The following is a 110,460-nucleotide window of genomic DNA, read 5'->3' as shown; positions in this document are numbered from 1 at the left end:
GGCGATCCAGCTTGAAGTCGGCCGGCTTGAGCACCTCGCGACTGACCGCCTCGGCATAGGAATAGTTGGTCAATTCGCGCAGACCGAAATCCTTCTCGCCCGCCGCCGGCAGGGCCATGATGCCGTTGTCGCGCCCCACCAGCAGCGCATAGCCCTGCCAGGGCACCTGCAGGTTACCGATTTCGGCGAGCATCTGGCCGACCGTCACGTCCAGCCCCACCACGCCTTCGAGGAACTCATCGCGATACACCGGAGCGATGGCGGACATCATCCAGCCCTGACCGGCCGGATCCAGGTACACCTCGGTCCACACCGGCCGGCGCTGCGGGTTGTGCTTGGCGTCGGCCAGGTAATAGAAGTTGTACTGCGGGATGTCCATGTCGTGCGGGTACTGCTGCAGCACGTCGAAGTAGGGGTAGATGCGGTTGTAGCTGTCCCAGCTGTTGAAGTAGACGGCCGCCACCAGCGGGTCGGCCTGTTTGATCGAGCGCATCAGCGGATCGATACGCGACAGGCGCAGTGCCTTGTCGCGATCCTGGCGCGCCGGCGGCGTGCTGGCGGAATAGAAGGAGGCGGCGCGACCGTCGTCGCTGCGGCTGTAGAACACCCCCTGCGGGTTACTGGCATGGCGCATGCGCTCCAGCTCGTCCGGCTCGAAGCGGCGATCGGCCAGGGCCTCGCCCACCGCGTCGCGGAAGATACCGGCCTGCGCCTCGATGGCCTTGAGCCGGCTGTCGATCACCTGGCCCTCGCGACGCACCGCACTGTCCAGGTCCTGCAGCGCGCTGCTCTGCAGGTAGCCGACCTGGGCCTCGCGAATCGACTCGTTGGTGTACAGGTACACGCCAATCAGTACCGACTCCACCAGAACCAGGGGAATCAGCGCGCTATGCAGGAAGGCGCGCCAGATCCAGCGGCGCAGGGGCTTGAGCGGTGCGGGCGGCATGCCGGCATTCCTTGAATTCGGGACAGACAGAGAATGGCACAAGGCCGCACAACGGCCAGCCGAGAGCGGTGATGAAGCCATTGTAAGGGCAGATCGGCGGTCGACGCTGGGGAACCTTTGCCGTACACTGCGCTCCAACCTCGCAAGAGAGTTATGGGGCCGATTAGGATTCGACGCCGGTAACAAAACTTGAGGGGCATGCCGAGTAGGTGACAGTTCTCGTAAATCCGCTGCCACAACTTCATAGTTGCCAACGACGACAACTACGCTCTGGCCGCCTAAGGGCGCCAGCAGACCCTAGGGGATGCCTGTAAACCCGAAGATTTGGTCTGTCAGATAGAACAGGATCGCCGCCAAGCACGCTGCAGGCGTAACGGCTAAAACTCATGCAGCTCGCTCCAAGCACCCTGCCACTCGGGCGGCGCGGAGTTAACTCAGTAGAGATGGCTAAGCATGTAGAACCGATAGCGGAGAGCTGGCGGACGGGGGTTCAAATCCCCCCGGCTCCACCAAACAAGCCCTTGAAAATCAAAGAGTTTTCAGGGGCTTTTCTTTGAGCGCAGGAAAAGTGCCGATATCCGGCGTTGCCCATGCGATAACGTGGTAGACTTCCGCACCCGCAAGGTGATAGGCGCAGATGGCAGCAGCCATCCTGAGCCATGCGGCTATGCAGTCCGACCTGGACACGGCATGTATCCGGAACACCATTCCACTTGAGCCTAGGTTCTGCTTCCCTGAGATCAGAAGCAGTGCCGATGCGCAGCATTGATACAAGCCGACCCTCACTCCTGCAGCTCCTTGACCGACAAGGCTCATGCGGCAGTTCTGCTTGATCTCAATCGTCCCTACTGGCGTCACCTCCTGTCGAGACAAATACCAACCGGTTAACCGGCCTGCCTATGCATGCCTGGATTTCCGGCCATACAAGACGCGAGCCCGAGCAAGAAGCCGGTCCGCCCGACATGAGAGTTCATCATGAGTACCCCCATCATCTGCCGTACCTATCGGCAACCCGCTAATCAATGCAAATGCTTCCGCTGCCGTCCGCTGGGAACTGAGGCTTCAAGTCAAATCAATGAATTGCCGCGGGCCTCGTGAATGCTCCGATACCCGCGCCACCTCCGTCAGAAGAGGGTGGGCACCCGCACCTACCACAGTGCTCGCTGCCGCGCCGGCAGGTAGCCGCCCTCCAGCTCCAGTAGAGCCTGCTTGCGCACCAGTCCGCCGGCGTAGCCGGTGAGGCTACCGTCGGCACCGATGATGCGGTGGCAGGGCACGATGATGGCGATCGGATTGACCGCATTGGCCCGGCCGATGGCGCGAGCCGAGGTCCTGCGCTCCAGGCGCTGGGCCAACGCACCGTAGGTCAGGGTAGTGCCGTAGGGCACCTCGCGCAGATGGCGCCAGGCTTCCTGTAGAAAGTCATTGCCCCTGGGTGCCAGCGATAGATCAAAAACTCGGCGCCGGCCGGCGAAATACTCCTGCAACTGACTGGCAATCGGCGCCACGGCCTGCGAGTCATGCAACAACTCAACACCGCGCCAGCTGCTCAAAGGCACCTGCTGCCATGGCTCGTCGAGGAACTCCAGGCACTGCAGGGCGCCCTGCTCGTTCAGCAGGGCAATCATGTTGCCGAGTGGGGTTTCGATCAGGCCTCCATATGCCGGAATCGGGTCTTTGCCTGGCCGCATGTCCACTCCGTCTCCCCCGTGCCCCGATGCACCCTCGATAGGAACTTGTACCCGTGCGACGTTACGACTGTCGAGGGAGGCCGGGCATGCCTCCACCGTCGATCTCGACTGGCCGAATGCGGCCCCCAGCTTCAGCTCTAACCATCTTGTCTCTGCAATGTCGACTGCCCCACAGAACGGCTGCCAGCCAGTATACGAATTGAACAGTGTGGCGAATCGACCATCCAACCTTCAGGTAGCCTGCACCCGAGGAATATAAGGAGTATCCCATGAAGAAGTACCTGTCCCCCCTTGCCCTCGCGGCACTGCTCACGCTCGGCGGCTGCAGCCTGCATTTACCGGGCATCGGCATCGATATCGGCGGCCATGGCGGCAGCTTCTGTCCGCCGGGGCAGGCGAAGAAAGGCAACTGCTAGTCGCTTCCCTGACCGACCGACAAGGCCATCCGGTGTAAGCTGCTGACTAATCAGTCACAGGAGCAGCGCATGGCCCTCAGCGTTTTCGACCTCTTCAAAATCGGCATCGGCCCCTCCAGTTCGCACACCGTGGGGCCGATGCGCGCCGCCGCGCGTTTCGTCGACGGGCTGCGGCGCGAGGGGCTGTTCGCGGCCACCGCCAGCCTCAAGGTCGAGCTGTATGGGTCGTTGGGCGCCACCGGCAAGGGCCACGGCAGCGACAAGGCGGTGCTGCTGGGCCTGGAGGGCGAGCAGCCGGACACGGTCGATACCTCGACCATCGACAGCCGCCTGGCCGCCATGCGCGCCAGCGGCGAGCTGCGGCTGGGCGGCGAAAAGGTCATCCGCTTCGTCGAGAAGGAACACCTGGCACTGATCAGGAAGCCCCTGGACTACCACCCCAACGGCATGATCTTCCGCGCCTTCGACGCCGCCGGCCTGCAGATCCGCGCCCGCGAGTACTACTCGGTGGGCGGCGGCTTCGTGGTGGACGAGGAAGCGGCCGGCGCCGACCGTATCGTCGAGGACCGCACCGAGCTGGCCTACCCCTTCAAGACCGCCAAGCAGCTGCTGGCGCTGTGCGCCGAGCACAACCTGTCGATCAGCCAGCTGATGCTGGCCAACGAGGCGGCCTGGCGCCCCGAGGCCGAGACCCGTGCCGGCCTGCTGAACATCTGGCAAGTGATGCAGGACTGCGTCACAGCCGGCTGCCGCAACGAGGGCACCATGCCCGGCGGCCTCAAGGTGCGCCGCCGCGCCGCCGCCCTGCACCGTCAGCTCAGCCAGAACCCCGAGGCCAGCCTGCGCGACCCGCTGACGGTGATCGACTGGGTCAACCTCTATGCTCTGGCGGTCAACGAGGAGAATGCCAGCGGCGGCCGCGTGGTCACCGCCCCCACCAACGGCGCGGCAGGCATAGTACCGGCGGTGCTGCACTACTACCGGCGCTTCGTCCCCGGCGCCAGCGACGATGGCGTGGTGCGCTTCCTGCTCACCGCCGCGGCCATCGGCATCCTGTACAAGGAGAACGCCTCGATCTCCGGCGCCGAGGTCGGCTGCCAGGGGGAAGTCGGGGTGGCCTGTTCGATGGCCGCCGGGGCCCTGTGCGAGGTACTGGGCGGGACCATCGCGCAGGTGGAGAACGCCGCCGAGATCGGCATGGAGCACAACCTGGGGCTGACCTGCGACCCGGTCGGCGGACTGGTCCAGGTACCCTGCATCGAGCGCAACGCCATGGGCTCGGTGAAGGCGATCAACGCTGCGCGCATGGCCCTGCGCGGCGATGGCCAGCACTTCATCTCGCTGGACCGGGTGATCCGTACCATGCGTGACACCGGCGCGGACATGAAGAGCAAGTACAAGGAAACCGCCAGGGGGGGCCTGGCGGTCAACATCATCGAATGCTGAGCCCGCCTCAGTCGGGGCGGAAGTCGGTCAGCAGGCGCAGGTAGGAGGTCAGGCTCTTGCCGCCGACCGTGCCCTGGTAGCCGTGGCTGTCGAACTGAGTGCTCTTGATCAGGTCGACGCGGTAGCGCGGGTTGCGCTCGTAGGTGCGGCCCAGGGTGCTGGTGACGCGGCTGTTGAACAGGTCGGCGCTGACGATGACGAACTCGCGCGGCTTGCGCCGGCCGTTGGCACCGCTGTTGTTGGGGCTGCTGAAGATGTCGCCGGTGGCGGTCATCGCGCTGCTGTACTGCTCGCGGCCGCGCAGGCTGGTCTTGCCGGCGCCGATGACGAACTGGCCGCTCTGCGGGCGGAACTTGTCACCGCTGGTCAGGTAGCTGGCCAACACGTCGTACAGCGCCCAGCTGCTGCCGGTGCCGCGCTCGGCATTGCGCAGGTCGAAGACGAACACGCCGCCGGTGCCGATCACTTCCATTTCCACCTGGCCCAGGCTGGGGTTGTCCTGCACCAGCAGGCCGGTGTTCTCGTCGACGCCATAGGCGAAGGGCACGCCGGTGTAGTCGGCCAGGCGCACGATGCGGCCCTGGCGCCCGCGCTCGCTGAAGTGGGTGTCGAGCAGGCCGTGGTTGAAGAAGCCGAAGCCGCCGTCCGGGTCGTAGGACAGGTCGTCACCGGAGGGCGTGGTGTAGGGGCCGTAGCGCAGGGCCTCGTAGCTCTCGCCGCCGGTGATCATCGGCCCGTCGACCATGATCGCGGTGCCGGCGCTGGTACCGGCCAGCACGGCGCCGGCGTTGTACTTGGCGCGGATCGCTGCCAGCGCCGGAGTGTCGGCGCGGCTGCTGGTCAGCAGGGTCTGCACCAGGCGCGACTGGTCGCCGCCACCGAAGAAGAACCCGGTCATGCCGTTGATCTGGTTGACCACGGTCGGGTTGCTGCTGTTGGCGATGTTGTCCAGGTCGATGGGGATCCACTGCGCGTCCGCCGCGCCGTAGGTCTTCAGCAGATTGGCGTAGTACAGGCCATTGGCCTTGGAGTTGGCCGCGTTGGCGGTGCCGGCATCGGGGTCCTGGCTCTCGGGAATCGAGGCGGCGGTGATCACGCCGATCTTGGCCTGGCCGCTACCGCCGGCCAGTTGAATGAAGCGTTGGTACAGCGCGGTGTTGTCGTCCTTGAGCCCGCCTCCCACCAGCAGCAGCGCTCCGGCCGCATGCCCCAGACCGGGGATCAGAGCCATGACCAGAACGGCATGGCGACACAGCTTGCTCAGTTTCATCTTCAGTTCTCCGTGGCTGCAGGTGCTGCAGCGTTGTTGTGGATGTAGTGCAACGGGTACTGCGAAAACGGGTGGATCAATAAACGCTGAAACGCTGGAAGTAGCGGCGCTCGATGCGGCGGTAGATGCCGTTGTCGAGAATCGCCACCAGGGCCTGGTCCAGGCTGCTGCGCAGGGCATCGTCACCCTTGCGCACGGCGATGCCCTGGCCCTTGCCGAAAAACTTTGGGGCCCGCACGGCGTTGCCGACCCGCTCGAAGCCCTGCCCTCGCTCCGACTGGAGGAAGCCGAAATAGCCGGACACCGCGTCGTCCAGCACCAGGTCGACCTCGCCACGCTGCAGGGCCTGGTAGGTGTCGGCGGCACTGGCGTAGCGCAGGATGGGCACGTGCTCCTGGTAGCGCGCCGTGAGGAAGCGGTCGTAAGTGGTCTCGCGCTGCACGCCGACGCGTTTTCCGCGCAGCCGGCGCGGGGTGATGATGACTTCGTTGATCGTCCCTGCACGGGCGAAGAAGAAGGCCGGGGTCTGGGCGTACTTGCGGGTGAAGTCGACCTGCTGCTGGCGCTCTTCGGTGATCGACATGGAGGCCAGGATCAGGTCGGTGCGCCCTTCCTGCAGGGCGGGAATCAGGTCGTCCCAGGCGAAGCGCTGCAGTTCGCAATGGCGTTTCATCTGCGTGCACAGGGCGTGGGCGATATCGACGTTGAAGCCCTTGAGGCGACCCTGCGAGTCGACTTCCTCGAAAGGCGGGAACTGTCCCTCCATGGCGATGCGCAGGGTTTCGGCCTGGGCCGCCAGCGGTAGCGACAGAAGCAACAACAACCAGCAGACTCGCATATTCCATACTCGCGCATGGCTCGGACTGCACAGGCGAAAAAAAGGCGCCGGGCAGGCGCCTCAAGGCCAAAGGAGCAATCAGAGCAGACCTTGACTCAATGTTGCCGGCGCCCGCGCATGAGGTACGGGAGCCGACGCCCTAGCGACGACCCAAGCCTTGCGGAACGAGGCTCGTTCCGCAGGGCGTGGGCCGGCCATTACAGGATGCTCAGCGGGTAGTCGACGATCACACGGAATTCGTTGATATCGCCTTCACCCTGATCAGCATTGGCACGGTGGAAGGCCTGGCGCAGACGGATCGACAGATCCTTGGCCGGGCCTTCCTGGACCACGTACTTGATGTCGATGTCGGTCTCGCGATGCTCACCATCGGCGCCGTAGTACTCGAAGTAGCCACCGTTGACGTCGGCGTCGGTGCCGTCGATGTCGCTGCCCGTGACGTAGGTGACCTTGGTGGTCAGGCCAGGGATGCCCAGGCCGGCCCAGTCATAGCCGTAGCCGATGCGCCAGGACTTCTCGTTGGGGGCGTTGAAGTCGGAGTACTGCATGGAGTTGGCGAGGAAGATCGAGTCGCCACCGACGTAGTCGAACGGGGTGTCGCCGTCGACGCGCTGATAGGCCAGCAGGATCGAGTGCGAGCCCAGGCCGTAGGTGGCCGCCAGGCTATAGGTGGTGTTGTCGATGTCGCCCTGCAGGGACTTGCCGGTATCGGTGGTGCGGTACAGGTTGAAGTCGAAGTTCAGGCTCTGCCCTTCGCTGATGCCCAGGGTGTAGTTGAGGTTGCCGTAGTGCTGGTTCCAGGTGTCCTCGAAGCGCGAGGTATAGAGTCCCAGACTGAGGTCATCGTTGACGCTGTACCAGCCGCCGGCGAAATCGATGGTTTTGCCGATCTCGCCACTGCCGTAGTTGAGGTACAGATCCTCATCGCTGTTGGTCGAGTTGCGCTCGTTGTAGGCGGTGAAGTGACCGGCCTCCAGGGACAGACCGTCGATCTCGCCGCTGGCGACGTGGAAGCCGGTGGCGGTTTCCGGCAGCAGACGGCTATGCGAGGTGGCGAACACCGGCGCCTCGGTGCGCATCTCGCCGTACTTCAGCACGGTTTCGGAGACGCGCAGTTTCACCGCACCGCCAGCTTCTGCGTATTCATCACCGACTTCGGCATCCGCAGTCCTGTTGTTGCTGATCGGCAGCAGGCCGGTGCCGGTGCGGCCACGACCGCTGTCCAGCTTGAGGCCCAGATAGCCATAGGCGTCGACACCGAAGCCGACGGTGCCCTGGGTGAAGCCGGAAGCGAACTCGGCCATCACGCCGTGCGCCCACTCCTCGCGATAGCCTTTGCGCTCACTGGCCGGCTTCGAGTTGTTCACCCCGTCCCTGTTGGCGGAGTCGCGAAAGTCGCGGTTGAAGTAATAGTTGCGGTTCAGCAGGTTCAGCTCGCTGTCCTCGACAAAGCCCTTGGCGTCGGCCTGTCCGGCCATGGCCAGCTGGGTGCTGGCGGCCGCGACCGCCAGTGCGAGACAGCTCAGTTTCACAAGGTTCATGCCTTACTCCGTTTTTGGGTGTGTTGGCGGGCCTTTGCGGCCCTTTCTGGTTTTTGCCCGGTCAGACAAAGAGTTCCGGCGTCAGCACCGGTGGGCGCGCGCCCCTGTTGATCACCGCCTCCAGGCACAGGCGCGAGTCGCCGTCCGGCCAGCAGACGAAGTAGCCCGCACTCTTCTGCCGCTTCAGGCGAAAGCGCCATTCGCGCTCGGCGAGCCCGCCGACATCGCGCAGGTCGCGCTGCAGATCGATCACTGCGTAGAAGCCGGCCGGCGTCTCGACCCGCTCCAGCACGCGGGCGGTCTCGCCGAACAGGGCCTCGGCCACCGGCGGGCGGTCCTGCAGCAGCTTGTCCAGGGCGAAGATCTCCAGGTGATTCAGTTGCATGGGCACACTCTCGTTTGGCATTGCACGGGCATGGAGGTCCCGTTTCACCCCGCCGTGACGGGGCGATTTCCGCGTAATCAGGTAAGACTCAGGTGGACTGGGCGAGGCCGATCAGGCGCGCCAGGCTGTGGGCCGCTTCCTCGCGGGTCAGCGGGCGCTCGGGCTCGAAGCGCCCACCGGCGGCCTCGATCCAGCCCTCGCCGACCAGCAGGGCGGCCGCCTCGGCCAGCGGCGCCGGCAGCCCAGCGGTATCGCTGAGGCTGGCCTGGCGCTGCAGCGGCGCGCGGCGGAAGCGCTCGACCAGCGCCTTGCAGGCCAGCGCCCACTCGCCCCGGCTGACCGCGCGTTCGCCATCGAAGCGCCCCTCGGCCTGCAGCCAGCCGTTGGACACCGCCACCTCGATCTGCTCGCGCAGCGGGTGCGCGGCCGGCACGTCGGCCAGCTTCGGCAGCTGGTCCAGCACCGGCTCGGCGGCCAGGGTCATCTGCAGCGCGTTGGCCAGTTCGAAACGGGTCAGCGCGCGCTTGGGCTCGAAGCGGTTAGCCGCGTCGCTGGTCATCAGGCCGCGGAAGGCCACCGCGCGCACGGCGTCCGGCCAGCGGCTGGCGGCGGCATCGCTCGGGCTGCTGCGCGCCGGGTCGCCGAGGAAGGCGTCCACCGGGGCGATGTCCAGGCGCACGTTCTGCACCGTGTAGTTGGTCAGCGAATCGTGGAAGCGGCTGTGGGCCTGGAAGCCCGGCGCCTCGCTGAACACGAAGCGGTAGCCGTAGTGGTAGCCGTTGGCCGGGTTGTAGCGAGTCATCAGGCCAACCTGGCGGGTGGCGGTGTTGTCGGCCAGGCCGTAGAGCACCGCGCGCGAGACGGCGGAGACCGCCGACAGGTCGGTGAGCAGCTGGTTGCCCACCAGGTATTCGTTACCGGCTTCGATTGCCGCCTTGCCTTCCGCCGGCTGGATGCGCCCGCTGCCCAGATCGTAGCGGTCGCCCTGGCCGAGCATGGCCAGGCGCACGTTCTCCAGGCGCGTGCCATACAGGCCGAATTCTTTGCGCGCCTCGGCGGCGTCCATCACCGTCAGGTAGCCCTCGCCGAGCACCTGCAGCTGGCCGCCGGGCTGCACCCAGAGCGCGGTGTTGGTGTCCAGGCCGAAGCCACGGGCCGGCTGCTGGCCGACCAGGTAGCTGGCCATGCGCGCGGCGCGACCGGTGCTGGTTTCCTCGATCTGGTCGAAGTGCTGGTCGATGATGCCGGCCTTGAACAGGCCTGCGCCCTTGAGCAGCGCCGTGCCGCGCTGGTCGGCCTTGGCCGCCACGCCGAAGTCCAGAGTATCCATCACCACGCCATAGGCGGTGGGCATGGTGGCGCCGAGAATGCTCGCCCCGGCGCTGGTGCCGGCGACCACACCGCCGCGGTCGAACACGCCACGCACCGCCTTGAGGGTCATCGACTCGCTGCCGTCGGCGTTGTACAGGGCCCGGGCGATGCGCGCCTGGTCGCCACCGACGAACCACACGGCGCTGGCCTCGGCGAGCGGCTTGAGCACGGCCGCATCGTTCATGGTGCTCTGGTAGTTCTGCTTGTCGATGCCGACGATGCTGATGCGCTCGGCAGGCACGCCGAGGGCCTGCAGCTCGGCCTGGAAGCGCTTGCTCGAACCCAGGCTGCCGCTGGCCGTGGGCATGATGGCGATGCGCGCCTGCTGGCGACCGCCGGCCAGTTCGATGAGCTTCTCGTAGACCTCGCTGTTGCTGGCCCGCAGCATGCCGCCGACGGCCAGCAGGTGGCCTTCGGCCAGGACCGGCGCGGCATGGCCGGCCAGGATCAGGGCGGCGAGCAAGGCGCCGGATTTCGCGTGCATTCTCATGTTCTTGTTGCTCTTGTTCTGATGAATACGGGCTTTCGTTGGCCGCCAGGGCAGCACTCGAAATGAATTATTTTTTTCAAGAAATCATATTTTTGAAATCTTGTATATCAACCCATTTCGCTCGACAAGCCCTGAATCACCAGCCTTTCATAACCGTTCGATCAGATTTAGAGGCGCTTATCCGTCTAGCCAGCGCCTTGCACGCCAGCCAACCGCTGTGAAATATTTTTTTCACCAAACAACACTGTTGACACAATTTTTTCTTGATCTTAGCTTTGCCGACACACAGCGCGTCACCCCTTTCCTCATTTCGTAGCTGGGCCGCCCTACCGGGGTGGCCGCGACGGGGCCAGGGCCCACAAGGCCCTCGCCGCAACACCCGATCCAAGCGCCCGCCACGCGGCGGGCACCACCGCCCACCACAGGAGTTACAAGATGAACAAGATCGCTCTGCTCGGCGCCCTGGCCCTGTCCGCCTGCGCCACCCTGGCCCAGGCCCAGGACACCCTGCGCATCGGCATCGAGGCGGCCTACCCGCCCTTCGCCTTCAAGACCCCGGAAGGCCAGATCAGCGGCTTCGACTACGACATCGGCAATGCCCTGTGCGCCGAGATGCAGGTCAAGTGCGAATGGGTCGAGCAGGCCTTCGACGGCCTGATTCCCTCGCTCAAGGTGCGCAAGGTCGACGCGGTGCTGTCGTCCATGTCGATCACCCCGGACCGCCTGAAGTCGGTCGACTTCACCAAGAAGTACTACCACACCCCGGGCAAGCTGGTGATGAAGGCCGGCAGCGAGGTCAAGGACCCGCTGGTCGACCTGAAAGGCAAGAAGGTCGGCGTGCAGCGCGCCTCCACCTATGACCGCTACGCCAGCGACCGCTTCGCCGATGCCGGTATCGAAGTGGTGCGCTACGGCTCGCAGAACGAGGCCTTCCTCGACCTCGCTTCCGGCCGCATCGACGCCACCCTGGCCGACGTGGTGAACATCAGCGAGGGCTTCCTCAAGACCGATTCCGGCAAGGGCTTCGCCCTGGTCGGCCCGGACTTCAACGATCCCAAGTACTTCGGCAACGGCGCCGGCATCGCCGTGCGCAAGGGCGATAGCGCCACCGCCGACAAGTTCAGCGCAGCCATCGCCGCCCTGCGCGCCAACGGCAAGTACCAGGAAGTGCAAGGCAAGTACTTCGCCTACGACATCTACGGTCAGTAAGCGCCTGCCGCCGAAGGGGGTATCCGCCAGCGTGCGGATACCCCCTTTTTCATTGGGCCGCGCGCGGGGACTCGCGCCGCGCCCATCGGATACACTGCAGCTCTTCTCCAGCAGGACGCACCCACCATGACGCCCGCCCCGAGCAATATCACGGTCTACGCCTCCCCGGTGATGCGCAAGCTCGCCGCTGTCGCCCCCGACCTGCAGCCCTCGCTGCGCAAGGTGGCCGACTTCATCCTGCGCCACCCGCTGAAGGCCGCGACCCTGACCATCGAGGAACTGGCCCAGGCCACCGGCACCTCGCCGGCGGCGGTCAACCGCCTGGCGCGCGCCATGCAGCTCGGCGGCTTCAGCGCGCTGAAGACGGCGCTGGTGGCGACCCTGCAGGACCTGGTCTCGCCGGTGGACAAGCTGCGCAACGAACTGGCCCAGCGCAGCGACGGCAGCTTCGGTCTGCACGAGCAGATGCGCATCGCCGGCAGCAACCTGGGCAGCACCGCCAACGGCAACAGCCAGGACACCTTCGCCGCTGTCGTCGAGGCCCTGGCCACGGCGCGCCGGGTGTACATCCTCGGCTTCGGCAACAGCGCCTACCTGGCCGGCCTGGCCGCCGCCAACCTGGTGCCCTACTGCGCCGACGCGGTGGCGGTGAGCATGGAGGGCGGCAACGAGAACGCCGCCTACCGCCTGGCCAGCATCACCGCCGAAGATGCCCTGCTGGCCATCTCCCTGCCGCGCTACTCGCTGGATACCCTGCAGCTGGCGCGCTACGCCCTAGAGCGCGGCGCCAGGGTGCTGGCCATCACCGACTCGCCGGCCTCGCCGCTGGCACCGATCGCCGACCACAGCCTGTTCGCCACCGCCGAGCATCCGGTGCTGATCAGCTCCAACATCGCCGTGCTGGCGCTGATCGAGAGCCTGGTGGCGGCGGTGATGACGCGCAACAAGGAAGCCGTGCGCCTGGCCGCCGAGCTGACCGAGAGCGTGCTGTCCTACCTGCATGTGCCGAACCAGGAGCCGCCACGGCGCAAGCGGCCGCGCAAGCGCGGCGACTGACTCCCCCAATGAAAACGGAGGCCTCGGCCTCCGTTCTTGTCTGCACCTGACGCTTAGTGACGCAGGCGATAACCGGTCCTGAAGATCCAGCTGACCACCAGCACGCAGGCCAGCAGGAAGCCGCCGATCATGCCCAGGCTCAGCCCCAGGCTGACGTCGGCGACGCCGAAGAAGGCCCAGCGGAAGGCGCTGATCAGGTACACCACCGGGTTGAACAGGGTGATCTTCTGCCACAGTTCGGGGAGCATGCTGATCGAGTAGAAGCTGCCGCCGAGGAAGGCCAGCGGCGTGACGATCAGCGCCGGCACGATCTGCAGCTTCTCCCAGCCATCGGCCCACACGCCGATGATGAAGCCGAACAGGCAGAAGGTGATGGCCGTCAGGATCAACAGGGCCAGGGCCCAGAACGGGTGGGCCAGTTCGAAATCGACGAACAGCATCGAGGTGGCGAAGATGATCAGGCCGAGGATCACCGACTTGGTCGCCGCCGCGCCGACGTAGCCGACCAGGATCTCGAAGTAGGACACCGGCGCCGAGAGGATCTCGTAGATGGTCCCCGAGTACTTGGGCATGTAGATGCCGAACGAGGCGTTGCCGATGCTCTCGGTGAGCAGCGCCAGCATGATCAGGCCGGGCACGATGAAGGCGCCATAGCTGACGCCGTGCACCTCGGTCATGCTGCTGCCGATGGCCGAGCCGAACACCACGAAGTACAGCGACGTGGAAATCACCGGGGTGGCGATGCTCTGCAGCAGGGTGCGCCAGGTGCGGGCCAGTTCGAACAGGTAGATGGCCTTGATGGCATAGAGGTTCATGCGCGCTCCTTGTCGTGCACCAGGCTGACGAAGATGTCCTCCAGCGAGCTCTCGCTGGACTGCAGGTCCTTGAAGTCGATGCCGTGCTGGGCCAGGTCCTTGAGCAGCTCGGCGATGCCGGTGTGCTCGCGCTGGGCGTCGAAGGTGAACAGCAGGGCGTGGCCTTCGTCGACCAGCTCCAGGCCGTAGCTGGCCAGCTCCGCCGGCACGCTGGCCAGCGGGTGCTTGAGCTGCAGGGTCAGCTGCTTCTTGCCGAGCTTGTGCATCAGCACCTGCTTGTCCTCCACCAGGATGATCTCGCCCTTGCGGATCACTCCGATGCGGTCGGCCATCTCCTCGGCCTCCTCGATGTAGTGGGTGGTGAGGATGATGGTCACGCCGCGCTCGCGCAGGCGCCGCACCATGTTCCACATGTCGCGGCGCAGCTCCACGTCGACCCCGGCGGTGGGCTCGTCGAGGAACAGGATCGACGGCTCGTGGCTCAATGCCTTGGCGATCATCACCCGGCGCTTCATGCCGCCGGACAGCTCGAAGATCTTGGCGTCGCGCTTGTCCCACAGCGACAGGTCCTTGAGCAGCTGCTCCAGGTACTGCGGGTCGGGCTTCTTGCCGAACAGGCCGCGGCTGAACCTGACCGTGGCCCAGACGGTTTCGAACACGTCGTTGACCAGCTCCTGCGGCACCAGGCCGATGGCCGAGCGCGCGGCGCGGTAGTCGGCCCTGATGTCGTGGCCGGCGACCCGCACCCGGCCCTCGCCCGGGTTGACGATGCCGCAGATGATACTGATCAGGGTGGTCTTGCCGGCCCCATTGGGCCCCAGCAGGGCGAATATCTCGCCCTGGCGGATGTCCAGGTTGATCTGTTTCAGGGCCGGGTGGCCGGACTTGTAGGTCTTGCTCAGGTTCTCGACGGAAATCACCGATTCCACGGTTACTCCTTAGCCAGGCAGCAAAAGCGCGATTGTACTCCCTCAGCTCTCCTCCACACGCATGCGCAGCTGCTGCAGGCCCTGCTCGAAGTCGCCGCCGACCATCTTGTCCATGTTGAACACCAGGCCCATGGCCTTGCCGATGAAGCCGTTGTGGCCGGTCATGCTCCAGCTCACGCGGGTGCCGCCGCCCTCGGGCTGGAAGCGGAACTCGGCCAGGTTGCTGGCGCGGAAGGGTTCGAGGAATTCCAGCTGGATCAGCACCCGCTGGCCCGGCTCACTCTCGAGGATGGTCGCGCTACCCTTGCCCACCTCCTTGTTGCCAACCCAGCGCTGGGTGGCGCCGACGCCACGCTCGGCGCCCTCGTAGTCCACTTTCATGGCCGGGTCGCGGCGCGCCCAAGGCGACCAGTGCGGCCACTGGTGGAAGTCCTCGATCTGCGCCTGCAGCGCGGCGGGCGGCGCCTGGATCAGCGCGCTGCGCTCGACGCGGAACTGGTCCGGGCGGCTGGCGACAAACACCGCCAGGCCGGCGACCAACAGTACGACGACGATCAGAATGCTCATGCTCATGCTCTTCCTTTCTTGCATTGGGATTGTCTCCAAGGTGGCATCCAGCCTGGGCCTGCCCCCTCTCCCGTTCACGGGAGAGGGCTGGGGAGAGGGTACGCACCCCATGCCCTCTCCCCCAGCCCCTCTCCCACCTGTGGGAGAGGGGTGCACCCGGCTCACGGCTGCAGTTCGAACAGCGCCTGGCCATTCTCCGGATTGAACGGCGCCGAGAAGTGGTCGTGGACGATGCGCCACTGCCCACCAGTGCGCCGGTAGCCCTGGGTCACGCGCATCCAGCAGCTATGGGCGTTGCCCTCGGCATCGGTACCGCCGCAATGGCAGAGGAAGTGGCCGAAGCCGACGTCGCCCTCGCCCCACTGCTGCAGCTGGTGCACCGCGAAGGTCATGGGGCCGCCACACATCTCCAGGCAGGCCTTCCAGTGCGCCTTGTAGGCCTCGCGGCCCTTGAACTGCAGCTGCAGGATGGCATCGAAGGCGACCAGCTCGTCGGCATAGTGGCCGAGGATGGCCTCGACGTCGCCGGCGCGGTTGGCGACTTCCCAGCTGTCGACCAGGGCGTTCAGTTCACTCGATACAGTGCTCATGGATTTGTTTCCTCGCGTTCAGGCGCAGCAGTCGTGCTGGGCGGCCGGCGCACCGTCGTACTGGTCGTGCAGGCGGGTCCAGTTGAGGCCCTTGCCGTCCAGGTTGGCCATGCCGCCCCAGCCCTCGCCACGGCCGAAGGGCGTGAGATCGAGGTAGTGGTAGGCGTTCATCAGCATGTCCAGGCCACGGGCGTAGGTGGAGTAGGTGTGGAATACCCGCGCGCCGTCGCGCAGGAACACGCTGGCGCCGGGCAGCTCGCCCTTGATCATGTCCAGCTGGCCCATGCGCTTGAGCTCGGCCTCGCCCTGGTAGTTGTATTCCACCGGAGCCTGGCTGGCGTCGATGGTCACGTGGAAGTCATAGTTGAAGCGGCTGCCGAACGAGGAGTACCAGGGCAGGTCCCAGCCCATGCGCCGCTTGAATGCCTCCAGCTCCGCCAACGGCGCGTTGGAGACCAGCACCAGGCTGGTGTCGCGGGCGTGCAGGTGGGCCAGGTGGCCGATATTGTCGGCGAGGAAGGAGCAGCCGGGGCAGCCTTCGCCTTTGTCGCGGTGGTACATGAAGTGGTAGACGATCAGCTGGCGCCGGCCGGCGAACAACTCGGCCAGGCCGACCTCGCCCTCGGGGCCGTTGAAGCGGTAGTCCGCCTCGATCTCCACCATCGGCAGGGCACGGCGCCGGGCGTTGAGCGCGTCGCGCTGGCGGGTCAGGGCCTTCTCCTCGGCCAGCAGCTGCAGGCGGGCGGCCAGCCACTCTTCGCGGCTGGCGACTTGCGGATACTCAGGATGCATCGTGGTTCCTCCTCGTGGCGGCGCGGCGGCAGCCGAGCCACAGGCCGATGCTGCCGGCACCGGCGACGCTGGCGCCGCCCACAGCCAGGGCGGCCAGACAGAACGGGCACACGGCCTCAGCCCTCGAGCTGCAGCTGGCGTACCGGCCGCACTTCAACGCTGCCGACCCGCGCGGCGGGAATGCCGCCGGCGATCTGCAATGCCTCGTTGAGGTCACGCGCCTCGATCAGGTAGAAGCCGGCCAGCTGCTCCTTGGTCTCAGCGAAGGGGCCGTCGGTGATGCTCAGCTTGCCGCCGCGCACGCGCACCGTGGTGGCGGTGGCCACCGGCTCCAGCGGCTCGGCGGCGAGCATGCGGCCGCTCTGCTGCACACTCTGGAAGTAGTCGTAGCACTCGCCGTCGCGTGGGCTGTCCGGCGAGTTGTGCAGGACACTTTCGTCGCTGTAGATCAGGCACAGGTATTTCATCGCTCTCCTCCCTGGCAGCGGAAATCGCTGCTGTCATCCTCTGGTCGAACGGCGCATCGACATTTCGACAGGGCCGCGAAAAAAGTTTTCAGGCGCCCGGCAGCTCGGCCAGGCGGCGCTCGAGGAACTGCCGGTCCATGCCCTGCTGGCTCAGCTGCAGGGCGCGCCGGTAGGCGGCGCGGGCCTCGTCCCAGCGGCCCAGGCGGCGGTTGAGGTCGGCGCGCGCGGCATGGGCCAGGTGATAGTCGGCCAGCTCGCCACGGCCGAGAATCGCCTCCACCTGGCGCAGCCCGGCCTCGGCACCGTCGCGCATGGCCAGGGCCACGGCGCGGTTGAGCTCGATCACCGGCGACGGGTTGGCGGCCAGCAGCACCTCGTACAGCCCGACGATCTGCGCCCAGTCGGTGGACTCGATGTCCGCCGCCTCGGCATGCAGGGCGGAGATGGCCGCCTGCAGGCAGTAGGGGCCGACCTCGCCGGAAGCGAAGGCCGCCTGCACCTGCTGCTGGCCCTCGGCGATCAGCGCGCGGTCCCACAGACCGCGGTCCTGCTCCTCGAGCAGCACCGGCAGGCCCTCGGCGTCGCTGCGCGCGGCGCGCCGCGACTCGTGCAGCAGCATCAGCGCCAGCAGGCCGCGCACCTCGGACTCCGGCAGCAGCTCGCACAGCAGGCGGCCGAGACGGATGGCCTCGGCACTCAGGTGCTGGCGGGTCAGCGCATCGCCGGAACTGGCGAAGTAACCTTCGTTGAACACCAGGTAGACCACCCGCAGCACCGCCTCCAGGCGCTCGGGCAGCTCGCGCCGGCCCGGCACCTCATAAGGAATGTGCGCATCGCGGATCTTGTTCTTGGCCCGCACGATGCGCTGGGCGATGGTCGGCGGCGAAGCCAGGAAGGCGCTGGCGATCTCCTCGGTGGTGAGGTCGCAAACTTCGCGCAGGGTCAGCGCCACCTGGGCGTCGGGCGCCAGGGCCGGGTGACAGCAGGTGAAGATCAGGCGCAGGCGGTCGTCTTCCAGGTGCTCGCCATCCCAGGCCTCGCCGCCGACCGGCTCCTCGACCTCGTCCAGGGCCTGGAAGCGCCTACTGCGGCGCAGCTGGTCGATGGCCTTGAAGCGCCCGGCGGACACCAGCCAGGCCCGCGGGTTGTCCGGCACACCCTGCTCCGGCCACTGCTCCAGGGCGGCGCGGAAAGCCTCGTGCAGGGCCTCCTCGGCCAGGTCGAAGTCGCCCAGCAGGCGGATCAGGGTGGCCAGCACCCGGCGCGACTCCTCGCGGTACAGGCGCTCCAGCGCCAGCTCGAATTGCTTCGCTTGTCGATCCATCGTCTAGTCCGTTCGTGCGCTAGACCCAAGAGCCTAACCACTGAACGGGCGCGGGGGAACCGGATCGACGGGCGGTCAGCGGCGCTTGGTATGGGAGCGCAGCTTGTAGCGGTCGCCGGGGTGGATCAGGCGGGCGTAGCTGACCAGGTGCTCGTCCGACCAGGTGCGGCGGATCATCGACAGGCAGGGCGTGGCTGGATCGATGTCCAGCCAGGCGGCGGTCTGCGCATCCACCAGCACGGCCTCGACCACATGCTCGACATCGGAGATCGGGCAGCTGGCCACCAGCACCTCGTTGGGCGTCTGCTGGCTGAAATCGCTGTCCAGATAGTGCGGCACCCAGCGCGGGTTGACGAAGCGGTCCTCCAGCTGGATCGGCACGCCGTCCTCGCGGTGCACCAGGATGCTGTGGAACACCTGGGCGCCCAGGCGCAGGCCGAGGCGCAGGGCCACCTCGTCGTCGGCCGCCAGCGCCTCGCAGCGCAGCACGTCGTTGCTGTAGGCATGGCCACGGCCGCGCACCTCGGCGGCGATGTTCATCACCTCGTGCAGCGAGGATTCGGCCTTGCGATCGGTGACGAAGGTGCCGAGGCCGGCCTGGCGCACCAGGTAGCCCTGCTGCACCAGGTTGTTGATGGCCTTGTTGGCGGTCATGCGGCTCACGGCGAAGTCGCGCGCCAGCTGCTCTTCCGGGGGAATCTGGTGGTGAACCGGGTAGGCGCCGCCGCGAATGCGTTCGAGCAGGAAGTCCTCGATGGCCTTGTAGCGCGGGGTGCTGCTGGTCACGGTGGCTCCTTGGAAATGCCCGGTTGCGGCGGATGATAGCGGAGCTTGCCTCCCCTCTCCCACTGGTGGGAGAGGGGTCTTTCCGTAGCCCGCTCCTTTACTACATCAGCCCACCGACGGCAGCAGCCCGGCCGGCAACAGCGGCGTCAGCACCCGCTCGGCCAGCAGAGCATCGGCGGCGGCGATGTCCGGGGCGAAGAAGCGGTCCTCGACGTAATAGGGCACCCTGGCGCGCAGGATCGCACGGGCCTGTTCCAGCGCCGGCGAGCTGTGCAGGCCCTCGCGGAAGTCCAGGCCCTGGCAGGCGCCCAGCCATTCCACCGCGAGTACGCCGCGGGTGTTGGCGGCCATGTCCCAGAGGCGCTTGCCGGCGTTCGGCGCCATCGACACGTGGTCTTCCTGGTTGGCCGAAGTCGGCAGGCTGTCGACGCTGTGCGGGTGGGCCAGGGCCTTGTTGTCGCTGGCCAGGGCCGCGGCCGTGACCTGGGCGATCATGAAGCCGGAGTTCACCCCGCCATTGGCCACCAGGAAGGGCGGTAGCTGCGACATGTGCTTGTCCATCATCAGCGAGATGCGTCGCTCGGACAACGAGCCCATTTCCGCGATGGCCAGGGCGATATTGTCGGCGGCCATGGCCACCGGTTCGGCGTGGAAGTTGCCGCCGGAGATCACCTCGCCCTCGGCGGCGAACACCAGCGGGTTGTCCGACACCGCGTTGGCCTCCACCGCCAGCACCTCGGCGGCCTGGCGCAGCTGGGTCAGGCAGGCGCCCATCACCTGCGGCTGGCAGCGCAGCGAATAGGGATCCTGCACCTTGTCGCAGGCGGCGTGGGAGCGGCCGACTTCGCTGCTGGCGCCGAGCAGGTGGCGGTAGGCGGCGGCCGCGTCGATCTGGCCTTTCTGCCCACGGGCGGCATGGATGCGCGCATCGAAGGGCGCGCGCGAGCCCAGCGCCGCTTCCACGGTGAGGGCACCGCAGACGCTGGCGGCGGCGTACAGGTCTTCGGCCTCGAACAGCCCGCGCAGGGCGTAGGCGGTGGACACCTGGGTGCCGTTGAGCAGGGCCAGGCCCTCCTTGGCGGCCAGGGTCATCGGCTCAAGGCCGGCGATAGCCAGCGCTTCGGTCGCCGGCAGCCACTGGCCTTTATGCCGCGCCTGGCTTTCGCCGAGCAGCACCAGCGACATATGCGCCAGCGGCGCCAGGTCGCCGGACGCGCCCACCGAGCCCTTCAGCGGGATATGCGGGTAGACCTCGGCGTTGACCAGGGCGATCAGCGCCTCGATCACCTTGCGCCGGATGCCGGAGAAGCCGCGTGCCAGGCTGTTGATCTTGAGCAGCATGATCAGCCGCACCATGGCATCACTCAGCGGCTCGCCGATGCCGGCGGCATGCGACAGCACCAGCGAGCGCTGCAGCTTCTCCAGGTCGGCGTTGGCGATGCGGGTCGAGGCCAGCAGGCCGAAGCCGGTGTTGATGCCGTAGGCGGTGCGGCCCTCGGCGATGATCTGGTTGACGCAGGCGACACTGGCGTCGATGGCCTGATGGGCCGCGGCGTCCAGGGTCAGGTGCACGGGGGCCTGGTAGGCGGCCCGCAGGTCGGCCAGGGTCAGCTGGCCGGGTTTCAGGTTCAGCGTATTCATGGAATCTCTTTCCTCAACCAATCATCGGCAGGTTCAGGCCCTGCTCGCGGGCGCAATCGATGGCGATCTGGTAGCCGGCGTCGGCGTGGCGCATCACCCCGGTGCCCGGGTCATTGGTCAGCACGCGAGCGATGCGCGCGGCGGCTTCATCGGTGCCGTCACAGACGATGACCATACCCGAGTGCTGGGAGAAACCCATGCCCACGCCGCCGCCATGATGCAAGGACACCCAGGTGGCGCCGCTGGCGGTGTTGAGCAGGGCGTTGAGCAGCGGCCAGTCGGACACGGCGTCGGAGCCATCCTGCATGGCCTCGGTCTCGCGGTTGGGGCTGGACACCGAGCCCGAGTCGAGGTGGTCGCGGCCGATCACGATAGGCGCGCTCAGCTCGCCGCTACGAACCATCTCGTTGAAGGCCAGGCCGAGCTTGGCGCGCAGGCCCAGGCCGACCCAGCAGATGCGCGCCGGCAGGCCCTGGAAGCTGATGCGCTCGCGGGCCATGTCCAGCCAGCGGTGCAGGTGGGCGTCGTCCGGGATCAGTTCCTTGACCTTGGCGTCGGTCTTGTAGATGTCCTGCGGGTCACCGGACAGCGCAGCCCAGCGGAACGGACCGATGCCGCGACAGAACAGCGGGCGGATATAGGCCGGGACGAAGCCGGGGAAGTCGAAGGCGTTGGCCACGCCCTCCTCTTTCGCCATCTGGCGGATGTTGTTGCCGTAGTCGAAGGTCGGCACGCCCTGCTTCTGGAAGTCGAGCATGGCCTGCACGTGTACGGCCATGGACTGCTTGGCGGCCTTGACCACACCAGCCGGATCGGTGGCTGCACGATCCTTGTATTCAGCCCAACTCCAGCCGATCGGCAGGTAGCCGTTGAGCGGGTCGTGGGCGCTGGTCTGGTCGGTGACCATATCCGGACGCACGCCGCGCTTGACCAGCTCCGGCAGTATCTCGGCGGCGTTGCCCAGCAGGGCGATGGAGATGGCCTTGCCCTCGGCGCAGTACCTGGCGATACGCGCCAGGGCGTCGTCGAGGTCCTTGGCCTGCTCGTCGACGTAGCGGCTGCGCAGGCGGAAGTCGATGCGCGACTGCTGGCACTCGATGTTCAGCGAGCAGGCGCCAGCCAGGGTCGCGGCCAGCGGCTGGGCGCCGCCCATGCCACCGAGGCCTGCGGTCAGCACCCAGCGGCCGGTGAGGTTGCCGCCGTAATGCTGGCGGCCAGCCTCGACGAAGGTCTCGTAGGTGCCCTGGACGATGCCCTGGCTGCCGATGTAGATCCACGAACCGGCGGTCATCTGGCCGTACATGGCCAGGCCCTTGGCGTCCAGCTCGTTGAAGTGCTCCCAGCTGGCCCAGTGCGGCACCAGGTTGGAGTTGGCAATCAGCACGCGCGGCGCGTTGCTGTGGGTCTTGAACACGCCGACCGGCTTGCCGGACTGCACCAGCAGGGTCTCGTCGTCGTTCAGCGCTTTCAGGGTCTCGACGATCTTGTCGTAGCACTCCCAGTTGCGCGCGGCGCGGCCGATGCCGCCGTACACCACCAGCTCCTTGGGGTTCTCGGCCACCTCGGGGTCGAGGTTGTTCATCAGCATGCGCAGCGGCGCTTCGGTCAGCCAGCTCTTGGCATTCAGCGTGGTGCCGCGCGGGGCGCGGATTTCAACGTCACGGTACTTGGTGGTCACAGCGGTTTCCTCTTGTTGTTCGGCGCTCAGAGGCTGAGCAGGTGGATGAGGCGCGCCGCCGCCTTGGCGGTGCGGCTATCAATGTCGTGTTCGGGGTTGAGCTCGGCGAAGTCGACCAGGCGCAGCTTGCCGCTGGCCTTGAGCCGTTCGACCAAGGGCTCCAGCAGCTCCAGGCGCACCCCGCGGGCGGCCGGGGCGCTGACCCCGGGGGCCTCGCAGGCCGGCAGCACGTCGATGTCGAAAGTCAGGTAGAGCGCGTCGCAGCCGGCGGCGAAGGCATCCAGCTCGGCGCCGATGGCGTCCAGGGTCGACTCGCGGATCTCGCGGTCCTCGCGCACCAGCACGCCCAGCTCGGCGGCGCGGGCAAACAGCGCGCGGGTATTGCTGGCGCGGCTGACGCCCAGGCAGGCGTAGCGGAACGGCCAGCCGCGCGCGGCGCTGGCCTCGGCGATCTGGGCGAAGGGGGTGCCGGAGGAATGCACATGGGCCGGGTCGCGCAGATCGAAGTGGGCGTCGAAATTGACGATGCCAATACGCGGGGCATGGTTGCCGGAGAGGTGTTCGGCCAGGCCCGACCAGCTGCCGAAGGCCACCTCATGGCCGCCGCCGAGGACGATAGGCAGGTGGCCGGCATCCAGCAGCGCGCAGACATTGCGCCCCAGGCGCGCCTGCGCGCCTTCCAGGTCGCCGTCTTCGCAGGCCACGTCGCCGGCATCGTAGGCCGGCGCCTGGCGATGCCAGGCCAGGTTGGCCAGGGCCTTGCGCAGCGCCTGCGGCCCGCCGGCGGCACCGACGCGACCGTGATTGCGGCGCACGCCTTCGTCGCAGGCGAAGCCGAGCAGGGCCAGGCCCGGCGGGCTGTCTTCGCTCAGCGCGCGAATGCGCTGGTGCCAGCGCGGGCTGTCCGGCTCGGGGTCGATGCGGCCGGTCCAGCAGGCCATGGAATGGCGGTCAGCGTGCATGGGTAATCTCTCCACAGAAGATGCGCTGGCGCAGGCGCCCGGGCTGCACCGCGTAGGCCAGCTCGGCGGGCTGGCGGATATCCCACAAGCACAGGTCGGCGGGCGCGCCGACGGCGATGCGGCCCAGCTCCGGCAGGCCGAGGGCACGGGCAGCGTGGGCGGTCATGCCGGCCAGGGCCTCGCGTGGGGTGAGGCGGAACAGGGTGCAGGCCAGATGGGCCATCAGGGTGGGCAGGCAGATCGGCGAGGTGCCGGGGTTGGCGTCGCTGGCCACGGCCATCGGCACCTGGTACTGGCGCAGCAGCTCGATGGGCGGCAGCTGGGTTTCGCGCAGCACCTGGAAGGCGCCGGGCAACAGCACGGCCACCGTGCCGGCTTCGGCCATGGCGCGCACACCGGCCTCGTCGAGGTATTCGACATGGTCGGCCGACAGTGCGCCGTAGCGCGCGGCCAGGGCGCTGCCACCGAGATTGGACAGCTGCTCGGCATGCGCCTTGAGCGCCAGGCCATGCTCGCGCGCGACCTGGAAGATGCGCTCGCAATGCGCCGGGGAGAAGCCGATGCCCTCGCAGAACACGTCCACCGCGTCGGCCAAGCCTTCACGGGCGGCCGCCGGGATCATCTGCTCGCAGACCAGGCTCACATAGTCGTCAGCGCGCCCGGCGTACTCCGGCGGCAGCGCATGGGCGCCGAGCAGCGTGGTGGTGACGCGCACCGGGCGCAGCTCGCCGAGGCGGCGGGCCACGCGCAGCATCTTCAGCTCGTCGGCGACGGTCAGGCCGTAGCCGGACTTGATCTCCACCGTGGTCACGCCATCGGCCAGCAGCGCATCGAGGCGCGGCAGGCTGGCGGCGACCAGCTGGTCCTCGCTGGCCGCGCGGGTGGCGCGCACGCTGCTGAGAATGCCGCCGCCGGCGCGGGCGATTTCCTCGTAGCTGACGCCTTCCAGGCGCTGCTCGAACTCGCCGGCGCGGTCGCCGGCGTACACCAGATGGGTGTGGCAGTCGACCAGCCCCGGCGTCATCACCCCGCCGCGCCCGACCTTGTCGGCACCGATGGCCAGGGCCGGGTCGAACTCGCGCTCGGGCCACAGGCCGGCGATGTGGTCGCCCTCCACCAGCACGGCCATGGGCTCGGGCAGCACCTGCAGGCCATCGAAGAGGGTCAGGTCGCGCCAGAGCAGGCGCTTGCGGGAAGACTGGGACATTGCGGAGCTATCCTCGGCGTTAATGTATATACATTTAAACCGTGACCAGCGAGTCGTCAACCCCCACACTGCAATCCAGGCGGCCAAAACCTCCATAGAGGCACATATAAAACGCACCGCGGGATGGACGGGGAGCCGTCTTCTGCCTAAATATGTATATACATTAAGGGGAGAAAAACATGCCCACCCAGCTCATCGACCTCGACTGTCTGCCCGCCAGCCCCTGGAAGAACGGCGGTGGCAGCACCCGCCAGCTGGCCATCGCCCCGGCCGCGGCCGGGCTGGATGACTTCGCCTGGCGCATCAGCTGCGCGCGGGTGAGCAGCGCCGGCCCCTTCTCCGCCTTCCCCGGCATCCAGCGCAGCCTGGCGCTGCTGGAGGGCGAACTGCTGCTGCAACGGCAGAGCGGTACCACGACCTTGCGCGCCGGCGGCGAAGTGCTGGACTTTCCCGGCGAAGAGGCGATCAGCGCCACGCCGCTGGCCGGCGAGGTGTTCGATCTGAACCTGATGAGTCGGCGCGACGAGTGGCAGCAGGTGCTGCGCTCTCTGCAGCTGCATGGGGAAATGCCACTGGCCAAGCTCGCCGAGGTGCGTCTGCTGCTGTGCAGTGCCGGCATGCTAAGGGTGCGCCTGCAAGACGGCCGCGAGTTCGCCCTGCGCCCCCGTCAGGCCTTGCTGCTGAACGACGAGCAAGGCGAGCTGCACCTGCACGGCCAGCACGCACACTGCTATCTGGGCCTGCTGCGCCGGCTGAGCTGAGGGCAGGTAGCCCGGATGCAATCCGGGGAGGCAGGCGGCCCGTTCCCGGATTGCATCCGGGCTACTTCAAGCCGGGCCTGTTCATGCCCTCTCCCCCTATGCCGAATTGCCAGCCGCAACGAAAAGACCCCGCCGAGGCGGGGTCTTGTCTGTCAGCACCTGACGTTTACTGCGGCTGGGCCGCCAGCAGGTCGTTGTCGTTGCGCTTGAACTGCGGCAGCAGGGAACCGATGACCATGCCGGCCATGCTGAACAGCAGGCCGGCCAGTTGCGGCGGCCAGAAGGCCTCCTCGGTCCAGGTGAACTCCAGGTAGATCCAGGACACCAGGCCGAAGGCGATGGAAACCAGGGCGCCCTGAGTGGTGGCGCGCTTCCAGAACAGGCCGGCGAACAGCGGCACCACGGCGGCGACCAGCGTCACGCAGTAGGCGCTGCCGACCATCTCGTAGATGCTGGCATCGGAGTTCAGGGCGAAGGTCAGGGTGGCGGCGGCGCAGGCCAGGATGGTGCAACGCATCAGCAGCAGGAACTGCTTGTCGTTGAGTTCCGGCAGGAAGCGCTTGAACACGTTCTCGGCCAGGGTCACCGAGGGTGCCAGCAGGGTGCCGGAGGCGGTCGACATGATGGCCGACAGCAGCGCGCCGAAGAACATGATCTGGGCGAACAGCGGAGTCTTCTCCAGGATCATCAGCGGCAGGATCATCTGCGAGTCCTCGGCCAGCCACTTCTGCACCAGCGCCGGGTCGATCATTGAGGCGGCGTACACCAGGAAGATCGGCAGCATGCAGAAGCCCAGGTAGAACACGGCACCGGCCATGGAAGCGCGGGCGGCGACGTTTTCGTTCTTCGCCGACATCACCCGTTGGTACACGTCCTGCTGCGGAATGGAGCCGAGCATCATGGTCACCGCCGCGCCGATGAAGGCGACTATGTCCTTCGGCTCGAAGCTGTGCATGAAGGTGAACTTGCCCTCGCTGGCCGCCTGGCTGATCACCACATCGGCGCCGCCGGCCATGTCGCTGAACAGCCAGACCAGGTAGACCAGGCCGACCACGATGATGATCATCTGGAAGAAGTCGGTCAGGGCGATCGACCACATGCCGCCGAACAGGGTGTACAGCAGCACTATGAAGGTGCCGAGCAGCATGCCCTGGGTGGTGCTGATGGAACCGTCGGAGATGACGTTGAACACCACGCCGAGGGCGATCAGCTGCGCGGCGATCCAGCCCAGGTAGGACATGACGATGACCAGGCTGACGATCAGCTCGACCTGCGAGCCATAGCGCTTCTTGAAGTAGTCACCGATGGTCAGCAGGTTCAGGCGGTAAAGCGGGCGAGCGATGATCGCGCCGACGATGAACAGGCACCAGAAGGAACCGAAGGGGTCCTCGACGATGCCGGCGAAGCCTTCCTCGAGGAAGGTGGCGGGAATGCCGAGCACCGCCTCGGAACCGAACCAGGTGGCGAACACCATGGCCGCGACGATGGGGAAGCCCATGCTGCGACCGCCGGCGGCGAAGTCACGGGTGTTGTGCACCCGAGTGGAGGCATAGAAACCGATGGCGACTGTGGCCAGCAGGTACAGCGCGACGAACCAGATCAGCATGTTTTCCCGTTCCAGTGACATCGGTCCGCCGCATGCTGCCCCGCAAGGCGGAGGGGCTGGGACGGCGGACAACAGGTTTTTGTTATGGCCGTCCTGGCCTGTACCGAGCCCGAGGCTCGACCAGCCCGACAGGCTCGGCCGCGCAGTCTGGCAAAACCGTAAAATATGTCAAACAAAAATGACGAAATGCCTGCACATTTTCCCCGACACTTATCGGGCAAGCCAGATAAGCCGATGACCAGCCGGTCTTTTTCCCGAGAGCGGCAAGCCAGCCAGTTTTAAATTTTTGACACTCCGACGAATGGACAACCCGGCCAGCGGCTCACCTCGCCACCAGTTCCGCCGCGCCTGACGGCGCCCGCCCGCCTGTAACAGCCGGTTACGCCCACCCGCGCCGTGCAACTTGAGCCCGGCGCCCGGCTCCGGGATACTGCACGGCGATTTGCGCGCCGCATTGCCTGCCAAGCCCGTTGTACTCCGCGGTCAGCGCCCTCCCCGAAGGCCAAGGGATTTGCCGGCGCCGGGAGCGTGACGGGTTCAAGGAGTCATCCCCGATGATGAAAAGAAGCGACTGGATCTGGACCCTCATCGGTTTGGCCGCAGTCGTGTTTTCCTGCTTCCTGCTCTACAAGGAGATCCGCACCATCTCCCTCGACGAGCTGCAGGACAGCCTCCACGCCATTTCCCTGCACAACTGGCTGCTGGCCGCCGGCGCGACCCTCGGCGCCTATTTCGCCCTGGCCTGGTACGACCGCATCGCCATCGCCCACCTGGGCAAGAAGATTCCCTGGCGCTTCATCACCCTCTGCTCCTTCACCACCTACGCCCTGGCCCACAATATCGGCGCCTCGGTGTTCTCCGGCGCCGTGGTGCGTTTTCGCGCCTACAGCAGCAAGGGCCTGACGCCGTCGGAGATCGGCATCCTGATCTTCTTCTGCTCCTTCACCTTCGCCCTTGGCACCCTGCTGTCCGGCGGCGCCGTGCTGGTCTGCCAGCCGGACCTGATCAAGCGCGTGGCCGACGTCAGCCCCTGGCTGTCGGTGGCCATCGGCCTGCTCATGCTCGGCCTGGTGGCGCTCTACGTGCTCGGCTCCTGGCGCCACTTCAAGCCCTGGAAGTGGGGCAAGCTGCACGTCGAGTACCCGCGCCTGGGCATAGTCGCCCGCCAGCTGCTGGCCGGCCCGCTGGAACTGCTGTGCGCGGCGGCGATCATCTATTTCGCCCTGCCGGCCGAGGGCAACCCCGGCTATCTGGTGGTGCTCGGCGTGTTCCTCGCCTCCTTCTCCCTGGCCCTGCTGTCCCACGCCCCGGGCGGCCTCGGCGTGCTGGAGGTGACCTTCCTCGCCGCCCTGCCCGAACTGGCCACCGCCGATGTGCTGGCGGCGCTGATCGTGTTCCGCGTCTTCTACCTGCTGCTACCCTTCGCCCTGTCGCTGCTGGTGGTGCTCGGCTTCGAGTGGAGCCAGTGGCGACAGAAGCGCCAACGCCTGGGCTGAGCGCATGGCGCCGCCCGGCGCCCGAGCATCCGGGCCACTGCACAGGATGGGCAGCATGCACAGCATCGAACGGATCTACCCGAAGGACCTGGACCCGCACAGCGCGGCCGACAGCGAGACGCTGCGCATCCACCTGGAGCGCTACGCCTTCGCCGCCGAGCACCTGAGCGGCGAGCGGGTGCTGGACATGGCCTGCGGCTGTGGCTACGGCACCGCCCTGCTGGCCGAGCGCCACCCGGACAAGCAGGTCACCGGGGTGGACATCGACCCGGCGGCGATCGCCTATGCCCGCCAGCACTATCGCCTGCCCAACCTGCGCTATGTCTGCGCCGACGCCGAATGCTTCGAGGCCGAGAACGGCTTCGACAGCATCGTCAGCCTGGAAACCATCGAGCACCTGCCGCATCCGTCGCGCCTGATCGCCAACTACGCGCGCCTGCTGACCGAGCGCGGCCGGGTGATCGCCTCGGTGCCGATCACCCCGACCCTGGATGGCAACCCCCACCACCTGCACGACTTCAGCCGGCGCAGTTTCCTCGCCCTGTTCCGCGGCCAGCGCCTGTGTGCCGTGCAGCAGCTCGAACAGGTGCAGCCCTGGCAGTTCAAGGGGCTGTTCTCGCGGCGCCGCGACCACGCCAAGCGCCACCGCAGCGAAGGCGTCGGCAATGCCGTGCTGAGCTACTACCGCGCACACCCCTGGTACCTGTTCGCGCGCCTTGCGGCGATGCTGCGCTACGGCTTCAGCAACCGCTACCTGACCTGCCTGTTCGCCCGCGAGCAGGCCCGCTAGAGCCCATTCCAGAGCGCCTCGCCACCTCCATCGAGGGCACTGATGGTTACTATCAGGAGGGTCAACTTTTGTCTTGGCGCGGCGCCGGTAGTATGGCCCCCGTACTCACTGACGCCCCCACGAGGAGCCCAAGATGAAAAAGCACATTCTCGCCAGCCTGATCCTGGCCACCCTGACCACCAGCGCCTTCGCCCTGCCGGGTGACGAACAACCGCCGCTGACCGAACTGCAGCACATCAGCACCCCGGCTACCGTCGCCGAAGGTGGTTCCGACCGTCTCATCGAAGGCCGCAACGTGGCCGAAAACGGCAGCGAGCGCACCAGGGCCTTCCGCATCGCCGAAGGTGGCTCCGACCGCCTGATCGAAGGCCGCGACCTGGCCGAAAACGGCAGTGAGCGCACCAAGGCCTTCCGCATCGCCGAAGGTGGCTCCGACCGCCTGATCGAGGGCCGCGACCTGGCCGAGAACGGCAGCGAGCGCACCAAGGTCTTCCGCATTGCCGAAGGCGGCTCCGACCGCCTGATCGAAGGCCGCGACCTGACCGAAAACGGCAGCGAGCGTACCAAGGCCTTCCGCATTGCCGAAGGCGGCTCCGACCGCCTGATCGAAGGCCACGACCTGGCCGAAAATGGCAGCGAGCGCACCAAGGTCTTCCGCATCGCCGAAGGTGGCTCCGACCGCCTGATCGAGGGCCGCGACGTAGCCGAGAACGGCAGCGAACGCACCAAGGCCTTCCGCATTGCCGAGGGCGGTTCCGACCGCCTGATCGAAGGCCGCGACCTGGCCGAGAACGGCAGCGAGCGCGTCGGCCGCCATACCGCCTGAGATCGGCAACACCCACCCAGCCCGGCATCCGCCGGGCTTTTTTATGGCGTCGCCGCGGGCGCCGGCAGGCGATGGGTCCAGATTCGCCGCAGCACGCTGGCGAACTGTGCAGAGAGCCGGCCGCTGTTGTAGACCTGGCCGTAGCGCGCGGCGATCTCGCGCACGCGCGGCGCCAGCTCGGCGTAACGCCGTGCCGGCAGGTCGGGGAACAGGTGGTGCTCGATCTGGTGGCTGAGATTGCCGGTGAGGATGTGGAACAGGCGGCCACCCTCCAGGTTGCTGGAGCCACGCAGCTGGCGCAGGTACCAGTGACCACGGCTCTCGCCGGCCACCGACTCCTTGGCGAACACCGCGGCGCGCTCGGTGAAGTGGCCGCAGAAGATCACCAGGAAGGTCCACAGGTTGCGCAGTAGGTTGGCCAGCGCGTTGCCGGCCAGCACCGCCAGGGCGTTGGCACCGAGCAGCAGCGCCAGCAGCGGGAACAGCAGGTAGTCCTTGCCCCACTGGCGCAGCAGCTTGGCGCCCAGCTGGCGCAGCAGCGGGCGCACCTCGGCCGCGCCGATGCGGCCCTTGTACCACTGGTCCAGGCGCAGGTGCTGGATGGCCACGGCGTACTGGAACAGCAGCGCCTGCAGCGTCACCCACAGCGGCTGCCAGCGGTAGAAGGGCTTCCAGCGCTGCTCGGGGAACAACCGCACCAGGCCGTAGCCGACGTCGTCGTCCATGCCGATGACATTGGTCCAGGTGTGATGCAGGTGGTTGTGGGTGTGCCGCCAGAAATCGGCCGGCCCGGCGATATCCCACTCGTAGCGGGTGCCGGCCAGCTCGGGATCGTTCATCCAGTCGTACTGGCCGTGCATCACGTTGTGTCCCAGCTCCATGTTCTCGAGGATCTTGCCCAGGCCCAGCAACAGGCTGCCGAGCAGCCAGGTGGGCGGGAACCAGCCGCACATCAGCAACGCCCGGCCGCTCCAGCAGCACAGGCGCACGGCGCCGCGCACGCGGCGGATGTAGCGCGCGTCGGCGGCACCGAGATCGGCCAGGGTGTGCCGGCGCAACTCGTCCAGTTCACTGGCGAAGGACTGCAGTTCGGCGGTATTCAGTTCACGATCCACGCGCATGACGGTTTCCTCACAGATCGATTTGCACATCGCCCAGCGGCACGCTGACGCACAGGCGGATCGCCTGGCCAGGCTCGGCGAACGGCGTGCCGCTGCGCAGGTCGCGCACCGCCCCCGCCAGCAGGGTGCAGGTGCAGCTGGCACAGATGCCCTGGCGGCAACCGTGGGCCGGACGCAGGCCAGCGACCTCGGCCAGCTCCAGCAGGCTGCGGTTGCTGTCACCCAGCGCCTCGACGCGGCTGCGCACGAAGCCCAGGCGCACCGCTCGCCCCGGATCGGCGTCGCGCACCGGGGCACTGAAGGCCTCGGCCTGCAGCGCCTCGCCGTAGCGCGCGCGCAGGTCCGCGACGAACCCCGCCGGCCCGCAGGCCAGCAGCGCCAGGCCGTGCATGTCGGCCAGGTGCTGAGGCTGCAGGCGCCCGTCCTGCCCGCTGAGCAGCCAGCGCACCTCAAGGTTGGGGTGGCTTCGCATCAGTTGCTGCAGCTCTTCCACATAGGCGCGCTGGCCGGCCCGGCGCACACAGTGCAGCAGCCGGATCGGCGCCGCGTACCCGCGGGCCAGGGCCTCGCGCAGCAGGCCGAGCAGCGCGGTGATGCCACTGCCGGCGGCCAGCAGCCCGACACCGGCACTGCCCTGTGGCCAGTGCAGCTCGCCCTGGGCCTGGCCCAGCTCCACCAGCGCCCCCACCGGCAGGTGATCGAGGATGCGGTTGGACAGGCGCCCGCCGGGCTGACGACGGACCCCTAGCTCGACCCGCCCGCCAGCGCGGACCCGGGTCAAGCTGTAGCTGCGCCCGTGGCGCACCCCGTCGATCTCCAGGTACAGCTGCACATGCTGGCCGGCGCGCCAGCCGCGGGCATTGCCGTTGCAGCGCAGGCGCAGGGCGAGCAGGTCGTCGCTGACCCACTCGCGCCCCTCGACCCGGGCGAATACCCGGTTCAAGCGCCAGGCCGGATGCAGCCAGGCGAGCACGGCGTCCACCTCCGCTTCGCGCAGCCAGCCCCCTGCCACCAGGGCCCGCAGCGGCCGCAGCAGGAACGTCAGGCGACGAACGAGAAACAGCGGCAACAGGGACATGGCGACACTCCAGTGAACACTTGTACACAGAATGGCAAACCACCCCCCACTCAGTCAACACTTGTTCACTGAGTCCGGTTCGACGCCGCCGGAGGGCTTTTGCTAGAGTGCGGCGCAATTTCCGCTGCCAACCTAACGCCATGTCGCCACGCGCCGAACAGAAACAGCAGACCCGCCAGGCCCTGATGGATGCCGCGCGCGGCCTGATGGACAGCGGGCGCGGCTTCGGCAGCCTGAGCCTGCGCGAGGTCAGCCGCACCGCCGGTATCGTGCCGACCGGCTTCTACCGGCACTTCCAGGACATGGACGAGCTAGGCCTGGCGCTGGTCGCCGAGGTCGACGCCACCTTCCGCAGCACCCTGCGCGAAGTGCGCCGCAGCCAGTTCGAGATGGGCAGCATCATCGAGGCCAGCGCACGCATCTTCCTCGATGCGGTGAGCGCCAACCGCAACCAGTTCCTCTTCCTCGCCCGCGAGCAGTACGGCGGCTCGCAGCCGGTGCGCCAGGCCATCGGCCGCCTGCGCCAGCAGATCACCGATGACCTGGCCGCCGACCTCAAGCTGATGAACCGCACCCCGCACCTGAACGACGCCGCGCTGGACGTGGTCTCCGACCTGGTGGTGAAGACCGTGTTCGCCACCCTGCCGGAGCTGATCGACCCGCCCAGCGCCAGCCTGCCGGCGCATCTGACCCCGGAAGCCAAGATGATCCAGCAGCTGCGCTTCATCTTCATCGGCGCCAAGCACTGGCACGGCCTGGGCCAGGGCCGCGACTAGGCGCACCAGAACAGCCCGCGCGCAGCGCGCACGCACCACAACGAGGCACGCCCCATCCCCAACTTCAGGCACGACACCGCCAACCACGGGCCGCGCCGGGCTTGGCAAGGCCCTTGCTCTGCCGACAGGTAACTTCCTGGCCGGACTAGCCCAGCATGCTGGTGATTCACCACCGCCTCGCCCCCCAACCCTACTGGGACGAAGAACTGCACCTCAGCCACGAGGCGCGCAGCAAGAGCCGCCTGCGCTGCTTCAGCGCCGCCGGCGAGGACGTCGGCCTGTTCCTCGAGCGCGGCCAGCCGCCGCTGCGCGACGGCGACTACCTGCGCGCCGAGGATGGCCGCATCGTGCGCGTCTGCGCGCGCCCGGAACCGCTGCTGCACGTCACCTGCGCCAGCCCCTTCGAGCTGATGCGCGCCGCCTATCACCTGGGTAACCGCCACGTCGCCCTGCAACTGGGCGACGGCTGGCTGCGCCTGCTCGACGACCACGTGCTCAGGGCCATGCTCGACCAGCTCGGCGCCAGCACCTGCACGGTCGAGGCGCCCTTCCATCCCGAACATGGCGCCTACGGCGGCGGCCACCATCATTCGCACCACGGCGACGCCGAGTTCAACTACGGCCCGCGCCTGCACCAGTTCGGCGTGCGCCTGTGAAGCCGGCCTGGCAACTGCTGCGCCTGGCCAGCCCGCAGCTGCCGATCGGCGGCTACAGCTACTCCCAGGGTCTTGAAATGGCGGTGGATAGCGGCCTGGTGCGCGACCCGGAGAGCGCCCGGCGCTGGATCGCCGACCAGTTGCTGCTCAATCTGGCGCGCTTCGAGGCGCCGTTGCTGCTGGCCCACTGCAGCGCCGCCGCGGCAGGCGACTGGGCCAGCCTGGCCGACCTCGCCGAGCGCCAGCGCGCCAGCCGCGAGACCCGCGAACTGGCCCTGGAGAGCCGACAGATGGGCTACTCGCTGAAGCAGCTGCTGGAGGGCCTGCCGGAACTGGATGCGCCGGCCCGTGCCTTCCTCGCCACACAGCCGGAGCTCGGCCTGGCGCCGGCCTGGGCCCTGGCCGCGCGCGCCTGGGCCATCGACGCCGAGGATGCCCTGGCCGCCTGGCTGTGGGGCTGGCTGGAGAACCAGCTGGCGGTGCTGATGAAGACCCTGCCGCTGGGCCAGCAGGCCGCCCAGCGCCTGACCTCGGCGCTGCTGCCGCTGCTGGAGCAGGCGCAACGCGAGGCCCGCGACCGGCCCACCGAACACTGGGGCAGCGCCGCCTTCGGCCTGGCCTTGACCAGCATGGCGCACGAGCGCCAGTACAGCCGTCTCTTCCGCTCATGAAAAAAGGAAACACCCCATGAACAGCCAACCCCTGCGCGTCGGCATCGGCGGCCCGGTCGGTTCCGGCAAGACCGCCCTGACCCTGGCCCTGTGCCGTGCCCTGCGCGAGCGCTACAACATCGCCGTGGTGACCAACGACATCTACACCCAGGAAGACGCCCAGTTCCTGGTACGCAACGAGGCCCTGGCGCCCGAACGGATCATCGGCGTGGAAACCGGCGGCTGCCCGCACACGGCGATCCGCGAGGACGCCTCGATCAACCTGGAGGCGGTCGAGCAGCTCAACCGGCGCTTCCCCGGCCTCGACCTGATACTCGTCGAGTCGGGCGGCGACAACCTCTCGGCCACCTTCAGCCCCGAGCTGTCGGACCTGACCCTGTACGTGATCGACGTGTCGGCCGGCGACAAGCTGCCGCGCAAGGGCGGCCCGGGCATCTGCAAGTCCGACCTGCTGGTGATCAACAAGATCGACCTGGCGCCCATGGTCGGAGCCTCGCTGGAGGTGATGGAGCGCGACACCCTGAAGATGCGCGGCGACAAGCCCTTCGTCTTCAGCAACCAGAAGATCGGCCAAGGCCTGGAGCAGATCATCGCCTTCATCGAACGCCAGGGCATGCTCGGCGCCGCCTGAGCCCCACCACCCGAGTCAAGGAGACCTCCATGAAGCTGCGCCAAAGCCTCTACGCCCTCGCCCTGTTCTGCACCCCGGGCCTGGCCTTCGCCCACGCCGGCCACGACCACGCCGGCTTGCTGGCCGGCCTGGCCCACCCGCTGCTGGGCCTCGATCACCTGCTGGCGATGCTCGCCGTCGGCCTGTGGGCCGCGCAGCAGTCCGGCGCGGCGCGCTGGGCGCTGCCGCTGACCTTCGTCGCCAGCATGCTGCTCGGCGGCCTGCTCGGCTTCGCCGGGCTGACACTGCCGCTGCTGGAGACCGGCATCGCCGGCTCGGTGCTGGCCCTCGGCCTGCTGGTGGCAGTAGCCGCGCGCCTGCCGCTGGCCGCAGCGCTGGGCCTGACCGCGCTGTTCGCCCTTGGCCACGGCCTGGCCCACGGCCTGGAGCTGCCGGCACTGGCCAGCCCCTGGGGCTACGCCGCCGGCTTCCTCGCCGCCACCGCCGCCCTGCACGCGGCCGGCTACGCCCTGGTGCGCAGCCTGCCGCGCACCGCCGCGCCGCTGGTGCGCCTGGCCGGCGCCTCGGCGGCGGGCACCGGCGCCTGGCTGCTGGCCGGCTGAAGCCGGGGACCGCGCAGCCGGGCGGCAGCCGACTAGACTGCACAGAACCCTGCTGCTGCGGTCCCCTCCATGCGCCCTCGCCTGCCCGCCGTGCTGTTCGGCCTGTCACTGCTCTGTGCATGGCCGGCCGCCCACGCCCAGGATCGCCCCACCGTGACCTGGGGCATGAGCCCCTGGCCGGGCCTGGTCGATGCCCGCGACGGCCAGCCGCAGGGCGGCATCATCGTCGAGCTGCTGCAGCAGATCACCACGCGCCTGCCCGCCTACGAGCATCGCTACAGCCTGATCAACCTCAGCCGCGGCCTGGAGCACCTGCAGCGCGGCGAGCTGAACTGCCTGCTGCCGACCTTCCGTACCGCCGAGCGCGATCGCCTCGGCCACTATGTCGGCCTGTTCGTCGGCATGCCGCACCAGCTGGTGGTGCGTCGCAGCGACCGCGCCGCCTTCCTCGCCGGTCACGACGAGGTGTCGCTGCGCCAGCTGCTCGGCGACACGGCCTGGCGCGGCGGCCTGCTCAAGGACCGCAGCTACGGCCCGATGCTCGACCCGCTGCTGCGCGCCCCGGCGGCGCAGGCGCGGCTGCTGCAGATCCAGAGCAGCGACGCCGGGCACAACCTGCTGCGCATGCTCGAACACGGGCGCATCGACTACCTGCTGGAGTACGCCGAGGTGCTGCAGCACGTGCAGGGTCGCGGCGAAGCGCAGCAACTCGTCCTGCTGCCGCTGCACGAGGCTGGCCAGCCGGCCCTCAGCGGCATCTACTGCACGCGCAGCGCCGCCGGTGCCGAGCTGGTCCGCGCGGTGGATCGCGTGGCGCGCCAGGCGGACGTCCTGCAGGCCTTCCGCAACGCCCAGCGCAGCTACCTGCCACCTGCCACCCGCGCCCACTACCGGGCCTGGCTGGAGCGCTTCTTCGCCGAGCGCGCTACCCAGGACCTGACCTCGTTAAGCGAATAGCTATGACGGCCATCGAAACTATCAACCGGCTCGACCAGGCCGGCCGGTCTAGGCTCAGCAGCATCACCCGCGAGGACCGCCCCATGCCCATCCACGACTTTCTCCGCTGCCTGCTGGCCGCCTATGCCGCCGGCGCCAGCGGCAGCTGCCCGCAAGAACTCGCCTGACCGATCGGACAGGGTTACCCTGTGCGCCCTGCAGCCAAGGGAGCACCGTGCATGAGCCTGAAGTCCGTCTGCGTATTCTGTGGCGCCAGCCCCGGCGCCCGTCCCATCTATCGAGAAGCGGCCGAGCAGCTCGGCCGCAGCCTGGCCGAGCAGGGCCTGACCCTGGTCTACGGTGGCGGCGCGGTCGGCCTCATGGGCCTGGTGGCCGATGCCGCCCTGGCCGCCGGCGGCGAGGTGATCGGTATCATCCCGCAGAGCCTGGAGCGCGCCGAGATCGGCCACCGCGGCCTGACCCGCCTGGAGGTGGTCGACGGCATGCACGCGCGCAAGGCGCGCATGGCCGAGCTGGCCGACGCCTTCATCGCCCTGCCCGGCGGCCTGGGCACCCTGGAGGAACTGTTCGAGGTGTGGACCTGGGGCCAGCTCGGCTATCACGCCAAGCCGCTCGGCCTGCTCGAAGTGGAGGGTTTCTATGCGCGCCTGACCGCCTTCCTCGACCATCTGGTGGCCGAGCGCTTCGTCCGCGAGCAGCACCGCGCCATCCTGCAGATCAGCGAATCGCCGGCCGAGCTGCTGCAGCGGCTCGACGCCTGGCAGCCCACGGCCGCGCCCAAGTGGGTCGACCGCGAGCCGCAGTGACCGGCGGCTTCAGCCGGCCTGTTGGACGATCACCGTCTGCGCCGGCATCGGCGCCGGGAAGCCGGCCTCGCCGAGGGCGTCCTTGATCACCTTGTTGGTGTCGAAATACACCTGCCAGTAATGGTCGGTGTGGCAGTAGGGGCGCACCGCCAATACCGGGCCGACCAGGTTGAACTCGAGGATTTCCACCTCCACCGCCGGGCTCGCCAGCACGTTGTCGATGGCCGCGATGCGCTGCCTGAGCAGGGCAGCGGCGGCCTTCCAGTCGGTCGCGCCGGCCAGCTGCGCCTTCAGATCGACGCGGCGGAAGGCGTTGTGCGAGAAGTTCTGGATGTTGTCGGCGAAGATCTTGTTGTTGCCCACCAGGGTCAGCACGTTGTCCGGCGTGTTGATCGCGGTGACGAACAGGCCGATCTCGGTGACCGTACCGGTGACCCCGCCGGCGCAGATGAAGTCGCCGACCTTGAACGGCCGCAGGACGATGATGAAGCCGCCCGCCGCCAGGTTGGCCAGCAGCCCCGACCAGGCCATGCCGATGGCCAGGCCGACCGCGGCGATCAAGGCGGCGAAGGTGGTGGTCTGCACCCCGAAGTAGCCGAGGATGCCGATCACCAGCAGGATGTTGAGGGTGACGGTGATGAAGTTGCCGAGGTAGCGCAGCACGGTCGGGTCGACCTTCTGCTGGCCCAGGCCTCTCTGCACCAGGCCGACGGCGAAGCCGATCAGCCAGCGCCCGACTACCCAGAAGGCGATGGCGGCGAGGATTTTCACGGCGAAGGCGGCACCGTAGTCGGTCACCAGCTGCAGCAGCTGGTTGGCCTTGGCGGTGCCGACGGTGATCAGGGTGTTCTCTTCCATGACGGCGGACCTGCACGAAGTGGGGGATGACCCGAAAAACCCTAGCACGCAGCGCCTAACCTGCCCGTTCTTGCCCTGGATCAAGCACCCGGCAAGGCGATTTGCCATCGTATACACTACATGAGCGCCTTCGCTAACGGCCTGGTCCATGACGTTCCCACGCCTGCTCCCACTGTTTTCCGCCGCCCTGCTCAGCGTCCTGGCCCCCGTTGCCGGTGGCGCGGAACGGGTACTGCGCGTGCTCGCCTGGCCCGGCTACGCCGACGCCGACCTGGTGGAGCAGTTCGAGCAGCGCCACGACGTGCGGGTGGAAGTCACACTGGTCGGCAGCGACGACGTGCTGCGGCGGCGCCTGACCCGCAACAAGGGTGCCGACTTCGACCTGATCGCCGCCAACACTGCGGAGATCGAACACTATGTCGCCGAACAGCTGCTGCAGCCGCTACAGCCGACTCAGATCGCCAATACCACGCGCCAGCTCTGGCGCTTCCGCGACTACCCGAAGATCCCCGGCATCACCCGGGACGGCAAGGTCTACGCCATCCCCTACACCTACTCGGAAATGGGCCTGATCTACGACCGCCGCCAGTTCGCCACCCCGCCCAACTCCATCACCAGTCTGTGGGACCCGCGCCTGCAGGGCCGGGTGCTGGCCTTCAACGGCAGCAGCCACAACTTCGCCCTGGCCAGCCAGGCGCGCGGCCGCGACCCCTTCCGCATAGCCGCCGAGGACTTCCCGCAGATCGGTGAACAGCTGATCGCCCTGCGCCGCAACGTGCTGACCTTCTATTCGCTGCCCGAGGAGGCCGCCAGCCTGTTCCGCGAACACCAGGTGGCGCTGCTGTTCGCCAACTACGGGCGCCAGCAGCTCAAGCAACTGCGCGATGCCGGCGCCGACGTGGGCTACGTGATTCCCCGCGAGGGGGCGCTGGCCTGGCTCGACTGCTGGGCCATCAGCCGCGGTGCCCGCGACCTGCAGCTGGCCGAGGCGTGGATCGACTTCACCCTGGAGGCGCCGATGAGCCAGGCCCTGGTGGAGCGTCAGGGCCTGTCCAACACCCTGGAGGAGCCGGCCGGTGCCGACGTGCCGGGCCGGCTGGTCTGGCTGCGCCCGGTGGAGGACGCCGAACGCCGCGCGCGCCTGTGGGAGCGCATCCTTTCCGGCGAGCGCCCGCCGCTGGCGGAGGCGCCATGAGATTCGGCATCGCCTTCAAGCTGGCCTGCCTGCTCGGCCTGTTCGGCGTCCTGGCCTGCGGCCTGACCGGCTACTATTCCTACTCCAGCAGCCGCAGCCTGGTGCTCAAGGCCGCCGAGCGCGACCTGCTGACCGCCACCCAGGTGCTCGGCCGCAACCTGCTCGGCAGCATCGACGGCGCCGCCCGCGACGCCCGTCTGCTGGCCGCGGTGACCAGCGAGCGCGACCTGCCGCAGGCCGCCGGCGAGCCGGCGCGCAGCGACATCGAACGCGACCTGGCCGAAGTGTTCCGCGCGCTGATGCTGGTCCATCCCGAGTACCTGCAGGTGCGCCTGATCAGCGCCGCCGGGCACGGCCTGGAGCAGGTCCGGGTGGACCGCGACGGCGAGCGCCTGGTCCAGGTGCAGGGCGCGGACCTGCAGGAGAAAGGCCACTACGCCTACGTCTTCGACACCCTGAAGCTGAAGCCGGGCAACGTGCGCCTGTCATCCATCGTCATCAACCACGAGCTGGGCGCACATTCCGGCCTGGGCAAGCCGACCCTGCACGTGTCCACCCCGGTGGCCGGCAGCGACGGCCGGGTGTTCGGCCTGATCGTGGTGAACATCGACCTGGAACGCCTGTTCGGCCAGCTCAGGAGTGACCTGCCCGAGCATTATCGGGTGTACCTGAGCAACCGTTGGGGCGACCTGCTGATCCACCCGGATGCAAGCCGCACCTTCGGCTTCGATCAGGGCCGCCGGCTGTTCATCCAGGAAGAGTTCGCCGAGGTCGCCAGCCTGCTCGACATCAGCAAACCGGCCAGCCTGGTCAGCCGTGGCGGCCTGCAACGCGAGGAGCTGATCGCCGCCTTCGTGCGCCTGGGCATCAACACCGGCAGCCCCGAGAGCTTCGTCGTCCTCGGCCTGGCCCAGCCGGAGCGCCAGGTGCTGGCAGAGACCTCGCGCCTCGGCCAGCGCATCGCCCAGGTGGTGCTGCTGGCCAGCCTGCTGGCCCTGCTGGTCGCGGCCATCGCCTCGCGGGCCATGACCCGCTCGCTGAAGAGCATCAACCTGGCCGTGCAGCAATTCGCCAGCGAGCGCAAGAGCAGCCCCCTGCCGCTGGGGCGCCAGGACGAGCTGGGCCAACTGGCGCGCAGCTTCGCACAGATGCAGGAGGACATTCTCGACCAGCTGGAGGCGCTCAACCAGAGCCGCAGTGCCCTGGAGCACCTGGCCCGGCACGATCCACTGACCGGCCTGCCGAACCGGCGCATGTTCTTCGAGCGCCTGGAGCACGCCCTGGCCAGCGCACGACGCAATGCCCACCCGCTGGCGGTGCTGTTCGTCGACCTGGACCATTTCAAGGAGCTCAACGACAGCCTCGGCCACAGCATCGGCGACCGCGTGCTACAGGCAGTGGCCAATCTGCTGCGCTCGGCCACCCGCGAGAGCGACACGGTGGCGCGCCTGGGCGGCGACGAGTTCGTCGTGCTGATCGAGCAGCTGGACGACCCGCACCAGGTGATCGCGGTGCTGCACAAACTGCACGAGCGCTTCCAGCTGCCCATGCTGCTCGACGGCCATGAGGTGCAGGTCCAGGCCAGCATGGGCGTCAGCCTGTTCCCGCGCGACGGCGACGACATCGAGTCGCTGCTGCAGCAGGCCGACCGCGCCATGTATGCAGCCAAGAACGCCGGGCGCAACACTTACAACTTCGAGGCCAGCGAACCGCGCTGAGCCGACTCAGCGATTGCCTGATCGCGACCCGGCCACAGCGCCGTCTATGCTTGGCCTATGGCCCTCAACCTCAGGTGAACCCGGTGCTCCCACTGCTGGTCTGCGACGACTCCGCGATGGCGCGCAAGCAGCTGATCCGCGCCCTGCCCCCCGAGTGGCCGGTGAACATCACCCAGGCCAGCCACGGCGAGGAGGCCCTGGCCGCGATCCGCCAGGGTCTGGGCGAAGTGGTGCTGCTGGACCTGACCATGCCGGTGATGGATGGCTACCAGGTGCTCGCGCGGGTGCGCGAAGAGGGCCTGAACTGCCGCATCCTGGTGGTCTCCGGCGACGTCCAGGACGAGGCCCAGCGCCGGGTCGCCGAGCTCGGCGCCCTGGGCTTCCTGCGCAAGCCGGCGCCGGCCGAGGAGCTGCGCGCCACCCTGCTGCGCCTGGGCCTGTTCCAGCCGGCGGCGAGCGCGGCGGCGCCACCGGCACGCCAGGAGCCGGCCTTCCGGGTCGGCTTCCGCGACGCCCTGCGCGAGGTCAGCAACGTCGCCATGGGCCGCGCCGCCGCCCTGCTGGCGGAGGAGCTCGGGGTCTTCGTGCAGCTGCCGATCCCGGCGGTGGAGCTGTTCGAGGCCAGCGAGCTGCACATGGCCTTGCAGGACGCCAACCGTGGCGAGCGCCTCAGCGCGGTGTGCCAGGGCTTCGTCGGCGAGGCCATCGCCGGCGAGGCACTGCTGCTGTTCCATGACTCCGAAGTGGCCGACATCGCCCACCTGCTCGGCCTGCGCCCGGGTGGCGACGCGGCTACCTCGGAGATGCTCCTGGACCTGGCCAGCATCCTCATCGGCGCCTGCCTGGCCGGCATCGCCGAGCAGCTCGACATCCGCTTCTCCCAGGGCCACCCGCAACTGCTCGGCCAGCATGCACGCAGCATCGACGAGCTGATCCAGTTCAACCGGGCGCGCTGGCGCCAGACCCTGGCGGTGGAGATCAGCTACGGCCTGGAGGAGCACGCGGTGCACTTCGACCTGCTGCTGCTGTTCACCGAGGCCTCGGTGCCGCGCCTGACCGCCAAGATCCAGTACCTGATGGAGTAGAACATGGCCGGTCAAGCACAGATCGACCTGCGCGAACTGCACTGGCTGCTCGACATCGTGCAGTGCCTGGATGTCGGCGTGCTAGTGATGGATCGCAACTTCCGCATCGAGGTGTGGAACAGCTTCATGGAGAACCACTCGGGCCTGGGCGCCGACCAGGTGCAGGGGCAGAGCCTGTTCCAGCTGTTCCCGGACATCGACCGCGTCTGGCTGGAGCGCAAGGTCGGCAGCGTGCTGCGCCTCGGCACCCGCGCCTTCAGCCTGTGGCAGCAGCGCCCCTACCTGCTGCGTTTCGAGACCTACCGGCCGATCACCGGGCAGTCCGACTTCATGTACCAGAACCTCACCATCCTGCCGCTGGCCGCCACTGCCGGCCAGGTCGAGCACGTCTGCCTGGTGATCTACGACGCCACCGAGGCCGCCGAGGCTCAGCTGCGCCAGACGCCCTAGGCCCGCTACTTCTTCTTCGGCCGCGGCTTCTCGCCGAACTTGGGCACCGCGCGCACGGCCTTGACCTTGGGCTTGGCCGGCTCCTCCTCGAACCAGTTGCCGAGGTGGATCTTGCCCTTGCCGGCGCCGGGCACCGCCTTGACCTTGGGTTTCTTCGGCTTCTTCAGCACCGCGCCGCCGGGCGCGGTCTGCGGCACCCGGTGGTCCGGCTCGAAGCCCGGCTCGTCCTGGCGCCGGATGACCTGACCGATCAGCGTCTCGATGGCCGCCAGCAACTCCACCTCGTCGGCACACACCAGCGACACCGCCTCGCCGCTGGCGCCTGCGCGGCCGGTGCGGCCGATGCGGTGCACGTAGTCCTCGGCGACGATCGGCAGGTCGAGGTTGACCACCCTCGGCAGCTCGCTGATGTCCAGGCCGCGCGCGGCCACGTCGGTAGCCGCCAGCACGCGCACCTCGCCAGCCTTGAAGCGTTGCAGGGCACGCAGGCGCGCCGGCTGCGGCTTGTCGCCGTGGATCGAGTCGGCGGCGATGCCCTCGGCCAGCAGCAGCTGCTCCAGCTCGTCGACGCCCTTGCGGGTCTTGGCGAACACCAGCAGCTGGTCCCAGCCGCGCTCACGATACAGGTGCAGCAGCAGCTCGCTCTTGCGCTTCTTGTCCACCGTCACCAGCCACTGCTTGACCCCCTTGGCCGTGGTGTTGCGCGGGCTGACCTCGATGGACAGCGGATCGCGCAGCAGCTCCTTGGCCATCAGGCGAATGGCGTCGGAGAAGGTGGCGGAGAACAGCAGGGTCTGGCGCTTGCGCGGCAGCGCACTGAACAGTTCGTCCAGCTCCCTGGCGAAGCCCAGATCGAGCATGCGATCGGCCTCGTCCAGCACCAGCGCCTGCAGCTGGTCGAAGCGCACCGCGTTCTGCCGGTACAGGTCGAGCAGGCGCCCGGGGGTGGCCACCAGCAGGTCGATGCCCTTGCGCAGCTTCATCATCTGCGGGTTGATGCTGACCCCGCCGTACACCGAGTAGGTGCGCAGCGGCAGGTTCTGCGCGTACTGCTGCACCGCCTGCTGCACCTGCTCGGCCAGTTCGCGGGTGGGTACCAGCACCAGCGCGCGCACCGAGTTGGCCGCCACCTGGCCGCCCTCCATGACCAGCTTCTGCAGCAGCGGCAGGGCGAAACCGGCGGTCTTGCCGGTGCCGGTCTGCGCTGCGGCGAGCACGTCGCGGCCCTTGAGCACGGCGGGGATGGCCTGCTTCTGCACCGGCGTGGGCTCGCGGTAGTCGAGCGCCTCGAGGGTACGCAGGATGGGGTCGATCAGGCCGAGGGTGGCGAAGGTCATGATGCGGCAACCGGATGAAGACGAGTCGCACAGTTTACCTGCCCCGGGCTTATGATGCGTCCATGCAGCTGATCGATACCCACACCCACCTGGACTTCCCCGACTTCGATGCCGACCGCAGCGAGCTGCTGGCGCGCAGCCGCGCCGCTGGCGTGGAGCGCCTGGTGGTGCTCGGCGTGTACCAGGGCAACTGGCAACGGCTGTGGGACCTGGCCCTGGCGGAGGACGGCATCCATGCCGCCTTCGGCCTGCACCCGGTCTATCTGGAGCAGCACCGTACCGAGGACCTGGACGCGCTGCGCGACTGGCTGCAGCGCCTGGCGGGCCACCCGAAGCTGTGCGCGGTGGGCGAGTTCGGCCTGGACTACTTCATCGAGAGTCTCGACCGCCAGCACCAGCAGGCGCTGTTCGAGGCCCAGCTGGCGCTGGCCGCCGAATTCGGCTTGCCCGCCCTGCTGCATGTGCGCCGCGCCCATGCGGCCACCATCGCCACCCTCAAGCGTTTCCGGCTGCCGCGCGGCGGCATCGTCCACGCCTTCGCCGGCAGCTACGAGGAGGCCCGCGAGTACATCCGCCTCGGCTTCAGGCTGGGCCTGGGCGGGGCGCCGACCTGGCCGCAGGCCCTGCGCCTGCGCAAGGTGGCGGCGCAGCTGCCGGCCGAAGCCATAGTGCTGGAGACCGACGCCCCGGACATGGCCCCGGCCATGTATGCGGGCCTGCGCAACAGCCCGGAGCACCTGCCGGCCATCTGCACGGCATTGGCCGAACTGCGCGGCGAGACGCCCGAGGCACTGGCCGCGGCCAGCAGCCGCAACGCCGCCGAACTGTTCGGCTGGAGCACTTAAACGACAAGGCCCGCCGGATGGCGGGCCTTGTGCACTACGCAGGACGAATCAGACGCGGAAGGCGCTGATCAGCTCCTTGAGCCGCGCCACCTGATCGGACAGCTCGCGGCTGGCCTGTTCGGTCTGCACCGCGCCTTCGGCGGTACGCTCGCCGGCCTGGTTGATCTCGACGATGTTCATGTCGATGTCGTGGGCCACGGCGGTCTGCTGCTCGGCGGCGGCGGCGATCTGCTGGTTCTGGTCGACGATCATGCCGACCGCGCCGAGGATGTTTTCCAGCGCCTGCTGCACCTGCGCCGACTGGCTGACGGTGCTCTCGACCATCTGGTGGCTGCCGTTCATGGCGGTCACGGTGGCGCCCACACCGCCCTGCAGGCGACCGATCATCTGCTCGATCTCCTCGGTGGACTGGTGGGTGCGCTTGGCCAGGTTGCGCACCTCGTCGGCCACCACGGCGAAGCCACGCCCCTGTTCGCCGGCGCGTGCCGCCTCAATGGCGGCGTTGAGGGCGAGCAGGTTGGTCTGCCCGGCGATGCCCTTGATCACGTCCAGCACCTGGCTGATCGAAGCGCTGTCGGCGGCCAGCTGGTTGATCACGTTCACCGACTGCTCGATCTCGCTGGCCAGGCGCTGGATGCTGCCGACCTGCGCCTCGACCATGGCACGGCCGCTGACCGTCTCGTCGTTGACGCTCTGCGCGCTGCCCACCGCAGCGGCGGCGCTGCGCGCCACTTCCTGGGCGGTGGCGGACATCTGGTTCATCGCCGTGGCCACCTGCTCGATCTGCCCGCGCTGGGCGCTGACCGCCTGGCTGCTCTCGCCGGACACCAGCTCGACGCGATCGGCCTGGCGCTCGACCTCGGTGACGGTCTGGCCGACCAGCTCGATCAGGTCGCGAATCTTCGCCACGGTGCCGTTGAACACCTCGCCCAGCTCGCCCAGCTCGTCGCGGCTGCGCACATTGACGCGCACGGTCATGTCGCCGGCGGCGACCTGGCCGAGGGTCTGGCCGAAGCCCTTGAGGGTGGCGCGGGTCGAGACGTAGAAGCCGCCGTAGAGATAGCCGATGGCGAGGAAGATGCCGACCAGGGCGACCACCAGCAGGATCATCTGCACGCGCTTCTGCTCCAGGCGCACGCTCAGTTCCTCGCCGAGAAAGCCGAGCACCGCCTCGTTGAGGGCGTAGGTCTTGTCGATGGCCGCCGTGGTCTGGTCATAGAAGCCCTGCCAGGGCGCATCCAGGGTGTCGGCCATGAGCAGCTGCTCTTCCAGCACCACGCTGCTCTCGTTCAGGGTGTTGCGGCTGGCCTCGGCCAGCTGGCCCAGGCTGCGCTGTGCCTGGGCATTGCCCTGCAACGCGCTCTGCAGCTTGAAACCGTATTCCGCGTGCAGCTTTTCCAGCTCCAACAGGAGTTCGTCGAGCTTGGTGCTGTCGGAGGAACCGAGGATGCCCTGACCCAGGGAATAGGAACCCAGCGCCCGGCCCTGGCTGAGGGCCTTGGTCACCGGCAGGCTGGCGCTGGTTAGCAGTTCGGTCATCTGACGCACGGTCAGCTCGCTGTCCTGGCTCAAGCCGGACTGGCTGGCGACGAACTTGATGAACACCTCGGCATTGTCCAGCGCCTTAGTCACCAGACCAGCCTTGCTGCGCAGCGAACTCTCGGCCGCCACCGCATCGAGGGCGGTCTTGATGGCGTCGCGCTGGGCGTTGAATTCCTCGACCTTCTGCGCGTCGCTGCTGCTCGGCGCCAGGCCGCCGAGAATCGCGGCAACACTGGTTTCCAGCTCGCCTATCATCCCGGCCAGCTTCTCCGACTCGCCGGACTGCCCGAGTACGGCATTGATCTCGTAGAGGTCATTGAGCCGTTCCAGCTGCTGGCGCATCGTCAGGCTCTGCTTGAGCAGCTCCAGGCTCTGCAGCTCGGTACGGGTGTCGACGAAGGCATCATAGGACTCGCGCACCAGGAAATAGTTGGTGACGAGCATGGGCAGGAAGAACAGTACGCTGATGAGGCTGAACTTCATGCCGAAGCTCAGGCGGTTCATCAGGGCGATGGCAGGGTACAACACGCTATTCACTAGACGTCTCCTGTTGCCATTATTGTTTTATGCCAGCCGGGAGCGGGCTGATCTATTGAACGGCAAGGTAGCGGTATCACTGGGATTCTAGCGGGAGTGGCCACTGGCCAGACGCACTCCCCCGACGGCTTGTATACCGGATATCGGCCCTGGCCTCTGTAACTTAAGGTTAAGAATGCGCACATCCCTCCGCTTCGGCATTGATCTGGGTGGCACCAAGACTGAAATCATCGCACTGGAGGGTTCCGACGAACGGTTACGCCGGCGCCTGCCGACCCCGCAGGGCGATTACCCCGCCACCGTGCAGACCATAGTCCGCCTGGTGCAGGAAGCCGAGCAGCAGTTGGGCGCGCGCGGCAGCGTCGGCATCGGCATCCCCGGCACCCGCTCGCCGGACCACGGGCGAATCAAGAACGCTAACTCCACCTGCCTGATCGGCCAGGACCTGCAGGGCGATCTGCAGCACCTGTTGCAGCGCCCGGTGCGCCTGGCCAACGATGCCGACTGCTTCGCCCTGTCCGAGGCCAGCGATGGTGCCGGCGCCGGCGCCGACAGCGTATTCGGGGTGATACTCGGCACCGGCGTCGGCGGCGGCATCGTCATCCACGGCAGACTGCTGGCGGGGCCGAATGCCATCGCCGGCGAGTGGGGGCACAACGCCCTGCCCTGGCGCACTCCCGCCGACGGGCCGGCGCGGCGCTGCTACTGCGGCCTGGACGACTGCATCGAGACCTTCCTCAGCGGCCCCGGCTGGGCCGCCCGCAGCGGCCTCGGCCTGAACGCCGCGGGCCTGGCCAGGCTGGCGCAAGACGGCGAGCCGGCCGCCGCACAGGCGCTGGACACCTATTGCGAGCAGCTGGCCAGGGCGCTGGCCTCGGTAATCAACGTCATCGACCCGCAGGTGATAGTGCTCGGCGGCGGCCTGTCGAACATCCCCGCACTCTACCAGCGGGTGCCACCGCTGCTGGTCCGCCACGTGTTCTCGGACCAGGTGAACACCCGCCTGGTACAGGCCCGCCACGGCGACTCCAGCGGCGTGCGCGGAGCCGCCTGGCTGTGGCCTTGAGGCCGGCTAGAGCAGCAGAATCCACACGGCGAAGGCCGCATACCAGAGTACCGCGGCGCGGATCAGCAGCTGCCACAGCTCGTCCAGGCTGTCGACGCCGGCCTCGCCCGCCTGCGGCTCGGGCAGCTCGCCGGCGGCGCGTCCGGCACTGGCCACCAGCTGCGCGGCGGCGACGTCCCAGGCCAGCAGGTCGTGCAGGACGGCGCGGCTGACGGCGGCGAAGTTGCCGACCAGGGCGAAGCTGGCCGCCAGCACCCGCACCGGCAGCCAGTCCAGGGCATGGCGCAGCTGCGCCGCGCGCTCGGCCACCGCCGGCTGGGCGGAGTGCTCGGCGGCCAGGGCCAGCAAGCGATAGGCCAGCGCCGGTAGCGGCCCGAGCAGGGCGTACCAGAAGATCACCGCGAAGAAGCCCTGATAGGCCTGCCACAGCTCGTAATCCTGCACCCGCTGCAACAGCTCGGCCTCGCCGTCCGCCGCCACGCCCAGGTCACGCTCGGCCACGTGCAGCGCGGCCTGGTCGTCGCCACGTCGCCAGGCATCGCGGAACGGCCCGAGCGCCGCCAGCACATCGCCACGCCCCAGGCTGTAGACCAGCACCAGCAGGTGCACCGGCAACGCCAGCCAGCCATAGGCCAGCGGTTCCAGGGCCAACAGCAGCAGGCCGAGCAGCAGCACCGGCAGCAGCACCACGAGCAGCAGGGCGCGCCAGGGCGCACCGCCCTCCACACTGGCCAGCCAGCGCAGCCAGGGTCCGTCCTGCTGAATGCGTGCGCGCCCGGCGGAGAGCTTCTCCACCCAGAGCACCAACAGAAGCACGAGGAAATTCATCTACTGCTCTCCTTGCAGGGCCGCGCGCAGGCGTGCCCAGTCGAAACAGGGGCCCGGATCGGTCTTGCGTCCGGGGGCGATATCGCTGTGACCGCAGATGCGTTCGACGCTCAGCTGAGGATAGGCGTCCAACAGCTGGCGGGTCAGCCCGATCAGGGCCTGGTACTGGGCATCGCTGAACGGCAGCTCGTCGGTGCCTTCCAGCTCGATGCCCACGGAAAAGTCATTGCAGTTCTCGCGACCGGCGAAACTCGACACGCCGGCATGCCAGGCGCGCGCGTTGCAGGAAACGAACTGGGTGACGGCGCCGTCACGCTCGATGAGGAAATGCGCGGAGACCGTCAGCTGGGCGATGCCGGCGAAGTAGGGATGCTCGTCGGCCGGCAGGCGGTTCTGGAAGAACTGCTGCACCTTGCCAGTGCCGAACTGTCCCGGCGGCAGGCTGATGTTGTGGATGACCAGCAGGGAAACCTCTCCCTGCGGGCGTGCATTGAAATTCGGCGAGGGGCAGTGACGAATGCCGTCACACCAGCCGCTGGTTGGGTCCAGCTGCATAGGGGCTCCTTGATGACTGGCGCCACTCTAGCAGAACTGCACCCGCGCGAATGCCCGCGGCGGATCGCCCCCGGGAAATCAGGCGCCCTTGAGCCGGCGCAGGTTGCCGATCACCGACTCCAGCGCCCGATCGAACAGCAGGGCATCGTCGAGCAGGCGCACGGCACCGCGGCGGAACTCCACGGCCAGGCCCATGCGGGTCTTCTCCATGACCTTCATGCCGGTGCGGTTGACGAAGATGAACTTGCCGGTGGGCTTGATGATGGCCGCCAACTTGCAGCGCAGCTTGTGCTCGTCGTCTTCCAGTATCTCCACCCAGCTGCCGACGCGCAGGCTGTCGACCTGCTGCAGCGCCTCGTCGTCGTCCGGCAGGCTGAGCTCGGGCTCCTGCGGCCGACTCTCGCCCGGCGCCAGCAGGATGATCTCCTCGACCACCTCGACCATCGCCGGCGCTTCGACTTCCGGCTCAGCCGGTGGCAGCTCCAGCAGCGGGGCCTCGCCGAGCTCAGGCAGGAGGTCAGCGGCAGGGGCCGACAGCGGTTCGCCGGCAGCGGCCGACTCTTCCGGCATGACCCGCTTGAAACGCTGGAAGGCCTGCACGTGCACGGCCTCCAGCTTGCTGAAGAACTCGCTGGTGACGAACGGGTCGATGGCCGCGCCCGCCAGGCCGTCACGCAGGGCCTTGAGCAGGCTGGGTACCAGCTCCAGCAGATGCAGGCGATCCTCGGCCGACTCGTGGGGCTCGACGCTCCACACCAGATCGTCCATCACCGCCAGTGCTGCACGCCACTCCTCGGACTCGGCACCATGCTTGAGGCAGGTCAGCTGCAGCACCTTGCTCCAGCCTTCCTGCAGCAGGCGCACCACCACTTCAGGCAGAGTCTTGCCGAGCAGGCGGGCATTGAGCGCCTGCTCGACCTGCTGGCGTGCCAGCTCGGCCTTGGCCCGGCCCTCCTCGGCATCACGGGTGCGCTGCTCGAGCAGCTCGCTGCGCCGCTTCTCGTCGCCGGTGAAGGCAATGAACTCGGCGAGCACGTCGGAGAAGATCGCCGGATCATCGGTGAAGTCATTGAGCAGGCGCTGCACCACCTGCTCGATGCGCTGGTACAGGGCATCACGCTGTGCATCGCCCTGGGCGTTCCAACCCAGGGCAGCGGAGGCGATCTCGTTGAGCAGGCGCCGCGCCGGGTGGCTGCCACGACTGAAGAAGGTCTTGTCCAGTACCGCGACCTTGAGCATGGGAATCTGCAGACGACCGATCAGGGCCTTGAGCGAATCCGGCAGGCTGCGGTCGTCGAGGATGAACTCGAACAGCATGGCCACCAGATTGATCACATCCTCGTCGACTTCACCCACTACCCGGGCCTTGCCGCTCTTGGCACTGGCGCGGACCAGCAGATTCTCCAGCTGGTTGCGCAGATCGAAGTCGTCCCCCGCCCCCTGCTCGCCAGCCGGCAGGCGCTGCTGCAGGTGCGACAGCAGGCGCATCAGGTCGCCGCTGGAGATGGGCACGGCATCGGCAGGCACCTCGCGACGCGGCAGCAGTGGACTGCCACGCACCTGCGACAGCAGCTCCTGCAATGCCCCGAATACTTCCTGTGCGCCTTCGTCGGCGTACCCCTGCGCGCTCCCGGATTGCCCGTCGCCCGTCTCGCGAGCGCTCCTCGCGACCTGCGGCGAGTGCCCAGGCTGGCGGCGCAACGGCGGCGTGGATTTAAGTTCCGGCAACACACCGGCCTCGACCAGCTGCTGGTTAGCCGTGGCATACAGCTGGTCGAGTTCAGCCAGCACGTATTTCTCGAACAACTTGAGGATGATCAGCTTGACGCGGATCTCAACGCCCAGCACCTCGCAGGCCCCCAGAAACTGCTCGCACAGTACCCGCGGCCCCAGCGGATTGGTCTTGTCCTCCAGCTTCTGGCTGATCATCGCGTTGAGGCGGGTGGTCAGGTGTCCCAGCGCCACCCCGGCGCGGGTCATGACCCGCGACACCATGGCCTCCACGGCCACCGACTCTTCCAGCACGTCGTCCTGGACCAGCGACAGGCTCTCGAAGGACACGCCGGGCTGCAGGGCCGGCGGTTTGCCTATCTCATACTGATTGAGGGTGTTGAAGCCCTCGAAGACCTTCTGCAGGAAGCCGCGCTCGATGCTCTTGCGCTTCAGGCGCAGGTCGCGCATGGCCTCGAAGAAGGCATTCTGCTCGGCATTGCTGGACGCACGATCGGCCATCTCGAACAGCGTGTCATCCGCATTGTCGAACAACCCCTGCAATGCCTGCTTGAGCTGCTGGGCAGCCTTGTCGCGCACTTGGATGAGGGCCACGGGAAGCCTTCCTGCCGGAGAAGTTGGCGAGTGATCGGGGGCGACCTTGCTCAGGCGCACCACATTCGCGTCGGTCTTCATTGAGTGTCTCCCGCCGGCCGCCTGATCAGGGCGGCCCGCATGCGATTCGGCTGAAGGCCATTCTAACGTCAAGCAGACGGCGTCAAAATAACCACATGCCGCCAGTATAGGGGGATGCGAAGCATGACCAAATCCTCCCTGATACAGACATGATCCAGATCACATAGCTGCAGGTCCAACTTACAGACGGTCGCAGAAAACAGACGCACGTATGGGTCTAGCAGAAAGGCCGGACATTCTCCTGCCCCGCTGCACCAGCCGTCGGCTGCCCCTATAATCGCGCCACCTGACTGCGGAGGCCACCATGCCTAACCTGACCCTCGCCGACCTCGGCGCCGAAATAGATGCCAATGTGCGCTGCGCGCTGCGTGAGGACATCGGCAGTGGCGACATCACGGCGCAACTGATTCCCGCCGAGCGCCTGGCCCATGCCACGGTGATTACCCGCGAGCCGGCGGTGGTCTGCGGCACCGCCTGGGTCGACGCCGTGTTCCGCCAACTCGACCCGCGCGTTGCCGTGCACTGGCAGGTGGCCGATGGCGAGCGGGCCGACGCCAACCAGGCACTCTTCCACTTGGAAGGCCCAGCCCGTGCCCTGCTCAGCGGCGAGCGCAGCGCCCTGAACTTCCTGCAGACTTTGTCTGCCGTCGCCACGCGCTGCCGCCACTTCGCCGACCTGGTCGCGGGCACCCGGGTCAAGCTGCTGGACACCCGCAAGACCCTGCCCGGCCTGCGCCTGGCGCAGAAATACGCCGTCACCCAGGGCGGCTGCCACAACCACCGCATCGGCCTGTACGACGCCTTCCTGATCAAGGAAAACCATATCGCCGCCTGCGGCGGTATCGCCCAGGCCGTCACCGCCGCCCATCGCATCGCCCCCGGCAAGCTGGTGGAAGTGGAAGTGGAAAACCTGGACGAATTGCGCGAGGCCCTGGAGGCCGGTGCCGATATCGTCATGCTCGACGAACTGAGCCTCGACGACATGCGCACCGCCGTCGCCCTCACCGCCGGCCGCGCCAAGCTGGAAGCCTCCGGCGGCATCAACGAAAGCACCCTTCGCAGCATCGCCGAGACCGGCGTGGACTATATCTCCATCGGCAGCCTGACCAAGGACGTCAAAGCCATCGACCTGTCGATGCGACTGAGTCTGTAAATGAAAAGGCCCACCTAAGTTGGGCCTTTCTGAATGGTGCCGGAGACAGGAGTCGAACCTGCGACCTTCGCATTACGAATGCGCTGCTCTACCAGCTGAGCTACACCGGCGCGGAGCCCTTATAGCAACCCGCAATGGACTACTCAACAACCTGTTACAGAGGCTTTCGACCAACGCCGCTCTCGACACCTCCGCGCCCACGCCTCGACGCTATGGAAGCTCAACAAGGCCAAGCCATATGCCAGCAGACCACCAGTAGATATCGCCACAAGCCAGTGCTGGCGGCTCTCCACCATATACAGCATGATCGGGTAGTGAAAGAGATAGAGACCGTAAGACATTCGACCGATGTGCACCAGCAGCTTGTCGGAAAAACCTGCCTGCCGGCCCGACAGAATAGCCATGATCAAAAAGGTCGTTCCGACTTCGGCCAAAGGGACGTAAAGCAAAAGGTGCATGGACTCGGTCTGCTCCGCAACGAGAGCGACCAGAATCGCTAGCCAGCCCAGCCATCCAAGAGAGGCCCGCACAGGCCTAGCGCCACGCTCCTGCCACCAAGCACCAAGGGCCGCCCCCAACACCAAACCACCTGCATGAAGATCAGGACGGTAGTAGGCCAAGCTCACAACAATCTCGGGACGATGAAGGCACCACACACGCCAGGCATACAGCCCTAGATAGAGCAGCAAGAGGAAAATCCATAAAGGCGGCCTACGCAAAAACCTTAAATACGCAAGTAAAGCAAGCGGCCAGAGCAGATAAAACTGCTCTTCCAGGCCAAGAGACCACGTATGCAGCAGTTTCTCCGGCAAAGTCCCAACGGAGGCAGCCAGATTGCTTATGTATAGCAGAGCGATCAGTAGATCACGTAGATGAAAAAAGTAGTCGGGCCAGAACAGGGGTGCCAGGACTACATAGAGCAACAACATCAGCAGCAATGCCGGCATGAGGCGCCAAGCGCGGCGCATATAAAAACGCCACAGCTCGATACCACCACAAGTGCGCCACTCCTCCAACAGCAGAGAAGTGATCAGAAAACCACTGAGGACAAGAAAAAGATCTACGCCGATATTGCCGCCAGGCAGCCCGGGGGCCTTGGCATGAAATAGCAGCACCAGCACAATGGCCAGTGCGCGCAAGCCATCAAGCCCCGCCACATAGCCGATAGGCGTCACCCCAGCACAGCCTCACCCACAACGCTATCGAACAACTCCTCCAGGGAGTTCTGCGGATGTATGTTGAGGAGAACGCCCTGCATAATCTCGATCTGCATCAGTACCTCCGCCAGCGCACGCCGTGGCAACAACCCCTTCCAGACCTGCCCGGCATCGCGCTCGAACCCCGGCAGAGCCTCTGTCCCGAGATAACGCACGACCATGTTGCCTTGACTGGCCAGCAGCTCGGCTACGCCTTGCTGAGCGCGCACCCTCCCGCGGTCAATCATGACAAAGCGGTCGGCGAGACGCTCCACGTCATGCAAAATGTGTGTGCAGAAGAACAGCGTACCTCCCGCTAGACGATACTCCTGCATCAGATCCGCCACCTGGCGACGACCAACAGGATCGAGCCCCGACATGGGCTCATCCAGCACCAACACCTTGGGCTGAATAGCAAACGCGTGAGCCAGCGCCGTACGCTGCGTCATGCCCTTGGACAGATTGCGAATGCGTTTGTCGGCCGCATAGGCGATACCCAGCTTCTCCAACCAGAGCTCCGTGCGCCGCCCACACTCGGCGCCACGCACACCGTGAAGGCGCAGACCACTGCTCACCACCTCGCGCGGGGTGAGCTGCTCATACAGATAGGGATTCTCCGGCACATAGCCCACACCCAGCCGCGACAGAGCATCCTCAGCCGGACGCCCCATCAGACGAGCCTCACCAGCATCGGCGCGCAGGGCGCCAAAGAGGATTTTGATAGTCGTGCTCTTCCCAGCCCCGTTCTGCCCGATAAAGCCAACGGACTGCCCCATATCAACGGAAAAGCCCACATCATCCAGAGCCTTGATGGACTTGCCCTTGAGCTTGAAGGCCTTATGCAGGCCATTGACCTCGATTACCTTCATTGAGAATCCTGTCCACGGGTTAGGTGATCCGCCAGCTGCGGCTGCCCCTGTTGGTCGAGGCTGTAGCCTATTGCCAGCGGGTCTTGCGGCAGCGCCTCCAGCCCGGCATAGCCCAGCAACTGTTCCAGGCTGGTCGGTGGGCGAGCATGCTGCTGGCGATAGGCAACGGCCGCCTGGCGCAACGCCGACAACCCCGCCAGGCGCTGCATGCGCGCCTGCAACAGGGCGCGGAAATTTTCATCCGTACTCTGATCATGCATGGCCTGCAGAATGCCCATGGCATCACGCGGGTCATCCCCGCGCTCATACCAGGCCGCCGCCATGCTGCGCAGCGCCGGCGCATTGCGCGGATGGCGCTGCGCCGCCACTTCCGCCCAGTGCCCGGCACGCGCCATGTCGCGCTCGAAGTACATGGCATTGAAGGCATAGTAGAACGCCGGCCACATGTCCCAGTCGCGCAACCTGGCGGCGCTCAGCAGCACGAACTGCCCGGCCTCGACCTGGCCGTTCCACGGCAGAATCGCCGCCCCCACATAATAGTTGTCCTCGTGCCGGGGATTGAAACGCGCGGCATCCACCTGCAACTGCCCCTGAATGCGGTAGGTTTCGCCCTCAGTGATCTTGGCGTCCACCATCAGGCTGCGAAAAACATTGGTATTGGCTGCCAGAAAGGGGTCTCCGCCGGAATAGGCCAACTGCACCAGTAACGGCAGACGAACGCGCAGATGCTCGCTCTGCACCTCAAGGCGCGGCTGCTCACGCAGACTGTAGCCCGCGCCGGCGAAGACCACCCAGGCCAAGCCGGCAGCAAGGAAGCCGGTCCACAGCCTCATACGAAATTGCGCCGCTGGAAGATCAGGCCGGCCAGAGCCAGCATCAGGCCCAGGAAACCCAGCGCACTGAGCACAGCTAACCCCAACCCAGCCCAAGGCACTGGCAGGTCATACAGCGCCAGCGGCCGCCAGTCGAGGCGGGACAGATCCGGTAGCCAAACATAGGAATATTCCAGAACAGGCCCGAATATAGATACGTGCACCGGGTCCGAGCGTGCACTGCGCAGAAAATCCAAGGCCGGCCCCAAGCCTCGCGCTGCAATGCCAAAGGCGAAACCCAGCAGTAGCGGCAGAAAAGGGGTGGTCGAAAGACTGGCCAACAAGAGTGCAAAGGCGGCGATTACCAGAGCATCCAACCATATCGCCAAAATCACTAGCAGGTACTTGTAGCCCAACCCAACTGGCTGAGCCTGGACATAGCTCATGTCGCGCTGAAGAGACAGCCACAACACCACCCCAATCAGACACAGCGCCAGCAGCGCCAGCAGCGCCACAGTCAAAAAGCGCGACAACAAATACTGCCAGCGCGTAATGGGGTAGGCCAGCATGAAGTAGACCGTCTTGCGCTCAATATCCCGAGCGAACAGATCCTGTACCCAGAGCAGCACCAGGATCAGCATCACGAAACGCAGGCCGCTCAATCCCACATCCAGGGCAACAGTGACTGGTTGGCGCCCGGAAAAGCCTGACGCCAGGAGACTGACAGCCAGCACCAAGGCAGCCACCATCAGCAACACTCGCAGCCCCACACCACGAATGCCGGCTTTAACACCTAGCAGCACTAGCTCAGCCATTCCACCCCCATAAAATCCGGACAAAAAAAGACAGGCCACCAGGGCCTGTCTTTCAACCTACGAAACGCTTATTAGCGACCGCAACCATTGGCTTCATCGAGATCGATGCTACCTTCGACGACTGCACTGGCGGCGAGATTCTCAACAGTCTTTTCCAACTGATCGCCGCACTGGGAAATGCTGCCACCAACGGAAGAGCCAGTGAACACATTGTAACCTTTGTTGGAACCGGCGATGGCACCGAAACGGCTGTTGTCACCATCATCGATCACACCGAGCACCACGTTTGCGGAGATGGTGAAGTCAAAATTGTTCTTCACAAAACCTGCGCGGCTGGCAATTGCAGTCATAGTGCCGGCTTGAGCCAAATTGATCTCACGATCAAGCCCTGCAATTTCGTTGTAACCATCGGCCAGGGTCACATCCAGTCTTGGAGTACCGGCAGAGGCGGCAAACGCGGTGGAGCTCATCAGACCTGCGACGGCCAGGGAGGCAACGATAATCTTTTTCATCTTGTTAGCCCTTCTCTAAATCAGTTCGAGTTGGCGATGGCGCCGGTCAGGATGTTACGAGCATCGGACTGAGCCGACTTGTCGTAGCCTTTAGCCTGATAATCCTGGAACTGCGGAATGGCAACGGCCGCGAGAATACCGATGATCGCAACCACGATCATCAGTTCGATGAGGGTAAAGCCCTTCTGAACTTTCTTCGACATTTGAGATGGTCTCCTGGTGACATGGGGAGCGAGGCTTAACACCTCGTCTGACGTAACACATACAAAGCGCGTGCCAATCTCGCGAGCGCCTCACTAGAGGAGCTGTTGTAGCCGCCAGCACCAGCAAGCCAACCCCATTCAGCCCAAAAGTGACAATAAGCGTCACACGCACTCCTTCAAGTAGCAGCCCCAAAGCTTCTCGGTTATAAGTCTATTCATTTGCATCCGAGCCACGCGGCATGACCATGAGCAACTCTCCCGTCCTGACCGGCCTTGCCAGGCAACTGGTGCTGGCCGAACTGATCGATGAAACGACCGCCGGCCGGGCGGTTCAACAAGCCCAGCGCAACCAGATCCCACTGGTCACCTATTTGGTACAAAACAAACTGGTCAACAGCACCGCATTGGCCAGCCAGGCTGCCGAGCAGTTCGGCGTCCCCTACTTTGACCTGAGCGCACTGGATAAAGATCAACAACCAAAAGACCTGATCAGCGAGAAGCTGGCGCGCCAGCATCGCGCCTTGCCACTGTGGAAGCGTGGCAACAAGCTGTATATAGGCATGTCAGACCCGACCCTGCAGCAGGCGGTAACAGACATCCAGTTCAGCACCGGGCTCAACACCGAATTGGTACTGGTGCAGGATGACCGCCTGGATGCCGCCATTGATCGCTACTTCGAAAGCGACAACAAGACCATGGAGGGTCTGGGCGACATCGATCTGGAAGACGGCCTGGAAATCGAGAGCGGGGATCAAGAACGGGAGGACAACTCTACCGGCGGCGATGCCGACGATGCCCCAGTGGTCAAATTCGTCAATAAGATGCTGCTGGATGCCATTAAGGGCGGGTCCTCGGATCTGCACTTCGAACCCTATGAAAAAGTGTATCGCGTACGTTTCCGTACCGACGGCGTCCTGCACGAGGTGGCCAAGCCCCCCATTCAACTGGCCTCCCGCATTTCGGCGCGCCTGAAGGTCATGGCCAGCATGGACATATCCGAACGGCGCAAGCCGCAAGACGGCCGAATCAAGATGAAAATCTCGAAGACCAAGGCCATCGACTTCCGCGTCAACACCTGCCCGACCCTCTGGGGTGAGAAAATCGTCATGCGTATTCTCGACCCCTCCAGCGCGCAGATGGGGATTGACGCACTGGGCTATGAGGAAGACCAGAAGCAACTCTACATGGATGCCCTGGCCAAACCCCAGGGGATGATTCTGGTCACCGGCCCCACCGGTTCGGGGAAAACGGTATCGCTCTATACCGGCCTGAACATTCTCAACACGGTGGACGTGAACATCTCCACCGCCGAAGACCCAGTGGAGATCAACCTGGAAGGCATCAACCAGGTCAACGTCAACCCCAAGCAGGGTATGGACTTCGCCCAGGCGCTACGAGCCTTCCTGCGCCAGGACCCGGATGTGATCATGGTCGGCGAGATCCGCGACCTGGAAACCGCATCAATCGCCATCAAGGCAGCCCAGACTGGTCACATGGTAATGTCTACCCTTCACACCAACAGCGCAGCAGAAACCCTCACCCGCCTGCGCAATATGGGCGTCCCCTCCTTCAACATCGCCACCTCGGTCAACCTGATCATCGCCCAACGACTGGCCCGCAAGCTGTGTAGCAACTGCAAGAAGGAAGTGAGCATTCCACCCGAGGTACAGATCGCAGAGGGATTTCCTGCTGAACGGGTTGGCACATTCAAGCTCTATGGCCCAGCTGGCTGCGATCACTGCAAAGGCGGCTACAAAGGGCGCGTAGGGATTTATGAAGTGGTTAAAAACACGCCAGCGCTTCAGCGGATTATCATGGAAGAAGGCAACTCCATAGATATCGCCGACCAGATGCGCAAAGACGGCTTCAACGACCTGCGCACCTCGGGCCTACTCAAGGCCATACAAGGCCTGACCAGCCTCGAGGAAATCAACCGCGTGACCAAGGATTAAAACAAAATGGCGGATAAAGCGCTCAAGACCAGCACCTTCCAATGGGAGGGCAAGGACAAGAGAGGCAACAAGCTGAAGGGCGAGACCAACAGCACATCGATCGCGCTGGTGCGAGCGCAACTTCGCTCACAGGGCATCGCCGCCGAAAAGGTCAAGAAAAAACCCAAACCACTCTTTGGCGGCGCCGGCAAGAAAATCAAACCTATGGACATTTGCCTGTTCACCAGGCAGATGGCAACCATGATGGGAGCAGGCGTTCCCTTGCTCCAATCCTTCGACATCATCGCCGATGGAGTCGAAAACGCCAACATGCGCACCCTGATCGAGAACATTAAACAGGAGGTAGCCGCTGGTAACAGCCTTGCCAATTCCCTGCGCAAGTTCCCGCTTTACTTCGACGATCTATATTGCAACCTAGTTGACTCAGGCGAGCAGTCAGGCTCTCTGGAACAGTTGCTGGACCGTATCGCCACCTATAAAGAAAAGACCGAAGCACTCAAGGCAAAGATAAAAAAGGCAATGACCTACCCGATCGCCGTGATAGTGGTTGCGGTGATTGTTACCGCAATTCTGCTGATCAAGGTTGTGCCGACATTCCAGGGTGTCTTTGCCGGCTTTGGTGCCGAGTTACCGGCCTTCACCATGATGGTCATTCATATGTCCGAATTCCTACAGGCATGGTGGTTTGCATTCCTGATCGGCATTTTCGCCTTCGGCTTCGGCTTTAAGAAGCTTCACCAGAGCAGCGAAAAATTCCGCGACGGTATGGACAGGACACTTCTTAAACTTCCTATCTTCGGCGACATTCTCTACAAGTCTGTAGTGGCGCGCTTCGGTCGAACACTCGCAACCACCTTTTCTGCAGGCGTGCCGCTAGTCGACGCACTGGACTCTGTATCAGGCGCCACCGGCAACGTGGTATTCCGAAATGCGGTGAACAAGATCAAGCAGGATGTTTCCACAGGCATGCAGCTGAACTTTTCTATGCGCACTACAGGTGTATTCCCGGCAATGGCAACCCAGATGACTGCCATCGGCGAAGAGTCTGGTGCGCTCGATGAAATGCTAGATAAAGTCGCTTCTTACTATGAAGCAGAAGTCGACAATGCTGTGGACAACCTGACAACCCTACTAGAGCCCCTGATCATGGCCGTGTTGGGCGTGCTGGTCGGCGGCCTGATCATCGCCATGTACCTGCCGATCTTCAGCCTGGGCGGTGTAATCGGCTGATGTCGCTACCTTCCTTCCTGGCCGGCAATCTGCCGGCCTTTGTCTTATCCGTCACCCTGCTCGGCCTGATCATCGGCAGCTTCCTCAATGTGGTGATCTATCGCCTGCCGGTGATGATGCAGCGCGACTGGCGCCAGCAGGCGCGCGAGATCCTGGAACTGCCTGAGGAGCCGGCGCAGGGCACCTTCAACCTGCTCCTGCCGAACTCCTGCTGCCCTCATTGCGGCCACCAGATCCGCGCCTGGGAGAACATCCCGCTGCTCAGTTACCTGGCACTGCGCGGCAAGTGCGCAGGCTGCAATGCGCCGATCAGCCCGCGCTACCCGCTGGTCGAGCTGGCCTGCGGGCTGCTGTCCGGCTATGTCGCCTTCCACTACGGTTTCGGCTGGCAGGCGGCCGGGGTGCTGGTGCTGACCTGGGGCCTGCTGGCGATGAGCCTGATCGACTGCGATCACCAGCTGCTGCCGGACTCCCTGGTGCTGCCGCTGCTCTGGCTGGGACTGATCGCCAACCACTTCGGCCTGTTCACCAGCCTGGAAGACGCTCTGTGGGGCGCCATCGGCGGCTATCTGAGCCTGTGGTCGGTGTACTGGCTGTTCAAGCTGGTGACCGGCAAGGAGGGCATGGGCTATGGCGACTTTAAGCTGCTGGCCATGCTCGGCGCCTGGGGGGGCTGGCAGATACTGCCGCTGACCATCCTGCTGTCGTCGCTGGTCGGCGCCGTGCTCGGGGTGATCCTGCTGCGCCTGCGCAACCAGGAGACCAGCACGCCCATCCCCTTCGGCCCCTACCTGGCCATCGCCGGCTGGATCGCATTGCTCTGGGGTGATCAAATAACCGGGACCTATCTGCAGTTCGCCGGTTTCAAATGAACAAACCCTGGATTCTCGGCCTCACGGGCGGCATCGGCAGCGGCAAGAGCGCCGTTGCCCAGCATTTCATCGACCTCGGCGTGCACCTGGTGGATGCCGACCAGGCCGCCCGCTGGGTGGTGGAGCCGGGGCGTCCGGCCCTGGCGCGTATCGTCGAGCGTTTCGGCCCGCAGGTTCTGCAGGCCGACGGCACGCTCGACCGCGCCGCCCTGCGCCAGCGGGTGTTCCAGGACGAGGCGCAGCGACGCTGGCTGGAGAGCCTGCTGCATCCGCTGATCTTCCAGGAAATCGACCAGTACCTGAGCCGCGCCGAATCGCCCTACGCCATCCTGGTGTCGCCGCTGCTGGTGGAGTCCGGCCAGCACCGCATGACCCAGCGGGTGCTGGTGGTGGACGCCCCGGAGGAACTGCAGCTGCAGCGCAGCATGGCCCGCGACGCCAGCTCCGAGGAGCAGATCCGCGCCATCCTCAAGGCCCAGGCCAGCCGCGAAGAGCGCCTGCGCCACGCCCACGACGTGCTGCTCAACGACCGCGACCTGGCCTGGCTGAAACGCGAGGTCGAGCGCCTGCATGACTTCTACCTGACCCTGCGCGGAGGCCAGCCATGAGCACTACCGTGGAATGCCCGACCTGCGGCGCGCCGGTGGAATGGGGGCCGCAGAGCCCCTTCCGGCCCTTCTGCAGCGAGCGCTGCAAGCTGATCGACCTGGGCGCCTGGGCCTCCGAGGCCCACGCCATCCCCGGCGATTCGCTGGAGGACTCGCCCTTCTCGGACGACCTGCCACCACGCGAACACTGAACCTCAGGGGCGCATGAAGGCGTAGTCGCGCTCCGGGTCGAGATTGTCGGCAAGGAACTGCAGCTCCTGCGCCAGGTCGCCAGGCTCGCGCTCCAGGCGGTTCAGCTCCACCACCTCGCTGAGCAGCGCGCGCAGGCTCAGCAGCGGATCGAAGCCCCGCTCCTGCGCCCGCCGCAAGCTGGCCTCCAGCTCTTCCCGCGCCCATCGGTGCACCGTCATGCTGTTGTCCTCCGTCCGTTTTCCCCCAGCGTGCCGGGTAGCAGCAGCCGACGCTTGATCCAGGTCAGCCCGGGCGGCGACATCAGCGCCAGCGATGATCCGCCATCACGGCGGATCGCTGTCTTTCCAGGGCGCGGACAGGTAGCGCGTGCGATTGAAGGTCTCCAGCCAGTCCGGGTAGAACACCACCAGGCCGGTGACCAGCATGCCGTTGATGAAGGCCTCGGGAAACATCACCAGCCACAGGTAGCCGACGAAGTCCTCCAGCCAGGGCGGCATCGCATAGAGTCCGTCGTGCCAGAGCAGCGCCAGCCCGCCGAGCAGGCAGGCCAGCGCCGTCAGCGCCGCGGGGAAGAAGCCGCAGCAGAAGATGTAGACGAACAGGTTGCGCGGTTGCCGACGCTCCACCTGCAAGGCACAGAATTCGGTGATCAGCACCGGCACGGCCACCAGCAGCAGGCCATTGACCCCCAGCGCGGCGAAATCCAGCCGGCCCAGGGCCAGCAGGCCGAGCTGCGCAGCCAGGCCGCAGAGCACGGCCAGTGGCCAGTCGAGCAGCAGGGTCACCGCCGTCATGCCGATGAAATGGAAGGACAGGCCGGAGGCGAAGTCGCGCCGTACCAGCCACAGCAGGAACAGCGCCAGCATGGTGCCGAACAGGAGGTGCTGGCGGCGCTGGTCGCTGAGCAGCTCGACCCAGGGCGTGCGCCAGCACGCCCACAGCAGCACGCCCAGGTAGACCAGCCAGCCCAGCCACAGCGTGGTGGGCAGCAGCAGCTCGGCCGCGATCATCCGGCGCCACCCTGCGTAGAGAAGACCTGGATATCCCTGCGCTCGCCCCAGCCCCGCTGCGCCTGCCAGAAGGCCAGGGCCACGGGCGCATCGCGCAGGACGAAGACGTGGGACTTGCCCACGCCGAGCGCCGCCAGCCTGCTCAGCGCCTCGTCGAGCAGCGCCCGCGCCAGGCCGCGCCCGCGCCAGGGCATGTCGACCACCAGGTGCTGCAGGTAGCCGCGCCGACCGTCGTGGCCGACCAGCAGGCAGCCGGCCAGCTGCCCGTCGACCTCCGCCAGCAGGCTCAGCTCCGGGTTGCGCGCCAGGTAGCGGCAGAAAGGCTCGTAGGCATCCTCGGCGCGCACGCACAGCCCGGGCGTGCGACGCCACAGGTCGAGCAACGCGGCATGATCGGCGGGGCTGATGGCACGGATCTGCATGGAAACTCCCGGGGCTGGCCGCTGCAGTTTACACCGCCGGGATGCGCACGGCTTTTGCGCTATGCTGCGCCCATGGACGACGCCGACTACCTGCGCCTGCTCACTCGCCAGGCCGAACAGGCCAACGCCTTTCTCTCCAACGCGCGCAAGTGGGAACGCGAGCGCTGGGTCTGCCAGCGCCTGTTGCTGGCGCTCAACCAGCGCCACCGGCAGGACGAATTCGCCGCCGGCCAGGAGCCACCGGACGTGCTGTTCCGCGATGCCAACTTCGAGGTGTTCTTCGTCCTCGACCACGGCCGCCGACTCAACGACGAGTGGCGCGAAGAACTGCAGCGCCGCCGCAGCGCCCTCTCCCTCAGCCAGCTGCTGCGCCGCGAGGCGCGCCCGCGGCGCATCCCGGCCGCCGAACTGCAGGCACGCCTGGCGCCGACCCTGCGCAAGAAGGCGCACAACTACCGCGAACGCGGCCTCGACCTGAGCGAGCTGGACCTGCTGGCCTACGTCAACCTCAAGCGCGACATACCCGACTTCAACAGCCCCTTCCCGCCTCCCGGGGAATACCTGCGCCAGGGCTGGCGCTCGCTCTCGCTGGTCGGCCCCAACTACGCCCGGGTGCTGTTCGCCCACCGCGATGCCCCGGACTTCCTGCGCCACAACCTGGGCCGCACCGTGCTGTTCGACGTGGGCATCAGCCTGTGAGCCCGCTGCAGGAGCTGCTCGCCGCGGTGCCGCAGCAGGGCCGGGTGCGCTGGCTCGGCGTACGCCCGCAGGCGCGCGGCGCCATGCTCGAGCTCGACGCCGTGGAGGCCAGGCGCGAGGCCGGGCTGACCGGCGACCATGCCCGCCCGGGCCCGCGCAACGCCAGACAGGTGACGCTGATCCAGTGGGAGCACCTGGCGGTGGTCAGCGCCCTGCTCGGACGCGAGATCGCCCCGGCCGACCTGCGCCGCAACATCGCCGTCAGCGGCATCAACCTGTTCAGCCTCAAGGGCCGGCGCTTTCACATCGGCCAGGCGCTGCTGGAAACCACCGGCTGGTGCCAGCCCTGTGCCCGCTTGGAGGAGCGACTGGGCCCCGGTACCTTCCAGGCCATGCGCGGTCACGGCGGCATCACCGCCCGGGTCATCGCCGGCGGCGTCATTCGCCTGGACGACCACGTCCGCATTGAGCCCCTGTGAGCCGCCCGTCTAGAATGGCCGCATCCTCGGAGAGAAAACCGCCATGTCCAGCCGCCTCAGCCCGGAAGACCAGCAGCGCGTCGAGCAGTACCTCAGCGCTCCGCAGCATCAGGTGCAACGCAAGCCGTTCCGCCCCTGGTTTCTCCTGCTGCTGGTAATCGCCGTGACGATCGGCCTCGGCCTGCTCTCCCGCCTGCTCGCCGGACTGGTGCTATGAGCTGCCTCGCGCTCGCCCAGCCGGGCCTACCGCTTTCCTCAAGCCTTGTGAGATATCCCCATGACCCATCGCATCGTGATCGTCGGCGGCGGCGCCGGCGGCTTGGAGCTTGCTACCCGCCTGGGTAGGACCCTGGGCAAACGCAAACGAGCCAGCATCGTGCTGGTCGACGCCAACCTCACCCACATCTGGAAGCCGCTGCTGCACGAAGTCGCCGCCGGCTCGCTGAACTCCTCCGAGGACGAGCTGAACTACGTGGCCCAGGGCAAATGGAACCACTTCGAGTTCCAGCTCGGGCGCATGAGCGGCCTGGATCGCGCGCGCCAGGTGATCCGCCTGGCCGCCACCCTCGACGAGGACGGCGGCGAGCTGCTGCCCGAACGCGAACTGGCCTACGACAGCCTGGTGATCGCCGTCGGCAGCACCACCAACGACTTCGGCACCCCCGGTGCCGCCGAGCACTGCATCTTCCTCGATACCCGCGAGCAGGCCGAGCGCTTCCACCGGCAGATGCTCAGCCACTACCTGCGCGCCCATGCCGGCAAGAGCGACGACAGCCGCATCAGCATCGCCATCGTCGGCGCCGGCGCCACCGGCGTGGAGCTGGCCGCCGAGCTGCACCACGCCGCCCACGAGCTGGCCGCCTACGGCCTGGACCGCATCCAGCCGCAGAACATGCGCATCACCCTGATCGAGGCCGGCCCGCGCGTGCTGCCGGCGCTGCCGGAGCGCATCAGCGGGCCGGTGCACAGGACCCTGGAGAAGCTCGGCGTGACCGTGCTGACCGGCACGGCGGTGAGCCAGGTCAACGCCGAGGCGCTGATCACCGCTCAGGGCATGGAGATTCCCGCCAGTCTCAAGGTGTGGGCCGCCGGCATTCGCGCACCGGCCTTCCTCGGCAGCCTGGATGGCCTGGAAAGCAATCGCATCAACCAGCTGCTGGTGCGCCCAACCCTGCAAACCACCCTGGACGACAACATCTTCGCCTTTGGCGACTGCGCCGCCTGCCCGCTCGGCGAAGGCGAACGCAACGTGCCGCCGCGCGCCCAGGCCGCGCACCAGCAGGCCTCGCTGCTGGCCAAGGCGCTAAGGCTGCGCCTGGACGGCCAGGCGCTGCCGGAATTCCGCTACCGCGACTACGGCTCGCTGATCTCGCTGTCGCGCTTCTCGGCGGTGGGCAACCTGATGGGCAATCTGATGGGCAGCGTGAAGCTGGAGGGCTGGCTGGCGCGGATGTTCTACGTGTCGCTGTACCGCATGCACCAGATGGCGCTTTACGGCACGCTGCGTACCGCCCTGCTGATGCTCGGCGACCGCATCGGCCGCAGCACCGAGCCACGCCTGAAGCTGCACTGAAACGAAAGGGGCGGTGCGCCGCCCCATTCTCCGCCAGGCAACCAATATGGCCCGCAGGGGTCGCCCTGGATGGCAGACAACAAAAAGCCCGCGCTAGGCGGGCTCTTTGTCTTGAATCATGGTGGGTCGTGTAGGATTCGAACCTACGACCAATTGGTTAAAAGCCAACTGCTCTACCGACTGAGCTAACGACCCATGATGGTCGGGGTAGAGAGATTCGAACTCCCGACATCCTGCTCCCAAAGCAGGCGCGCTACCGGACTGCGCTATACCCCGCCTGGAAGTTGGCTCCGCGACCTGGACTCGAACCAGGGACCCAGTGATTAACAGTCACTTGCTCTACCGACTGAGCTATCGCGGAACGACGAGCTTCCAATCTCTTCCTCGGAAGGCTTTCGCCTATTCCCGCATCAGAGGCGCGCCATTTTACGTAGCCACATGCTTATGTCAACCCTGACAACGACTTATTTGATTCGCACCGGCGTACCAATAACCGGCTAGGATATTCCTGACAGCATGAACGGCTTTACACGGCGCCCAATCGACGCCTCCAGGACAATCCATGCCTCCCAAGGACACCCCACCGACTCCCCCCAGCATCCCCGGCGTCGCCAGCCGCGCCATCCAGCCGCGTTTCGGCGAGCTGGTGCAAGACTGCCGCAAGCTGGTGATGAACAACCTGGCCGAACACCTCGGCGGGCTGTTCGCCCAGCTCGACGACACCCTCTTCGAAGGTGCGGAAAAGGCCGAGAACAACAAGGTGCAGAGCCTGTTCTTCGATGCCATGCGCGACCTGCGCAAGCTGCGCCCGCAGATCGAGCGCAGCTATCACCAGCGCGTCGCACAGAACTTCGCCGACTTCCTCGACGGCAAGCTCAAGACCAGGCCGCAGAACGCCGAACTGGATACCGACAGCCTCAGCCTGGTGCAGAACGAGGACTACGAGGAAAGCCTGCAGGTGACCAACATGGTCAGCCGGGTCAAGGCGCGCAGCACGCGCACCCTGTTCGCCCTGGAGCAGCGCCTGGCCCTGCTCAACAACGGTCAGAAACTGCTCGAGGACGCCAACCCCTTCGGCCCGCAGGCCCTGGCCGAGGCCTTCCGCCTGGCCCTGGCGCCACATCCGCTGCCGCTGCGCATCAAGCTGATCCTCTACACGCTGTTCGACCGCCACGTGATGCAGGGTCTGGACACCCTCTACGAGATGCTCAACCAGCGCCTGATCAACGCCGGCATCCTGCCCAACCTCAAGTTCACTGCCCAGCGCACACCGTCCGCCACACCACCGGCGAAGCCCGAGGGCTCGGCGGCCAGCGCACCGCAGGCCAGCGCTACCGGCCCGGGCACCGCCCCCGTGAGCGGCGGCACGGCCGGCTCACCATCGATGCCCCAGCCGGCACCGATCATCCAGGCACCGGCCGATCTCAGCGCGCCACCACCGCAGGATCCCGGCCAGCTGCTCGGCGGCCTCACCGCCCTGCTCGGCGAACGCCGCCAGCAGGACCTCGATGCCCCCCTGCCCGGCGGCACCCGCAGCATCGCCAGCTTCGCCCCGCGCACGGCCACCAGCACCTACAGCGCCGGCGAGCTGCTGGAGGCGCTGACCCGCCTGCAGCAACAGTCCGCCAGCACCCTGGCCGAGCGCCTGCAGGGCCCGCAGCCGGTAGAAGAACTCAAGGTCAACCTGCAGCAGCAACTGGAAGCCCACAGCCGCCTGCCCGGCCAGCAGAAGCTGGCGGACCAGGAAGCCGACGTGATCGACCTGGTCGGCATGTTGTTCGACTTCATCCTCGATGACGACAATCTACCCAACGCCTGCAAGACCGCCCTGTCTCACCTGCACACCCCCTATCTGAAGGTGGCCCTGCAGGACAAGGCGCTGTTCACCCAGCATCATCACCCGGCCCGCCGCCTGCTCAACGCCATGGCCCAGGCTGGCGTGCTGTATGGCAGCGAAGGCGATGAGCGCGGGCTGCTAGCAAAGATCCACTGGGTGGTGGAACGGGTGATCCACGGTTTCGCCGGCGATCTGCTGCTGTTCGAGAGCCTGCTCGACGAGTTCAACGAGTTCGTCGCCACTCTCAAGCACAGGGTCGAGCTGCGCGAGCGCCGCGCGGTGGAGGCAGCCAAGGGCCGCGACAAGCTGCTCGGCGCCCGCCAGCTGGCGGTCGGAGTGATCCAGGGCGTACTCAAGGGGCGCCAGCTACCCAGCATCATCCACAACTTTCTCGAGCTGACCTGGGCCGACGTACTGGTCTTCGTCCTGCTGCGTCATGGCGAACGCAGCGCCGAGTGGCAGCGCGCCGGTGAGGTGGCCGAGCAACTGGCCTGGAGCGGCACCCCCCTGGACGAGGCCGGCCGCGCCCGCCTGCAGGGCCTGCGTGTGGCCCTGCTGGACGAGCTGCGCAAAGGCCTGGAGCTGCTCGGCGGCTACCACGAGGACGGCATCCGCCGGCTGCTGCAGGATATAGTCGCCTGCCAGCACGCGGTGCAGGCCCAGCAGCCGCAGCTGGCCGCGCAGATCAAGTCGCAGCTGCCGGAAAGCCCGCTGGGCGCCATGCTCGGCGAGGATGCCGCCCTGGCCGAGCCGGTCCGGCGCGAGACAGCGCCATCACCACGCGCGCAGGCGCTGATCAAGGAACTGCAGCAGCTGGAGTTCGGTACCTGGTTTGAGTTCGTCCAGGGCAAGGAGAGCGTGACCCTCAAGCTATCCTGGTTCAGCCCGACCACGCACAACTACATGTTCGTCGATCACAGCGGCCAGCGCGTGGCGGTCAAACCGATCCGCCAGCTGGCCGGCGAAATGGAACAGGGCCTGGCCCGCATCGTCACCCCGGAGCGCAGCGCGCCTCTGGTCGATCGCGCCCTCGGCGCCATCTATCGCGTCCTCCAGCGCTTCACCGGACGCGCCCAAGAAGTCGGACAAGGAGCCTGAATGGACGACCGTCGCCAGCACAGCCGGCATAGCGCGCAACTCAACATCGAAGTCCTCGACCTGCACAGCGGCCGACGCCTGGGACGGGTGGTCGACCTGTCCGAGGACGGTTTCATGCTGGTCAGCGAGGCGCCGCCGGAGGCCGACTCGGTGTGGGAATGCCGCCTGGTACTGGATCAGCCCCTGGAGGGTATCCACGAAATCCGCGTCGGCGCCGACTGCCTGTGGAGCCGCCCCGCGGAATCCGGCCAGAACGGCTGGTGCGGCTTCCATATCATCGACCTGGCCGAAGACCAGGTCGCCGCCCTGGCCCTGTTGCTGCGCTACCTGCAGGCCTGAACAAAAAAGCCCCGGTCTACCGGGGCTTTTCATAGGCACAGCACTTAGGCGAAGACGATCTCCTCGCCCTCGACCCGGGCATGGATGGTCGCCCCCGGCAGGAAGGTGCCGGCCAGGATCTGCTGCGCCAGCGGGTTCTCGATCCAGCGCTGGATCGCCCGTTTGAGCGGCCGCGCGCCGTAGACCGGGTCGAAACCGACCGCCACCAGCTTGTCCAGCGCCTCGTCGGTCAGCTCCAGGGCCAGCTCGCGCTCGGCCAGGCGCTGGCGCAGGCGCGCCAGCTGGATATTGGCGATGCCGGCGATCTGCTCACGGGCCAGCGGCTCGAACACCACCACCTCGTCGATGCGGTTGACGAACTCCGGACGGAAGTGGCTGCTCACTGCATCCATCACCGCCGCACGCTGCGCCTCGCGATCACCGACCAGCTCCTGGATCTGCGCCGAGCCGAGGTTGGAGGTCATCACCACCACAGCGTTCTTGAAGTCCACGGTACGACCCTGGCTGTCGGTCAGGCGACCGTCCTCCAGCACCTGCAGCAGCACGTTGAACACGTCCGGGTGGGCCTTCTCCACCTCGTCCATGAGGATCACCGAGTAAGGCTTGCGGCGCACCGCCTCGGTCAGGTAACCGCCCTCCTCGTAGCCCACGTAGCCGGGCGGCGCGCCGATCAGGCGGGCCACCGAGTGCTTCTCCATGAACTCGGACATGTCGATGCGCACCATGGCCTCCTCGGTGTCGAAGAGGAACTCGGCCAGGGCCTTGCACAGCTCGGTCTTGCCCACCCCGGTCGGGCCGAGGAAGAGGAAGGAACCACTGGGACGATTCGGATCGGCCAGGCCGGCGCGCGAGCGGCGCACGGCGTTGGCCACCGCCACCACCGCCTCGTGCTGGCCGATGACGCGCTTGTGCAGCTCGTCTTCCATGCGCAGCAGCTTGTCGCGCTCGCCCTCGAGCATCTTGCTCACCGGGATGCCGGTCCACTTGGAGACCACCTCGGCGATCTCCTCGTCAGTCACCTTGTTGCGCAGCAGCTGGTTCTCGCTCTTGCCGTGCTGGTCGACCATCTGCAGGCTACGTTCCAGGTCGGGGATGATGCCGTACTGCAGCTCGGCCATGCGCTGCAGGTCGCTCTTGCGCCGCGCCGCCTCGAGGTCGGCCTTGGCCTGCTCGATCTTCTGCTGGATCTGCGCCGAGCCCTGCACCTCGGCTTTCTCCGACTTCCAGATTTCCTCCAGGTCGGCGTATTCCTTCTCCAGCTTGGCGATGTCGTCCTGCAGCTTCTCCAGGCGCTTCTTGGCCGCCTCGTCGTCTTCCTTCTTCAGCGCCTCGCGCTCGATCTTCAGCTGGATCAGGCGGCGATCCAGGCGATCCAGCTCCTCCGGCTTGGAGTCGATTTCCATGCGGATGCGGCTGGCGGCCTCGTCGATCAGGTCGATGGCCTTGTCCGGCAGCTGGCGGTCGGTGATGTAGCGGTGGCTCAGCTTGGCCGCGGCGATGATGGCACCGTCGGTGATGGTCACGCCGTGGTGCACCTCGTAGCGTTCTTTCAAGCCCCGCAAGATGGCGATGGTGTCCTCCTCGGAGGGCTCGTCCACCAGCACCTTCTGGAAGCGGCGCTCCAGCGCGGCGTCCTTCTCGATGTACTGGCGGTACTCGTCCAGGGTGGTGGCGCCGACGCAGTGCAGCTCGCCGCGCGCCAGGGCCGGCTTGAGCATGTTGCCGGCGTCCATGGCGCCCTCGGCCTTGCCGGCGCCGACCATGGTGTGCAGCTCGTCGATGAACAGGATGATGCGCCCTTCCTGCTTGCCCAGTTCGTTGAGCACCGCCTTCAGGCGCTCCTCGAACTCGCCGCGGAACTTGGCGCCGGCGATCAGCGAGCCCATGTCCAGGGCCAGCAGGCGCTTGTCCTTGAGGCCGTCCGGCACCTCGCCGTTGACGATGCGCTGGGCCAGGCCTTCGGCAATGGCGGTCTTGCCGACGCCGGGCTCGCCAATCAGCACCGGGTTGTTCTTGGTGCGGCGCTGCAGGACCTGGATGGTGCGGCGGATCTCGTCATCACGGCCGATCACCGGGTCGAGCTTGCCGTCCTCGGCGCGCTTGGTCAGGTCGACGCAGTACTTGTCCAGCGCCTGGCGCGACTCCTCGGCATTCGGGTCGTTGACCGCCTGGCCACCGCGCAGGTTGGCGATGGCGTTCTCCAGGGCCTTCTTCGATACGCCCTGGCCGAGCAGCAGCTTGCCCAGCCGGGTGTTCTCGTCCATGGCGGCGAGCAGTACCAGCTCGCTGGAGATGAACTGGTCGCCCTTCTGCTGCGACAGCCGGTCGGCCTGGTTGAGCAGGCGCGCCAGGTCCTGCGACAGGTTCACGTCGCCGGTGGGGTTCTGCAGCTTGGGCAGCTGGTCGAGCTCCTTGGTCAGGGCCTGACGCAGGGCCACCACGTCGAAGCCGACCTGCATCAGCAGCGGCTTGATCGAGCCGCCCTGCTGTTCCAGCAGGGCCTGCATCAGGTGCAGCGGTTCGATGGCGGAGTGGTCGAGACCCACGGCGACGGACTGGGCGTCGGAGAGGGCAAGTTGCAACTTGCTGGTGAGACGGTCGATGCGCATGAAAATGTCCTTCCTACGATGAGCGGGCCAGAGCGCTGAACTGCTCCCGATAGTGAAGCCCGGAATTGCTCTCTAGATGAGGACAGTTTTTCCCGATTCAAGCGGCGGCGCGTTGACGGAGATCAGTCGGCCAGCCAGACCAGCGAGGCAAAGCGCCCGGTACGGGCGGCGCGGCGGTAGGAGAAGAAGCGCGGGTCACTGAAGGTATTCAGCCCGCCACCATGCACGGCGGTAACGCCGATGGCCGCCAGGCGGATGCGCGCCAGGCTGTAGAGATCGGCCAGGTACTTGCCGGCATTGGCGCTCGGCACGAAGGCCCGCTCGGCCTCGGCGTGCCGGGTAAGGAAGGCCTCGCGTACTTCCGCACCGACCTCGAAGGACTGCGGGCCTATGGCCGGCCCCAGCCAGACCAGCAGCTCGTCCGGCTCGACACCCAGGGCGGCCACCGTATTTTCCAGCACGCCACCGGCCAGCCCGCGCCAGCCGGCATGCGCCGCCGCGACCCGGGTGCCGGCGCGGTCGCAGAACAGCGCCGGCAGGCAGTCGGCGGTCAGCACGGCGCAGGCGGTACCCGGCGCGGCCGTCCAGCTGGCATCGGCGGTCGGCACCTGTCGGGGATCGGCCTCGACCGCATCGGGGCTGTGCACCTGTTGCAGCCAGGCCGGGCGGCAGCCCAGCGTCTCGACCAGCCGAGCACGGTTGGCGGCGACGGCGGCGGGGTCGTCGCCGACATGGTCGCCGAGGTTCAGGCCGTCGAAGGGTGCCTGGCTGACGCCGCCGGCACGGGTGGTGACGCAGGTGCGTACGTTGGCCGGCGCCGGCCAGTCCGGCAGCAGCCAGTCAGACGAAGGATTCATTGTCCTGGCGCAGCAGCGAGAGCAGCCAGACCAGATCCTCGGGCAGCGGCGAGGTCCACTTCATGCGCTGCCCGGTGACCGGATGCTCCAGTTCGAGGAAGCGCGCGTGCAGAGCCTGGCGCGGGAACTCCTTGAGGGTCTGCACCAGGGTCGGGCTGGCCGCCGGCGGAATGCGGAAGCGCCCGGCGTACAGCGGGTCGCCCACCAGCGGGTAGCCGGCATGGGTCATGTGCACGCGGATCTGGTGGGTGCGCCCGGTCTCCAGCTTGACCCGCACATGGGTGTGCGAGCGGAAGCGCTCCAGCACCCGGTAATGGGTCACGGCCGGCTTGCCGCCGTCGATCACCGCCATGCGCTGGCGGTTGGCCGAGCTGCGGCCGATCGGCGCGTCGATGGTGGCACCGGAAGTGATCACGCCGATGCAGATGCATTCGTAGATGCGGCTGACCGTGCGCTTCTGCAGCTGGTCGACCAGTTTGGTCTGCGCCTGCAGGGTCTTGGCCACCACCATCAGGCCGGTGGTGTCCTTGTCCAGGCGGTGGACGATGCCCGCGCGCGGCACGTTGATGATGTCCGGCACATGGTGCAGCAGGGCGTTGAGCAGGGTGCCGTCGGCATGCCCGGCGGCCGGATGGACCACCAGGCCGGCCGGCTTGTCGATCACCAGCAGGTGCTCGTCCTCGTAGACGATGTTCAGCGGGATGTCCTGCGCCACCCATTCGCCCTGGGCCTCCTGCTCGGCCTGCAGGTTGAGCACGGCACCGCTGTGGACGACATCCTTCGGCCGCAGCAGGGCGCCATCGACGGTCAGGCGGCCCTCCTTGATCCAGGCCGTCAGGCGCGAGCGCGAATACTCGTCGAACAGCTGGGCGGCGACCTGGTCGAGGCGCTGGCCACCGAGGTCGGACGGCACTTCGGCGGTGAGTTGAATGAGCTGATCGGAGTCTTCGGACATGGGCTGCTGCGGAGGGCGGTGCGGCTTTTGGTTTCGGCTGCACGCTGTGGTTAAATACGGCGTCTTTGTCCCGGCCATTTCCGGGGCGCTCATCATAACAGGACGGCCGAGGCCTAGACAGCCGCCGTCACAGGGACGCAAGCCACCATGCAAGTGAAACACCTGCTGCTGATCGCCACCCTCGCCCTCACCGCCGCCTGCTCGTCCAACAAGCCGGAAGTGGACGAAAACCTCAGCGAGACCGAGCTGTACCAGCAGGCCCAGGACGATCTCGACAGCAACAGCTACAACAACGCCATCGCCAAGCTCAAGGCCCTGGAATCGCGCTACCCCTTCGGCCGCTATGCCGAGCAGGCGCAGCTGGAGCTGATCTACGCCTACTACAAGAATGTCGAGCCGGAAGCCGCCAAAGCCTCCGCCGAGCGCTTCATCCGCCTGCACCCGCAGCACGCCAACGTCGACTACGCCTACTACCTCAAGGGCCTGGCCTCCTTCGACCAGGACCGCGGCCTGGTGGCCCGCTTCCTGCCGCTGGACCTGACCAAGCGTGACCCGGGGGCCGCACGCGACTCGTTCAACGAATTCGCCCAGCTCACCAGCCGCTTCCCCAACAGCCGCTACGCGCCGGACGCCAAGGCGCGCATGGTCTACCTGCGCAACCTGCTGGCCGCCTACGAGATCCATGCCGGCCGCTACTACCTGACCCGCCAGGCCTACGTCGCCGCCGCCAACCGTGGCCGCTACGTGGTGGAGAACTTCCAGGAGACCCCGGCCGTGGGCGATGGCCTGGCCCTGATGGTCGAGGCCTATCAGCGCCTGGAGCTGGACGACCTGGCCGCCACCAGCCTGGAAACCCTCAAGCTCAATTACCCGGATCACCCGACCCTGGTCGACGGCCAGTTCGTGCCCCTCGAAGAGGAAGCCGACAACCGCTCCTGGCTGGCCAAGGCCACCCTCGGCCTGATCGAGTCCGATGCGCCGCTGCCGCCGGGCGAGACCCGCGCCAGCCAGGACGTCATCCGCCAGTACGAGGAAGCCCAGGAAGAGATCCCGGACGAGCTGCAGCCGGAAAACCAAGAAGAAGCCGAGGAAGACCTGGAAAGCGAAGCCGAAGGCAATTCCGCTGACCGCTCCTGGTTCAGCTACATGACTTTCGGCCTGTTCGACTGAGTTCGCCGTATCGACCGAAGGGAGGCCCAGGCCTCCCTTTTTCATGCCCGCCGCCGTACCTGCTGCGCTGCGCCGGCGCACTTGGCTAAACTGCGCCTTTGCCAACAAGAAGAGCACGCCAATGTTCCGTCTGCTGTTCTGGATCGCCCTGATCGCCGCCGCCTTCTGGCTCTGGCGGCGTTTCAAACGCCCGGCCGCACCGACGACCCCGCCGCCTGCAGAGCCGGCGCCCATGGTGCGCTGCGCCCAGTGCGGCGTGCACGTGCCGCGCGACAAGGCCCTGCCCCGCGGCGAGCACTGGTACTGCAGCCAGGCCCATCTGGAACAGAGCAGCCACAGCAGTGACTGCTGACGCCCTGACCCTCGGCGAGCTGCCCGGCCGCCGCATCCTGCGCCTGTACAACCTGTACCGGGTCACCGTCGGCCTGGCCCTGGTATTGCTGATCTCCAGCCAGCTGGACCAGGAACTGCTGCAGCTGGCCCACGTGCAGCTGTTCCGCTACGGCAGCTGGGCCTACCTGATCTTCAACGTGCTGGTCGCCGTGTTCATGCAGCGCCCGCGGCACCTGGCCCAGGTATTCGGCCTGGCACTGCTCGACGTGCTGCTGCTCTGCGCCCTGTTCTACTCGGCCGGCGGCACCCCTAGCGGCATCGGCAACCTGCTGGTGGTGGCGGTGGCTATCGCCAACATCCTGCTGCGCGGGCGCATCGGCCTGCTGATCGCCGCCGTCGCCGCCATCGGCATGCTCAGCCTGACTTTCTACCTGAGCCTGACCCGCTCGGCCGCCACCGCCCAGTTCGTCCAGGCCGGCGCCCTCGGCGCCCTGTGCTTCGCCGCGGCGCTGTTCCTCCAGGGCCTGACCCGGCGCCTGCAGCAGAGCGAGAGCCTGGCCGAGCAGCGCGCGGTCGACGTGGCCAGCCTGGAGGCGCTCAACTCGCTGATCCTGCAGCGCATGCGCACCGGCATCCTGGTGCTGGACAAGCAGCACCGGGTGCTGCTGGCCAACCAGGGCGCCCTCGGCATGCTCGGGCGCGGCAAGCTGGAGGGCAAGGTGCTCGACCCATACTGCCCGGAGCTGGTCAGGCGCCTGCAACAGTGGCAGCACAACCCCACCCTGCGCCCGCAGAGCCTGCAGGCCATACCGGAGGGGCCGGTGCTGCAGCCGAGCTTCATCCCCCTGCAGCGCGGCGAGGAGCAGCACACCCTGATCTTTCTCGACGATATCTCGCAGATCACCCAGCAGGCCCAGCAGCTCAAGCTGGCCTCCCTCGGCCGGCTGACCGCCGGCATCGCCCACGAGATCCGCAACCCGCTGGGCGCGATCAGCCATGCCGCACAGCTGCTGCAGGAGTCCGAGGCCCTGGACGATCCGGACCGGCGCCTGGCGCAGATCATCCAGGACCATTCGCGGCGGATGAACATGGTCATCGAGAACGTCCTGCAGCTGTCGCGCCGGCGCCAGGCCGAGCCGCAGCTGCTCGACCTGAAGTACTGGCTGCACCGCTTCGCCAGCGAATTCCGCAACTCGGCGCGGATCGACCAGACCCTGCACCTGGAGACGCTCGGCAGTGGCCTGCAGACGCGCATGGACCCCCATCAGCTGAACCAGGTGCTGACCAACCTGGTGCAGAACGGCCTGCGCTACAGCGCGCAGAAGCACCAGCTCGGCCAAGTCTGGCTGAAGCTGTATCGCGACAGCGAGAGCGACCTGCCGACCCTGGAAGTGCTGGATAACGGCCCCGGTGTGCCACCCGACCAGGTGCAGCACATCTTCGAACCCTTCTACACCACCGACAACAAGGGCACCGGCCTAGGCCTGTACATCTCCCGCGAGCTGTGCGAAAGCAATCAGGCACGCCTCGACTACAAACCGCGCGAAGGTGGCGGCAGCTGCTTCCGCATCACCTTCGCCCACCCACGCAAGCTGAGCTGACCATGAGCACCCGGCAGAGAGCCCTGATCGTCGACGACGAACCCGACATCCGCGAACTCCTGGAGATCACTCTGGGGCGCATGAAGCTCGACACGCGCAGCGCGCGCAACGTCAAGGAGGCCCGCGAGTGGCTGGCGCGCGAGCCGTTCGACCTGTGCCTGACCGACATGCGTCTGCCGGACGGCACCGGCCTGGAGCTGGTGCAGCACATCCAGCAGCGCCACGCCCAGGTGCCGGTGGCCATGATCACCGCCTACGGCAGCCTGGACACCGCGATCAACGCCCTCAAGGCCGGCGCCTTCGACTTCCTCACCAAGCCGGTGGACCTCGGCCGCCTGCGCGAACTGGTGGCCACCGCCCTGCGCCTGCGCAGCGGCGAGAACAGCGAGGGCCCGGTGGACACCCGCCTGCTCGGCGAGTCGCCGCCAATGAAGACCCTGCGCCAGCAGATCCAGAAGCTGGCGCGCAGCCAGGCGCCGGTCTACATCAGTGGCGAGTCGGGCAGCGGCAAGGAGCTGGTGGCGCGTCTGATCCATGAACAGGGCCCGCGCGCGGAGAAGCCCTTCGTGCCGGTCAACTGCGGCGCCATTCCCTCGGAACTGATGGAGAGCGAGTTCTTCGGCCACAAGAAGGGCAGTTTCACCGGTGCCATCGAGGACAAGCAGGGCCTGTTCCAGGCCGCCGATGGCGGCACCCTGTTCCTCGACGAAGTCGCCGATCTGCCGCTGACCATGCAGGTCAAGCTGCTGCGCGCCATCCAGGAAAAAGCCGTGCGCGCCGTCGGCGGCCAGCAGGAGGTGGTGGTGGACGTGCGCATCCTCTGCGCCACGCACAAGGACCTGGCCGCCGAGGTGGCCGCCGGGCGCTTCCGCCAGGACCTGTTCTACCGCCTCAACGTCATCGAGCTGCGCGTACCGCCGCTGCGCGAGCGCCGCGAGGACATCCCGCTGCTGGCCGACACCATGCTCAGGCGCCTGGCCGAAGGCAGCGGCCTGCCGGCGGCCAAGCTCACCGGCGAGGCCCTGGACAAGCTCAAGTGCTACCGCTTCCCCGGCAACGTGCGCGAGCTGGAGAACATGCTCGAGCGTGCCTACACCCTGTGCGAGGACGACCTGATCCAGGCCGCCGACCTGCGCCTGGCGGACGCCGCCCCGGCCAGCGACAGCGGCGACGCCTCGCTGGCGCAGATCGACAATCTGGAAGACTACCTGGAAGAGATCGAGCGCAAGCTGATCATGCAGGCGCTGGAGGAAACCCGCTGGAACCGCACCGCCGCGGCCCAGCGCCTGGGGCTGACCTTCCGCTCCATGCGCTACCGCCTGAAGAAGCTGGGCATCGACTGATATCAGCCAGGCAGCTTGCGGCGCTTGAAGCCGCGAGCTGCACTCACCTCAGGCCGGCCCCAAGCGCCCCGCCGGTGAATAAGGCATCGGATCGACGATGGGCGTCTCGCCCAGCATCAGGTTCTTCAACAACTCGCAGGATGCCGGCGCCAGCACCAGGCCATTGCGGTAATGCCCGCAGTTCAGCCACAGCCCGGGATACTGCGGCACCTCGCCGATGAAGGGCACGCCATCCGGCGACCCCGGCCGCAGCCCGGCCCAATGCCCGACCACCTCGGCCTCGGCCAGCGCCGGCAGCAACGCCTCGGCGGACGCCTTGAGACTGGCCAGCGCCTCAGCGGTCGGTGTCTTGTCGAAGCCCACGTGCTCCAGGGTGCTGCCGACCAGGATGTGCCCATCCTTGCGCGGAATGGCATAACGTCCCTTGGCCAGCACCATGGCCGGCAGGAAGTCCTCGGCGCACTTGTAGAGAATCATCTGCCCCTTCACCGGCTCGACCGGCAGATCCAGCCCCAGGGTCGCCAGCAACTGACCGCTCCAGGCACCTGCCGTTAAAACAACAGCATCGGCAGCATGCTCCTCTCCCGAAGCCGTACGCACCCCAGATACCCGACCGCGACCAACCAGCAACGACTCGACACGAAACCCCGGTAAAAGCGATACATTGTCGTATTGCAGCAAAAGCCGCTGCAGGGCACGCAAAAGTCGCGGATTCCTGACATTCGCCAAATCCGATAGATAAAGAGCTCGCGCGAAATCAGCACCCAGCATTGGCAAGCGCTCAAGCACTTCAGATCTTGGCAAGCAGACCAGCGGGCGCTCTTCAGTCCTCGCCCAGGCAAGTGCCCGCGCCTCATCCTCCAGGTCAAGCCAATACAGCCCCGTCTTTTGCACCTCTGGATCTATGCCAGTGCTCGACGAGAGATCAGTACCCAGCTGCGGATAGTAGCCCTGCGACCAACGTGCCAGCTCACCAACTGGCGCGGCATAGCGCCACGGGTAAAGTGGTGAAACGATCCCACCACCGGCCCACGAGGCCTCGGCGCCCAACCCACCCGAGTCCAGCAACTCCACCTTGAGCCCCTGTTGGGCAAGCAAACGCGCAGCCAGGAGCCCCATAATCCCCCCACCCACTATCAATACACGCCTCACACGCCCTCCGTTTGCATAACCACCGGTGCACGTCTAAACCCCTAGCTGCCAGGACGGCAACTCAATCACAGGGATACAACATGCTCCGGAAAAACCAGATAGCCTTCAGCCTGCTAGAAACTCTCCTCACCATCAGCCTGCTGTCTCTGGCAATCGCCCTTGCAACCCCCAACCTCGTCAGCCTGATCAATAAGAACAGGCAGGACTCTTTGCGAGAAACCCTACTGACATCACTTCATCAGGGACGCGCAGTTGCGATACTAAATCGCCAAAAGGTAGAAATTTGCGCCAGCACTGACGGACTGAGCTGTGTAACTGACTGGAGAAAAGGCTGGATGACTCGCCGCAGCGGAGACACTCCGACTCTGCTGCACAGATTCCAAACCAAGCCAGACACGCATCTTGAATGGACGGGCTTTGGCAAAACCATCCTGTTTCACCCAAACGGTACCACTCCAGCCAGCAACGGACGCTTCTATCAATGCGCCGAGGGAAAAATCGCCTGGCAGCTCATCCTCAATCGACAGGGCCGCGTACGCCAGGCCACCCGCGCCGAAAACCTGCAAGCCAGCTCCAGATGCACCAAGTAACTCCAGCGCCACCGGTCATCCGGACTATGACGCCAGCCATCCAGAGCACTGTGACATCTGGAATGCCGCTGAGGGAGTATGCAAGTAGACCATGAGGAGAAGATCATGCCGTGTCGCCCGAGCACAAAAGGATTCAGCCTGATAGAGCTGATGATCACCATCAGCCTGCTAGGCATTGCCCTTGCCATTGCCACGCCCAATCTGACTCGCATGGTGCGCAATCAACAAGTCGAGGCACAAGCGCAGACCATCAATAGCCTGATGCAGTTTGCCCGTGCCGAAGCAGTCATACGCAGAACACCTGTGACCATAAGCAATGCAGGGAATGTCTGGACAGTTTCAACCAGCACAGAAGTTCTCAGGCGAGAAACCTTTGATACCGGCCAAGCCGACATTGCAACCTCGCCAAGCCCCCTGAGCCTGACCTACAGCTCTAACGGTGCCTCCTCCTCGGTAGGAGAGACTCGGATCATCGTTTGCAGGGATGACATGGCCAACTTTGCTTATTTGGTAACCATCGAACCCAGCGGCAGTAGCCGCATACATAACCGCGGTCATGATAGCGATACCACTCTTCTGGGAGATTGCGTGCCATGAAGCACACTCACCAACGCCACCAGGGCTTCAGCCTCATAGAGGTCATGGTTACCTTGATATTGCTGACGATTGGCATTCTTGGGCTCGTAGCCATGCAGGGTCGCGGCATTCAGTACACGGCAGACTCGGTTCAGCGCAATAACGCTGCGATGCTGGCCAGCAATTTACTCGAGCAGATTCGCGCCAACCCCTCCGCGCTCAACGACTACCTGCTGACAACGCTGCCCAGCGCCGGAACCTGTGACACTGCATCCCCAATACAAGCCAACGACACAGCCAAGCAACTAACCTGCTGGGCCAATAAGGTACGCCTGATGCTGCCTGATGCCGAAGCGCTGGCGGATCAATTCTATGTGTGCCGCTCTCCCAGCCCCGGCGTATGTGCTGCTGGCCAGGCCGTAGAAATTCAGATTGCCTGGCGTGCGCCCGGCGATGGCTGCCTAGACGCCTCTGCCGCCGCCAACCCAGACCCCGGTGTATGCCGATTCCGCCTGAGGGGAGAACTGTAATGACACACAAGCAGGCTGGCCTATCGCTAATTGAGGTCATGATTTCACTCCTCATCAGCACTTTCCTAATCCTAGGTGTCACCCAGGTTTACCTCGATAACAAAGAGAACAACCTGTACCAGCAGAGTCAGGGAGGAAATCTTGAGAACGCCCGATTTTCTATTCTGATTCTGGAGCAAGCCCTGTCCAAGACAGGTTTTAGACGCGCGCCCGACGTTGAAATGGAATACACCTTCCCAGCAACGTCAACCGCCGACTGCGGAATCATGAGCGCAGGCCAGGTCGCCAAGAAAGTTAGCGACACTTCTTTTTGCATCCGCTATCAACCTGCCTTCACTGGCTCCAAAACCTGCACGGGTGACGACATTGCCAATATTCCCGCACGACCCTATGTGGCTACCGATGCAGTAGTTGAGTTCTACACCTTGGTCGACACCGACCCCGCCGATGCCGACAACTCGCTTCAGCTTGCCTGCAAAGGCAACAACGGCACCCTCAGTGTCATTGCCGCCAATATATCTGCGGTACGCTTTGAATATGGCGTCAACAACAACGACGAGAAGATTGTTTCCAAATACACCACCGCACCGGCCGCCAATGAAACAATACGCGCCCTGCAGTTCTCGATACTGGCCGCCAGCCCCACCGAAATTACAAAAGGCGTCACCAGCACAACTTACACGCACTGGTTCGGAACCACACAAACTGACAAAAAGCTATACACCATGCTTTCTACTAGCACCAGCATGAGGAATCTAATGCCATGAAACATACTCCACATGCCGCGCGACCAGTTCTCATCAGAACCCAGAAAGGTGTCAGCTTGGTCATTGCCCTAGTATTTCTTCTTATCATTACCGTACTGGCAATTGCCAACTTACGCGAAGTTTCACTGGAGTCGCGCATCACGGGAAACTTGATAGAGAGCAAGCAGCTTATGAATGTGGCCGACGCCGCCACCCGTGACGGCGAGCGGCGAACAGTTGCACGCGGCCCACAGGAGCCGACTGACGATTGCGCGAATATCCCGTTACGCAAACTATGTCTTCTGAATCGCACGCCAGACTATCGCCTAGATATGGCCAGCGCTCAGGTTTACTCGCCCAATGATGGCACGGTCATGACCGGCGCTGCACGCTGGTACGCAATCCCAGCACCTGCTGGCAGTGACACCGGCGAAAATGAAAACCCGGAGTATGGCAATAGCGCCATGGGTATAGGCGTATTTCGCTATGAGATCAATGGCATGGCCAGCAATAACGGCAGCCAGGCCGCCATCAGGACAACAGTCGCGCTCAACTCGAAAGGGCTGATTGAAAGCAACTAAACGTGCAGCTCGGACACTCGCTTCCGGGGAGAAACTCAATGATCGCATCAATGTTCAAAAGCCGTTCCCTGTTCTCTGCACTGGGCTTTGGCCTTTACTTTGCCGGCACCCTGCAAGCCAGCGGGGCGGCACTCAATATCAGCCAGAAACCACTGATCCTCAACGAGACTGTGGCACCCAACCTGCTCCTGACCATTGACGACTCGGGCAGTATGCGTTGGGCCTTTGTACCCGACGCTATCAACGGCGTACATGAAACCCGCAGGGCCAAGTCATCGGCATTCAACCCGCTATACTACAACCCCAACGTCACCTACCGTATTCCGACTCGCTACGACAGCAACGGCAATGTGGCGGCAACCCCATTCAGCACCAGCTTCACCAACGCCTTCAACAACGGCTTCAATTCAGGACGCGGCAGCTACAACCTGTCCACCGATTATCGTGTGACTTGGACATACGACCCTCGGGGAACACTACCCAATACCACTGCTTACGGTTATAGCAACACCTCCAGCCGTTTCGCACGAAACCCGGCGGCCGACTTCTATTTCCAAGACGCCTTCAGTAGCGGCATTGCCAATGGTAGTTCGCTATCACGCACTACATCAGGCGTATCCTTTACTGTCACCCGGACCACTACAGGTACTGGCTGTACAGTTAGCGTCTCCACACGCCCAGATACACTGAGTGGCGTTGGAGCAACCTGCAGCCGCAGCAATAACAATTACACAGTTACTATTGATGCTCGCCAAGTAGGCCGCCAAGCCTATTACTACGTTCGTGATAACAGTTTAACCAACTGCACCGCCACAGACCCTGCCGACGAAGACTGCTACCGCCTTGTATTCGTTTCCGCTACTTCTGGCCAGCCACGTGCTGACGATGCTGCAGCGGGCACCGATGAACGCAGCAATTTCGCCATCTGGTACTCCTTCTATCGCAATCGCGCCCTTGCGACTCAGTCCGCTGCCCAGATCGCCTTCGCCAGCCTCCCACCAGAAGTACGTCTTACCTGGCAGAACTTGACCAACTGCACAACCTTCACTGGAGGCAATACAGCCAACTGCCAAGATAACAGGCTCCGCGAGTACACCAACGCCCATAAAGGTCAGTTGATGGCCTGGCTGCAGGACCCCCCCTTCGACGGCAGTACACCTCTGCGCGGCGCCATGTACAGGGCGGGCGAGTTCTTCAAGACCGCCACCCCCTGGCAGAAGTATCCAAATGACAACAGCCAGACAAACACCACTGGCAATACATATGCCTGCCGCCCCAGCTATCACATTCTGATGACGGACGGTATCTGGAACCAGGGCTTTACTCAGCCGGCCGATTACAAGGACGACTCTTCCAGCACAACGCTTCCGGATGGCACCGTTTATAACGGTACACGCCCGCCTTACGCCGATAGCCAGCAGCAAACAGTGGCAGACTTGGCATTCCACTATTGGGCGACAGACCTCAGAACGGGCCTGGCCAATCGCCTGCAGCCCTTCACGCCATTCAAGAACAATAATCCTGCGACAGCCTATTGGGATGCACGCAATGACCCGGCCACTTGGCAACACATGGTCAATTTCACCATGGGCCTCGGCCTGACCAGCGCCATGAGTCAACCAGGACTGCAATGGGACCCTAGCCAGGGAACGTTCGGTGGCACTGGCTATGAAAACTTGGCAAGCGGAAACCGTGCCTGGCCTGCGGCTTCAGCAGATAGCCCTAATAATGTTTACGATCTTTGGCACGCAGCAATCAACTCTCGCGGCGAATTCTTCAGCGTCGACAGCCCCGATGCCATGGTTCAAGCATTCAAGGATATCCTGAACCGCATTGCCGAGCGTACCGCCACTGCAGCGCGTCCGGCAGTATCCGCCTCCTTTGTATCCGATGCGGATGACAGCGCGATTCAGAGCAATGTCTACGCCACTCAATTCTCCAGCACAGATTGGAGCGGGGAACTCATCAAAACCAAGATCGATGCTAGTGGCCTGCAAACAATCCAATGGAAAGCGCAAGCAGCGAACCAAAACCTCGCAGCCGACACTCGAAAGGTCATGATCAAGGATTCGACCAATCCAACAACAGGGTTGAAAAATTTCACTTGGAACAATCTGGGAACGATGCAAAACCTGCTCAACATCAACCCGGAGAGCTTGGTCGGTGCTACAGACAGCAGAGGCCCGCAAAGAGTTGACTACATTAGAGGAGACCGCAGCCTGGAAGGCGCTACTAGCCCCTCCTTCCGTGCACGCAGCACAATCCTTGGCGATATAGTGAACTCCAGCCCCGTAGTTGTTGGCACCCCTGGTTACCTGTCCTATCAAGCTGACGCCATCGAAAACCCTACTGGCAGCATCAATGGCTACCAAAGCTATGCTGCCTTTAAAGCAGCCAACAAAAAGCCTTTACGCAAGGAAATGATCTATGTGGGCGGTAATGACGGAATGCTGCATGGCTTCAACGCATCAACTGGCGTAGAGGAATTTGCATTCATACCTACCGAAGTCATCAAGAATCTTTATCGCCTCACTGGCCAGAACTATACCGGCGCCGAGCATCGCTACTTTGTCGACGGCAGCCCTGTTGTTCGAGATGTTTACTTTGGCAACGGAAGCGATGAAGGCTGGCGAACAGTACTGATAGGGACATTAAGAGCAGGTGGAAAAGCACTATTTGCTCTAGACATTACCGACCCAGACAGAATCAAGCTGCTTTGGGAGTTTGACTCGACTACAGACAGTGATCTGGGTTACACCTTCGCTCAGCCGGAAGTTGTCCGCCTACACTCCGGCCAATGGGCTGTCCTGATGGGCAATGGCTACAACAGCACCAACGACCGAGCAGCCATGATGATCATTGACATCAAAACAGGTGCCCTGTTGAAGAAGCTGACTGTACCGCCAGTTGTCGAGTCCGGTGCAACTTTGCCCAACGGACTATCCAGTGTCCGCGGCGCAGACAACAATGGTGACGGCCTAGTCGATTACGCTTATGCAGGCGACCTTCAAGGTAATCTGTGGCGCTTTGATCTGGTACCCACCGTGAGCACAACTGGCTCAGGCAGCACACTAACCGCTTTGACGGGAGATCCATTTGCACGTACCTCACTCACAAATGTCACCGTTAATGATTTCAGCATCTCCTACGGAGGCACGCCGATATTTACAGCTCGGGACTCTGTAAGTGGCTCTGAAAAACGCCAAGCCATTACTATTCAACCATCAATAGTTCGCCATCCGTCCAGGATTGGCTACTTGGTGCTGATTGGCACCGGCAAGTATTTTGAAAGTAGCGACGCCAATGTCGATACAAGTCGAGCCATGACACTCTACGGCGTCTGGGATCGCCAGACTAAGCGACAGAGGACTTCACTCTCTACGGCAAAAGCGACAGAACGTAATAATCTGCAGGCGCAAAGCTTCTCACTACAAGTCGACGGCGCAGTCATTGGCGATGCAACTCAGAACGACATAAACGACATTCGCTTGCTGAGTGAGAATCCTGTCAAATGGTTCAAGGACTACAACGCCAGCAACCCTAACGCCGACTCGAATAAGATCACCCACGATTCATCTGTCGAGCGCTGGGGCTGGGCGCTTGACTTGTCAGTGGGAAATCAACTGAAAGGCGAAATGGTGATAAACAATATGTCAGCCATCGGCAGGGTGCTATTTTTTGCCAGCCTGACCCCCAATGAAGACCCCTGTGCAGCGGGTGCTGATACTTGGCTCTACGGCATTGACGCAGCCACGGGCGGACGCACCAAATTCAATGTACTTGATCTGAACAACGATAAAATCGTCAGTGCTAAAGACCAGTACGGTGCCGCAGGGGATATTGTTTCAGGAAGACGCTTCCCTGCTATCGGAGGCTTCACTCTTGCACCTGGAAACAAAGTCTTTGGCAGCGATGGCTCGGGGGATCCGGCTGTCGTAGGTGACGACCCCAACACTTCTGGTCGCCAGAGCTGGCATATCATTCCCGAGGAATTCCAATGACCAACAGGCAATCCGGTTTCACCCTAATTGAATTGATGATAGCGGTGGTGGTTGTCGGAATACTGGCAGCCATCGCCATCCCGAACTATACCGAGTACCTCACTCGCAGCAGCCGTTCAGAAGGACATGCTCTTTTGAGTGAGGCCGCTGCACGTCAGGAGCGTTTTTTTGCACAGAACAACCGTTATGTAACCAGCGGCGCCGACATCAATTTACTTGCCCTGCGCAATACATCAGGCACAGTTGTGCGATCGGAAAATGGATATTATGAATTGAGTGTCAGTTCAGTTGCAGGGGATGGAGGATACACTCTCACAGCAACACAACGATTCGGTGATACTGGTTGTGGAAACCTGACATTAAACGCTATAGGCGACAAGGGGCGGACGGGTACAAAGCCCTTAGACCAGTGCTGGAAGTGAAATCACCACAATCAGGAAGGCCTGCTAATACCAGGCCTTTTTCTAGTCTACCGCCCTAACCCTCAACTCCTTCGGCATCGAGAAGGTCACATTCTCCGGCCGCCCATCCAGTTCCTCTGCACCCACCGCCCCCCACTCGCGCAGCTGCTCCACCACACCACGCACCAGCACTTCGGGGGCCGAGGCGCCGGCGGTGATACCGATGCGCTGCACATTGGCAAACCACTCGCGCGCCAGATCTTCCGCACCGTCGATCAGGTAGGCCGGTGTACCGATACGCTCGGCCAGTTCGCGCAGGCGATTGGAGTTGGAGCTGTTGGGGCTGCCGACCACCAGCACCACGTCGCATTCGGCGGCCAGCTGCTTGACCGCATCCTGCCGGTTCTGAGTGGCGTAGCAGATGTCGTCCTTGCGCGGGCCGCCAATGCTGGGGAACTTGGCGCGCAGGGCATCGATGACCTTGCTGGTATCGTCCATCGACAGAGTGGTCTGGGTGACGAAGGCCAGATTCTCGGCGTCGCGCACCTGCAGGGCCGCCACGTCGGCCTCGTCTTCGACCAGGTAGATGGCGCCGCCATTGCTGGCATCGTACTGCCCCATGGTGCCCTCGACTTCCGGGTGCCCCTCGTGGCCGATCAGAATGCACTCGCGGCCGTCGCGGCTGTAGCGCGCGACTTCCATATGCACCTTGGTCACCAGCGGGCAGGTGGCGTCGAACACCTTGAGGCCGCGGCGCTCCGCTTCCTGGCGCACGGCCTGGGACACGCCGTGGGCGCTGAAGATGACGATGACGTTGTCCGGCACCTGATCCAGCTCTTCGACGAACACCGCACCGCGGGCACGCAGGTCCTCGACCACGAACTTGTTATGCACCACTTCGTGGCGCACGTAGATCGGTGCGCCGAACACTTCCAGCGCGCGATTGACGATCTCGATGGCACGGTCGACGCCGGCGCAGAAGCCGCGGGGGTTGGCGAGTTTGATTTGCATGCAGGGAATCTCGGCGCGCGATGGAGGCGATGGGGAGAGTCTACGCCTCTCCCCGCTGAGGCAGATCAGACCGGACGAACCGCGATGATCTCCACATCGAAGCTCAGGGTCTTGCCGGCCAGAGGATGGTTGAAGTCGATGGTCACCTGCTGCTCGTCGAAGGCCTTGACCACCCCCGGCAGCTCCGCGTTGGCGGCATCGTTGAAGATGATCAGCAGCCCCTCGGACAGCTCCATGTCCTGGAACTGGCTGCGCGGCATCACCTGCACGTTCTGCGGGTTGGGCTGGCCGAAGGCATTCTCCGGCGCGACCTGCAGGCTGCGCTTGTCGCCGGCCTTGAAGCCGTAGAGCGCCACCTCGAAGCCCGGCAGCAGGTTGCCGTCGCCGACCTTGAAGGTGGCCGGCTGCTTGTCGAAGGTGCTGTCGACCACATCGCCGTTTTCCAGCTTGAGGGCGAAATGCAGGGTGACTTCCTTGTCCGGCCCGATACGTTGCTCAGTCATGCGCGGGTTCTCCGGACTTCTTGCTCTTGAACATATCCAGCGCCAGCATCACGGCGCCGACGGTGATGCCGCTGTCGGCCAGGTTGAACGCCGGGAAGTAGTAACGGTTCTGCCAGTGCACCAGGATGAAATCGACCACATGACCGAGCACCACACGGTCGTAGAGGTTGCCCAGCGCGCCGCCGAGCACCAGGGCCAGGGCCACGGCCAGCCAGGTCTCGTCGGCCTTCAGGCGCTTCATCCACACCACCAGCACGGCACTGACGCCGACCGCGATGGCGGCGAAGAACCAGCGCTGCCAGCCCGACTCGCCGGCCAGGAAGCTGAAGGCGGCGCCACGGTTGTACACATGGGTCCAGTCGAAATAGCCGTCGATCACCGTGACCCGCTGGCCGTACTCCAGCACCTGCAGCACGACCTGCTTGCTGCCCTGGTCGAGGACGAGAACCAGCACGGCCAGCCACAGCCAGGCCAGGCGGCCGAAACGCGAGGCATCAGACATGCTTGCGCACCTCTCCCGCACCCTCGATGTTGCTCACGCAGCGCTGGCACAGCTCCGGATGGGCGGCGTTGCTGCCCACGTCGGCACGGAAGTGCCAGCAACGGCCGCACTTGGCGTGCGCCGACTTGACGATTTTCAGCTTCAGGCCCGGCACCTCGGTGGCAACCGCATCGGCCGGCGCGTCGGCCAGCGGCGCGACGGTGGCGGCGGAGGTGATCAGGGCGAAGCGCAGCTCGTCGTCAAGCTTGGCCAGGGACTGCTGCAGCACCTCGTCGCCATACAGGGTGACCTCGGCCTGCAGGTTGCCGCCGATGGCCTTGCTGTTGCGCAGGTTTTCCAGCTCCTTGTTCACCGCGGCACGCACCTCGGTGAGCTGCTCCCAGTAGGCGCGATCCAGCGCGAAGTCTTCCGGCAGACGATCGAGGCCTTCGTACCAGGTGTTGAGCATCACCGACTCGTTGCGGCTGCCCGGCAGGAAGGACCAGATCTCGTCGGCGGTGAAGGCCAGGATCGGCGCGATCCAGCGCACCAGAGCCTCGGCGATGTGGTACTGCGCGCTCTGGCAGGAGCGGCGCGCCTGGCTGTTGGCGGCGGTGGTGTACTGGCGGTCCTTGATCACGTCCAGATAGAAGCCACCCAGCTCCTGCACGCAGAAGTTGTGCACCTTGGAGTAGACGTTCCAGAAGCGGTATTCGCCGTAGGCCTCGATGATCTCGGCCTGCAGGCGCGCGGCGGCGTCCACCGCCCAGCGGTCTAGGTCGAGCATCTGCTCGGCCGGCAGCAGGTCCTTGGCCGGGTCGAAGTCGCCGAGGTTGGCCAGCAGGAAGCGCATGGTGTTGCGGATACGCCGGTAGGCATCGGCGCTGCGCTGCAGGATGACCTTGGACACGGCCATCTCGCCGGAATAGTCGGTGGCCGAGACCCACAGGCGCAGGATGTCGGCGCCCAGGCTGTCGGTCACTTCCTGCGGGGCGATCACGTTGCCCAGGGACTTGGACATCTTGCGGCCGTTCTCGTCCACGGTGAAGCCGTGGGTCAGCAGCGCCTTGTACGGCGCATGGCCGTCGATGGCGCAGCCGGTCAGCAAGGACGAATGGAACCAGCCACGGTGCTGGTCGGAGCCTTCCAGGTAGAGGTCGGCGCGCGGGCCGACCTCGTGGCCCAGCGGGTGCGAGCCGCGCAGCACATGCCAGTGGGTGGTGCCGGAGTCGAACCAGACGTCCAGGGTGTCGCTGATCTTGTCGTAGTCGGCGGCCTCACTGCCGAGCAGCTCGGCGGCGTCCAGCTTGAACCAGGCCTCGATGCCCTCCTGCTCGACGCGCTTGGCCACCTCCTCCATCAGCTCGACGGTGCGCGGGTGCAGCTCGCCCGTGGCCTTGTGCAGGAAGAACGGGATCGGCACGCCCCAGTTGCGCTGGCGCGAGATGCACCAGTCCGGGCGCCCGGCGATCATGCCGTGCAGGCGCGCCTGGCCCCAGCTCGGCACGAACTGGGTCTGCTCGATGGCGCTCAGGGCGCGCTCGCGCAGGGTGCTGCCGTCGGTGGCCTGCTTGTCCATGCCGACGAACCACTGCGCAGTGGCGCGGTAGATCAGCGGAGTCTTGTGGCGCCAGCAGTGCATGTAGCTGTGCTGGATGCTCTCGTGCTTGAGCAGCGCGCCGACTTCGTCGAGCTTGGCGACGATGGCCGGGTTGGCCTTCCAGATGAACTGGCCGCCAAAGAACGGCAGGTCGGCGACGTACACGCCGTTGCTCTGCACCGGGCTGAGGATGTCGTCGTTGCTCATGCCGTACTGCTTGCAGGAGCGGAAGTCGTCCTCGCCGTAGGCCGGCGCCGAGTGGACGATGCCGGTACCGGCGCCCAGCTCGACGTACTCGGCCAGGTAGACCGGGGCGAAGCGCTCATAGAACGGATGACGGAAGCGGATCAGCTCCAGCGCGCGCCCCTCGGCGCGGGCGACGACCTCGCCGCTCAGGCCGTAGCGCTGCAGGCAGCTCTCGACCAGCTCCTCGGCCAGCACCAGCAGGCGCTCACCGGTATCGACCAGGGCATAGGTGAATTCGGGGTGGACGTTCAGCGCCTGGTTGGCCGGGATGGTCCAGGGCGTGGTGGTCCAGATCACGATGGACGCCGGCTTGCCCAGCGCGCCGAGGCCGAAGGCCGCGGCCAGCTTGTCGGCGTCCTCGACGCTGAAGGCGACATCGATGGCGTCGGACTTCTTGTCCTGGTACTCGACCTCGGCCTCGGCCAGCGCCGAGCCGCAGTCGAAGCACCAGTTGACCGGTTTCAGGCCCTTGAACACGAAGCCCTGCTTGACCATCTCGGCCAGCGCGCGTATCTCGCCGGCCTCGTTGGCGAAGGCCATGGTCTTGTAGGGATTGTCCCACTCACCGAGGACGCCCAAGCGGATGAAGTCGGCCTTCTGCCCCTCGATCTGCTCGCCGGCATAGCTGCGGCAACGCTCGCGGGTCAGGTCGGAGGGCTGGTTCTTGCCGAAGGTGGTCTCCACCTTGTGCTCGATCGGCAGGCCGTGGCAGTCCCAGCCCGGCACGTAGGGGGCGTCGAAGCCGGCCAGGGTCTTGGAGCGGACGATCATGTCCTTAAGGATCTTGTTGACCGCGTGACCGATGTGGATGCTGCCGTTGGCGTAGGGCGGGCCGTCATGCAGGACGAACTTCGGCCGATTCGCGCCGATTTCCCGCAGCTTCTGGTACAGGCCGATGCTGTCCCAGCGCGCCAGGGTCTCCGGCTCGCGCTGCGGCAGGCCGGCTTTCATCGGGAAGGCTGTTTCCGGGAGGTTCAGCGTGGCTTTGTAGTCGGTCATCTCAGGCTCTTCGATCAATCAAGCGGTTGGCCAAGCCAGTAGGCCCGGGCGGCGGCGACATCCGCGTCGATCGCCGTCTTCAGCGCCTCCAGGGAGGCGAAACGCTGCTCATCGCGCAGCTTGTGGTGAAACTCCACCGTCAGACGCTGGCCGTAGAGCTCGCCAGCGAATTCCAGCAAATGCACTTCCAGGTGCGGGCTGCCGTCGCCGGCCACCGTCGGGCGCTGGCCGATATTGGCCACGCCATGGAACCTGTGCCCCTGGTGCAGCGCGCTGACCAGAAACACGCCGCGCAGCGGCGGCTTACGCCGCTTGAGCTGTACGTTGGCGGTCGGCGTGCCGAGCTGGCGTGCCAGCTTCTGCCCATGCAGCACGCGGCCGGCCAGGGCGTAGGGGCGCCCCAGCAGGCGCTCGGCCAGCTCCAGCTCGCCGGCCTGCAGGGCCTGGCGCACGCGGGTGCTGCTGATGCGCTCGCCATCCAGCTCGACGGTCAGCGCCGCCTCGACGCTGAATCCATGGCGCTCACCGGCCTGCACCAGGAAATCGAAATCACCGCTGCGACCGGCACCGAAGCGGAAGTCGTCGCCGACTTCCAGGTGCCTGACCCGCAGCCCCTCGACCAGCACCTGGCGCACGAACTCGTCGGCCGACAGCTCACGCAGGCGGCGGTTGAAGGCCAGGCACAGCACCCGGTCGACGCCCTGGGCGGCGAGCAGTTCGAGCTTCTCGCGCAGGCGGCTCAGGCGCGCCGGCGCGGTGTCCGGGGCGAAGAATTCGCGCGGCTGCGGCTCGAAGATCACCACGCAGCTCGGCACGCCCAGTTCGATCGAGCGCTCGCGCAGGCGCGCCAGGATCGCCTGGTGACCACGGTGCACACCATCGAAATTGCCGATGGTGGCAACGCATCCCTGGGTAAGGGGTAGCAGATTGTGGAGGCCTCGAACCAGCTGCATAGCGCGCTTCTTGCTTACAAAGTGGCCGATTATACGCACAGGCGGCTATCGGCAACAGGCAACACGTCCGCCCTCAGTGTGCGCTGCGACGGGCGAAGTCACGCGGACGAAAGCCGAGCAGCGCCAGCATGCCGAAATAAGCCAGCAACCCCGCCAGCACTAACACTCCCAGGCGCAGCAGGCGCAGCAGCATGCCGCCCTGCTCCCAGGCCGGCATGAAGTACATCACGCCCAGCAGCACGCCGACCATGACCGTCACCGCCACCATCAGCTTGCCGAGAAACGCCGTCCAGCCCGGCTGCGGCTGGTACATGCGCCGGCGCCGCAGCTGCCAGTACAGCAGGCCGGCATTCAGGCAGGCCGCCAGGCTGATCGACAGCGCCAGGCCGGCATGCTTGAGGTCCAAGCCAAAGACAAACAACGCATTCATCGCCTGAGTCGCCAACAGGCTGACGATGGCGATGCGAACCGGCGTCTTGATGTTCTGCTGGGCATAGAAGCCCGGCGCCAGGATCTTCACCAGAATCAGCGCGAGCAGGCCGACGGCGTAGGCCACCAGAGCCTGCCGGGTCATGAGCGAGTCATGGGCGGTGAACTTGCCATACTGGAACAGCGAGACGATCAGCGGCTCGGCCAGGATCGCCAGCGCCAGGGTACAGGGCAGCACCAGCAGGAAGCACAGGCGCAACCCCCAATCGAGCAGCCGCGAGTACTCGGCGCGGTCGGCGCTGGCATAGGTCTTGGCCAGTACCGGCAGCAGGATGGTGCCCAGCGCCACGCCGAGCACCCCCGAGGGCAGCTCCATCAGGCGGTCGGCGTAGTACATCCAGGACACCGAGCCGGCCACCAGGAACGAGGCGAAGATGGTGTTGATGATCAGCGAGATCTGGCTCACCGATACACCGAAGATCGCCGGCCCCATCTGCCGGAGCACGCGCCACACACCAGTGTCGCGCAGGCTGAGACGCGGCAGCACCAGCATGCCGACGCGCTTCAGCGCCGGCAGCTGCCAGAGCAGCTGGGCCAGGCCGCCGACCAGCACGGCCCAGCCCAGCGCCAGAATCGGCGGGTCGAAATAGGGCGTCAGCAGCAGGGAAAAGGCAATCATGCTGATGTTCAGCAGGGTCGGCACGAAGGCCGGCACCGAGAAGCGGTTCCAGGTGTTGAGCACCGCCCCGACCAGGGAAGACAGGGAGATCAGGAAAATATAGGGAAAGGTCACCCGCAGCAGCTCGACGGTCAGGGCGAAGCGCTCCGGCTCGTCGGCGAACCCGGGCGCCGTGGCCCAGACGATCCAGGGCGCGGCCAGGATGCCGAGCAGGGTCACCAGCGCCAGCACCAGGGTCAGCAGGCCGGAAACATAGGCCAGGAAGGTGCGGGTCGCCTCCTCGCCCTGCTGGGTCTTGTACTCGGCCAGGATCGGCACGAAGGCCTGGGAGAAGGCCCCCTCGGCGAAGATGCGGCGCAGCAGATTGGGCAGCTTGAAGGCGACGACGAAGGCGTCGGAGGCCACCCCGGCGCCGAAGATGCGCGCGATGATGGTGTCGCGCACGAAGCCCAGCACGCGGGAAAGCATGGTCAGCGAGCTGACGGCAGCCAGGGACTTGAGCAGGTTCATGGATTTTCGACTGTCTGCGGGCCGGCGCATGCGGCCGACGGGTAAAGGCAACGAGTGTAACCAGCCGCCGCTGGTCAGGCCAGCAGATGCCGGCACTTCTGCACTTGACAGGGGCGCGTCGCATCGGCATGATTCGCGGCCTTATTTGTTGCTATCCCCCCTAGTTTTCGAGGAGCTTGACGGTGGCCAATACACCTTCTGCCAAAAAACGCGCCAAACAGGCTGAGAAGCGTCGTAGCCATAACGCCAGCCTGCGCTCCATGGTCCGTACCTACATCAAGAACGTGGTCAAGGCTATCGACGCCAAGGACCTGGAAAAGGCCCAGAGCGCCTACACCCTGGCCGTTCCGGTCATCGACCGCATGGCCGACAAGGGCATCATCCACAAGAACAAGGCCGCTCGCCACAAGAGCCGCCTGAACGGCCACATCAAGGCACTGGCTACCGCCGCCTGATTGGTTGTGTTCTCGAAAAACCGGCCCCAGGGCCGGTTTTTTATTGCCTGCATTTTATAGAAGCGACACAAAAAAGCCGGAGCATGCCCCGGCTTTTTCTGCCTACTGCGCCGACCACGGCAGGATCGGAATGGCCGTCACCGCATTCTGCGGACTGCCCTCGATCACCCGGTCGCTGTACACCAGATAGACCAGGGTATTGCGCTTCTGGTCGAAGAAGCGCACCACTTGCATGGTCTTGAACACCAGCGAGGTGCGTTCCTTGAATACCTCCTCGCCATCCTTGAGCTTGTCGGTGAAGCGGATGGGGCCGACCTGGCGGCAGGCGATGGAGGCCTCGGCGCGATCCTCGGCCAGCCCCAGGCCACCCCTGACGCCACCAGTCTTGGCCCGCGACAGGTAGCAGGTCACCCCCTCCACCTTGGGATCATCGAAGGCCTCGACCACAATCTTGTCGTTCGGCCCCACCCACTTGAACACGGTGGAGACCTCACCAATCTCCTCCGCCCGCACCGCCAGCGGCAGTGCCAGGCACAACCCCAGCAATCCCTTGATGATGCGCATCGCGCGATCTCCTCAGACCAGAATCAGATTGTCCCGGTGCACCAGCTCCGGCTCGTCGACGTAGCCCAGCAGTTTCTCGATGGCGTCGGACGGCTGGCCGACGATCTTCTGCGCCTCCAAGGCGCTGTAATTGGCCAGACCACGGGCAATCTCGCGACCGTCAGGCCCCACGCAGACCACCATCTCGCCACGACGGAAGCTGCCCTGCACTTCGCGCACCCCGACCGGCAGCAGACTCTTGTGATCGACCGTCAGCGCCTTCACTGCGCCGGCGTCCAGCACCAGAGTGCCACGGGTCTGCAGATGGCCGGCCAGCCACTGCTTGCGCGCCGCCAGCAGGCCACGCTCGGGCGCCAGCAGGGTACCCAGGCGCTCACCCGCCTTGAGGCGATCGAGCACCCGTTCGATACGCCCGCCGACTATCACCGTGTGCGCGCCGGAACGCGCCGCCAGGCGCGCCGCACGCAGCTTGGTCTGCATGCCACCGCGACCCAGGGCGCCGCCGGTGCCACCCGCCACCGCATCCAGCGACGGATCGTCGGCACGCGCCTCGAAGATCAGCTGCGCATCGGGATTGTGCCGCGGGTCGGCGTCGAACATGCCGTCGCGATCGGTGAGGATCACCAGCAGGTCAGCCTCCACCAGGTTGGCCACCAGCGCTGCCAGGGTATCGTTGTCGCCGAAACGGATCTCGTCGGTGACCACGGTGTCATTCTCGTTGATCACCGGCACCACGCCGAGATCGACCAGGGTACGCAGGGTGCTGCGGGCATTCAGGTAGCGCTTGCGGTCGGACAGGTCATCGTGGGTCAGCAGCACCTGGGCCGTATGCTTGCCGTGTTCGGCGAAGCTGGACTCCCAGGCCTGCACCAGCCCCATCTGCCCCACGGCGGCAGCGGCCTGCAGCTCGTGCATGGCGCTTGGTCGCGAATGCCAGCCGAGACGACTCATGCCAGCCGCCACCGCGCCGGACGACACCAGCACCAGCTCCACCCCCGCCTCGCGCAGGGCCACCATCTGCTCGACCCACACCGCCATGGCGGAACGGTCGAGACCACGCCCATCGGCGGTCAGCAGCGCACTGCCGATTTTCACCACCCAGCGCTGCGCGCCGGTCACCTTGTCCCGCATGATGCCCTCTACCCCAGCCAGTCAGCACAACGCCGCTATAAAGCGGCGCTGCACGATACCTACTCTCAGTCCCGGACGTAAATGATCTCGGGACCGTCTTCATCATCCTCGAAGTCATCCCAGTCATCGTCGTCGCCGATATCGTCGACGCTCTTCAGACCGGCCTTGCGCAGCGCGCGCTTGTCGTCCAGCGCCTGCAGACGGGCACGCGCCTCGTCCTCGATGCGCCGATCCAGCTCAGCCAGCTCGGCAGCGTATTCCGCATCTTCCTCGATGCGCTCGGCGCGCTCGTCCATGTAGCGCATGATGGCCTGACTCAACGCCTCGGTACCCTCGCGCTCCAGGGCTGAGATGACGAACACCGGCCCCTTCCACTCCAGACGCTCGACCACGGCGCGCATGCGCTCCTCGCGCTCGTCGTCGAGCAGCTGGTCGGCCTTGTTCAGCACCAGCCAGCGCTCGCGCTCGGCCAGCGCCGGGCTGAACTTCTCCAGCTCGCGAATGATCACCTCGGCCGCCTCGGCCGGATCGCTCTCGTCCAGCGGCGCCATGTCCACCAGATGCAACAGCAGGCGGGTACGCGCCAGATGCTTGAGGAAACGAATACCCAGGCCGGCACCTTCGGAAGCGCCCTCGATCAGACCGGGGATATCGGCAATGACGAAGCTCTTGTAGCGCCCGACGCTGACCACCCCCAGGTTCGGCACCAGGGTGGTGAAGGGATAGTCGGCGACCTTCGGCTTGGCCGCGGACACCGAACGAATGAAGGTGCTCTTGCCGGCATTCGGCAAACCGAGCAGACCGACGTCCGCCAGTACCTTGAGCTCCAGCTTGAGATCGCGCTGCTCGCCCGGCTTGCCCGGCGTGGTCTGCCGCGGCGCGCGGTTGGTGCTGGACTTGAAGCGGGTGTTGCCCAGGCCGTGCCAGCCGCCCTGCGCCACCATCAGGCGCTGACCGGCCTTGGTCAGGTCGCCGATGACTTCCTGGGTAGCGGCGTCGATCACCGTGGTGCCGACCGGCACCGGCAGAATCAGGTCCTCGCCCTTGGCACCGGTGCACTCGGTGCTGCCGCCTTTCTCGCCATTCTGCGCCTGGAAGCGGCGGGTGTAGCGGTAGTCCACCAGGGTATTGAGGTTCTCGTCGGCCTCGAGGAATACCGAGCCACCGTCACCGCCATCGCCGCCGTTGGGGCCACCCTTCTCGATGAACTTCTCGCGACGGAAGCTCATCATGCCGTTACCGCCGTCGCCGGCTTTTACAAATATCGAAACTTCGTCGACGAATTTCATTGGGTTGCCTCCCACCGCAGCGGCGGGCTAGTGAACACTGGAATACAGGATATACAGAAACAAAAAAGCCCCGTCGCGAGACAGGGCTTTTTCAGCGAGCAGCGACTTAGGCAGTCACGACGCTCACGTAGCGACGGCCGAAAGCGCCCTTCACTTCGAACTTGACCACGCCGTCGATCTTGGCGAACAGAGTGTGGTCCTTGCCCATGCCAACGCCGTAGCCGGCGTGGAACTGGGTGCCGCGCTGGCGCACGATGATGTTGCCGGCCTTGATGGCCTGGCTGCCGTACATCTTCACGCCAAGGCGTTTACTTTCGGAATCGCGGCCGTTACGAGTACTACCGCCAGCTTTTTTGTGTGCCATGAGTCATAGCCTCCTAAAAGGGGATCAGGCCTGGATGCCGGTGATCTTGATTTCGGTGAACCACTGACGGTGGCCCTGACGCTTCATGTGGTGCTTACGACGGCGGAACTTGATGATGGTCACTTTGTCGTGACGGCCCTGGGAGACCACCTCGGCGACAACCTTGGCACCATCGACCACCGGAGCGCCGATTTTCACGTCGTCACCGTTGCCAACCAGCAGAACGCGGTCGAAAGTCACGGATTCGCCGGTGGCGACTTCCAGCTTCTCGACCTTGAGGAATTCACCTTCGGCGACTTTGTACTGCTTGCCACCGGTAACAATTACTGCGTACATGGATTTTTCTCCGTTAAACCTGCTCACCCGACTCTTTATGGGAAGAGTTATTGGCCGGCATGGCTGCATGGGGCCGGAACTGACACCCGTGCAATTGCGTAAGGCAGGGAGTTGCCCATAGAAGTTTGGGGCCGCGATTGTACGGAAAGCCCGATGCCGAGGCAAGCCCCGCCGGGCCTCGCCTTGACAGCCCCTACCCTGCCCCCTAGCATGCCGCGCAGCCCGGTCGGGCCGTCTCGCCCGACCATCCAGCCGCCTTCGCCGCGCGAAGACTGCCGGCCTCGTTTCAGGAGCCCCCGTCAACGATGCAACCCCAGGCCTTCTACAGCGTGGTGGCGGACGATTTCGCCGCCGTCGACGGGATCATCCGCCAGCAGCTGAAATCCCGCGTGCCCCTGGTGGAAAAGATCGGCGACTACATCATCTCCGCCGGCGGCAAGCGTCTGCGCCCGCTGCTGGTGCTGCTCAGCGGCAAGGCCCTGGGCTACCAGGCCGATGATCTGCGCCTGCTGGCCGCGACCATCGAATTCCTGCACACCGCCACCCTGCTGCACGACGACGTGGTCGACATGTCCGGCATGCGCCGCGGCCGCGCCACCGCCAACGCCCAGTGGGGCAACGCGCCGAGCGTGCTGGTCGGTGACTTCCTCTATTCGCGCTCCTTCGAGATGATGGTCGAGCTCGGCTCCATGCCGGTGATGCAGATCCTCTCGCGCGCCACCCGGGTGATCGCCGAGGGCGAGGTGCTGCAGCTGTCCAAGGTGCGCGACGCCAGCACCACCGAGGAGACCTACATGGAAGTCATCCGCGGCAAGACCGCCATGCTGTTCGAGGCCTCGACCCACAGCGCCGCCGCCCTGGCCGCAGCATCAGCGACCCAGCGCGACGCCCTGCAGCGCTTCGGCGACCACCTCGGCATCGCCTTCCAGCTGGTCGACGACCTGCTCGACTACCAGGGCGACGCCACCACCCTGGGCAAGAACGTCGGCGACGACCTGGCCGAGGGCAAGCCTACCCTGCCGCTGATCTACACCATGCGCGAAGGCAGCGCCGAGCAGGCCGCCCTGGTACGCACCGCGATCCAGAAAGGCGGCATCGAGGACCTGGAGAGCATCCGCGCTGCCGTGCAGGCCAGCGGCGCCCTGGACTACACCGCGCGCCTGGCCCGCCAGCACGCCGACCAGGCCATCGCCTGCCTCGACGCGCTGCCGGACAACGCCTACCGCGATGCCCTGATCGAACTCAGCCGCTTCGCCGTCGCCCGCACCCACTGAGGCACGCCCGGCGGCACCCGAGCCCGTCCCTGTGACGGGCTTTTTGTTGCCCGACGAAAAGTACGATTGAGACTTGCTATTTTGATAATAGGAATTATTCTCATATCTAGCCGCTTGGACGACAAGGAGATGAGCCATGACCTATTTGATCGATGCCTGGCTGGATCGCCCGCATCCCTACCTGCGCATCCTCAACCGCGAGACCGGTGAGGTCTGCGCCATGCTGCACGAGGACGCCCTCAGCGAGCTGCGCGAACAGGGTGAACTGGATCTGCACGACTTCGGCTCCAGCGAACCCGGCGTACTGAAGGAGCTGGTGCGCGGCCTGTTCCTGTTCTGCTATGCCCGGGCACTGCGGCCGCAGGGCGAACTGCACTGAGCGAGGCAAGGCGAGCGACCAACGGCGGTCGCTCTGCGCGTCCACCCCGGCACAGGGAAACGCCGGGACATGGGCATGGCCCATGAGCAGAAGCAATGGCGCTTCTGCGGATACCCGGATCGGCCAGGACGACCGCTCCGGGCATCGCTTCTTACAGGATGTCGAGCAGCTCGACGTCGAACACCAGCACGCTGTGCGGCGGGATGCTGCCGACGGCCTGGCCACCATAGGCCAGTTCGCTCGGCACATGCAGGCGCCACTTGCTGCCGGCGTTCATCAGCTGCAGGGCCTCGACCCAACCGGCGATCACGCCGCCGACCGGGAATTCGGCCGGCTGGCCGCGATCGTAGGAGCTGTCGAACACGGTGCCGTCGATCAGGGTGCCGTGGTAGTGGGTGCGCACGTGGTCTTCGCGCGACGGCTTGGCGCCCTCGCCCGCCACCAGCACTTCGTACTGCAGACCGGACTCGAGCACGGTCACGCCTTCGCGCTTGGCGTTCTCCACCAGATAATCGCGGCCAGCGGCGGCGGCCTTCTCGGCCTTGGCGGCGGCTTCGGCCTGCATGATTTCGCGGATGACGCGGAAGCTGGCGTTCAGCGCCTCGGGGTCAACCTGGCTGGGCTGACCATGGAAGGCGTCACGCAGGCCAGCGACTATGGCTTCCAGGCTGGCGCCGGGCGGCGGGTTGTCACGCAGCTGGTCGCCCAGCTGGCGGCCGATGCCATAGCTGACGCGGGCTTGGTCGGTGGAAAGATCGAGTTCGGACATGGCCGGGCTCCACAGGGGTAAAAAGGCCGGCCAGACTAGCACAGGCGGCGACTCAAGGCCCGCCGGGACGCGCGCGGTTGCGCCGGCAGCGCTCGGAGCAGTGGCGTACCTCGTCCCAACAGGTCGCCCACTTGCGCCGCCAGACCAGCGGCCGGCCGCAGGTCGCACAGGGCTTGCTGGGCAGGTCGGCCTTCTTCCTCACAGCATCTCCCCGGCATCCAGGCGCGCCAGCAGCTGTTCGCCGCGTTGCCAGAGCGCCTGCTGGCGGGCTTCCGGCATGCGCTCCAGGTTGCGATAGACCATGCCCAGGCGCTGGTTGCCGCGCAGCTGGTCGCGGTGGCGCATGAGGAAGTGCCAGTACAGCGCGTTGAACGGGCAGGCCGACTCGCCGGTGCTCTCGCCGACCTTGTAGGCGCAGTCACCACAGTAATCCGACATGCGCTTGATGTACTGGCCGCTGGCGCAGTAAGGCTTGGAGCCCAGGTAGCCGCCATCGGCATGCATCACCATGCCCAGGGTGTTGGGCAGCTCGACCCAGTCGAAGGCATCCATGTACACCGCCAGGTACCAGTCGCAGACCTGCTGCGGGGCGATGCCGGCGAGAAGGGCGAAGTTGCCGGTGACCATCAGCCGCTGGATATGGTGGGCGTAGGCCAGCTCCAGGGTCTGGCCGATGGCCTGGCGCATGCAGTTCATGCGCGTCTGCCCGGTCCAGTAGAACTCGGGCAGCGCGCGGGTGTTGCCGAAGGCATTGCGCGTGGCGTAGTCGGGCATCTGCAACCAGTAGATGCCGCGCACGTACTCGCGCCAGCCGATCAGCTGACGGATGAAGCCCTCGGCCGCGTTCAGCGGCACCCGTCCGGCCCAGTAGGCCGACTCCACGTCGGCGCACAGCCGACGCACGTCGAGCAGGCCGATGTTCAGCGCCGCACTGATGCGCGCATGGAACAGGTAGGGCTCGCCGCTGGCCATGGCGTCCTGGTAGTCACCGAAGGCCGGCAGGGCGAAGTCGAGGAAGTGTTGCCAGAGCTGCTCGGCCTGGGCATGGGTCACCGGGTAGTCGAATGCCGCCAGCGCGCCGTAGTGGTGGCTGAAGCGGCGGTCGACCAGCTGCAGCACCTCGCGGGTGATGGCATCTTGACCGAAGCGCGCCGTCAGAGGCGCCCGGCAGTGGCGCGGCAGGGCCTTGCGGTTGTCGGCATCGAAGTTCCAGGCGCCGCCGACCGGCGTGCCGTCGCCGTTCATCAGCAAGCCGCAGCGGCGCCGCATCTCGCGGTAGAAGAACTCCATGCGCAGCTGACGCTTGCCCTTGGCCCAGGCCGCGAACTCGGCCCGGGAACAGACGAAGCGCCGGTCCTCGTGCCAGACCAGCGGCAGGCCGCTGTCTGCCAGCGCCTGCTGCAGGCGCCACTCGCCACACTCGGTCAGGTGCACCTCGCGCACATCGAGGCGCTCGCAACAGCGGCGCAGCTCGCCGACGATCGAGCCGGAGTTGCCGGCATCCTCCAGCTTCACGTAGCACACCCGCCAGCCACGCTCGCCCAGGGCCTGGGCGAAGTGACGCATGGCGCTGAAGATCAGCGCAATCTTCTGCGGATGGTGCGGCACATAGGCGGTCTCCTCGGCCACTTCCGCCAGCAGGATGACATCCTGCGCGGGGTCGAGCGCCTGGAGCGAGGCGAGGTCGAAGGACAGCTGGTCACCCAGTACCAGCCCCAGGCGGCGCGCCTTCACCAGGCGGAGCGCAGCGAGATGGGCACGCGCAGCGGCTCGCTGGCCGCCGGCGGCATGCCGCACATCTCGTCGTGCACTTCGGCATGCACCAGGTGGAAGGGCACCTCGGGCATGCCCAGCAGCAGATCGCGGGCGTGCTCGACCGAGCGCAGGTGCAGCACGCCACCCTGCTCGTTGTGCACGCACAGGGCCTGGCCACCGATGCGCGCCTCCAGCACATAGGTGCCGCCCTCGAGGGAGATCAGGTTGAGGGCATCCAGCTGCCCGGCATGGGCGTGGTTTTGCAGGTCATGGAGTTTCATCGGGCTTGCCTCGCTCACCAATATTTGTACAAAGCTAATACTTGTACAAATAAATGACAACGCAAGGCCGAAACAAAACCGCCCGTCCGTTTTGCAACGGCCGGGCGGCGTTTACACGGGAAACAGGATCAGTGGTCGTGCTTGGTCAGCTTGTCCAGGTAGCCCATGGCGAAGGCCGAGGCGACGAAGGTCATGTGGATGATCACGTACCACTTCAGGTGCTCGGGATCGTAGTTCTTGGCATCCATGAAGATCTTCAGCAGGTGGATGGAGGAGATCGCCACGATGGAGGCGGCCACCTTCATCTTCAGCGAGCCGGAGTCCATCTTGCCCAGCCAGTTGAGCTTCTCCTTGCTCTCGTCGATGTCCAGCTGCGACACGAAGTTCTCGTAGCCGGAGATCATCACCATCACCAGCAGGCCGCCGACCAGGGCCATGTCGACCAGCGACAGCAGCACCAGGATCAGGTCCGCCTCGGCCTTCTCGAACACGTGCGGCAGGATGTGGAACAGCTCCTGGAAGAATTTCAGGGCCAGGGCCAGAACAGCCAGGGACAGGCCGAAGTAGATGGGCGCCAGCAACCAGCGCGAGGCATACATCGTGTTCTCGATAAAGCGTTCCATGGGATCTCGCCGAGTGGGAAAAACTGGTCGCGAGTATACCCAGCCAGGCCCTGCGGGCAAGGCGACAAGCTTTACCGGTTTTTTATCCCGGGCAACTGTGGATAACCTTGTGGGCAGGCTCGGGAACAAGCGCTGCGAACCACCCACGCCGCGGCGACCCGGCGCTTGTGCAAAAAGCGCTCAGCGGGCGCCTCAGCTTTCCGGATGGAACTGGTAGTCGCCCAGGCCGCGGTAGCCTGCGGCGTTCAGTCGGCGCAGCTCGGCCTGCAGATGCAGGCGCCAGATCGGCGGTTCCAGGCAGGGCAGGTAGCCCTGCTGGGCCAGGCACAGGGCAATCGAATCGAGGATCTCCTCGGCCACCAGAGGCCCGTGGAACGGGCCTTGCGCCTTGATCGCCGAGGGTTGGGCGGCGGACATGCCGGCCGCGCAGAGCAGCGTCCACAACCCGCGCCCGCCGGCCAGCGGACGGATCTCGCATTCGATGCGGGTGGTCAGGCCGAGGCACTGACGGGTGAGGCAGAGGCTGCGCGGCATGACGGCGGTCCTCGCGAGGTCTGGCTTCCAGCCTACACCCCGGCGCGCCGCTTCGGGAAGGTGAAAGTTATCCCCGTGCTCTGTGGATAACTCTGTGGACGGAGCGGGGGAAAGCCGCTGCACACGACGCCCTTCACGGGCGCCGCGCGCCTGGCCAGTGACTGACCAGTTGTCGCCGTTACTCCTTGGCGGCTTTCGGTGCCGGTTTGGCGCGCGGCTTGCTCTCCTTGGCCTTGTCCTTGGCCGCCTCCTTGTCCTTCTCCTCCTCGTCCATACCCATCTCGGCAATGCTGCGCAGGCGCTCGACCACCCGGGCGTTGACGCTGCCCTTGGGGAACTGGCCCCGGTCGTCCGGCGCCCCGGCCGGCTCGCCGAGCAGCAGGCCGAGGGCCTCGTCGACATGGCGCACGGCGTAGACATGGAACTGTCCGGCGCGCACCGCCTGCAGCACCCGCTCGTCGAGCATCAGGTTGCTGACGTTGGAGTGCGGGATGATCACCCCCTGCTCGCCGCTCAGGCCGCGCGCCTCGCACAGACGGAAGAAGCCCTCGATCTTCTCGTTGACCCCGCCGACCGCCTGCACCTCGCCGAACTGGTTGATCGAGCCGGTGATGGCGAAGCACTGCTTGAGCGGCGTGCGCGATAGCGCCGAGATCAGGGTGCAGACCTCGCCGAGCGAGGCGCTGTCGCCATCGACGTAGCCGTAGGACTGTTCCAGGGCGATGCTGGCGGAGATTTCCAGGGGGAACTCCTGGGCGTAGCGGCTGCCGAGGAAGCCGGTGAGGATCATCACCCCCTTGGAGTGGATCGGCTGGCCCAGGCTGACCTCGCGCTCGATGTCGACGATGCCGCTGCCACCCGGGTAGACGGTGGCGGAGATGCGCGCCGGCACGCCGAAGGCCGAGTCGCCGACCTGCAGCACGGTGAGGCCGTTGCACTTGCCGATGGCCGAGCCCTGGGTGTCGATGAGGATGATGCCGGCCAGCATGTCGTCGATGATCCGCGCCGAGACGCGCCCGGTGCGGTCGGCCTTGGCCTTGAGCGCGCGCTCGATATGGCCGACGTCGGTCACCGCGTCGGACGCCAGCTGGCGCACGAAATCGGCCTCGCTGACCAGCTGGAAGAGGTCGCCGATGCGCGCCGACAGGCGCCCCTGGTGCTCGGCCAGGCGCGCGCTGTAGGTGGCCAGGCGCGCCACCGCGGCGGCGGTGAGCGGCGCCATGCCCTCCTCCGAGGTGCGCGTCTTGAGCAGCTGGGCGAACTGCTCCAGGCTGTCGTCGGCCAGCGGGATCTCCTCGTCGAAGTCCACCAGCACGCGGAACATCTCCTGGAAGTCCGGATCGAGGTCCTGCAGGGTGTAGTACAGCTGGCGCGAGCCGATGATGATGACCTTGAGCTGCAGCGGAATGACCTGCGGGTTGAGGGTCACGGTGGCGATGCGGCCGAGATCGCCGAGCGGCGATTCCATCTTCAGCTGGCGCGAGTGCAGGGCGCGCTTGAGCGCATCCCAGACGAAGGGTTCGCCGAGCAGCTTCTCCGCCTCGACGATCAGGTAGCCGCCGTTGGCCCGGTGCAGCGCGCCGGGGCGCAGCTGGCGGTAGCTGGTGTAGAGCGCGCCCTGGTCGGTGCTGTACTCGATGCGGCCGAACAGGTTGTCGTAGGTCGGGTGCGACTCGAACACCACCGGCGCGCCGCCATCGCCGTGGTGGCCGACCACCAGGCTGGGGCAGTACTGCTCTTCCAGCATCTCGCGGCGCTGGGCGTCGGGCTTGTCGTCCAGCAGCTGGTCGACCACCGTCTTCAGCAGGTTGACCTGCACCGCCTGCAGGTAGGCGCAGACGCCGGCGTTCTCCGCGTACTGCTCCGACAGCGGCGCCAGCAGCGGCTGCAGGGCCAGGCTGATGGTTTCCTCGTTGAGCTGACGCAGCTGGTTGCTCGACTCGCGCTTCCACTGCGGCAGGCTGGCCAGCTCCTCGTTGAGACGTTCCTCCAGCGCCGCGATGTCGTCATGAAAACGCTCGCGCTCGGCTTCCGGCAGCTGGGCGAAGTCGGCCTCGTCGAGCGCCTTGCCGTCCTTCATCGGGGTGAAGGCGATGTTGGCGCTGTCGCGGTAGAGGGCGACGTCCTTCTCCAGCGCCAGCTTCTCGATCAGGTCCAGGGCCTTGTCGTAGCGCTGGTTGAACACGCGGTCGATGGCGCTCTTCTTCTGCTGGTAGGTCGGCGTCTCGAACACCGCCGGGAAGGTCGCCAGCAGGTTGTCGATCAGGTGGCCGATATCGGCGATGAAGGCCGCCGCCGTGCCGGCCGGCAGCTCCAGCGCGCGCGGCTCGCGCGGCTCGTCGAAATGGTTGACGTAGACCCGGTCCACCGGCGTGGCCTGGCGCTTGGCCTCGGCCTTGAGGTAGCGCTGCACGAAGGAGAAGCGACCGGTGCCCGGCTCACCCATGACATACACGTTGTAGCCGGGGCGCGGCATGGCCACGCCGAACTGCAGGGCCTCGACCGCGCGCTCCTGGCCGAGCACGCCGCGGAACGGCTCGAGATCGTCGGTAGTGGCGAAGTTGAACTGGTCGGGGGCGAAGGGGCGGGTCAGGGCATCGGGCGCCAGGCGCAGGCCGGCAGCGAAGGATTCAGGCATCGGAAGTCCTTGTCGGAGCGGACGGGCCGCAAGATGGGACCATTCTGGCGCCGCCCCGACGCCCCTGGCAAGGCGTCAGCCGCCGACCCGGTCGGCGCAGGCCAGACAGTATTCGGCCGCCGGCAGGGCCTGCAGGCGGGCCGGCTCTATGGCCTCGCCGCAGCGCTGGCAGATGCCGTAGCTGCCGTCGGCCAGACGCAGACGCGCCAGGCCGATCTGCCGCATACCCGCCTCGGCCTCGGCCAGCAGGGCCTGCAGCACCTCGTCGTTCTGCCGCTCGACGGCCTGCTCGGCGAAATCGGCGTTGCGCTGCAGGCCGAGATCGCGGCGGATGGCGTTGGCACGCCGGCTGTATTCGTCATACAGCGCATCCAGGGCGGCGCGCGGATCGAGTGCGGTCATGGCAGAAGCTCCTTAGGACTGATGTTTCCAGTGTGGACCTTTCCGGGCGCTCTGCACTGACCCGCATCAAGGCGCACAATAGTCCCCACAGCCCCACGAGAGTCAGGCATGAAGCATCGCCCACCCCAGCTGCTGGAAGTCGCCGGCGGCAAGCCGATCAAGCTCTGGACCCACGGCGTGCCGGTGGAGGACGCGGCGCGCCGGCAGCTGATCAACACGGCGCAGCTGCCGTTCATCTTCAAGCATCTGGCGGTGATGCCGGACGTGCACCTGGGCAAGGGCTCGACCATCGGCAGCGTGATCCCCACGCTCGGCGCCATCATCCCCGCCGCCGTCGGCGTCGACATCGGCTGCGGCATGATCGCCGCGCGCACCTCGCTACGCGCCTGCGACCTGCCGGACCACCTGCACGGCCTGCGCAGCGCCATCGAGCAGGCCGTGCCCCACGGCAAGACCTTCTGCCAGCACGACCGGGGCGCCTGGAGCGACGTGCCGGCCGCCGCCGATCAGGCCTGGCAGACCCTGGCCGGGCGCTTTCGCGCCATCATCGAGAAATACCCGCGCCTGGAGAAGAGCAACCACCGCCACCACCTCGGCACCCTGGGCGGCGGCAACCACTTCATCGAGGTCTGCCTGGACCAGGACGAGCGTGTCTGGATCATGCTGCACAGCGGCTCGCGCGGGGTCGGCAACGCCATCGGCACGCACTTCATCGAGCTAGCCCAGGCCGACATGCGCCAGCACCTGGCCAACCTGCCGGACCGCGACCTGGCCTACTTCGAGGAAGGCAGCCGGCACTTCGCCGACTATGTGGAGGCGGTGGGCTGGGCCCAGGACTATGCCCGGCAGAACCGCGCGCTGATGCTGCAGGCGGTGCTGGACGCCACCCGCCGCGTACTGCGCCGGCCATTCGAGGCACGCCTGGAGGCGGTCGACTGCCACCACAACTACGTGCAGCGCGAACAGCACTTCGGCCGCGAGGTGCTGGTCACCCGCAAGGGCGCGGTATCGGCGCAGCGCGGCCAGCTCGGCATCATCCCCGGCTCGATGGGGGCCAGAAGCTACATAGTGCGCGGCCTGGGCAACCCGGAATCGTTCTGCTCCTGCAGCCATGGCGCCGGGCGCCTGATGAGCCGAAGCCAGGCGAAGAAGCGCTTCACCCTGGAGGACCAGCGCCGCGCCACCGCCGCCGTGGAGTGCCGCAAGGACAGGGAGGTGATCGACGAGATCCCCATGGCCTACAAGGACATCGACGCGGTAATGGCGGCCCAGCGCGACCTGGTGGAAGTGGTGCACACCCTGCGCCAGGTGGTCTGCGTCAAGGGCTGAGCACCGCGCCGAAATGACAACGGAGCCCGCAGGCCCCGTTGTCGTTGGCAGCAAGCGCTTACTGCGCCAGCTTCTTGTAGCGCACGCGGTGCGGCTGGCTGGCCGCATCGCCGAGGCGCTTCTTGCGATCGGCCTCGTACTCGGTGTAGTTGCCCTCGAAGAACACCACGCTGCCGTCGTCCTCGTAGGAGAGGATGTGGGTGGCCACGCGGTCGAGGAACCAGCGATCGTGGGAGATCACGATGGCGGCGCCGGGGAAGTCCAGCATGGCCTCTTCCAGGGAGCGCAGGGTTTCCACGTCGAGGTCGTTGGACGGTTCGTCGAGCAGCAGCACGTTGGCGCCCTGCTTCAGGGTCAGGGCCAGGTGCAGGCGGCCGCGCTCACCACCGGAGAGGTCCTTGACGAACTTCTGCTGGTCGCCGCCCTTGAAGTTGAAGCGGCCGACGTAGCCGCGCGACGGAACCTCGTAGTTGCCGATCTTGATCATGTCGAGGCCGTCGGACACCGCTTCCCACACGGTCTTGCTGCCGTCCAGGTCGTCGCGGCTCTGGTCCACGCAGGCCAGCTGCACGGTATCGCCGATCTCGATGCTGCCGGAATCCGGGGTTTCCTTGCCCATGATCATGCGGAACAGGGTCGACTTGCCGGCGCCGTTGCCGCCGATCACGCCGACGATGGCACCCTTGGGCATGCTGAAGGACAGATTGTCGATCAGCACGCGGTCGCCATAGCCCTTGGTGACGTTCTTGAACTCGATGACCTTGTCGCCCAGACGCGGACCGGCCGGGATGTAGATCTCGTTGGTCTCGGCGCGCTTCTGGAATTCCTGCGACTGCATCTCCTCGAAGCGCTGCAGGCGCGCCTTGGACTTGGCCTGGCGGGCCTTGGCGCCCTTGCGCACCCACTCCAGCTCTTCCTTCATGGCCTTCTCGTGGGCCGACTGCTGCTTGGATTCCTGCGCCAGGCGCTCGGACTTGGCCTCCAGCCAGCCGGAGTAGTTGCCCTCGTAGGGAATGCCGGCGCCACGGTCGAGTTCGAGAATCCAGCCGGCGACGTTGTCGAGGAAGTAGCGGTCGTGGGTGATGGCCACCACGGTGCCAGGGAAGTCGTGGAGGAAACGCTCCAGCCAAGCCACCGAGTCGGCGTCCAGGTGGTTGGTCGGCTCGTCCAGCAGCAGCATGTCGGGGGCCGACAGCAGCAGGCGGCACAGTGCCACGCGACGCTTCTCGCCACCGGACAGGTGTTCGACCTTGGCGTCCCACGGCGGCAGACGCAGGGCGTCGGCGGCGACTTCCAGCTGGCGCTCCAGGTTGTGGCCGTCAGAGGCCTGCAGGATGGCCTCCAGCTTGGCCTGCTCGGCGGCCAGGGCATCGAAGTCGGCATCCGGCTCGGCATAGGCAGCGTAGACCTGGTCCAGGCGCGCCTGGGCATCCTTGATCTGGCTCACGGCCTCTTCCACCACTTCGCGCACGGTCTTGCTCGGGTCGAGCTGCGGCTCCTGGGGCAGGTAGCCGACATTGATGCCCGGCATCGGGCGTGCTTCGCCGTCGAACTCGGTGTCGACGCCGGCCATGATGCGCAGCAGGGTCGACTTACCGGCGCCGTTGAGGCCCAGCACGCCGATCTTGGCGCCCGGGAAGAAGGACAGGGAGATGTTCTTGAGGATTTCCCGCTTCGGCGGCACTACTTTGCTCAGCCGATGCATGGTGTAGACGTATTGAGCCATGGAATGACCTTGATGAATAACCGATAAATGCGGCACCGGAGGGCGAACGACTGCGCCGAAACCCCGGTCGAATGGGCAGACTAGCCCTGCGCCCGCGCGCGTGCGGCAAAGCTACCGGAATGCTCGCCGTGGGGCAAACCGGGCGACGGGCAGTGATGGCACTTGGCCGCATTTCCGGGCATGCTAGGCGGTTCTTGTCGCCCGCTCCTTGCCTCCGCTACGGCAGCCTTATCAGCAGGGTCTAACGCGTTGTCACTATCCCGCCGCC

The 110,460-nt window shown here is 65.8% G+C and carries 110 protein-coding genes, 4 tRNA genes and 1 other RNA gene (1 of these 115 only partly in view); 50 read left to right on the top strand and 65 right to left on the bottom strand.

The genetic code is table 11. The annotated features are described in order from the left end of the window. Window positions 1-946: the 5' end (the start) of a hybrid sensor histidine kinase/response regulator gene (locus DMO17_RS03205; RefSeq protein WP_110680877.1), read on the bottom strand. Its footprint begins 1,973 nt before the window's first position; 946 of the gene's 2,919 nt are visible here — the first part of the coding sequence; it begins with the start codon at window positions 944-946; its stop codon lies off the left edge, out of view. 155 nt (window positions 947-1,101) lie between these two features. On the opposite strand from DMO17_RS03205, the gene ssrA reads away from it, so the two are divergent. After that, window positions 1,102-1,458: a transfer-messenger RNA gene (gene ssrA, locus DMO17_RS03200) on the top strand. Window positions 1,459-2,094: 636 nt separating this feature from the next. On the opposite strand, the gene DMO17_RS03195 is transcribed toward ssrA, so the two are convergent. Next, a complete protein-coding gene (locus DMO17_RS03195) occupies window positions 2,095-2,637 on the bottom strand; it encodes a methylated-DNA--[protein]-cysteine S-methyltransferase (RefSeq protein ID WP_110680876.1) in 543 nt (180 codons plus the stop codon). 269 nt (window positions 2,638-2,906) lie between these two features. Between DMO17_RS03195 and DMO17_RS19685 the strand changes: the two genes are divergently transcribed. Beyond that, window positions 2,907-3,053 carry a hypothetical protein gene (locus DMO17_RS19685; RefSeq protein WP_181418725.1) on the top strand — a complete coding sequence of 49 codons (147 nt, stop codon included), beginning with the start codon at window positions 2,907-2,909 and terminating at the stop codon, window positions 3,051-3,053. Between the two features lie 69 nt (window positions 3,054-3,122). Beyond that, window positions 3,123-4,499 carry an L-serine ammonia-lyase gene (locus DMO17_RS03190; RefSeq protein WP_110680875.1) on the top strand — a complete coding sequence of 459 codons (1,377 nt, stop codon included), beginning with the start codon at window positions 3,123-3,125 and terminating at the stop codon, window positions 4,497-4,499. A gap of 7 nt (window positions 4,500-4,506) precedes the next feature. On the opposite strand, the gene DMO17_RS03185 is transcribed toward DMO17_RS03190, so the two are convergent. The 5 genes from DMO17_RS03185 to DMO17_RS03165 form a co-directional block, all read right to left on the bottom strand. Continuing rightward, window positions 4,507-5,769: a cyanophycinase gene (locus DMO17_RS03185; RefSeq protein WP_110680874.1), complete on the bottom strand. Its 1,263-nt coding sequence runs from the start codon at window positions 5,767-5,769 to the stop codon at window positions 4,507-4,509. A gap of 76 nt (window positions 5,770-5,845) precedes the next feature. Continuing rightward, the gene (locus DMO17_RS03180; RefSeq protein WP_110680873.1) at window positions 5,846-6,607 is read right to left on the bottom strand and encodes a transporter substrate-binding domain-containing protein; all 762 of its coding nucleotides are present in this window, start codon (window positions 6,605-6,607) and stop codon (window positions 5,846-5,848) included. Window positions 6,608-6,804: 197 nt separating this feature from the next. Further along, window positions 6,805-8,148 (bottom strand): OprD family porin, encoded by a 1,344-nt coding sequence (locus DMO17_RS03175; RefSeq protein WP_110680872.1) that lies wholly within the window; start codon window positions 8,146-8,148, stop codon window positions 6,805-6,807. Window positions 8,149-8,209: 61 nt separating this feature from the next. After that, the gene (locus tag DMO17_RS03170) at window positions 8,210-8,533 is read right to left on the bottom strand and encodes a hypothetical protein (RefSeq protein ID WP_110680871.1); all 324 of its coding nucleotides are present in this window, start codon (window positions 8,531-8,533) and stop codon (window positions 8,210-8,212) included. A gap of 88 nt (window positions 8,534-8,621) precedes the next feature. Next, window positions 8,622-10,388, bottom strand: coding sequence for a cyanophycinase (locus tag DMO17_RS03165; RefSeq protein ID WP_258371152.1), 1,767 nt, complete (start codon window positions 10,386-10,388; stop codon window positions 8,622-8,624). Between the two features lie 441 nt (window positions 10,389-10,829). Here DMO17_RS03165 and DMO17_RS03160 point away from each other — a divergent pair, with 441 nt between their 5' ends. Continuing rightward, entirely contained in the window at window positions 10,830-11,603 is a 774-nt protein-coding gene (locus DMO17_RS03160; RefSeq protein WP_110680869.1) for an ABC transporter substrate-binding protein, read from the top strand. A 126-nt stretch (window positions 11,604-11,729) separates the two neighbouring features. Further along, window positions 11,730-12,659 (top strand): MurR/RpiR family transcriptional regulator, encoded by a 930-nt coding sequence (locus tag DMO17_RS03155; protein ID WP_110680868.1) that lies wholly within the window; start codon window positions 11,730-11,732, stop codon window positions 12,657-12,659. A 53-nt stretch (window positions 12,660-12,712) separates the two neighbouring features. Here DMO17_RS03155 and DMO17_RS03150 read toward each other — a convergent pair whose 3' ends face one another. The 12 genes from DMO17_RS03150 to hutI all read right to left on the bottom strand — a co-directional run bounded on the left by DMO17_RS03150 (window position 12,713) and on the right by hutI (window position 24,417). After that, window positions 12,713-13,474 carry an ABC transporter permease gene (locus DMO17_RS03150; protein WP_110680867.1) on the bottom strand — a complete coding sequence of 254 codons (762 nt, stop codon included), beginning with the start codon at window positions 13,472-13,474 and terminating at the stop codon, window positions 12,713-12,715. Continuing rightward, entirely contained in the window at window positions 13,471-14,403 is a 933-nt protein-coding gene (locus DMO17_RS03145) for an ABC transporter ATP-binding protein (protein WP_110680866.1), read from the bottom strand. Before DMO17_RS03145 ends, DMO17_RS03150 begins: the two co-directional genes overlap by 4 nt. 42 nt (window positions 14,404-14,445) lie before the next feature. Beyond that, a complete protein-coding gene (locus DMO17_RS03140) occupies window positions 14,446-14,970 on the bottom strand; it encodes an SRPBCC family protein (RefSeq protein WP_258371147.1) in 525 nt (174 codons plus the stop codon). Window positions 14,971-15,131: 161 nt separating this feature from the next. Further along, window positions 15,132-15,560, bottom strand: a complete 429-nt coding sequence (locus DMO17_RS03135) for a YybH family protein (RefSeq protein WP_110680864.1) — start codon at window positions 15,558-15,560, stop codon at window positions 15,132-15,134. A gap of 18 nt (window positions 15,561-15,578) precedes the next feature. Then, window positions 15,579-16,352: a DUF899 domain-containing protein gene (locus tag DMO17_RS03130; RefSeq protein WP_110680863.1), complete on the bottom strand. Its 774-nt coding sequence runs from the start codon at window positions 16,350-16,352 to the stop codon at window positions 15,579-15,581. Between the two features lie 116 nt (window positions 16,353-16,468). Further along, window positions 16,469-16,819, bottom strand: coding sequence for a YciI family protein (locus tag DMO17_RS03125; RefSeq protein ID WP_110680862.1), 351 nt, complete (start codon window positions 16,817-16,819; stop codon window positions 16,469-16,471). Window positions 16,820-16,907: 88 nt separating this feature from the next. Then, a complete protein-coding gene (locus DMO17_RS03120) occupies window positions 16,908-18,143 on the bottom strand; it encodes an RNA polymerase sigma factor (RefSeq protein ID WP_110680861.1) in 1,236 nt (411 codons plus the stop codon). A gap of 75 nt (window positions 18,144-18,218) precedes the next feature. Next, window positions 18,219-18,929 (bottom strand): histidine utilization repressor, encoded by a 711-nt coding sequence (gene hutC / locus DMO17_RS03115; protein ID WP_110680860.1) that lies wholly within the window; start codon window positions 18,927-18,929, stop codon window positions 18,219-18,221. A 105-nt stretch (window positions 18,930-19,034) separates the two neighbouring features. Further along, window positions 19,035-20,570: a histidine ammonia-lyase gene (gene hutH, locus DMO17_RS03110; RefSeq protein WP_110680859.1), complete on the bottom strand. Its 1,536-nt coding sequence runs from the start codon at window positions 20,568-20,570 to the stop codon at window positions 19,035-19,037. Window positions 20,571-20,583: 13 nt separating this feature from the next. Then, window positions 20,584-22,248 (bottom strand): urocanate hydratase, encoded by a 1,665-nt coding sequence (hutU, locus tag DMO17_RS03105; RefSeq protein WP_110680858.1) that lies wholly within the window; start codon window positions 22,246-22,248, stop codon window positions 20,584-20,586. Window positions 22,249-22,274: 26 nt separating this feature from the next. Further along, the gene (gene hutG, locus DMO17_RS03100; protein ID WP_110680857.1) at window positions 22,275-23,210 is read right to left on the bottom strand and encodes a formimidoylglutamase; all 936 of its coding nucleotides are present in this window, start codon (window positions 23,208-23,210) and stop codon (window positions 22,275-22,277) included. Then, window positions 23,200-24,417, bottom strand: a complete 1,218-nt coding sequence (gene hutI, locus DMO17_RS03095; protein ID WP_110680856.1) for an imidazolonepropionase — start codon at window positions 24,415-24,417, stop codon at window positions 23,200-23,202. The genes hutG and hutI overlap by 11 nt, the downstream gene beginning before the upstream one ends. Window positions 24,418-24,596: 179 nt before the next feature. Between hutI and DMO17_RS03090 the strand changes: the two genes are divergently transcribed. Continuing rightward, window positions 24,597-25,178 carry a HutD/Ves family protein gene (locus tag DMO17_RS03090; RefSeq protein ID WP_110680855.1) on the top strand — a complete coding sequence of 194 codons (582 nt, stop codon included), beginning with the start codon at window positions 24,597-24,599 and terminating at the stop codon, window positions 25,176-25,178. A gap of 166 nt (window positions 25,179-25,344) precedes the next feature. Here the strand turns inward: DMO17_RS03090 and DMO17_RS03085 are convergent, their stop codons facing one another. After that, window positions 25,345-26,784, bottom strand: coding sequence for a high affinity choline transporter 1 (locus DMO17_RS03085; protein ID WP_110680854.1), 1,440 nt, complete (start codon window positions 26,782-26,784; stop codon window positions 25,345-25,347). Between the two features lie 554 nt (window positions 26,785-27,338). Here DMO17_RS03085 and DMO17_RS03080 point away from each other — a divergent pair. The 3 genes from DMO17_RS03080 to DMO17_RS03070 all read left to right on the top strand — a co-directional run bounded on the left by DMO17_RS03080 (window position 27,339) and on the right by DMO17_RS03070 (window position 29,896). Next, window positions 27,339-28,280, top strand: coding sequence for a lysylphosphatidylglycerol synthase transmembrane domain-containing protein (locus DMO17_RS03080; RefSeq protein WP_110680853.1), 942 nt, complete (start codon window positions 27,339-27,341; stop codon window positions 28,278-28,280). 55 nt (window positions 28,281-28,335) lie between these two features. Further along, a complete protein-coding gene (locus DMO17_RS03075) occupies window positions 28,336-29,070 on the top strand; it encodes a class I SAM-dependent methyltransferase (RefSeq protein ID WP_110680852.1) in 735 nt (244 codons plus the stop codon). Window positions 29,071-29,203: 133 nt separating this feature from the next. Beyond that, window positions 29,204-29,896 (top strand): hypothetical protein, encoded by a 693-nt coding sequence (locus DMO17_RS03070; RefSeq protein ID WP_110680851.1) that lies wholly within the window; start codon window positions 29,204-29,206, stop codon window positions 29,894-29,896. Window positions 29,897-29,937: 41 nt separating this feature from the next. On the opposite strand, the gene DMO17_RS03065 is transcribed toward DMO17_RS03070, so the two are convergent. Together DMO17_RS03065 and DMO17_RS03060 are read right to left on the bottom strand one after the other, a co-directional pair. Then, window positions 29,938-31,017 carry a fatty acid desaturase family protein gene (locus DMO17_RS03065; RefSeq protein ID WP_110680850.1) on the bottom strand — a complete coding sequence of 360 codons (1,080 nt, stop codon included), beginning with the start codon at window positions 31,015-31,017 and terminating at the stop codon, window positions 29,938-29,940. 10 nt (window positions 31,018-31,027) lie between these two features. After that, the gene (locus DMO17_RS03060; protein ID WP_110680849.1) at window positions 31,028-32,095 is read right to left on the bottom strand and encodes a flavin reductase family protein; all 1,068 of its coding nucleotides are present in this window, start codon (window positions 32,093-32,095) and stop codon (window positions 31,028-31,030) included. A 140-nt stretch (window positions 32,096-32,235) separates the two neighbouring features. Here DMO17_RS03060 and fabR point away from each other — a divergent pair, with 140 nt between their 5' ends. From fabR to DMO17_RS03025, 8 genes are all read left to right on the top strand, one after another. Continuing rightward, window positions 32,236-32,871 carry an HTH-type transcriptional repressor FabR gene (gene fabR / locus DMO17_RS03055; RefSeq protein WP_110680848.1) on the top strand — a complete coding sequence of 212 codons (636 nt, stop codon included), beginning with the start codon at window positions 32,236-32,238 and terminating at the stop codon, window positions 32,869-32,871. 155 nt (window positions 32,872-33,026) lie between these two features. Then, the gene (gene ureE, locus DMO17_RS03050) at window positions 33,027-33,527 is read left to right on the top strand and encodes an urease accessory protein UreE (protein ID WP_110680847.1); all 501 of its coding nucleotides are present in this window, start codon (window positions 33,027-33,029) and stop codon (window positions 33,525-33,527) included. Beyond that, window positions 33,524-34,198 (top strand): urease accessory protein UreF, encoded by a 675-nt coding sequence (locus tag DMO17_RS03045; RefSeq protein WP_110680846.1) that lies wholly within the window; start codon window positions 33,524-33,526, stop codon window positions 34,196-34,198. Before ureE ends, DMO17_RS03045 begins: the two co-directional genes overlap by 4 nt. A gap of 16 nt (window positions 34,199-34,214) precedes the next feature. After that, window positions 34,215-34,829 carry an urease accessory protein UreG gene (ureG, locus tag DMO17_RS03040; protein ID WP_110680845.1) on the top strand — a complete coding sequence of 205 codons (615 nt, stop codon included), beginning with the start codon at window positions 34,215-34,217 and terminating at the stop codon, window positions 34,827-34,829. Between the two features lie 29 nt (window positions 34,830-34,858). Then, window positions 34,859-35,431, top strand: coding sequence for a HupE/UreJ family protein (locus DMO17_RS03035; RefSeq protein ID WP_110680844.1), 573 nt, complete (start codon window positions 34,859-34,861; stop codon window positions 35,429-35,431). A gap of 69 nt (window positions 35,432-35,500) precedes the next feature. After that, window positions 35,501-36,388, top strand: coding sequence for a hypothetical protein (locus DMO17_RS03030; protein ID WP_110680843.1), 888 nt, complete (start codon window positions 35,501-35,503; stop codon window positions 36,386-36,388). A 2-nt stretch (window positions 36,389-36,390) separates the two neighbouring features. Further along, the gene (locus tag DMO17_RS19680; RefSeq protein WP_181418724.1) at window positions 36,391-36,555 is read left to right on the top strand and encodes a hypothetical protein; all 165 of its coding nucleotides are present in this window, start codon (window positions 36,391-36,393) and stop codon (window positions 36,553-36,555) included. A 51-nt stretch (window positions 36,556-36,606) separates the two neighbouring features. Beyond that, window positions 36,607-37,194 carry an LOG family protein gene (locus DMO17_RS03025; RefSeq protein WP_110680842.1) on the top strand — a complete coding sequence of 196 codons (588 nt, stop codon included), beginning with the start codon at window positions 36,607-36,609 and terminating at the stop codon, window positions 37,192-37,194. A gap of 9 nt (window positions 37,195-37,203) precedes the next feature. On the opposite strand, the gene DMO17_RS03020 is transcribed toward DMO17_RS03025, so the two are convergent. After that, window positions 37,204-38,052, bottom strand: coding sequence for a mechanosensitive ion channel family protein (locus tag DMO17_RS03020; protein WP_110680841.1), 849 nt, complete (start codon window positions 38,050-38,052; stop codon window positions 37,204-37,206). A 148-nt stretch (window positions 38,053-38,200) separates the two neighbouring features. Between DMO17_RS03020 and DMO17_RS03015 the strand changes: the two genes are divergently transcribed. The 4 genes from DMO17_RS03015 (at window position 38,201) to DMO17_RS03000 (ending at window position 42,500) form a co-directional block, all read left to right on the top strand. Next, on the top strand, window positions 38,201-39,247 hold the full coding sequence (locus DMO17_RS03015; RefSeq protein ID WP_110680840.1) for an ABC transporter substrate-binding protein: 1,047 nt from the start codon (window positions 38,201-38,203) through the stop codon (window positions 39,245-39,247). Next, on the top strand, window positions 39,244-40,965 hold the full coding sequence (locus DMO17_RS03010; protein ID WP_110680839.1) for a diguanylate cyclase domain-containing protein: 1,722 nt from the start codon (window positions 39,244-39,246) through the stop codon (window positions 40,963-40,965). Before DMO17_RS03015 ends, DMO17_RS03010 begins: the two co-directional genes overlap by 4 nt. Before the next feature lie 83 nt (window positions 40,966-41,048). Continuing rightward, the gene (locus DMO17_RS03005; RefSeq protein WP_110680838.1) at window positions 41,049-42,050 is read left to right on the top strand and encodes a response regulator; all 1,002 of its coding nucleotides are present in this window, start codon (window positions 41,049-41,051) and stop codon (window positions 42,048-42,050) included. 3 nt (window positions 42,051-42,053) lie between these two features. After that, on the top strand, window positions 42,054-42,500 hold the full coding sequence (locus DMO17_RS03000; RefSeq protein ID WP_110680837.1) for a PAS domain-containing protein: 447 nt from the start codon (window positions 42,054-42,056) through the stop codon (window positions 42,498-42,500). Window positions 42,501-42,505: 5 nt separating this feature from the next. On the opposite strand, the gene DMO17_RS02995 is transcribed toward DMO17_RS03000, so the two are convergent. Further along, window positions 42,506-43,837, bottom strand: coding sequence for a DEAD/DEAH box helicase (locus tag DMO17_RS02995; protein WP_110680836.1), 1,332 nt, complete (start codon window positions 43,835-43,837; stop codon window positions 42,506-42,508). Between the two features lie 62 nt (window positions 43,838-43,899). On the opposite strand from DMO17_RS02995, the gene DMO17_RS02990 reads away from it, so the two are divergent. Continuing rightward, the gene (locus DMO17_RS02990; protein ID WP_110680835.1) at window positions 43,900-44,682 is read left to right on the top strand and encodes a TatD family hydrolase; all 783 of its coding nucleotides are present in this window, start codon (window positions 43,900-43,902) and stop codon (window positions 44,680-44,682) included. 48 nt (window positions 44,683-44,730) lie between these two features. Here DMO17_RS02990 and DMO17_RS20170 read toward each other — a convergent pair whose 3' ends face one another. Then, window positions 44,731-46,761, bottom strand: coding sequence for a methyl-accepting chemotaxis protein (locus DMO17_RS20170; protein ID WP_110680834.1), 2,031 nt, complete (start codon window positions 46,759-46,761; stop codon window positions 44,731-44,733). A 175-nt stretch (window positions 46,762-46,936) separates the two neighbouring features. Here DMO17_RS20170 and DMO17_RS02980 point away from each other — a divergent pair, with 175 nt between their 5' ends. Continuing rightward, on the top strand, window positions 46,937-47,827 hold the full coding sequence (locus DMO17_RS02980; protein ID WP_110680833.1) for an ROK family protein: 891 nt from the start codon (window positions 46,937-46,939) through the stop codon (window positions 47,825-47,827). 6 nt (window positions 47,828-47,833) lie between these two features. Here DMO17_RS02980 and ampE read toward each other — a convergent pair whose 3' ends face one another. The 3 genes from ampE to DMO17_RS02965 all read right to left on the bottom strand — a co-directional run bounded on the left by ampE (window position 47,834) and on the right by DMO17_RS02965 (window position 51,616). Further along, window positions 47,834-48,655 carry a regulatory signaling modulator protein AmpE gene (ampE, locus tag DMO17_RS02975; protein WP_110680832.1) on the bottom strand — a complete coding sequence of 274 codons (822 nt, stop codon included), beginning with the start codon at window positions 48,653-48,655 and terminating at the stop codon, window positions 47,834-47,836. Continuing rightward, complete coding sequence (ampD, locus tag DMO17_RS02970; RefSeq protein WP_110680831.1) at window positions 48,656-49,210, bottom strand: 1,6-anhydro-N-acetylmuramyl-L-alanine amidase AmpD; 555 nt, start codon at window positions 49,208-49,210, stop codon at window positions 48,656-48,658. A gap of 78 nt (window positions 49,211-49,288) precedes the next feature. Next, window positions 49,289-51,616 (bottom strand): DUF1631 domain-containing protein, encoded by a 2,328-nt coding sequence (locus tag DMO17_RS02965; RefSeq protein ID WP_110680830.1) that lies wholly within the window; start codon window positions 51,614-51,616, stop codon window positions 49,289-49,291. Window positions 51,617-51,920: 304 nt separating this feature from the next. Here DMO17_RS02965 and nadC point away from each other — a divergent pair, with 304 nt between their 5' ends. Further along, a complete protein-coding gene (gene nadC, locus DMO17_RS02960; RefSeq protein WP_110680829.1) occupies window positions 51,921-52,769 on the top strand; it encodes a carboxylating nicotinate-nucleotide diphosphorylase in 849 nt (282 codons plus the stop codon). A gap of 34 nt (window positions 52,770-52,803) precedes the next feature. On the opposite strand, the gene DMO17_RS02955 is transcribed toward nadC, so the two are convergent. The 7 genes from DMO17_RS02955 to DMO17_RS19925 form a co-directional block, all read right to left on the bottom strand. Further along, window positions 52,804-52,879, bottom strand: a tRNA-Thr gene (locus tag DMO17_RS02955). 33 nt (window positions 52,880-52,912) lie between these two features. Beyond that, window positions 52,913-53,944: an acyltransferase family protein gene (locus DMO17_RS02950; protein WP_110680828.1), complete on the bottom strand. Its 1,032-nt coding sequence runs from the start codon at window positions 53,942-53,944 to the stop codon at window positions 52,913-52,915. Then, window positions 53,941-54,834, bottom strand: a complete 894-nt coding sequence (locus tag DMO17_RS02945) for an ABC transporter ATP-binding protein (protein WP_110680827.1) — start codon at window positions 54,832-54,834, stop codon at window positions 53,941-53,943. The genes DMO17_RS02950 and DMO17_RS02945 overlap by 4 nt, the downstream gene beginning before the upstream one ends. Then, window positions 54,831-55,667, bottom strand: coding sequence for a tetratricopeptide repeat protein (locus tag DMO17_RS02940; RefSeq protein ID WP_110680826.1), 837 nt, complete (start codon window positions 55,665-55,667; stop codon window positions 54,831-54,833). The genes DMO17_RS02945 and DMO17_RS02940 overlap by 4 nt, the downstream gene beginning before the upstream one ends. Then, on the bottom strand, window positions 55,664-56,461 hold the full coding sequence (locus DMO17_RS02935) for an ABC transporter permease subunit (protein WP_110680825.1): 798 nt from the start codon (window positions 56,459-56,461) through the stop codon (window positions 55,664-55,666). The genes DMO17_RS02940 and DMO17_RS02935 overlap by 4 nt, the downstream gene beginning before the upstream one ends. A 71-nt stretch (window positions 56,462-56,532) precedes the next feature. Beyond that, the gene (locus tag DMO17_RS02930; protein WP_110680824.1) at window positions 56,533-56,973 is read right to left on the bottom strand and encodes a hypothetical protein; all 441 of its coding nucleotides are present in this window, start codon (window positions 56,971-56,973) and stop codon (window positions 56,533-56,535) included. Window positions 56,974-56,993: 20 nt separating this feature from the next. Further along, window positions 56,994-57,176 carry a type IV pilin protein gene (locus DMO17_RS19925; RefSeq protein ID WP_110680823.1) on the bottom strand — a complete coding sequence of 61 codons (183 nt, stop codon included), beginning with the start codon at window positions 57,174-57,176 and terminating at the stop codon, window positions 56,994-56,996. A 245-nt stretch (window positions 57,177-57,421) separates the two neighbouring features. On the opposite strand from DMO17_RS19925, the gene pilB reads away from it, so the two are divergent. The 5 genes from pilB to yacG are packed head-to-tail and all read left to right on the top strand — an operon-like array spanning window position 57,422 to window position 62,029. After that, window positions 57,422-59,128, top strand: coding sequence for a type IV-A pilus assembly ATPase PilB (gene pilB / locus DMO17_RS02920; protein ID WP_110681360.1), 1,707 nt, complete (start codon window positions 57,422-57,424; stop codon window positions 59,126-59,128). Between the two features lie 6 nt (window positions 59,129-59,134). After that, complete coding sequence (locus DMO17_RS02915) at window positions 59,135-60,358, top strand: type II secretion system F family protein (RefSeq protein WP_110680822.1); 1,224 nt, start codon at window positions 59,135-59,137, stop codon at window positions 60,356-60,358. Next, window positions 60,358-61,230: a prepilin peptidase gene (locus DMO17_RS02910; protein WP_110680821.1), complete on the top strand. Its 873-nt coding sequence runs from the start codon at window positions 60,358-60,360 to the stop codon at window positions 61,228-61,230. Before DMO17_RS02915 ends, DMO17_RS02910 begins: the two co-directional genes overlap by 1 nt. Continuing rightward, the gene (coaE, locus tag DMO17_RS02905; RefSeq protein ID WP_110680820.1) at window positions 61,227-61,838 is read left to right on the top strand and encodes a dephospho-CoA kinase; all 612 of its coding nucleotides are present in this window, start codon (window positions 61,227-61,229) and stop codon (window positions 61,836-61,838) included. The genes DMO17_RS02910 and coaE overlap by 4 nt, the downstream gene beginning before the upstream one ends. Next, complete coding sequence (yacG, locus tag DMO17_RS02900; protein ID WP_110680819.1) at window positions 61,835-62,029, top strand: DNA gyrase inhibitor YacG; 195 nt, start codon at window positions 61,835-61,837, stop codon at window positions 62,027-62,029. Before coaE ends, yacG begins: the two co-directional genes overlap by 4 nt. 3 nt (window positions 62,030-62,032) lie before the next feature. Here the strand turns inward: yacG and DMO17_RS02895 are convergent, their stop codons facing one another. The 3 genes from DMO17_RS02895 to DMO17_RS02885 all read right to left on the bottom strand — a co-directional run bounded on the left by DMO17_RS02895 (window position 62,033) and on the right by DMO17_RS02885 (window position 63,462). Beyond that, window positions 62,033-62,248, bottom strand: a complete 216-nt coding sequence (locus DMO17_RS02895; RefSeq protein ID WP_110680818.1) for a hypothetical protein — start codon at window positions 62,246-62,248, stop codon at window positions 62,033-62,035. Window positions 62,249-62,353: 105 nt separating this feature from the next. Next, window positions 62,354-63,040: an energy-coupling factor ABC transporter permease gene (locus tag DMO17_RS02890; protein ID WP_110680817.1), complete on the bottom strand. Its 687-nt coding sequence runs from the start codon at window positions 63,038-63,040 to the stop codon at window positions 62,354-62,356. Further along, on the bottom strand, window positions 63,037-63,462 hold the full coding sequence (locus DMO17_RS02885; RefSeq protein ID WP_110680816.1) for a GNAT family N-acetyltransferase: 426 nt from the start codon (window positions 63,460-63,462) through the stop codon (window positions 63,037-63,039). Before DMO17_RS02885 ends, DMO17_RS02890 begins: the two co-directional genes overlap by 4 nt. A gap of 72 nt (window positions 63,463-63,534) precedes the next feature. Here DMO17_RS02885 and DMO17_RS02880 point away from each other — a divergent pair, with 72 nt between their 5' ends. From DMO17_RS02880 to DMO17_RS02865, 4 genes are read left to right on the top strand one after another with little or no spacing between them, the layout of a single operon-like run. Next, window positions 63,535-64,161: a DUF1780 domain-containing protein gene (locus DMO17_RS02880; protein WP_110680815.1), complete on the top strand. Its 627-nt coding sequence runs from the start codon at window positions 63,535-63,537 to the stop codon at window positions 64,159-64,161. After that, the gene (locus tag DMO17_RS02875; protein WP_110680814.1) at window positions 64,158-64,640 is read left to right on the top strand and encodes an MOSC domain-containing protein; all 483 of its coding nucleotides are present in this window, start codon (window positions 64,158-64,160) and stop codon (window positions 64,638-64,640) included. Before DMO17_RS02880 ends, DMO17_RS02875 begins: the two co-directional genes overlap by 4 nt. Window positions 64,641-64,683: 43 nt before the next feature. After that, window positions 64,684-64,857, top strand: a complete 174-nt coding sequence (locus DMO17_RS02870; RefSeq protein ID WP_061905382.1) for a DUF3094 domain-containing protein — start codon at window positions 64,684-64,686, stop codon at window positions 64,855-64,857. Window positions 64,858-64,917: 60 nt separating this feature from the next. Further along, on the top strand, window positions 64,918-66,213 hold the full coding sequence (locus DMO17_RS02865) for an NAD(P)/FAD-dependent oxidoreductase (protein WP_110680813.1): 1,296 nt from the start codon (window positions 64,918-64,920) through the stop codon (window positions 66,211-66,213). Between the two features lie 119 nt (window positions 66,214-66,332). Here DMO17_RS02865 and DMO17_RS02860 read toward each other — a convergent pair. From DMO17_RS02860 to DMO17_RS02850, 3 genes are all read right to left on the bottom strand, one after another. Beyond that, a tRNA-Lys gene (locus tag DMO17_RS02860) sits at window positions 66,333-66,408 on the bottom strand. A gap of 4 nt (window positions 66,409-66,412) precedes the next feature. Beyond that, a tRNA-Pro gene (locus DMO17_RS02855) sits at window positions 66,413-66,489 on the bottom strand. 9 nt (window positions 66,490-66,498) lie between these two features. Further along, a tRNA-Asn gene (locus DMO17_RS02850) sits at window positions 66,499-66,574 on the bottom strand. Window positions 66,575-66,775: 201 nt separating this feature from the next. On the opposite strand from DMO17_RS02850, the gene DMO17_RS02845 reads away from it, so the two are divergent. Both DMO17_RS02845 and DMO17_RS02840 read left to right on the top strand, forming a co-directional pair. Then, window positions 66,776-69,148, top strand: a complete 2,373-nt coding sequence (locus tag DMO17_RS02845) for a DUF1631 domain-containing protein (protein ID WP_110680812.1) — start codon at window positions 66,776-66,778, stop codon at window positions 69,146-69,148. Next, window positions 69,149-69,487: a PilZ domain-containing protein gene (locus DMO17_RS02840; RefSeq protein ID WP_110680811.1), complete on the top strand. Its 339-nt coding sequence runs from the start codon at window positions 69,149-69,151 to the stop codon at window positions 69,485-69,487. 44 nt (window positions 69,488-69,531) lie between these two features. Here the strand turns inward: DMO17_RS02840 and clpB are convergent, their stop codons facing one another. The 3 genes from clpB to rluD form a co-directional block, all read right to left on the bottom strand. After that, on the bottom strand, window positions 69,532-72,096 hold the full coding sequence (gene clpB / locus DMO17_RS02835) for an ATP-dependent chaperone ClpB (protein WP_110680810.1): 2,565 nt from the start codon (window positions 72,094-72,096) through the stop codon (window positions 69,532-69,534). Between the two features lie 122 nt (window positions 72,097-72,218). After that, window positions 72,219-72,953, bottom strand: a complete 735-nt coding sequence (gene pgeF / locus DMO17_RS02830; protein ID WP_110680809.1) for a peptidoglycan editing factor PgeF — start codon at window positions 72,951-72,953, stop codon at window positions 72,219-72,221. Beyond that, on the bottom strand, window positions 72,937-73,908 hold the full coding sequence (gene rluD, locus DMO17_RS02825) for a 23S rRNA pseudouridine(1911/1915/1917) synthase RluD (RefSeq protein ID WP_110680808.1): 972 nt from the start codon (window positions 73,906-73,908) through the stop codon (window positions 72,937-72,939). Before rluD ends, pgeF begins: the two co-directional genes overlap by 17 nt. Window positions 73,909-74,055: 147 nt before the next feature. Here rluD and DMO17_RS02820 point away from each other — a divergent pair, with 147 nt between their 5' ends. The 4 genes from DMO17_RS02820 (at window position 74,056) to DMO17_RS02805 (ending at window position 78,355) form a co-directional block, all read left to right on the top strand. Continuing rightward, entirely contained in the window at window positions 74,056-75,078 is a 1,023-nt protein-coding gene (locus tag DMO17_RS02820) for an outer membrane protein assembly factor BamD (protein ID WP_110680807.1), read from the top strand. A gap of 121 nt (window positions 75,079-75,199) precedes the next feature. Then, entirely contained in the window at window positions 75,200-75,430 is a 231-nt protein-coding gene (locus DMO17_RS02815) for a PP0621 family protein (RefSeq protein WP_110680806.1), read from the top strand. Then, on the top strand, window positions 75,420-77,012 hold the full coding sequence (locus tag DMO17_RS02810; protein WP_110680805.1) for a sensor histidine kinase: 1,593 nt from the start codon (window positions 75,420-75,422) through the stop codon (window positions 77,010-77,012). Before DMO17_RS02815 ends, DMO17_RS02810 begins: the two co-directional genes overlap by 11 nt. Window positions 77,013-77,014: 2 nt before the next feature. Further along, entirely contained in the window at window positions 77,015-78,355 is a 1,341-nt protein-coding gene (locus DMO17_RS02805) for a sigma-54-dependent transcriptional regulator (RefSeq protein ID WP_110680804.1), read from the top strand. Window positions 78,356-78,403: 48 nt separating this feature from the next. On the opposite strand, the gene DMO17_RS02800 is transcribed toward DMO17_RS02805, so the two are convergent. After that, window positions 78,404-79,474, bottom strand: coding sequence for an NAD(P)/FAD-dependent oxidoreductase (locus DMO17_RS02800; protein WP_375538000.1), 1,071 nt, complete (start codon window positions 79,472-79,474; stop codon window positions 78,404-78,406). A 113-nt stretch (window positions 79,475-79,587) separates the two neighbouring features. Here DMO17_RS02800 and DMO17_RS02795 point away from each other — a divergent pair, with 113 nt between their 5' ends. The 7 genes from DMO17_RS02795 (at window position 79,588) to DMO17_RS02765 (ending at window position 86,953) form a co-directional block, all read left to right on the top strand. Further along, the gene (locus DMO17_RS02795) at window positions 79,588-80,097 is read left to right on the top strand and encodes a GspH/FimT family protein (protein WP_110680802.1); all 510 of its coding nucleotides are present in this window, start codon (window positions 79,588-79,590) and stop codon (window positions 80,095-80,097) included. Between the two features lie 78 nt (window positions 80,098-80,175). Then, window positions 80,176-80,694, top strand: a complete 519-nt coding sequence (locus DMO17_RS02790; protein ID WP_309146484.1) for a GspH/FimT family pseudopilin — start codon at window positions 80,176-80,178, stop codon at window positions 80,692-80,694. Beyond that, window positions 80,691-81,203, top strand: coding sequence for a type IV pilus modification protein PilV (gene pilV, locus DMO17_RS02785; protein WP_110680801.1), 513 nt, complete (start codon window positions 80,691-80,693; stop codon window positions 81,201-81,203). Before DMO17_RS02790 ends, pilV begins: the two co-directional genes overlap by 4 nt. Further along, window positions 81,203-81,970 (top strand): PilW family protein, encoded by a 768-nt coding sequence (locus DMO17_RS02780; protein WP_110680800.1) that lies wholly within the window; start codon window positions 81,203-81,205, stop codon window positions 81,968-81,970. Before pilV ends, DMO17_RS02780 begins: the two co-directional genes overlap by 1 nt. After that, window positions 81,967-82,530: a pilus assembly PilX family protein gene (locus tag DMO17_RS02775; RefSeq protein WP_110680799.1), complete on the top strand. Its 564-nt coding sequence runs from the start codon at window positions 81,967-81,969 to the stop codon at window positions 82,528-82,530. The genes DMO17_RS02780 and DMO17_RS02775 overlap by 4 nt, the downstream gene beginning before the upstream one ends. 38 nt (window positions 82,531-82,568) lie before the next feature. Then, window positions 82,569-86,531: a pilus assembly protein gene (locus DMO17_RS02770; RefSeq protein ID WP_258371124.1), complete on the top strand. Its 3,963-nt coding sequence runs from the start codon at window positions 82,569-82,571 to the stop codon at window positions 86,529-86,531. Next, window positions 86,528-86,953, top strand: coding sequence for a type IV pilin protein (locus tag DMO17_RS02765; RefSeq protein WP_110680798.1), 426 nt, complete (start codon window positions 86,528-86,530; stop codon window positions 86,951-86,953). The genes DMO17_RS02770 and DMO17_RS02765 overlap by 4 nt, the downstream gene beginning before the upstream one ends. Before the next feature lie 42 nt (window positions 86,954-86,995). Here the strand turns inward: DMO17_RS02765 and ispH are convergent, their stop codons facing one another. From ispH to murJ, 6 genes are all read right to left on the bottom strand, one after another. Then, a complete protein-coding gene (gene ispH / locus DMO17_RS02760) occupies window positions 86,996-87,943 on the bottom strand; it encodes a 4-hydroxy-3-methylbut-2-enyl diphosphate reductase (RefSeq protein ID WP_110680797.1) in 948 nt (315 codons plus the stop codon). Window positions 87,944-88,008: 65 nt separating this feature from the next. Then, window positions 88,009-88,446: an FKBP-type peptidyl-prolyl cis-trans isomerase gene (fkpB, locus tag DMO17_RS02755; RefSeq protein ID WP_110680796.1), complete on the bottom strand. Its 438-nt coding sequence runs from the start codon at window positions 88,444-88,446 to the stop codon at window positions 88,009-88,011. Continuing rightward, complete coding sequence (gene lspA, locus DMO17_RS02750) at window positions 88,439-88,948, bottom strand: signal peptidase II (protein ID WP_110680795.1); 510 nt, start codon at window positions 88,946-88,948, stop codon at window positions 88,439-88,441. The genes fkpB and lspA overlap by 8 nt, the downstream gene beginning before the upstream one ends. Next, window positions 88,941-91,772, bottom strand: a complete 2,832-nt coding sequence (gene ileS, locus DMO17_RS02745) for an isoleucine--tRNA ligase (RefSeq protein WP_110680794.1) — start codon at window positions 91,770-91,772, stop codon at window positions 88,941-88,943. The genes lspA and ileS overlap by 8 nt, the downstream gene beginning before the upstream one ends. Before the next feature lie 14 nt (window positions 91,773-91,786). Continuing rightward, complete coding sequence (gene ribF, locus DMO17_RS02740; protein WP_110680793.1) at window positions 91,787-92,725, bottom strand: bifunctional riboflavin kinase/FAD synthetase; 939 nt, start codon at window positions 92,723-92,725, stop codon at window positions 91,787-91,789. Window positions 92,726-92,798: 73 nt separating this feature from the next. Then, window positions 92,799-94,343 carry a murein biosynthesis integral membrane protein MurJ gene (gene murJ / locus DMO17_RS02735; RefSeq protein ID WP_110680792.1) on the bottom strand — a complete coding sequence of 515 codons (1,545 nt, stop codon included), beginning with the start codon at window positions 94,341-94,343 and terminating at the stop codon, window positions 92,799-92,801. 182 nt (window positions 94,344-94,525) lie between these two features. Here murJ and rpsT point away from each other — a divergent pair, with 182 nt between their 5' ends. Then, window positions 94,526-94,798, top strand: a complete 273-nt coding sequence (gene rpsT / locus DMO17_RS02730) for a 30S ribosomal protein S20 (RefSeq protein ID WP_110680791.1) — start codon at window positions 94,526-94,528, stop codon at window positions 94,796-94,798. A 102-nt stretch (window positions 94,799-94,900) separates the two neighbouring features. Here the strand turns inward: rpsT and DMO17_RS02725 are convergent, their stop codons facing one another. From DMO17_RS02725 to rplU, 5 genes are all read right to left on the bottom strand, one after another. Then, window positions 94,901-95,362 (bottom strand): CreA family protein, encoded by a 462-nt coding sequence (locus DMO17_RS02725; RefSeq protein ID WP_110680790.1) that lies wholly within the window; start codon window positions 95,360-95,362, stop codon window positions 94,901-94,903. Between the two features lie 12 nt (window positions 95,363-95,374). Next, complete coding sequence (proB, locus tag DMO17_RS02720; RefSeq protein ID WP_110680789.1) at window positions 95,375-96,493, bottom strand: glutamate 5-kinase; 1,119 nt, start codon at window positions 96,491-96,493, stop codon at window positions 95,375-95,377. Between the two features lie 65 nt (window positions 96,494-96,558). Continuing rightward, complete coding sequence (gene cgtA, locus DMO17_RS02715) at window positions 96,559-97,782, bottom strand: Obg family GTPase CgtA (RefSeq protein WP_110680788.1); 1,224 nt, start codon at window positions 97,780-97,782, stop codon at window positions 96,559-96,561. Window positions 97,783-97,888: 106 nt separating this feature from the next. Continuing rightward, on the bottom strand, window positions 97,889-98,146 hold the full coding sequence (gene rpmA, locus DMO17_RS02710) for a 50S ribosomal protein L27 (RefSeq protein WP_110680787.1): 258 nt from the start codon (window positions 98,144-98,146) through the stop codon (window positions 97,889-97,891). A 24-nt stretch (window positions 98,147-98,170) separates the two neighbouring features. Further along, window positions 98,171-98,482: a 50S ribosomal protein L21 gene (gene rplU / locus DMO17_RS02705; protein ID WP_043308929.1), complete on the bottom strand. Its 312-nt coding sequence runs from the start codon at window positions 98,480-98,482 to the stop codon at window positions 98,171-98,173. Window positions 98,483-98,787: 305 nt separating this feature from the next. Here rplU and DMO17_RS02700 point away from each other — a divergent pair, with 305 nt between their 5' ends. Beyond that, window positions 98,788-99,756 (top strand): polyprenyl synthetase family protein, encoded by a 969-nt coding sequence (locus DMO17_RS02700; protein ID WP_110680786.1) that lies wholly within the window; start codon window positions 98,788-98,790, stop codon window positions 99,754-99,756. A 136-nt stretch (window positions 99,757-99,892) separates the two neighbouring features. After that, window positions 99,893-100,135, top strand: coding sequence for a PA4570 family protein (locus DMO17_RS02695; RefSeq protein ID WP_021702940.1), 243 nt, complete (start codon window positions 99,893-99,895; stop codon window positions 100,133-100,135). A gap of 151 nt (window positions 100,136-100,286) precedes the next feature. Here DMO17_RS02695 and DMO17_RS02690 read toward each other — a convergent pair whose 3' ends face one another. The 8 genes from DMO17_RS02690 to DMO17_RS02655 form a co-directional block, all read right to left on the bottom strand. Next, on the bottom strand, window positions 100,287-100,904 hold the full coding sequence (locus DMO17_RS02690; RefSeq protein ID WP_021702941.1) for an FKBP-type peptidyl-prolyl cis-trans isomerase: 618 nt from the start codon (window positions 100,902-100,904) through the stop codon (window positions 100,287-100,289). 52 nt (window positions 100,905-100,956) lie between these two features. Then, window positions 100,957-101,106: a DUF2256 domain-containing protein gene (locus tag DMO17_RS02685; RefSeq protein WP_110680785.1), complete on the bottom strand. Its 150-nt coding sequence runs from the start codon at window positions 101,104-101,106 to the stop codon at window positions 100,957-100,959. Continuing rightward, entirely contained in the window at window positions 101,103-102,641 is a 1,539-nt protein-coding gene (locus DMO17_RS02680; RefSeq protein ID WP_110681354.1) for a cryptochrome/photolyase family protein, read from the bottom strand. The genes DMO17_RS02685 and DMO17_RS02680 overlap by 4 nt, the downstream gene beginning before the upstream one ends. Continuing rightward, on the bottom strand, window positions 102,635-102,940 hold the full coding sequence (locus DMO17_RS02675) for a DUF6482 family protein (protein WP_110680784.1): 306 nt from the start codon (window positions 102,938-102,940) through the stop codon (window positions 102,635-102,637). The genes DMO17_RS02680 and DMO17_RS02675 overlap by 7 nt, the downstream gene beginning before the upstream one ends. 128 nt (window positions 102,941-103,068) lie before the next feature. Continuing rightward, on the bottom strand, window positions 103,069-103,563 hold the full coding sequence (locus DMO17_RS02670; RefSeq protein ID WP_110680783.1) for a TIGR00645 family protein: 495 nt from the start codon (window positions 103,561-103,563) through the stop codon (window positions 103,069-103,071). 192 nt (window positions 103,564-103,755) lie between these two features. After that, on the bottom strand, window positions 103,756-104,097 hold the full coding sequence (locus tag DMO17_RS02665) for a PA4575 family protein (RefSeq protein ID WP_110680782.1): 342 nt from the start codon (window positions 104,095-104,097) through the stop codon (window positions 103,756-103,758). 178 nt (window positions 104,098-104,275) lie between these two features. Beyond that, a complete protein-coding gene (locus DMO17_RS02660) occupies window positions 104,276-106,735 on the bottom strand; it encodes a Lon protease family protein (protein WP_110680781.1) in 2,460 nt (819 codons plus the stop codon). A gap of 75 nt (window positions 106,736-106,810) precedes the next feature. Then, complete coding sequence (locus DMO17_RS02655; RefSeq protein ID WP_110680780.1) at window positions 106,811-107,137, bottom strand: TraR/DksA C4-type zinc finger protein; 327 nt, start codon at window positions 107,135-107,137, stop codon at window positions 106,811-106,813. A 108-nt stretch (window positions 107,138-107,245) separates the two neighbouring features. On the opposite strand from DMO17_RS02655, the gene DMO17_RS02650 reads away from it, so the two are divergent. Next, entirely contained in the window at window positions 107,246-108,466 is a 1,221-nt protein-coding gene (locus DMO17_RS02650; RefSeq protein WP_110680779.1) for an RtcB family protein, read from the top strand. A gap of 58 nt (window positions 108,467-108,524) precedes the next feature. Here DMO17_RS02650 and ettA read toward each other — a convergent pair whose 3' ends face one another. Then, window positions 108,525-110,192, bottom strand: coding sequence for an energy-dependent translational throttle protein EttA (gene ettA / locus DMO17_RS02645; protein WP_061905411.1), 1,668 nt, complete (start codon window positions 110,190-110,192; stop codon window positions 108,525-108,527). Between the last annotated feature and the right edge of the window lie 268 nt (window positions 110,193-110,460).

It is taken from the genome of Aquipseudomonas alcaligenes, assembly GCF_003205495.1.
Taxonomy (GTDB): Bacteria; Pseudomonadota; Gammaproteobacteria; order Pseudomonadales; family Pseudomonadaceae; genus Aquipseudomonas; species Aquipseudomonas alcaligenes_B.
Note: the sequence above shows the minus strand (reverse complement) of the source record. Positions and strands in the feature narration are given on the sequence as shown.

Excerpts from the sequence above, each read along its gene's own strand:
- DMO17_RS03195 (WP_110680876.1), bottom strand. The coding sequence starts at position 2,637 with ATGCGGCCAGGCAAAGACCCGATTCCGGCATATGGAGGCCTGATCGAA.
- DMO17_RS19685 (WP_181418725.1), top strand. The coding sequence starts at position 2,907 with ATGAAGAAGTACCTGTCCCCCCTTGCCCTCGCGGCACTGCTCACGCTC.
- DMO17_RS03190 (WP_110680875.1), top strand. The coding sequence starts at position 3,123 with ATGGCCCTCAGCGTTTTCGACCTCTTCAAAATCGGCATCGGCCCCTCC.
- DMO17_RS03185 (WP_110680874.1), bottom strand. The coding sequence starts at position 5,769 with ATGAAACTGAGCAAGCTGTGTCGCCATGCCGTTCTGGTCATGGCTCTG.
- DMO17_RS03180 (WP_110680873.1), bottom strand. The coding sequence starts at position 6,607 with ATGCGAGTCTGCTGGTTGTTGTTGCTTCTGTCGCTACCGCTGGCGGCC.
- DMO17_RS03175 (WP_110680872.1), bottom strand. The coding sequence starts at position 8,148 with ATGAACCTTGTGAAACTGAGCTGTCTCGCACTGGCGGTCGCGGCCGCC.
- DMO17_RS03170 (WP_110680871.1), bottom strand. The coding sequence starts at position 8,533 with ATGCAACTGAATCACCTGGAGATCTTCGCCCTGGACAAGCTGCTGCAG.
- DMO17_RS03165 (WP_258371152.1), bottom strand. The coding sequence starts at position 10,388 with ATGCACGCGAAATCCGGCGCCTTGCTCGCCGCCCTGATCCTGGCCGGC.
- DMO17_RS03160 (WP_110680869.1), top strand. The coding sequence starts at position 10,830 with ATGAACAAGATCGCTCTGCTCGGCGCCCTGGCCCTGTCCGCCTGCGCC.
- DMO17_RS03155 (WP_110680868.1), top strand. The coding sequence starts at position 11,730 with ATGACGCCCGCCCCGAGCAATATCACGGTCTACGCCTCCCCGGTGATG.
- DMO17_RS03150 (WP_110680867.1), bottom strand. The coding sequence starts at position 13,474 with ATGAACCTCTATGCCATCAAGGCCATCTACCTGTTCGAACTGGCCCGC.
- DMO17_RS03140 (WP_258371147.1), bottom strand. The coding sequence starts at position 14,970 with ATGAGCATTCTGATCGTCGTCGTACTGTTGGTCGCCGGCCTGGCGGTG.
- DMO17_RS03135 (WP_110680864.1), bottom strand. The coding sequence starts at position 15,560 with ATGAGCACTGTATCGAGTGAACTGAACGCCCTGGTCGACAGCTGGGAA.
- DMO17_RS03130 (WP_110680863.1), bottom strand. The coding sequence starts at position 16,352 with ATGCATCCTGAGTATCCGCAAGTCGCCAGCCGCGAAGAGTGGCTGGCC.
- DMO17_RS03125 (WP_110680862.1), bottom strand. The coding sequence starts at position 16,819 with ATGAAATACCTGTGCCTGATCTACAGCGACGAAAGTGTCCTGCACAAC.
- DMO17_RS03120 (WP_110680861.1), bottom strand. The coding sequence starts at position 18,143 with ATGGATCGACAAGCGAAGCAATTCGAGCTGGCGCTGGAGCGCCTGTAC.
- hutH (WP_110680859.1), bottom strand. The coding sequence starts at position 20,570 with ATGAATACGCTGAACCTGAAACCCGGCCAGCTGACCCTGGCCGACCTG.
- hutG (WP_110680857.1), bottom strand. The coding sequence starts at position 23,210 with ATGCACGCTGACCGCCATTCCATGGCCTGCTGGACCGGCCGCATCGAC.
- hutI (WP_110680856.1), bottom strand. The coding sequence starts at position 24,417 with ATGTCCCAGTCTTCCCGCAAGCGCCTGCTCTGGCGCGACCTGACCCTC.
- DMO17_RS03090 (WP_110680855.1), top strand. The coding sequence starts at position 24,597 with ATGCCCACCCAGCTCATCGACCTCGACTGTCTGCCCGCCAGCCCCTGG.
- DMO17_RS03085 (WP_110680854.1), bottom strand. The coding sequence starts at position 26,784 with ATGCTGATCTGGTTCGTCGCGCTGTACCTGCTGGCCACAGTCGCCATC.
- DMO17_RS03080 (WP_110680853.1), top strand. The coding sequence starts at position 27,339 with ATGATGAAAAGAAGCGACTGGATCTGGACCCTCATCGGTTTGGCCGCA.
- DMO17_RS03075 (WP_110680852.1), top strand. The coding sequence starts at position 28,336 with ATGCACAGCATCGAACGGATCTACCCGAAGGACCTGGACCCGCACAGC.
- DMO17_RS03070 (WP_110680851.1), top strand. The coding sequence starts at position 29,204 with ATGAAAAAGCACATTCTCGCCAGCCTGATCCTGGCCACCCTGACCACC.
- DMO17_RS03065 (WP_110680850.1), bottom strand. The coding sequence starts at position 31,017 with ATGCGCGTGGATCGTGAACTGAATACCGCCGAACTGCAGTCCTTCGCC.
- DMO17_RS03060 (WP_110680849.1), bottom strand. The coding sequence starts at position 32,095 with ATGTCCCTGTTGCCGCTGTTTCTCGTTCGTCGCCTGACGTTCCTGCTG.
- fabR (WP_110680848.1), top strand. The coding sequence starts at position 32,236 with ATGTCGCCACGCGCCGAACAGAAACAGCAGACCCGCCAGGCCCTGATG.
- ureE (WP_110680847.1), top strand. The coding sequence starts at position 33,027 with ATGCTGGTGATTCACCACCGCCTCGCCCCCCAACCCTACTGGGACGAA.
- ureG (WP_110680845.1), top strand. The coding sequence starts at position 34,215 with ATGAACAGCCAACCCCTGCGCGTCGGCATCGGCGGCCCGGTCGGTTCC.
- DMO17_RS03035 (WP_110680844.1), top strand. The coding sequence starts at position 34,859 with ATGAAGCTGCGCCAAAGCCTCTACGCCCTCGCCCTGTTCTGCACCCCG.
- DMO17_RS03030 (WP_110680843.1), top strand. The coding sequence starts at position 35,501 with ATGCGCCCTCGCCTGCCCGCCGTGCTGTTCGGCCTGTCACTGCTCTGT.
- DMO17_RS19680 (WP_181418724.1), top strand. The coding sequence starts at position 36,391 with ATGACGGCCATCGAAACTATCAACCGGCTCGACCAGGCCGGCCGGTCT.
- DMO17_RS03025 (WP_110680842.1), top strand. The coding sequence starts at position 36,607 with ATGAGCCTGAAGTCCGTCTGCGTATTCTGTGGCGCCAGCCCCGGCGCC.
- DMO17_RS03020 (WP_110680841.1), bottom strand. The coding sequence starts at position 38,052 with ATGGAAGAGAACACCCTGATCACCGTCGGCACCGCCAAGGCCAACCAG.
- DMO17_RS03015 (WP_110680840.1), top strand. The coding sequence starts at position 38,201 with ATGACGTTCCCACGCCTGCTCCCACTGTTTTCCGCCGCCCTGCTCAGC.
- DMO17_RS03010 (WP_110680839.1), top strand. The coding sequence starts at position 39,244 with ATGAGATTCGGCATCGCCTTCAAGCTGGCCTGCCTGCTCGGCCTGTTC.
- DMO17_RS03000 (WP_110680837.1), top strand. The coding sequence starts at position 42,054 with ATGGCCGGTCAAGCACAGATCGACCTGCGCGAACTGCACTGGCTGCTC.
- DMO17_RS02995 (WP_110680836.1), bottom strand. The coding sequence starts at position 43,837 with ATGACCTTCGCCACCCTCGGCCTGATCGACCCCATCCTGCGTACCCTC.
- DMO17_RS02990 (WP_110680835.1), top strand. The coding sequence starts at position 43,900 with ATGCAGCTGATCGATACCCACACCCACCTGGACTTCCCCGACTTCGAT.
- DMO17_RS02980 (WP_110680833.1), top strand. The coding sequence starts at position 46,937 with ATGCGCACATCCCTCCGCTTCGGCATTGATCTGGGTGGCACCAAGACT.
- ampE (WP_110680832.1), bottom strand. The coding sequence starts at position 48,655 with ATGAATTTCCTCGTGCTTCTGTTGGTGCTCTGGGTGGAGAAGCTCTCC.
- ampD (WP_110680831.1), bottom strand. The coding sequence starts at position 49,210 with ATGCAGCTGGACCCAACCAGCGGCTGGTGTGACGGCATTCGTCACTGC.
- DMO17_RS02965 (WP_110680830.1), bottom strand. The coding sequence starts at position 51,616 with ATGAAGACCGACGCGAATGTGGTGCGCCTGAGCAAGGTCGCCCCCGAT.
- nadC (WP_110680829.1), top strand. The coding sequence starts at position 51,921 with ATGCCTAACCTGACCCTCGCCGACCTCGGCGCCGAAATAGATGCCAAT.
- DMO17_RS02945 (WP_110680827.1), bottom strand. The coding sequence starts at position 54,834 with ATGAAGGTAATCGAGGTCAATGGCCTGCATAAGGCCTTCAAGCTCAAG.
- DMO17_RS02940 (WP_110680826.1), bottom strand. The coding sequence starts at position 55,667 with ATGAGGCTGTGGACCGGCTTCCTTGCTGCCGGCTTGGCCTGGGTGGTC.
- DMO17_RS02935 (WP_110680825.1), bottom strand. The coding sequence starts at position 56,461 with ATGGCTGAGCTAGTGCTGCTAGGTGTTAAAGCCGGCATTCGTGGTGTG.
- DMO17_RS02930 (WP_110680824.1), bottom strand. The coding sequence starts at position 56,973 with ATGAAAAAGATTATCGTTGCCTCCCTGGCCGTCGCAGGTCTGATGAGC.
- DMO17_RS19925 (WP_110680823.1), bottom strand. The coding sequence starts at position 57,176 with ATGTCGAAGAAAGTTCAGAAGGGCTTTACCCTCATCGAACTGATGATC.
- pilB (WP_110681360.1), top strand. The coding sequence starts at position 57,422 with ATGAGCAACTCTCCCGTCCTGACCGGCCTTGCCAGGCAACTGGTGCTG.
- DMO17_RS02915 (WP_110680822.1), top strand. The coding sequence starts at position 59,135 with ATGGCGGATAAAGCGCTCAAGACCAGCACCTTCCAATGGGAGGGCAAG.
- DMO17_RS02910 (WP_110680821.1), top strand. The coding sequence starts at position 60,358 with ATGTCGCTACCTTCCTTCCTGGCCGGCAATCTGCCGGCCTTTGTCTTA.
- coaE (WP_110680820.1), top strand. The coding sequence starts at position 61,227 with ATGAACAAACCCTGGATTCTCGGCCTCACGGGCGGCATCGGCAGCGGC.
- yacG (WP_110680819.1), top strand. The coding sequence starts at position 61,835 with ATGAGCACTACCGTGGAATGCCCGACCTGCGGCGCGCCGGTGGAATGG.
- DMO17_RS02895 (WP_110680818.1), bottom strand. The coding sequence starts at position 62,248 with ATGACGGTGCACCGATGGGCGCGGGAAGAGCTGGAGGCCAGCTTGCGG.
- DMO17_RS02890 (WP_110680817.1), bottom strand. The coding sequence starts at position 63,040 with ATGATCGCGGCCGAGCTGCTGCTGCCCACCACGCTGTGGCTGGGCTGG.
- DMO17_RS02885 (WP_110680816.1), bottom strand. The coding sequence starts at position 63,462 with ATGCAGATCCGTGCCATCAGCCCCGCCGATCATGCCGCGTTGCTCGAC.
- DMO17_RS02880 (WP_110680815.1), top strand. The coding sequence starts at position 63,535 with ATGGACGACGCCGACTACCTGCGCCTGCTCACTCGCCAGGCCGAACAG.
- DMO17_RS02870 (WP_061905382.1), top strand. The coding sequence starts at position 64,684 with ATGTCCAGCCGCCTCAGCCCGGAAGACCAGCAGCGCGTCGAGCAGTAC.
- DMO17_RS02865 (WP_110680813.1), top strand. The coding sequence starts at position 64,918 with ATGACCCATCGCATCGTGATCGTCGGCGGCGGCGCCGGCGGCTTGGAG.
- DMO17_RS02845 (WP_110680812.1), top strand. The coding sequence starts at position 66,776 with ATGCCTCCCAAGGACACCCCACCGACTCCCCCCAGCATCCCCGGCGTC.
- DMO17_RS02840 (WP_110680811.1), top strand. The coding sequence starts at position 69,149 with ATGGACGACCGTCGCCAGCACAGCCGGCATAGCGCGCAACTCAACATC.
- clpB (WP_110680810.1), bottom strand. The coding sequence starts at position 72,096 with ATGCGCATCGACCGTCTCACCAGCAAGTTGCAACTTGCCCTCTCCGAC.
- pgeF (WP_110680809.1), bottom strand. The coding sequence starts at position 72,953 with ATGAATCCTTCGTCTGACTGGCTGCTGCCGGACTGGCCGGCGCCGGCC.
- rluD (WP_110680808.1), bottom strand. The coding sequence starts at position 73,908 with ATGTCCGAAGACTCCGATCAGCTCATTCAACTCACCGCCGAAGTGCCG.
- DMO17_RS02820 (WP_110680807.1), top strand. The coding sequence starts at position 74,056 with ATGCAAGTGAAACACCTGCTGCTGATCGCCACCCTCGCCCTCACCGCC.
- DMO17_RS02815 (WP_110680806.1), top strand. The coding sequence starts at position 75,200 with ATGTTCCGTCTGCTGTTCTGGATCGCCCTGATCGCCGCCGCCTTCTGG.
- DMO17_RS02805 (WP_110680804.1), top strand. The coding sequence starts at position 77,015 with ATGAGCACCCGGCAGAGAGCCCTGATCGTCGACGACGAACCCGACATC.
- DMO17_RS02800 (WP_375538000.1), bottom strand. The coding sequence starts at position 79,474 with ATGGGGCTCCTGGCTGCGCGTTTGCTTGCCCAACAGGGGCTCAAGGTG.
- DMO17_RS02795 (WP_110680802.1), top strand. The coding sequence starts at position 79,588 with ATGCTCCGGAAAAACCAGATAGCCTTCAGCCTGCTAGAAACTCTCCTC.
- DMO17_RS02790 (WP_309146484.1), top strand. The coding sequence starts at position 80,176 with ATGCAAGTAGACCATGAGGAGAAGATCATGCCGTGTCGCCCGAGCACA.
- pilV (WP_110680801.1), top strand. The coding sequence starts at position 80,691 with ATGAAGCACACTCACCAACGCCACCAGGGCTTCAGCCTCATAGAGGTC.
- DMO17_RS02780 (WP_110680800.1), top strand. The coding sequence starts at position 81,203 with ATGACACACAAGCAGGCTGGCCTATCGCTAATTGAGGTCATGATTTCA.
- DMO17_RS02775 (WP_110680799.1), top strand. The coding sequence starts at position 81,967 with ATGAAACATACTCCACATGCCGCGCGACCAGTTCTCATCAGAACCCAG.
- DMO17_RS02770 (WP_258371124.1), top strand. The coding sequence starts at position 82,569 with ATGATCGCATCAATGTTCAAAAGCCGTTCCCTGTTCTCTGCACTGGGC.
- DMO17_RS02765 (WP_110680798.1), top strand. The coding sequence starts at position 86,528 with ATGACCAACAGGCAATCCGGTTTCACCCTAATTGAATTGATGATAGCG.
- ispH (WP_110680797.1), bottom strand. The coding sequence starts at position 87,943 with ATGCAAATCAAACTCGCCAACCCCCGCGGCTTCTGCGCCGGCGTCGAC.
- fkpB (WP_110680796.1), bottom strand. The coding sequence starts at position 88,446 with ATGACTGAGCAACGTATCGGGCCGGACAAGGAAGTCACCCTGCATTTC.
- lspA (WP_110680795.1), bottom strand. The coding sequence starts at position 88,948 with ATGTCTGATGCCTCGCGTTTCGGCCGCCTGGCCTGGCTGTGGCTGGCC.
- ileS (WP_110680794.1), bottom strand. The coding sequence starts at position 91,772 with ATGACCGACTACAAAGCCACGCTGAACCTCCCGGAAACAGCCTTCCCG.
- ribF (WP_110680793.1), bottom strand. The coding sequence starts at position 92,725 with ATGCAGCTGGTTCGAGGCCTCCACAATCTGCTACCCCTTACCCAGGGA.
- murJ (WP_110680792.1), bottom strand. The coding sequence starts at position 94,343 with ATGAACCTGCTCAAGTCCCTGGCTGCCGTCAGCTCGCTGACCATGCTT.
- DMO17_RS02725 (WP_110680790.1), bottom strand. The coding sequence starts at position 95,362 with ATGCGCATCATCAAGGGATTGCTGGGGTTGTGCCTGGCACTGCCGCTG.
- proB (WP_110680789.1), bottom strand. The coding sequence starts at position 96,493 with ATGCGGGACAAGGTGACCGGCGCGCAGCGCTGGGTGGTGAAAATCGGC.
- cgtA (WP_110680788.1), bottom strand. The coding sequence starts at position 97,782 with ATGAAATTCGTCGACGAAGTTTCGATATTTGTAAAAGCCGGCGACGGC.
- rpmA (WP_110680787.1), bottom strand. The coding sequence starts at position 98,146 with ATGGCACACAAAAAAGCTGGCGGTAGTACTCGTAACGGCCGCGATTCC.
- rplU (WP_043308929.1), bottom strand. The coding sequence starts at position 98,482 with ATGTACGCAGTAATTGTTACCGGTGGCAAGCAGTACAAAGTCGCCGAA.
- DMO17_RS02700 (WP_110680786.1), top strand. The coding sequence starts at position 98,788 with ATGCAACCCCAGGCCTTCTACAGCGTGGTGGCGGACGATTTCGCCGCC.
- DMO17_RS02695 (WP_021702940.1), top strand. The coding sequence starts at position 99,893 with ATGACCTATTTGATCGATGCCTGGCTGGATCGCCCGCATCCCTACCTG.
- DMO17_RS02690 (WP_021702941.1), bottom strand. The coding sequence starts at position 100,904 with ATGTCCGAACTCGATCTTTCCACCGACCAAGCCCGCGTCAGCTATGGC.
- DMO17_RS02675 (WP_110680784.1), bottom strand. The coding sequence starts at position 102,940 with ATGAAACTCCATGACCTGCAAAACCACGCCCATGCCGGGCAGCTGGAT.
- DMO17_RS02670 (WP_110680783.1), bottom strand. The coding sequence starts at position 103,563 with ATGGAACGCTTTATCGAGAACACGATGTATGCCTCGCGCTGGTTGCTG.
- DMO17_RS02665 (WP_110680782.1), bottom strand. The coding sequence starts at position 104,097 with ATGCCGCGCAGCCTCTGCCTCACCCGTCAGTGCCTCGGCCTGACCACC.
- DMO17_RS02660 (WP_110680781.1), bottom strand. The coding sequence starts at position 106,735 with ATGCCTGAATCCTTCGCTGCCGGCCTGCGCCTGGCGCCCGATGCCCTG.
- DMO17_RS02655 (WP_110680780.1), bottom strand. The coding sequence starts at position 107,137 with ATGACCGCACTCGATCCGCGCGCCGCCCTGGATGCGCTGTATGACGAA.
- DMO17_RS02650 (WP_110680779.1), top strand. The coding sequence starts at position 107,246 with ATGAAGCATCGCCCACCCCAGCTGCTGGAAGTCGCCGGCGGCAAGCCG.
- ettA (WP_061905411.1), bottom strand. The coding sequence starts at position 110,192 with ATGGCTCAATACGTCTACACCATGCATCGGCTGAGCAAAGTAGTGCCG.